135 protein-coding genes, 2 tRNA genes and 5 pseudogenes (2 of these 142 cut by a window edge) are annotated in these 111936 nt (G+C 43.7%); 62 read left to right on the forward strand and 80 right to left on the reverse strand.

What is annotated here, in order from left to right; genetic code table 11:
* The 3 genes in view from AACL31_RS06140 to AACL31_RS06150 are tightly spaced (at most 1 nt apart) and all read left to right on the forward strand, a layout consistent with a single transcriptional unit that may run on beyond the window.
* Nucleotides 1-127, forward strand: the end of a protein-coding gene (locus AACL31_RS06140; RefSeq protein ID WP_310513011.1) for a baseplate assembly protein. 977 nt of this gene lie to the left of the window's left edge; only the last 127 of its 1104 coding nucleotides appear in the window; the start codon falls outside the window, past its left edge; it ends in the stop codon at nt 125-127.
* Nucleotides 120-707: a phage tail protein I gene (locus tag AACL31_RS06145; RefSeq protein ID WP_310513012.1), complete on the forward strand. Its 588-nt coding sequence runs from the start codon at nt 120-122 to the stop codon at nt 705-707. The genes AACL31_RS06140 and AACL31_RS06145 overlap by 8 nt, the downstream gene beginning before the upstream one ends.
* Nucleotide 708: 1 nt before the next feature.
* Nucleotides 709-1845 carry a phage tail protein gene (locus AACL31_RS06150; RefSeq protein ID WP_339053843.1) on the forward strand — a complete coding sequence of 379 codons (1137 nt, stop codon included), beginning with the start codon at nt 709-711 and terminating at the stop codon, nt 1843-1845.
* Nucleotides 1846-1860: 15 nt separating this feature from the next.
* Here AACL31_RS06150 and AACL31_RS20950 read toward each other — a convergent pair whose 3' ends face one another.
* The gene (locus AACL31_RS20950; protein ID WP_422389265.1) at nt 1861-1962 is read right to left on the reverse strand and encodes a tail fiber assembly protein; all 102 of its coding nucleotides are present in this window, start codon (nt 1960-1962) and stop codon (nt 1861-1863) included.
* Nucleotides 1962-2603: a hypothetical protein gene (locus AACL31_RS06155; RefSeq protein ID WP_339053501.1), complete on the reverse strand. Its 642-nt coding sequence runs from the start codon at nt 2601-2603 to the stop codon at nt 1962-1964. The genes AACL31_RS20950 and AACL31_RS06155 overlap by 1 nt, the downstream gene beginning before the upstream one ends.
* An 89-nt stretch (nt 2604-2692) precedes the next feature.
* On the opposite strand from AACL31_RS06155, the gene AACL31_RS06160 reads away from it, so the two are divergent.
* The 3 genes from AACL31_RS06160 to AACL31_RS20955 all read left to right on the forward strand — a co-directional run bounded on the left by AACL31_RS06160 (nt 2693) and on the right by AACL31_RS20955 (nt 5071).
* The gene (locus tag AACL31_RS06160; RefSeq protein ID WP_310513658.1) at nt 2693-3283 is read left to right on the forward strand and encodes a recombinase family protein; all 591 of its coding nucleotides are present in this window, start codon (nt 2693-2695) and stop codon (nt 3281-3283) included.
* A 92-nt stretch (nt 3284-3375) separates the two neighbouring features.
* A complete protein-coding gene (locus AACL31_RS06165; protein WP_310512686.1) occupies nt 3376-4794 on the forward strand; it encodes a S8 family serine peptidase in 1419 nt (472 codons plus the stop codon).
* Between the two features lie 199 nt (nt 4795-4993).
* Nucleotides 4994-5071, forward strand: a complete 78-nt coding sequence (locus AACL31_RS20955) for a hypothetical protein (RefSeq protein ID WP_422389282.1) — start codon at nt 4994-4996, stop codon at nt 5069-5071.
* 73 nt (nt 5072-5144) lie between these two features.
* Here AACL31_RS20955 and AACL31_RS06170 read toward each other — a convergent pair.
* A pseudogene (locus tag AACL31_RS06170) lies at nt 5145-5281 on the reverse strand (ogr/Delta-like zinc finger family protein).
* 330 nt (nt 5282-5611) lie between these two features.
* On the opposite strand from AACL31_RS06170, the gene AACL31_RS06175 reads away from it, so the two are divergent.
* From AACL31_RS06175 to AACL31_RS06205, 7 genes and pseudogenes are all read left to right on the forward strand, one after another.
* Entirely contained in the window at nt 5612-6214 is a 603-nt protein-coding gene (locus AACL31_RS06175) for a hypothetical protein (protein ID WP_339053844.1), read from the forward strand.
* Nucleotides 6215-6406: 192 nt separating this feature from the next.
* Nucleotides 6407-6973 carry a phage tail tape measure C-terminal domain-containing protein gene (locus AACL31_RS06180; protein WP_310512684.1) on the forward strand — a complete coding sequence of 189 codons (567 nt, stop codon included), beginning with the start codon at nt 6407-6409 and terminating at the stop codon, nt 6971-6973.
* 129 nt (nt 6974-7102) lie between these two features.
* The gene (locus AACL31_RS06185) at nt 7103-7414 is read left to right on the forward strand and encodes a type II toxin-antitoxin system RelE/ParE family toxin (RefSeq protein ID WP_310512683.1); all 312 of its coding nucleotides are present in this window, start codon (nt 7103-7105) and stop codon (nt 7412-7414) included.
* Nucleotides 7415-7416: 2 nt separating this feature from the next.
* Complete coding sequence (gene nadS, locus AACL31_RS06190) at nt 7417-7707, forward strand: NadS family protein (RefSeq protein WP_310512688.1); 291 nt, start codon at nt 7417-7419, stop codon at nt 7705-7707.
* A 177-nt stretch (nt 7708-7884) separates the two neighbouring features.
* Nucleotides 7885-8139, forward strand: coding sequence for a type II toxin-antitoxin system RelB/DinJ family antitoxin (locus tag AACL31_RS06195; protein ID WP_032114857.1), 255 nt, complete (start codon nt 7885-7887; stop codon nt 8137-8139).
* Nucleotides 8129-8423, forward strand: a pseudogene (locus tag AACL31_RS06200) (type II toxin-antitoxin system RelE family toxin). The gene AACL31_RS06195 and the pseudogene AACL31_RS06200 overlap by 11 nt, the downstream one beginning before the upstream one ends.
* Before the next feature lie 239 nt (nt 8424-8662).
* Nucleotides 8663-8827 carry a phage tail protein gene (locus AACL31_RS06205; protein ID WP_310512682.1) on the forward strand — a complete coding sequence of 55 codons (165 nt, stop codon included), beginning with the start codon at nt 8663-8665 and terminating at the stop codon, nt 8825-8827.
* 503 nt (nt 8828-9330) lie between these two features.
* Here the strand turns inward: AACL31_RS06205 and AACL31_RS06210 are convergent.
* Both AACL31_RS06210 and AACL31_RS06215 read right to left on the reverse strand, forming a co-directional pair.
* Complete coding sequence (locus AACL31_RS06210) at nt 9331-9588, reverse strand: hypothetical protein (protein WP_310512681.1); 258 nt, start codon at nt 9586-9588, stop codon at nt 9331-9333.
* A gap of 406 nt (nt 9589-9994) precedes the next feature.
* Nucleotides 9995-10183 carry a hypothetical protein gene (locus AACL31_RS06215; RefSeq protein ID WP_310512680.1) on the reverse strand — a complete coding sequence of 63 codons (189 nt, stop codon included), beginning with the start codon at nt 10181-10183 and terminating at the stop codon, nt 9995-9997.
* 415 nt (nt 10184-10598) lie between these two features.
* Between AACL31_RS06215 and AACL31_RS06220 the strand changes: the two genes are divergently transcribed.
* Nucleotides 10599-10814, forward strand: coding sequence for a hypothetical protein (locus AACL31_RS06220; RefSeq protein WP_310512679.1), 216 nt, complete (start codon nt 10599-10601; stop codon nt 10812-10814).
* Here the strand turns inward: AACL31_RS06220 and AACL31_RS06225 are convergent.
* Nucleotides 10783-11286 carry a hypothetical protein gene (locus AACL31_RS06225; RefSeq protein ID WP_339053845.1) on the reverse strand — a complete coding sequence of 168 codons (504 nt, stop codon included), beginning with the start codon at nt 11284-11286 and terminating at the stop codon, nt 10783-10785. The two genes, AACL31_RS06220 and AACL31_RS06225, sit on opposite strands and share 32 nt — an antisense overlap.
* Before the next feature lie 1071 nt (nt 11287-12357).
* Here AACL31_RS06225 and AACL31_RS06230 point away from each other — a divergent pair.
* From AACL31_RS06230 to AACL31_RS06240, 3 genes are read left to right on the forward strand one after another with little or no spacing between them, the layout of a single operon-like run.
* Nucleotides 12358-13026 carry a DEAD/DEAH box helicase family protein gene (locus tag AACL31_RS06230; RefSeq protein ID WP_339053846.1) on the forward strand — a complete coding sequence of 223 codons (669 nt, stop codon included), beginning with the start codon at nt 12358-12360 and terminating at the stop codon, nt 13024-13026.
* Entirely contained in the window at nt 13017-14174 is a 1158-nt protein-coding gene (locus AACL31_RS06235; protein WP_339053847.1) for a DEAD/DEAH box helicase, read from the forward strand. Before AACL31_RS06230 ends, AACL31_RS06235 begins: the two co-directional genes overlap by 10 nt.
* The gene (locus AACL31_RS06240) at nt 14167-14397 is read left to right on the forward strand and encodes a hypothetical protein (RefSeq protein ID WP_310512677.1); all 231 of its coding nucleotides are present in this window, start codon (nt 14167-14169) and stop codon (nt 14395-14397) included. Before AACL31_RS06235 ends, AACL31_RS06240 begins: the two co-directional genes overlap by 8 nt.
* Before the next feature lie 199 nt (nt 14398-14596).
* Here the strand turns inward: AACL31_RS06240 and AACL31_RS06245 are convergent, their stop codons facing one another.
* Together AACL31_RS06245 and AACL31_RS06250 are read right to left on the reverse strand one after the other, a co-directional pair.
* Entirely contained in the window at nt 14597-14749 is a 153-nt protein-coding gene (locus AACL31_RS06245; protein ID WP_310512676.1) for a hypothetical protein, read from the reverse strand.
* Complete coding sequence (locus AACL31_RS06250) at nt 14736-15788, reverse strand: hypothetical protein (protein ID WP_339053848.1); 1053 nt, start codon at nt 15786-15788, stop codon at nt 14736-14738. Before AACL31_RS06250 ends, AACL31_RS06245 begins: the two co-directional genes overlap by 14 nt.
* Before the next feature lie 994 nt (nt 15789-16782).
* On the opposite strand from AACL31_RS06250, the gene AACL31_RS06255 reads away from it, so the two are divergent.
* The 3 genes from AACL31_RS06255 to AACL31_RS06265 are packed head-to-tail and all read left to right on the forward strand — an operon-like array spanning nt 16783 to nt 18516.
* Nucleotides 16783-17472 (forward strand): hypothetical protein, encoded by a 690-nt coding sequence (locus AACL31_RS06255; RefSeq protein ID WP_310512674.1) that lies wholly within the window; start codon nt 16783-16785, stop codon nt 17470-17472.
* Nucleotides 17435-17728 carry an AIPR family protein gene (locus tag AACL31_RS06260; protein WP_310512673.1) on the forward strand — a complete coding sequence of 98 codons (294 nt, stop codon included), beginning with the start codon at nt 17435-17437 and terminating at the stop codon, nt 17726-17728. The genes AACL31_RS06255 and AACL31_RS06260 overlap by 38 nt, the downstream gene beginning before the upstream one ends.
* Nucleotides 17729-17751: 23 nt before the next feature.
* Nucleotides 17752-18516, forward strand: a complete 765-nt coding sequence (locus tag AACL31_RS06265; protein WP_310512672.1) for an AIPR family protein — start codon at nt 17752-17754, stop codon at nt 18514-18516.
* Between the two features lie 228 nt (nt 18517-18744).
* Here the strand turns inward: AACL31_RS06265 and AACL31_RS06270 are convergent.
* Nucleotides 18745-19308, reverse strand: a pseudogene (locus AACL31_RS06270) (replication endonuclease); the annotation flags it as partial.
* Nucleotides 19309-19326: 18 nt separating this feature from the next.
* On the opposite strand from AACL31_RS06270, the gene AACL31_RS06275 reads away from it, so the two are divergent.
* The 5 genes from AACL31_RS06275 to AACL31_RS06295 all read left to right on the forward strand — a co-directional run bounded on the left by AACL31_RS06275 (nt 19327) and on the right by AACL31_RS06295 (nt 22879).
* A complete protein-coding gene (locus tag AACL31_RS06275; RefSeq protein WP_310512671.1) occupies nt 19327-19485 on the forward strand; it encodes a hypothetical protein in 159 nt (52 codons plus the stop codon).
* A 292-nt stretch (nt 19486-19777) separates the two neighbouring features.
* Complete coding sequence (locus AACL31_RS06280; RefSeq protein WP_310512670.1) at nt 19778-20230, forward strand: hypothetical protein; 453 nt, start codon at nt 19778-19780, stop codon at nt 20228-20230.
* 678 nt (nt 20231-20908) lie between these two features.
* Complete coding sequence (locus tag AACL31_RS06285; RefSeq protein ID WP_310512669.1) at nt 20909-21640, forward strand: hypothetical protein; 732 nt, start codon at nt 20909-20911, stop codon at nt 21638-21640.
* A gap of 746 nt (nt 21641-22386) precedes the next feature.
* On the forward strand, nt 22387-22629 hold the full coding sequence (gene relB / locus AACL31_RS06290; RefSeq protein ID WP_310512668.1) for a type II toxin-antitoxin system RelB family antitoxin: 243 nt from the start codon (nt 22387-22389) through the stop codon (nt 22627-22629).
* Nucleotides 22613-22879: a type II toxin-antitoxin system RelE/ParE family toxin gene (locus tag AACL31_RS06295; RefSeq protein WP_310512667.1), complete on the forward strand. Its 267-nt coding sequence runs from the start codon at nt 22613-22615 to the stop codon at nt 22877-22879. The genes relB and AACL31_RS06295 overlap by 17 nt, the downstream gene beginning before the upstream one ends.
* Nucleotides 22880-23333: 454 nt before the next feature.
* Here the strand turns inward: AACL31_RS06295 and AACL31_RS06300 are convergent, their stop codons facing one another.
* The 5 genes and pseudogenes from AACL31_RS06300 to AACL31_RS06315 all read right to left on the reverse strand — a co-directional run bounded on the left by AACL31_RS06300 (nt 23334) and on the right by AACL31_RS06315 (nt 25814).
* A complete protein-coding gene (locus AACL31_RS06300; RefSeq protein WP_339053849.1) occupies nt 23334-23954 on the reverse strand; it encodes a tail fiber assembly protein in 621 nt (206 codons plus the stop codon).
* Complete coding sequence (locus AACL31_RS06305) at nt 23954-24751, reverse strand: phage tail protein (RefSeq protein WP_339053850.1); 798 nt, start codon at nt 24749-24751, stop codon at nt 23954-23956. Before AACL31_RS06305 ends, AACL31_RS06300 begins: the two co-directional genes overlap by 1 nt.
* Nucleotides 24752-24796: 45 nt before the next feature.
* Nucleotides 24797-24895 (reverse strand): annotated as a pseudogene (locus AACL31_RS20960) (tail fiber protein); the annotation flags it as partial.
* A complete protein-coding gene (locus tag AACL31_RS06310) occupies nt 24850-25152 on the reverse strand; it encodes a hypothetical protein (protein ID WP_310512665.1) in 303 nt (100 codons plus the stop codon). The pseudogene AACL31_RS20960 and the gene AACL31_RS06310, both read right to left, overlap by 46 nt.
* A gap of 8 nt (nt 25153-25160) precedes the next feature.
* Nucleotides 25161-25814 carry a DUF2612 domain-containing protein gene (locus AACL31_RS06315; RefSeq protein WP_310513619.1) on the reverse strand — a complete coding sequence of 218 codons (654 nt, stop codon included), beginning with the start codon at nt 25812-25814 and terminating at the stop codon, nt 25161-25163.
* Nucleotides 25815-25829: 15 nt separating this feature from the next.
* Between AACL31_RS06315 and AACL31_RS06320 the strand changes: the two genes are divergently transcribed.
* Entirely contained in the window at nt 25830-25979 is a 150-nt protein-coding gene (locus AACL31_RS06320) for a hypothetical protein (RefSeq protein ID WP_310513618.1), read from the forward strand.
* 100 nt (nt 25980-26079) lie between these two features.
* On the opposite strand, the gene AACL31_RS06325 is transcribed toward AACL31_RS06320, so the two are convergent.
* Nucleotides 26080-26670 (reverse strand): recombinase family protein, encoded by a 591-nt coding sequence (locus AACL31_RS06325; RefSeq protein WP_310513658.1) that lies wholly within the window; start codon nt 26668-26670, stop codon nt 26080-26082.
* Nucleotides 26671-26834: 164 nt separating this feature from the next.
* Between AACL31_RS06325 and AACL31_RS06330 the strand changes: the two genes are divergently transcribed.
* Nucleotides 26835-27419, forward strand: coding sequence for a hypothetical protein (locus AACL31_RS06330; RefSeq protein ID WP_339053851.1), 585 nt, complete (start codon nt 26835-26837; stop codon nt 27417-27419).
* Nucleotides 27420-27434: 15 nt separating this feature from the next.
* Here the strand turns inward: AACL31_RS06330 and AACL31_RS20965 are convergent, their stop codons facing one another.
* The 10 genes from AACL31_RS20965 to AACL31_RS06375 all read right to left on the reverse strand — a co-directional run bounded on the left by AACL31_RS20965 (nt 27435) and on the right by AACL31_RS06375 (nt 36173).
* A complete protein-coding gene (locus AACL31_RS20965) occupies nt 27435-27536 on the reverse strand; it encodes a tail fiber assembly protein (RefSeq protein ID WP_422389265.1) in 102 nt (33 codons plus the stop codon).
* Nucleotides 27536-28654, reverse strand: coding sequence for a phage tail protein (locus AACL31_RS06335; RefSeq protein WP_339053852.1), 1119 nt, complete (start codon nt 28652-28654; stop codon nt 27536-27538). Before AACL31_RS06335 ends, AACL31_RS20965 begins: the two co-directional genes overlap by 1 nt.
* Before the next feature lies 1 nt (nt 28655).
* Nucleotides 28656-29243, reverse strand: a complete 588-nt coding sequence (locus AACL31_RS06340) for a phage tail protein I (protein ID WP_310513012.1) — start codon at nt 29241-29243, stop codon at nt 28656-28658.
* Nucleotides 29236-30339, reverse strand: a complete 1104-nt coding sequence (locus AACL31_RS06345) for a baseplate assembly protein (protein ID WP_310513011.1) — start codon at nt 30337-30339, stop codon at nt 29236-29238. The genes AACL31_RS06340 and AACL31_RS06345 overlap by 8 nt, the downstream gene beginning before the upstream one ends.
* Nucleotides 30330-30689 (reverse strand): GPW/gp25 family protein, encoded by a 360-nt coding sequence (locus tag AACL31_RS06350; protein WP_339053853.1) that lies wholly within the window; start codon nt 30687-30689, stop codon nt 30330-30332. The genes AACL31_RS06345 and AACL31_RS06350 overlap by 10 nt, the downstream gene beginning before the upstream one ends.
* Before the next feature lie 62 nt (nt 30690-30751).
* Entirely contained in the window at nt 30752-31393 is a 642-nt protein-coding gene (locus AACL31_RS06355) for a phage baseplate assembly protein V (protein ID WP_310513009.1), read from the reverse strand.
* On the reverse strand, nt 31390-32577 hold the full coding sequence (locus tag AACL31_RS06360; RefSeq protein WP_310513008.1) for a phage late control D family protein: 1188 nt from the start codon (nt 32575-32577) through the stop codon (nt 31390-31392). The genes AACL31_RS06355 and AACL31_RS06360 overlap by 4 nt, the downstream gene beginning before the upstream one ends.
* Nucleotides 32565-32792 carry a tail protein X gene (locus AACL31_RS06365; RefSeq protein WP_310513007.1) on the reverse strand — a complete coding sequence of 76 codons (228 nt, stop codon included), beginning with the start codon at nt 32790-32792 and terminating at the stop codon, nt 32565-32567. The genes AACL31_RS06360 and AACL31_RS06365 overlap by 13 nt, the downstream gene beginning before the upstream one ends.
* Nucleotides 32792-33685 (reverse strand): phage tail protein, encoded by an 894-nt coding sequence (locus tag AACL31_RS06370; RefSeq protein ID WP_339053498.1) that lies wholly within the window; start codon nt 33683-33685, stop codon nt 32792-32794. Before AACL31_RS06370 ends, AACL31_RS06365 begins: the two co-directional genes overlap by 1 nt.
* A gap of 73 nt (nt 33686-33758) precedes the next feature.
* Entirely contained in the window at nt 33759-36173 is a 2415-nt protein-coding gene (locus AACL31_RS06375; RefSeq protein WP_339053497.1) for a phage tail tape measure protein, read from the reverse strand.
* Between the two features lie 38 nt (nt 36174-36211).
* Here AACL31_RS06375 and AACL31_RS06380 point away from each other — a divergent pair, with 38 nt between their 5' ends.
* A complete protein-coding gene (locus AACL31_RS06380) occupies nt 36212-36505 on the forward strand; it encodes a hypothetical protein (protein WP_310513134.1) in 294 nt (97 codons plus the stop codon).
* 83 nt (nt 36506-36588) lie between these two features.
* Here the strand turns inward: AACL31_RS06380 and AACL31_RS06390 are convergent, their stop codons facing one another.
* The 20 genes from AACL31_RS06390 to AACL31_RS06485 all read right to left on the reverse strand — a co-directional run bounded on the left by AACL31_RS06390 (nt 36589) and on the right by AACL31_RS06485 (nt 49991).
* On the reverse strand, nt 36589-36861 hold the full coding sequence (locus AACL31_RS06390) for a phage tail assembly protein (RefSeq protein ID WP_280632355.1): 273 nt from the start codon (nt 36859-36861) through the stop codon (nt 36589-36591).
* Nucleotides 36862-37049: 188 nt separating this feature from the next.
* The gene (locus tag AACL31_RS06395) at nt 37050-37574 is read right to left on the reverse strand and encodes a phage major tail tube protein (RefSeq protein ID WP_310513450.1); all 525 of its coding nucleotides are present in this window, start codon (nt 37572-37574) and stop codon (nt 37050-37052) included.
* Nucleotides 37564-37713, reverse strand: a complete 150-nt coding sequence (locus AACL31_RS06400) for a hypothetical protein (RefSeq protein WP_339053495.1) — start codon at nt 37711-37713, stop codon at nt 37564-37566. The genes AACL31_RS06395 and AACL31_RS06400 overlap by 11 nt, the downstream gene beginning before the upstream one ends.
* Entirely contained in the window at nt 37710-39143 is a 1434-nt protein-coding gene (locus AACL31_RS06405) for a phage tail sheath subtilisin-like domain-containing protein (protein ID WP_339053854.1), read from the reverse strand. The genes AACL31_RS06400 and AACL31_RS06405 overlap by 4 nt, the downstream gene beginning before the upstream one ends.
* The gene (locus tag AACL31_RS06410; RefSeq protein ID WP_310513448.1) at nt 39140-39430 is read right to left on the reverse strand and encodes a hypothetical protein; all 291 of its coding nucleotides are present in this window, start codon (nt 39428-39430) and stop codon (nt 39140-39142) included. Before AACL31_RS06410 ends, AACL31_RS06405 begins: the two co-directional genes overlap by 4 nt.
* Nucleotides 39431-39432: 2 nt before the next feature.
* Entirely contained in the window at nt 39433-39894 is a 462-nt protein-coding gene (locus tag AACL31_RS06415) for a Gp37 family protein (RefSeq protein WP_310513447.1), read from the reverse strand.
* Nucleotides 39894-40355, reverse strand: coding sequence for a DUF1320 domain-containing protein (locus tag AACL31_RS06420; RefSeq protein ID WP_310513446.1), 462 nt, complete (start codon nt 40353-40355; stop codon nt 39894-39896). The genes AACL31_RS06415 and AACL31_RS06420 overlap by 1 nt, the downstream gene beginning before the upstream one ends.
* Entirely contained in the window at nt 40355-40708 is a 354-nt protein-coding gene (locus AACL31_RS06425) for a capsid cement protein (RefSeq protein ID WP_310513445.1), read from the reverse strand. Before AACL31_RS06425 ends, AACL31_RS06420 begins: the two co-directional genes overlap by 1 nt.
* 3 nt (nt 40709-40711) lie before the next feature.
* Nucleotides 40712-41650 (reverse strand): hypothetical protein, encoded by a 939-nt coding sequence (locus tag AACL31_RS06430; protein ID WP_310513444.1) that lies wholly within the window; start codon nt 41648-41650, stop codon nt 40712-40714.
* 9 nt (nt 41651-41659) lie between these two features.
* A complete protein-coding gene (locus AACL31_RS06435; RefSeq protein ID WP_310513443.1) occupies nt 41660-42778 on the reverse strand; it encodes a peptidase in 1119 nt (372 codons plus the stop codon).
* Between the two features lie 256 nt (nt 42779-43034).
* Nucleotides 43035-43487, reverse strand: coding sequence for a phage virion morphogenesis protein (locus tag AACL31_RS06440; protein WP_310513442.1), 453 nt, complete (start codon nt 43485-43487; stop codon nt 43035-43037).
* Nucleotides 43484-44311: a phage minor head protein gene (locus tag AACL31_RS06445; protein WP_310513453.1), complete on the reverse strand. Its 828-nt coding sequence runs from the start codon at nt 44309-44311 to the stop codon at nt 43484-43486. Before AACL31_RS06445 ends, AACL31_RS06440 begins: the two co-directional genes overlap by 4 nt.
* Nucleotides 44298-45785, reverse strand: coding sequence for a DUF935 domain-containing protein (locus AACL31_RS06450; protein WP_310512929.1), 1488 nt, complete (start codon nt 45783-45785; stop codon nt 44298-44300). Before AACL31_RS06450 ends, AACL31_RS06445 begins: the two co-directional genes overlap by 14 nt.
* Nucleotides 45736-47100, reverse strand: coding sequence for a terminase large subunit domain-containing protein (locus tag AACL31_RS06455; protein ID WP_339053855.1), 1365 nt, complete (start codon nt 47098-47100; stop codon nt 45736-45738). Before AACL31_RS06455 ends, AACL31_RS06450 begins: the two co-directional genes overlap by 50 nt.
* Entirely contained in the window at nt 47097-47651 is a 555-nt protein-coding gene (locus AACL31_RS06460) for a DUF3486 family protein (protein ID WP_310512927.1), read from the reverse strand. Before AACL31_RS06460 ends, AACL31_RS06455 begins: the two co-directional genes overlap by 4 nt.
* Nucleotides 47652-47653: 2 nt before the next feature.
* Complete coding sequence (locus tag AACL31_RS06465; protein ID WP_310512926.1) at nt 47654-47965, reverse strand: hypothetical protein; 312 nt, start codon at nt 47963-47965, stop codon at nt 47654-47656.
* Between the two features lie 2 nt (nt 47966-47967).
* Entirely contained in the window at nt 47968-48291 is a 324-nt protein-coding gene (locus AACL31_RS06470) for a hypothetical protein (protein ID WP_310512925.1), read from the reverse strand.
* Nucleotides 48288-48911, reverse strand: a complete 624-nt coding sequence (locus tag AACL31_RS06475; RefSeq protein ID WP_310512924.1) for a hypothetical protein — start codon at nt 48909-48911, stop codon at nt 48288-48290. Before AACL31_RS06475 ends, AACL31_RS06470 begins: the two co-directional genes overlap by 4 nt.
* Nucleotides 48904-49623, reverse strand: a complete 720-nt coding sequence (locus AACL31_RS06480) for a transglycosylase SLT domain-containing protein (RefSeq protein WP_310512931.1) — start codon at nt 49621-49623, stop codon at nt 48904-48906. Before AACL31_RS06480 ends, AACL31_RS06475 begins: the two co-directional genes overlap by 8 nt.
* Before the next feature lie 14 nt (nt 49624-49637).
* Nucleotides 49638-49991, reverse strand: coding sequence for a putative holin (locus tag AACL31_RS06485; protein ID WP_310512923.1), 354 nt, complete (start codon nt 49989-49991; stop codon nt 49638-49640).
* A 277-nt stretch (nt 49992-50268) separates the two neighbouring features.
* Between AACL31_RS06485 and AACL31_RS06490 the strand changes: the two genes are divergently transcribed.
* Complete coding sequence (locus AACL31_RS06490) at nt 50269-51036, forward strand: DNA adenine methylase (RefSeq protein WP_310512930.1); 768 nt, start codon at nt 50269-50271, stop codon at nt 51034-51036.
* 31 nt (nt 51037-51067) lie between these two features.
* Here AACL31_RS06490 and AACL31_RS20970 read toward each other — a convergent pair whose 3' ends face one another.
* A complete protein-coding gene (locus AACL31_RS20970) occupies nt 51068-51979 on the reverse strand; it encodes a helix-turn-helix domain-containing protein (RefSeq protein WP_409013956.1) in 912 nt (303 codons plus the stop codon).
* A 263-nt stretch (nt 51980-52242) separates the two neighbouring features.
* On the opposite strand from AACL31_RS20970, the gene AACL31_RS06500 reads away from it, so the two are divergent.
* From AACL31_RS06500 to AACL31_RS06570, 15 genes are all read left to right on the forward strand, one after another.
* Nucleotides 52243-52476: a hypothetical protein gene (locus tag AACL31_RS06500; protein WP_310512893.1), complete on the forward strand. Its 234-nt coding sequence runs from the start codon at nt 52243-52245 to the stop codon at nt 52474-52476.
* Nucleotides 52477-52533: 57 nt separating this feature from the next.
* The gene (locus tag AACL31_RS06505) at nt 52534-52854 is read left to right on the forward strand and encodes a helix-turn-helix domain-containing protein (RefSeq protein ID WP_310512892.1); all 321 of its coding nucleotides are present in this window, start codon (nt 52534-52536) and stop codon (nt 52852-52854) included.
* A gap of 12 nt (nt 52855-52866) precedes the next feature.
* Nucleotides 52867-53820, forward strand: coding sequence for a DUF3102 domain-containing protein (locus tag AACL31_RS06510; protein ID WP_339053856.1), 954 nt, complete (start codon nt 52867-52869; stop codon nt 53818-53820).
* Nucleotides 53817-55604, forward strand: a complete 1788-nt coding sequence (locus AACL31_RS06515) for a transposase family protein (RefSeq protein WP_339053857.1) — start codon at nt 53817-53819, stop codon at nt 55602-55604. Before AACL31_RS06510 ends, AACL31_RS06515 begins: the two co-directional genes overlap by 4 nt.
* A 12-nt stretch (nt 55605-55616) precedes the next feature.
* Complete coding sequence (locus AACL31_RS06520; protein ID WP_310512889.1) at nt 55617-56771, forward strand: AAA family ATPase; 1155 nt, start codon at nt 55617-55619, stop codon at nt 56769-56771.
* Nucleotides 56772-56781: 10 nt separating this feature from the next.
* Complete coding sequence (locus AACL31_RS06525; protein ID WP_339053490.1) at nt 56782-57084, forward strand: hypothetical protein; 303 nt, start codon at nt 56782-56784, stop codon at nt 57082-57084.
* Between the two features lie 2 nt (nt 57085-57086).
* The gene (locus AACL31_RS06530) at nt 57087-57317 is read left to right on the forward strand and encodes a hypothetical protein (protein ID WP_310512887.1); all 231 of its coding nucleotides are present in this window, start codon (nt 57087-57089) and stop codon (nt 57315-57317) included.
* A 32-nt stretch (nt 57318-57349) separates the two neighbouring features.
* Nucleotides 57350-57877, forward strand: a complete 528-nt coding sequence (locus AACL31_RS06535) for a host-nuclease inhibitor Gam family protein (protein ID WP_310512886.1) — start codon at nt 57350-57352, stop codon at nt 57875-57877.
* Nucleotides 57877-58866 (forward strand): DNA cytosine methyltransferase, encoded by a 990-nt coding sequence (locus AACL31_RS06540; protein WP_310512885.1) that lies wholly within the window; start codon nt 57877-57879, stop codon nt 58864-58866. Before AACL31_RS06535 ends, AACL31_RS06540 begins: the two co-directional genes overlap by 1 nt.
* The gene (locus tag AACL31_RS06545) at nt 58863-59033 is read left to right on the forward strand and encodes a hypothetical protein (RefSeq protein ID WP_310512884.1); all 171 of its coding nucleotides are present in this window, start codon (nt 58863-58865) and stop codon (nt 59031-59033) included. Before AACL31_RS06540 ends, AACL31_RS06545 begins: the two co-directional genes overlap by 4 nt.
* Nucleotides 59030-59263: a hypothetical protein gene (locus AACL31_RS06550; protein ID WP_026821890.1), complete on the forward strand. Its 234-nt coding sequence runs from the start codon at nt 59030-59032 to the stop codon at nt 59261-59263. Before AACL31_RS06545 ends, AACL31_RS06550 begins: the two co-directional genes overlap by 4 nt.
* 16 nt (nt 59264-59279) lie before the next feature.
* Complete coding sequence (locus tag AACL31_RS06555) at nt 59280-59459, forward strand: hypothetical protein (protein WP_310513441.1); 180 nt, start codon at nt 59280-59282, stop codon at nt 59457-59459.
* 136 nt (nt 59460-59595) lie between these two features.
* The gene (locus AACL31_RS06560; protein ID WP_310512882.1) at nt 59596-60018 is read left to right on the forward strand and encodes a regulatory protein GemA; all 423 of its coding nucleotides are present in this window, start codon (nt 59596-59598) and stop codon (nt 60016-60018) included.
* Nucleotides 60012-60386 (forward strand): Mor transcription activator family protein, encoded by a 375-nt coding sequence (locus tag AACL31_RS06565; protein ID WP_026821893.1) that lies wholly within the window; start codon nt 60012-60014, stop codon nt 60384-60386. The genes AACL31_RS06560 and AACL31_RS06565 overlap by 7 nt, the downstream gene beginning before the upstream one ends.
* A 253-nt stretch (nt 60387-60639) precedes the next feature.
* On the forward strand, nt 60640-61287 hold the full coding sequence (locus AACL31_RS06570; protein ID WP_310512881.1) for a hypothetical protein: 648 nt from the start codon (nt 60640-60642) through the stop codon (nt 61285-61287).
* 2 nt (nt 61288-61289) lie between these two features.
* On the opposite strand, the gene AACL31_RS06575 is transcribed toward AACL31_RS06570, so the two are convergent.
* From AACL31_RS06575 to AACL31_RS06675, 21 genes are all read right to left on the reverse strand, one after another.
* Nucleotides 61290-61451 (reverse strand): hypothetical protein, encoded by a 162-nt coding sequence (locus AACL31_RS06575; RefSeq protein WP_339053835.1) that lies wholly within the window; start codon nt 61449-61451, stop codon nt 61290-61292.
* A gap of 333 nt (nt 61452-61784) precedes the next feature.
* The gene (locus tag AACL31_RS06580) at nt 61785-64166 is read right to left on the reverse strand and encodes a hypothetical protein (protein ID WP_339053858.1); all 2382 of its coding nucleotides are present in this window, start codon (nt 64164-64166) and stop codon (nt 61785-61787) included.
* A 12-nt stretch (nt 64167-64178) separates the two neighbouring features.
* Complete coding sequence (locus AACL31_RS06585) at nt 64179-64679, reverse strand: hypothetical protein (RefSeq protein ID WP_339053859.1); 501 nt, start codon at nt 64677-64679, stop codon at nt 64179-64181.
* A complete protein-coding gene (locus tag AACL31_RS06590) occupies nt 64658-65152 on the reverse strand; it encodes a hypothetical protein (RefSeq protein WP_339053860.1) in 495 nt (164 codons plus the stop codon). Before AACL31_RS06590 ends, AACL31_RS06585 begins: the two co-directional genes overlap by 22 nt.
* 2 nt (nt 65153-65154) lie before the next feature.
* Nucleotides 65155-67617, reverse strand: coding sequence for a hypothetical protein (locus AACL31_RS06595; protein WP_339053861.1), 2463 nt, complete (start codon nt 67615-67617; stop codon nt 65155-65157).
* The gene (locus AACL31_RS06600) at nt 67617-68222 is read right to left on the reverse strand and encodes a hypothetical protein (protein ID WP_339053862.1); all 606 of its coding nucleotides are present in this window, start codon (nt 68220-68222) and stop codon (nt 67617-67619) included. Before AACL31_RS06600 ends, AACL31_RS06595 begins: the two co-directional genes overlap by 1 nt.
* A 53-nt stretch (nt 68223-68275) precedes the next feature.
* The gene (locus AACL31_RS06605) at nt 68276-68584 is read right to left on the reverse strand and encodes a hypothetical protein (protein ID WP_339053863.1); all 309 of its coding nucleotides are present in this window, start codon (nt 68582-68584) and stop codon (nt 68276-68278) included.
* 8 nt (nt 68585-68592) lie between these two features.
* Nucleotides 68593-69024 carry a Bbp16 family capsid cement protein gene (locus AACL31_RS06610; protein WP_339053864.1) on the reverse strand — a complete coding sequence of 144 codons (432 nt, stop codon included), beginning with the start codon at nt 69022-69024 and terminating at the stop codon, nt 68593-68595.
* A gap of 38 nt (nt 69025-69062) precedes the next feature.
* Entirely contained in the window at nt 69063-70043 is a 981-nt protein-coding gene (locus AACL31_RS06615; RefSeq protein ID WP_339053865.1) for a major capsid protein, read from the reverse strand.
* Between the two features lie 18 nt (nt 70044-70061).
* Nucleotides 70062-70712 carry a peptidase gene (locus AACL31_RS06620; protein WP_339053866.1) on the reverse strand — a complete coding sequence of 217 codons (651 nt, stop codon included), beginning with the start codon at nt 70710-70712 and terminating at the stop codon, nt 70062-70064.
* Nucleotides 70699-71016, reverse strand: coding sequence for a hypothetical protein (locus tag AACL31_RS06625; RefSeq protein ID WP_339053867.1), 318 nt, complete (start codon nt 71014-71016; stop codon nt 70699-70701). Before AACL31_RS06625 ends, AACL31_RS06620 begins: the two co-directional genes overlap by 14 nt.
* Complete coding sequence (locus AACL31_RS06630) at nt 71013-72671, reverse strand: portal protein (RefSeq protein ID WP_339053868.1); 1659 nt, start codon at nt 72669-72671, stop codon at nt 71013-71015. The genes AACL31_RS06625 and AACL31_RS06630 overlap by 4 nt, the downstream gene beginning before the upstream one ends.
* Nucleotides 72672-72681: 10 nt before the next feature.
* Nucleotides 72682-72891 carry a hypothetical protein gene (locus AACL31_RS06635; protein WP_339053869.1) on the reverse strand — a complete coding sequence of 70 codons (210 nt, stop codon included), beginning with the start codon at nt 72889-72891 and terminating at the stop codon, nt 72682-72684.
* Nucleotides 72892-73055: 164 nt separating this feature from the next.
* Nucleotides 73056-74525: a terminase gene (locus AACL31_RS06640; RefSeq protein WP_339053870.1), complete on the reverse strand. Its 1470-nt coding sequence runs from the start codon at nt 74523-74525 to the stop codon at nt 73056-73058.
* The gene (locus AACL31_RS06645) at nt 74518-75087 is read right to left on the reverse strand and encodes a terminase small subunit (protein WP_339053871.1); all 570 of its coding nucleotides are present in this window, start codon (nt 75085-75087) and stop codon (nt 74518-74520) included. Before AACL31_RS06645 ends, AACL31_RS06640 begins: the two co-directional genes overlap by 8 nt.
* 401 nt (nt 75088-75488) lie before the next feature.
* The gene (locus AACL31_RS06650) at nt 75489-76040 is read right to left on the reverse strand and encodes a hypothetical protein (RefSeq protein ID WP_339053872.1); all 552 of its coding nucleotides are present in this window, start codon (nt 76038-76040) and stop codon (nt 75489-75491) included.
* A 296-nt stretch (nt 76041-76336) separates the two neighbouring features.
* On the reverse strand, nt 76337-76882 hold the full coding sequence (locus tag AACL31_RS06655) for a hypothetical protein (RefSeq protein WP_339053873.1): 546 nt from the start codon (nt 76880-76882) through the stop codon (nt 76337-76339).
* Nucleotides 76883-77108: 226 nt separating this feature from the next.
* Nucleotides 77109-77579 (reverse strand): replication protein P, encoded by a 471-nt coding sequence (locus AACL31_RS06660; protein ID WP_339053874.1) that lies wholly within the window; start codon nt 77577-77579, stop codon nt 77109-77111.
* Nucleotides 77548-78456 carry a DnaT-like ssDNA-binding domain-containing protein gene (locus AACL31_RS06665; RefSeq protein WP_339053875.1) on the reverse strand — a complete coding sequence of 303 codons (909 nt, stop codon included), beginning with the start codon at nt 78454-78456 and terminating at the stop codon, nt 77548-77550. The genes AACL31_RS06660 and AACL31_RS06665 overlap by 32 nt, the downstream gene beginning before the upstream one ends.
* Entirely contained in the window at nt 78456-78671 is a 216-nt protein-coding gene (locus AACL31_RS06670; RefSeq protein ID WP_339053876.1) for a hypothetical protein, read from the reverse strand. Before AACL31_RS06670 ends, AACL31_RS06665 begins: the two co-directional genes overlap by 1 nt.
* A 121-nt stretch (nt 78672-78792) precedes the next feature.
* Nucleotides 78793-79014 (reverse strand): hypothetical protein, encoded by a 222-nt coding sequence (locus AACL31_RS06675; protein ID WP_339053877.1) that lies wholly within the window; start codon nt 79012-79014, stop codon nt 78793-78795.
* Nucleotides 79015-79146: 132 nt separating this feature from the next.
* Between AACL31_RS06675 and AACL31_RS06680 the strand changes: the two genes are divergently transcribed.
* A complete protein-coding gene (locus tag AACL31_RS06680) occupies nt 79147-79740 on the forward strand; it encodes a helix-turn-helix transcriptional regulator (protein WP_339053878.1) in 594 nt (197 codons plus the stop codon).
* Nucleotides 79741-80087: 347 nt separating this feature from the next.
* Here the strand turns inward: AACL31_RS06680 and AACL31_RS06685 are convergent, their stop codons facing one another.
* A complete protein-coding gene (locus AACL31_RS06685; RefSeq protein ID WP_339053442.1) occupies nt 80088-81293 on the reverse strand; it encodes an IS91 family transposase in 1206 nt (401 codons plus the stop codon).
* A gap of 256 nt (nt 81294-81549) precedes the next feature.
* Here AACL31_RS06685 and AACL31_RS06690 point away from each other — a divergent pair, with 256 nt between their 5' ends.
* The 6 genes from AACL31_RS06690 to AACL31_RS06715 all read left to right on the forward strand — a co-directional run bounded on the left by AACL31_RS06690 (nt 81550) and on the right by AACL31_RS06715 (nt 85196).
* Nucleotides 81550-81897 carry a hypothetical protein gene (locus tag AACL31_RS06690; protein ID WP_310511377.1) on the forward strand — a complete coding sequence of 116 codons (348 nt, stop codon included), beginning with the start codon at nt 81550-81552 and terminating at the stop codon, nt 81895-81897.
* A 63-nt stretch (nt 81898-81960) separates the two neighbouring features.
* Complete coding sequence (locus tag AACL31_RS06695; RefSeq protein ID WP_310511378.1) at nt 81961-83175, forward strand: PD-(D/E)XK nuclease-like domain-containing protein; 1215 nt, start codon at nt 81961-81963, stop codon at nt 83173-83175.
* Nucleotides 83176-83232: 57 nt separating this feature from the next.
* Complete coding sequence (locus tag AACL31_RS06700) at nt 83233-84291, forward strand: RecT family recombinase (protein ID WP_310511379.1); 1059 nt, start codon at nt 83233-83235, stop codon at nt 84289-84291.
* Between the two features lie 41 nt (nt 84292-84332).
* Nucleotides 84333-84605 (forward strand): helix-turn-helix transcriptional regulator, encoded by a 273-nt coding sequence (locus AACL31_RS06705; RefSeq protein ID WP_310511380.1) that lies wholly within the window; start codon nt 84333-84335, stop codon nt 84603-84605.
* Between the two features lie 42 nt (nt 84606-84647).
* Entirely contained in the window at nt 84648-84824 is a 177-nt protein-coding gene (locus AACL31_RS06710; RefSeq protein ID WP_310511381.1) for a hypothetical protein, read from the forward strand.
* Between the two features lie 69 nt (nt 84825-84893).
* The gene (locus tag AACL31_RS06715) at nt 84894-85196 is read left to right on the forward strand and encodes a regulator (protein WP_310511382.1); all 303 of its coding nucleotides are present in this window, start codon (nt 84894-84896) and stop codon (nt 85194-85196) included.
* 612 nt (nt 85197-85808) lie between these two features.
* On the opposite strand, the gene AACL31_RS06720 is transcribed toward AACL31_RS06715, so the two are convergent.
* Nucleotides 85809-85961: a hypothetical protein gene (locus tag AACL31_RS06720; RefSeq protein WP_310511383.1), complete on the reverse strand. Its 153-nt coding sequence runs from the start codon at nt 85959-85961 to the stop codon at nt 85809-85811.
* Between the two features lie 233 nt (nt 85962-86194).
* On the opposite strand from AACL31_RS06720, the gene AACL31_RS06725 reads away from it, so the two are divergent.
* Genes AACL31_RS06725 through AACL31_RS06735 form a run of 3 tightly spaced genes read left to right on the forward strand, consistent with a single transcriptional unit; the run spans nt 86195 to nt 88244 of the window.
* Complete coding sequence (locus AACL31_RS06725) at nt 86195-86803, forward strand: MT-A70 family methyltransferase (protein WP_339053879.1); 609 nt, start codon at nt 86195-86197, stop codon at nt 86801-86803.
* A gap of 44 nt (nt 86804-86847) precedes the next feature.
* Nucleotides 86848-87213 (forward strand): helix-turn-helix domain-containing protein, encoded by a 366-nt coding sequence (locus AACL31_RS06730; protein WP_310511385.1) that lies wholly within the window; start codon nt 86848-86850, stop codon nt 87211-87213.
* On the forward strand, nt 87096-88244 hold the full coding sequence (locus AACL31_RS06735; protein WP_310511440.1) for a site-specific integrase: 1149 nt from the start codon (nt 87096-87098) through the stop codon (nt 88242-88244). Before AACL31_RS06730 ends, AACL31_RS06735 begins: the two co-directional genes overlap by 118 nt.
* 14 nt (nt 88245-88258) lie before the next feature.
* Here AACL31_RS06735 and AACL31_RS06740 read toward each other — a convergent pair.
* Together AACL31_RS06740 and AACL31_RS06745 are read right to left on the reverse strand one after the other, a co-directional pair.
* Nucleotides 88259-88334: transfer RNA gene (locus AACL31_RS06740), tRNA-Thr, on the reverse strand.
* A 5-nt stretch (nt 88335-88339) separates the two neighbouring features.
* Nucleotides 88340-88427: transfer RNA gene (locus AACL31_RS06745), tRNA-Ser, on the reverse strand.
* A gap of 208 nt (nt 88428-88635) precedes the next feature.
* On the opposite strand from AACL31_RS06745, the gene rcsD reads away from it, so the two are divergent.
* Together rcsD and rcsB are read left to right on the forward strand one after the other, a co-directional pair.
* Nucleotides 88636-91335, forward strand: a complete 2700-nt coding sequence (gene rcsD, locus AACL31_RS06750) for a phosphotransferase RcsD (RefSeq protein ID WP_310511386.1) — start codon at nt 88636-88638, stop codon at nt 91333-91335.
* Between the two features lies 1 nt (nt 91336).
* Nucleotides 91337-91984, forward strand: a complete 648-nt coding sequence (gene rcsB / locus AACL31_RS06755; RefSeq protein ID WP_032114652.1) for a response regulator transcription factor RcsB — start codon at nt 91337-91339, stop codon at nt 91982-91984.
* Nucleotides 91985-92111: 127 nt separating this feature from the next.
* Here the strand turns inward: rcsB and rcsC are convergent, their stop codons facing one another.
* Nucleotides 92112-94970 (reverse strand): two-component system sensor histidine kinase RcsC, encoded by a 2859-nt coding sequence (gene rcsC, locus AACL31_RS06760; protein WP_310511387.1) that lies wholly within the window; start codon nt 94968-94970, stop codon nt 92112-92114.
* 142 nt (nt 94971-95112) lie between these two features.
* Nucleotides 95113-97740 (reverse strand): DNA topoisomerase (ATP-hydrolyzing) subunit A, encoded by a 2628-nt coding sequence (gyrA, locus tag AACL31_RS06765; protein WP_310511388.1) that lies wholly within the window; start codon nt 97738-97740, stop codon nt 95113-95115.
* A 166-nt stretch (nt 97741-97906) separates the two neighbouring features.
* On the opposite strand from gyrA, the gene ubiG reads away from it, so the two are divergent.
* The 4 genes from ubiG to yfaE all read left to right on the forward strand — a co-directional run bounded on the left by ubiG (nt 97907) and on the right by yfaE (nt 102711).
* On the forward strand, nt 97907-98638 hold the full coding sequence (ubiG, locus tag AACL31_RS06770; protein ID WP_310511389.1) for a bifunctional 2-polyprenyl-6-hydroxyphenol methylase/3-demethylubiquinol 3-O-methyltransferase UbiG: 732 nt from the start codon (nt 97907-97909) through the stop codon (nt 98636-98638).
* Between the two features lie 361 nt (nt 98639-98999).
* A complete protein-coding gene (gene nrdA / locus AACL31_RS06775) occupies nt 99000-101291 on the forward strand; it encodes a class 1a ribonucleoside-diphosphate reductase subunit alpha (protein WP_310511390.1) in 2292 nt (763 codons plus the stop codon).
* Nucleotides 101292-101302: 11 nt separating this feature from the next.
* Entirely contained in the window at nt 101303-102439 is a 1137-nt protein-coding gene (gene nrdB, locus AACL31_RS06780; RefSeq protein WP_032114657.1) for a class Ia ribonucleoside-diphosphate reductase subunit beta, read from the forward strand.
* A gap of 5 nt (nt 102440-102444) precedes the next feature.
* Nucleotides 102445-102711, forward strand: coding sequence for a class I ribonucleotide reductase maintenance protein YfaE (gene yfaE / locus AACL31_RS06785; protein ID WP_310511391.1), 267 nt, complete (start codon nt 102445-102447; stop codon nt 102709-102711).
* 28 nt (nt 102712-102739) lie between these two features.
* On the opposite strand, the gene AACL31_RS06790 is transcribed toward yfaE, so the two are convergent.
* Nucleotides 102740-103477 carry a class I SAM-dependent methyltransferase gene (locus tag AACL31_RS06790; protein WP_310511392.1) on the reverse strand — a complete coding sequence of 246 codons (738 nt, stop codon included), beginning with the start codon at nt 103475-103477 and terminating at the stop codon, nt 102740-102742.
* Nucleotides 103478-103750: 273 nt separating this feature from the next.
* Between AACL31_RS06790 and tyrP the strand changes: the two genes are divergently transcribed.
* Nucleotides 103751-104905, forward strand: coding sequence for a tyrosine transporter TyrP (gene tyrP / locus AACL31_RS06795; protein WP_409013903.1), 1155 nt, complete (start codon nt 103751-103753; stop codon nt 104903-104905).
* 61 nt (nt 104906-104966) lie between these two features.
* Here the strand turns inward: tyrP and AACL31_RS06800 are convergent, their stop codons facing one another.
* Nucleotides 104967-105509 (reverse strand): YfaZ family outer membrane protein, encoded by a 543-nt coding sequence (locus AACL31_RS06800; protein ID WP_310511394.1) that lies wholly within the window; start codon nt 105507-105509, stop codon nt 104967-104969.
* Between the two features lie 262 nt (nt 105510-105771).
* On the opposite strand from AACL31_RS06800, the gene AACL31_RS06805 reads away from it, so the two are divergent.
* On the forward strand, nt 105772-107217 hold the full coding sequence (locus tag AACL31_RS06805; protein ID WP_310511395.1) for a catalase: 1446 nt from the start codon (nt 105772-105774) through the stop codon (nt 107215-107217).
* A 150-nt stretch (nt 107218-107367) separates the two neighbouring features.
* Here the strand turns inward: AACL31_RS06805 and menE are convergent, their stop codons facing one another.
* The 5 genes and pseudogenes from menE to menD form a co-directional block, all read right to left on the reverse strand.
* Complete coding sequence (menE, locus tag AACL31_RS06810; protein ID WP_310511396.1) at nt 107368-108792, reverse strand: o-succinylbenzoate--CoA ligase; 1425 nt, start codon at nt 108790-108792, stop codon at nt 107368-107370.
* Nucleotides 108789-109763 (reverse strand): o-succinylbenzoate synthase, encoded by a 975-nt coding sequence (gene menC / locus AACL31_RS06815; RefSeq protein WP_310511397.1) that lies wholly within the window; start codon nt 109761-109763, stop codon nt 108789-108791. The genes menE and menC overlap by 4 nt, the downstream gene beginning before the upstream one ends.
* A pseudogene (menB, locus tag AACL31_RS06820) lies at nt 109763-110619 on the reverse strand (1,4-dihydroxy-2-naphthoyl-CoA synthase). The gene menC and the pseudogene menB overlap by 1 nt, the downstream one beginning before the upstream one ends.
* A 2-nt stretch (nt 110620-110621) precedes the next feature.
* Complete coding sequence (gene menH / locus AACL31_RS06825; RefSeq protein ID WP_310511398.1) at nt 110622-111395, reverse strand: 2-succinyl-6-hydroxy-2,4-cyclohexadiene-1-carboxylate synthase; 774 nt, start codon at nt 111393-111395, stop codon at nt 110622-110624.
* Nucleotides 111395-111936 carry the 3' end of a 2-succinyl-5-enolpyruvyl-6-hydroxy-3-cyclohexene-1-carboxylic-acid synthase gene (gene menD / locus AACL31_RS06830; RefSeq protein WP_339053881.1) on the reverse strand. 1024 nt of this gene lie beyond the right edge of the window, so only the last 542 of its 1566 coding nucleotides appear in the window; its start codon lies beyond the right edge, outside the window; its stop codon occupies nt 111395-111397. Before menD ends, menH begins: the two co-directional genes overlap by 1 nt.

The following is a 111936-nucleotide window of genomic DNA, read 5'->3' on the forward strand; positions in this document are numbered from 1 at the left end:
CACCCTCTCGGCCAACGGGGTTTACAGCGTCGAGCTAAAACAACCGGCTCTGCAGGTGGTGAAAGAAAACGAATGGCCCTGGTGTGAAAACATCGACCTAACGTTAGCCGGGGTGGTCAATGACTGATATCACATCCGATACCCCCACCCGCGAGAGCTTGCTGCCCCCGCCATTAGCCGACGATAGCCGCTTTCAGTGGCTGGCGATATTGGCGGGCCGATTGCAGCAACTCGACCTGACGCCCCTGCTGGTTTACCTGATGGATATGACCGAAACCAGCGCCTTGCCCTGGCTGGCTGAGCAACTGTCGCTGACCGGCGATAATGGCTGGCATCTGGCGGAGTCCGATGATGCCCGCCGGGCGATGCTGAAAAACGCCATTGAACTGCATCGCTATAAAGGCACCCCCTGGGCGGTACGTGAAGTCATTCGCCGCCTGGGCTTTGGGGAGGTCGAACTGAGCGAAGGGGAAGCGGCATTGGGGGAAACTCTGACCCGTGCCTGGCCCGCGGAATGCCGCTGGGCGCTTTACCGGGTGGTATTGGAACAGATTATTACCAATGACCAGGCGGCGCTGTTACGCCAGACGCTGGCGGCGTTTGCCCCGGCACGTTGTGAACTGGCGGCGCTTGATTACACCGCCGTCCCGTTACGCTATAACCACACCGCCCAGTATGACGGAGTTTATAATCATGGGAGCAGCTAAAATGAGTTACTTAAAAGAATCCCCGACATGGGAAGACGGCATTTACCAGATAGAGACCTCAGACCCGGTATTGGGTGGCCCGGAAGGCATCACCAACCGACCACCCAGGGAATTGGCCAATCGCACCGCCTGGCTAAAGCAGCAGCTGGAAGGCACACAGGCGGCCCTGGAGGCCCATGCCAATTCGCGCAACCATCCAGACGCCACATTGGCAGCGAAAGGGTTTGTGCAGCTGAGTAATGCCACCTACAGTCAGGATGAGACTACCGCCGCGACGCCTAAACTGGTCAATGCTCGGGTCAATGCCATTGTTGACAATGCGCCATCCGATTTAGATACGCTCAACAAGCTGGCGCAGGCCATCAGCAATAACCCGAAATTTGCCGAAAGCGTGACGCAACTGTTGAGCCAGAAACTGGCAAAAAATGAAAATGGCGCTGACATCCCGGACAAAAATCAATTTATTAAAAACCTTGGTTTAACAGAAACAGTAGATTGTGCAAAAAATGCACTGAATAAACGGACTGGTGGTAGCGTCAATGGCAATCTGCATGTGACACAATCCGTGCATATCGGCGATAACGATTCAGGATTACGGGCTAATGGCGATGGCAACGTGGCTTTTTATGCTAATAATGCGAAAGTTGGAGACTGGAGTAATACCAGCCTCCATTGGTTAAGGAATGCTGAAGTTGATGGCACTATCAATACCCATAGCAATTTAGTTGTCTCATGGGGCGGCAGAACCGCGGTTTATCAAGAAAATGGTGATATAACTGGCCCTATTTGGGGCGGTGCGTTAAGTAGCTGGCTTAATATGCAGATTAACAATCGAGGAGCAAAAAATACAGCTCACCTCGCTACGAATGGATGGTGGAAATGTGGTGACACCGGCCTTATCAAACAATGGGGTATCACACCGCCACTCAATGCAGGACAAATTTATACCGTGTCGTTATCTTGTCCGGTTCCTCATGCTATTTTATCCGCAGTAGCGACGGTGAAATACAAAGGCATTGCTTCCGAGGGCAATCTAGGCACCTATGTCGAAATAGTCGGAAAATCGTTAATTATCAGTGCTGATTATACAAGAACAGGGATTAAAGCGCCCAGAACCTGGGAGTTGGTTTGTTACTAACCCCAGATTATCACACTACTTTTTTGGTACTTCAGGCCACATGTCAACGATCACCGAAAACTGATCCAGAGTTTTGCTGATATCGACACGGTTTAGCAGCACGCGGTATTTTTTCATTACCACTCAATCGTTAACCAACCATTGGCACCATCGCCACCGTTACCGCCAGCCGTGCCAGAGATGCGTGTTCCACCGCCACCACCCCCTCCAGCACCATAGCCGTAAGCTGGTCGGGCATGGTGCGCTCCTTGTGACCCGACATGGCCACCTGGGCCACCCCCACCAAAAGCGCAGGATGCGCCGCTAGCCGCTACCATATAAAAAGTGCTCATGCCATTCAGGTTGCCGCCAATAGCCGTCTCGCCATAGGGATAACCGGCACCACCGTAGCCATTTGTTCCTCCTATACCAGGTGGCCCGCCATCACCTCCGGGTAACATGAGTAAATCGCCTAGCGCCGTCAGGCCACCGTTTTCGCCTTTTATTCCTGAATTATTCGACGCTCCTCCTGCACCGCCTTTGCCACCACGACCTATCGTAATGGTTATCTGTTCACCTGGTGTTACTTTCACAGCTTCACGTATAACAGCTTTTCCCGCACCACCGCCGCCTCCGCCAGAGGTATAACCATTCAGATAGCCAAGTCCACCGCCACCACCGCCCCCTGCTCCACAGCCTGAAACATAAACGGTCGTAATGCCTTCTGGAACGGCAAACACACCACCGTTAAAAAAGGTAGAAAAGCGAGGTTCTAACAAACCAAGGTTTTATAACATCGAGAGTTTAGCTAAAATTTTGACCTAAACCAGCGATTACAAGGCTTACCGAGGTCGAGAAAAGGTTAAAAATGGCAAAAATTGGCTATATGAGGGTGTCAAAAAATGACCAAAACACCGATTTACAGCAAAAATCCTTGATTTGTGCAAATTGTGAACAGATTTTTGAGGATAAAATCAGTGGAAAAACAGACCAGAGACCCGGATTAAAACGCGCGTTAAACTGCCTGAAATCGGGGGATACTCTGGTGGTCTGGAAGCTCGACAGGCTGGGTCGAAGCATTAAACATTTGATTACTTTAATATCCAAACTGGAAGATGAAGGCATCCATTTTCATAGCTTGACGGATGCCATTGATACCTCTACGTCCGCGGGCCGTTTTTTCTTCCATGTGATGAGTGCGTTGGCACAGATGGAGCGGGAACTGATTGTTGAGCGTACTAAAGCGGGTTTAGCCGCAGCAAGAAGCAGAGGACGTATCGGGGGTAGACCTTGCTCATTATCTTCCGCGCAGCAAGAGCAGGCTAAAAAATTACTTGAGTCAGGCCATAGTAGAACACAGCTGGCATTACTGTATGGGGTGTCATTGGCCAGCATCTACAAATATTGTCCAGTTAACCAGAATGCTCGAACAGGCCAAAATGACTCTGATGAAAAATAACAGTGTAATTTCGTTGCACTGATGGAAACAAAAGTAACCCACCATTTATCGCACGTTTTGGCTTCAAATATCGCGCGGCGCATCAAGCACCCATGGAATTACCATACAATCCTCAGGTTAATAATAAAGAACCTCTTATTGATAAGACAGTTCACAATACACCAAATTTTACTCATCTTCAGGAATATAAAAGTGGTGTTACCTCTACTCATATTGGTATTGATATGGAATATGCCTGGTCTCTAGGTATAGCTGGTCAAGGGATAAGTATTGCAGATATAGAATGGGGATTTAATTTTGATCATATTAATCTAAAAAGACATAACTTCGTTGACTATGTTCCTACAACAAATCCCCTGAATAATGAGCATGGTACCGCTGTTGCCGGAGTGATGTACGCTAAGGATATTAACTTTGGTGTAAAAGGAATGGTTCATGACGCTGAGTCATTTTATGGTATTTCTGAGATAAGTTATGGCCGCGCCGCAGGTATATCTCTAGGGTTGAGAGCCTTAAGGGCGGGTGATATTTTTGTTTACGAGATGCAAACAGGCGGTATAACCGGTAAATATGTACCTGCTGACTTTGATTACGCTGTTTGGGATGTCACGCAAGAAGCTCTTAATGCTGGTATTATTGTTATTGGAGCTGCTGGGAATGGTAGTGAAAATTTAGACCAGGATATCTATTATGAATATCGAAATCGCCCTGATCGTGGTGTAATTCGTGTTGGTGCAGGCGATGAATTACTAAAAAAAGCAAACTTTAGCACCTATGGTAGTATGGTGCATGTTCAGGGATGGGGTGGTAATGTTGTCACAACAGGATACGATGGCTTATATAATGGAGGGCCAAACAATAATTATACAAATGGATTTAATGGAACTTCTAGTGCAACACTTATTGTCGCTTCAGCAGCGGTAGCCATTCAATCTTGGTATAAACAACAAACTGGTAGAGTTCTTACGCCACATGAAATGCGTGCGCTCTTAATTGAAACAGGAACACCGCAAAATATTAACGTCTCTGAAGGAAATGAACATATTGGCCCATTACCTAATGTTCGTAGTGCTATTACTGAAATGCGTCGCCGTCTGCTAGAAGTTGTCGCAATCATTGAAGGGCCATTATCGGCTAAAGGTGGTGCCCAAGTTATGTTATCTGCTGAAAAGTCAACATCAAAAGTAGCAAATATTCTTGCTTACGCCTGGCAACTTCCTGATGGCATTACCGCAGAGATTCAAAATCAATCGACACTGCATTTTATTACACCGGAAGTCTTTAAAGAGAAAATATATCCTATCACTCTAACTGTTACCGATGCATTTGGTAATAGTGACAGTATCAATCATAATTTTATGGTGTTCAATGAATTTCCACTCTGGGAGCGGAATGGACACTATAGGAAAGGCGCCAAAGTTAGCTGGAAAAATAAAAAATGGGTCGCAATAAATAACAATCGCGGCTGGGAGCCTAGCGATAATTCAGAATTCTGGAGAGAGATTCTGTAGTTTAAGTTAGGGCTAATCCTACATATTGGTTAATCAGCCACTTTTATTTATAGTGGCTGATTTGCTTTTGTCTTAACTTAATTCAACTATTCTGACTAAGTATCAGTTTAATCGTTTTTTATAGCAATTATCACTACCAAAAAAGGTAGCAGTATCTGTTTATGGTGATGCTCAAGGATATTGCAATAGAGTAGAACAGATAATAAAAGATAAGTTTGGAGCGAATACTGAAATTGTTTTTTATAAAAGTAGTAGCCCTGACTGTTGGAATAATTAAGCTATAGTACTTAAAAGAGCCATAAAGATATGGCTCTTTTATTATGAGTATCATGATATTGCTTACAGATTAGCTACCCATTAGGTATTACTACATTAATTAACTGCGGTTTAATAATATACCTCGCCACGTTTCATGACTAACAAATGTGGTGCTGCAATTGACATTTTGGCATTGATTATAGTTTTCTTTGGTTTCGTTGGTGATGATGTATCGGTGAGATTATAATTTTCCCAATATAACCGCTTTTGAGCTATTTATACTTTTGGGAAAGTGATTACGTACGCATGGGTTTTTAGTGTTTAAGATTTTGTTTTGTAAAAACACAAGTCATAGAGGTTAGTTGGGATGGAACAATTAGAGTTACCTCTTATCTCGCGAGAGGAAAATAATGAACTTGATGCTATTTTAATAAAAATTTTATCCTCATAAGATTTAGTTCACATTTTAAATGCTTTGTTTGCAAATTTTATTTAACTAAAGAGAAACATTTAATAGTATTCTGAATAATAAAAAAATAACCATATTTATGGTGAATATATGTTCAATAAAGTATTAAGTGTTTTTCATCACAATAAGTTCAGTGTATCTGCTGCATTATCGGAAAAAAACGATATAGAAAATAAAAATATTAAACTAGGAAAGCTAATTGGAGAGGGAATTGAGGGGAAAATATATCGAGATGCTAATAATAAAAATTTTATATTAAAGAAATTATATGCTGATGATATCCATTACATAGAATCTTTCGCTAGAGAAGAAGTGAACTGTTTTAATAAATATTATGGAGAAGGCTCTGCGGCCTTATTAGAAAGTAAGGGTACATTTTACATTAGAATGTATAAAATACCAGGGGTACCACTTAGTAGCATTAATGACAACATATTTCCACCCACTGCGCAGGAGCGCTTTCGGCATATGATCTGCGATTTAGGTGATAAGGGCATAATGCATGATGATTTAAATTTTAAAAATATTCTATATGACATAGAAAGCAACACATTTTATCCAATAGACTTTTCTAACCGATATGAAGAGTATAACAGTGGAAATAATGCTATCAAATATTCAATAAATAATAGTTCAGAAATGAGATATAGTTGGGCACTTGAACATATTATTGAAAATACCTACAAGCCATAAAGATTGTAGCAACTTAGTGCTGATAGATATGGTATAAAAACTGTTGAATCGAATTTGAGTTATTACATCTTCCATAGCTCAAAAAAATCTGGTAAGTAACTGATACAGTAAGTCTGGAAAGGCTTACGGTCATCGATTGGAAGAAAATTAAATATTAACATACTAAAAATTATCGTTTTTGCTTTTGAGGGAATGAGTCAAACCCTGTCTGATTTCCTGCTGACCGGCAAAGCCAACTTCGCTGATTTTACCAAATCGGTACTTGAAATGATTGTCAAAATGATGACCCAAATGGCAATTTTAAAAGCGATGGAATCAGCCTTTGGTGGAACTGGTTTTGGCAGTTTTTTAGGTCTTAAGGGGCATGCATCTGGTGGCTATACTGGCGATGGTAATAAATACGATATTGGTGGTTATGTTCACAAAGGTGAATTTGTATTTACCAAGGAATCTACTAGCCGCCTTGGCGTAGCTAATCTCTATCGCTTAATGAATAACACAAAAAAAGGTTATGCGACCGGTGGTTATGTTGGCCCTGCAGCAACCCCGATGTACGGCATGCAGCCGGTTGCAGGGGGTGTGAATGTCAATTTGGGTGGTATTCATCTCGATAGTCAACCGCAACAATCTGGTCACACCAATATGGATATGCGTTTAGCAGAACAATCATTGACGCGGAAAATCAAGTCTGTATTAGTGGCTGAAAGCCGCGATGGCGGTGATTTACATAAGATTATCAAAGCGGTTAATGGCAGGTAGTATTAGCAAACTAAAATGTTCAGCCCCAATTGGGGCTTATTTTTCCCTTTGTTTACCTATATACGCCATTGACTTATAATTTAAAGGCGTATAACATGTTCTCTACTATACACCAATGGCGTAGATAATATGATATTCATTGAGACGGTTATTTTTACTGAAGATTGTAAAGAGCTATTAACAGATGATGAATATCGTGAGTTTCAACAATATCTTGCAGACAACCCTAATGCTGGTGATGTTATTCAACGTACCGGTGGATTACGTAAAGTCAGATGGGCGTCAAGTGGTAAAGGAAAACGCGGTGGTGTCCGGGTGATTTATTATCACAAGGTTGATATATCGCATATCAGGCTGCTGCTGATTTATAAAAAGGGCATGAAAGATGACCTGAGTGAATCAGAAAAAAAAGTACTGAGAACACTAAATGAGGGGTGGTAACAATGGATAAAAAACTATTTTCCAGGCTAACAGAAAGCATGGAACAGATGAATGAAATCATCAGTGGTGAACGTGCGCCTTCTCGTGAAACGATGGTTGAAGCAGTAAAAGTAAAACGAATTCGTCAGGCAACAGGCTTGAGCCAGGCTGGTTTTGCTAAATTGATATCGGTAAATGTTGGCACACTTCGTAACTGGGAACAGGGCAGGCGCGACCCAACTGGCCCGGCCAAAGCGTTATTGAGAGCGATAGAGAAAGATCCAGTCCACGTTTTAAAAGCTTTATCTATGTAGGGATGGTTGTAAAGGCCATCACCTGGCGATAAATAAGTTCTTACTTTAATTATAACAACAACTTATTTTATATCTCTTTTGATTGCAGTTTGACGGACATTTTTTTTAAAAATCATTGCGCCACAGATATAATAATGTACAATTGTAATACAAGCGTCATTACATTATGGTGATATTATGAGCACAATTCAAATAAGAGTGGATGAAGAGCTGAAAAAAAATGCCTACCGTGCATTTGATAAAATGAATCTTTCCCCTTCTGATGCGATGAGGCTTTTTTTACGCTATGTGGTAGAAAATGAAAAACTGCCGTTCACAGAAGTATCGGTATTGATCGCAGAGCAAGATGAAGATAAGGACATTTTGGATGTAGTACGTGAACGTCTAAAGCACCCAGCTAAACGAGTTCGGGTAAATCTTGATGAAATTTAGTATAGAATTCGATGAGCGTGCGCTAAAAGAATGGCAAAAGTTGGATATAAATATTCGCGAGCAGTTTAAAAAGAAGTTAAGAGAAGTTACAAGATAATCCCTATATCGAATCAGCCCGATTACATGGTGAATTAGCGGGATGTTTCAAAATAAAACTCCGTTCATCGGGCTACCGTCTGGTCTACCAGGTGATAGACGAAGAAATTGTGATATGGGTGATAGCAATCGCTAAACGCGAAAAATCAACAGCTTATAAATCAGCTACTGGTCGTATAACGCGATGAGCTGTGGTGTTGTCATTTAATCGTTTCTATCTGGATAGTTTTTTTATTGGCTTTTTATATTTTAAAGTAATGCTTTTAGAGACTAACTATTTTTCAGACGAACAAAAAATTGGCATGGCTCGCGATAAAAATCACCGATAGAAGGTCTAGGAGTCATTCAAAAAAATAAACCGTTGTTTAAAATTAAATAATTTTTTTAAAACCCGCCTCGTGCGGGTTTTTCTTTTACAGGTACTGATATGGCGATTGAAGAATTCAAATGGCAAACACAAATTCAACACCAACCGGCGGGAGAATTTATACATCGGATCAAGAAAGTTGAATTTGGTGATGGTTACAGTCAGGTTGCTGCTGACGGCATTAATTCCGAAACACAATCATGGCCATTCTTATATCATCATTAAAGCAACATTGATCTCCTAATTGCTTTGGATGCATATCTAACCACAAGGTTCTGTCGGTATTGATTGTTGTGCGAAAGCATAAGGAGAAATAATTTCCAAAAAAGACACAATAGTCATTATTTTTAATAATGACTTCATAATTGATCCTCCGGCAGTAAATAATAATTATTATTAGTATTCATACTTATCATTAACAACTCAACAACATTAATGTAAATACAAAAAAATGCCACAAATAGAATTTTTTTAATTTTTTTATATAATTTTTCACATAGTTGCTGTTAAAAAACATTTAATAGATATCAAACATTAGTTTTCTTAAAAATAGATATAGAGAAAAGGAATATGCACTGATAGATGATTATAAAAATAATTGCAACTATTATCAAAAAGATATTTAAGTTAATAAGTGGTAATTGGGAAGATGTTCAATAAAACGGTAGTAGATTTGTAATTAACCTCTTTTTTAGTTTGAAGAGGTTATTAATTTATTTTTTAGTGCATTAATTATTATAGGAGTCCAGTGGCATTTGTAGGATTTTTTCAGATCTTTGATGAGGCGTTGTTGGCATACATAGTATTTTATCTGTATCTACTTGAAGACATTTTTTGCCGCTTTCTTCCCACCAATTGGGATTCCCTGCAGCTAATTGCTCTTTATAAAACTGTACATAGCGTTCTGCGGTGGTTTCATTAGCAATAGATATTGAACAAAACCCTATAAAGAAAGTTGCAATAAGAATTGTAAATAATGATTTCATAATTTATCCTTTCAATAAATAAAGACAGTAACAATATCAATCGTTGTTATTAACAAGTAAATGATATTTTTGTAAATGAAATAAAACGTTATAAATGGACTTTTTTTAATTTTTTATATAAGCCTTCACACCAATTGAATTTAATTGTCATCAGTAGATATCAATATGGATGACGGAATACTCGCTCAATTGGCGTCTGACGCTCGGCGAAATTATCTCCGTCTCAGACGTCAGCTCGAAACCTTAGAGGCGCAGTACCTGGGATTGAGGGAGAGGATGAGTGAGGTTTATAAGCAACAAAACAAGTAATTATCTAAATGCAGTAAAGATAGAAGTGGTTTTGAGAATAACCTCTTCAGATTAAGAAGAGGTATAAAATTTGGTTTCTTTTATTTTCTACTTCTTATTATAATTTTGGCATTGATTCTGGAACTGGAACAAACTGTCCATTTTGATTTAGACAAACATCTCTCCCAAATTGATCAGTGCCACAAAGCAACGTGAACTGACTCTTAGTTGGGTTGTCTATAGCTAATGAGAAGTGACTAAATCCCAAAAGCGACACAATGGTGAATGTTTTGAATAATAATTTCATAATTCTTCCTCTAGAAGTAAATAAAGATCATCATTAGTATTTATACATATCATTAACAATTCAACAGCATTAATGTAAATGTAACAAAATATCAAAAATAGATTTTTTTTAATTTTTTATATAATTTTTCACACAGTTGCTGTTAAAAAAACATTTGATAGATATCAAACAAAAGTATTCTTAAAAATAAATAGTTAGAAACGTAGTTTTGTGATTGAGTGAAACTGCTAAGAAAAAGATAAATAATTATTACATATTATTATTTTGATTGCGGCGGTGTTAATTAATTTTGAATTTAAAAATTTTGATGTGATAGCGATCACCAAAATCGTTTTACAGTAACCTAATTATAATAAGCTAATTATATAGTCTGAACCATTTGGTGTTAGATGAGTAAATTAAAAAGTGAAGTTTTATGCTTAATATGCTTGGTTCAATAATAAAACAAATTGTTATGCCTATAATTACGCCTTTTTTATCTGCATTTATAGGATATTTTGTGGCAATAAAGATATTTGAAAAACAAGAAAAAACAAAAGGGGCAATTAATAAAGTTAATAATGCCAATGAATTGTTTATTAAAGCAATGTTTATTCATATTAATTTTGTTCTTTTTTACAATCCTCAATAGATTGATGCAAAGCTCTTCCTAATTCATATCTTTTGCTTGGATCTCCGAAATGCATATGGCTTGGCCAATGTAATACATAAATAAAAAGGTTTTGTTCTGAATTTGAATGATAAAAATGTAATTTGTGACCAGCTCTAATGAATCCCATATGTGGTATAGAGTTAGTAATCTCTATAGATTCGATATGACACATTTTTTGTTTGTTATAGATGATGCAGAGATCGTGTTTAATTCTACCATTTGTATGAGTACAATTATAAATAGCATAAGGTTGTGATTCTAATATCTTCTCTAACAGACCAATATCATTAGGTGAAACTTCACCTAAGCACAAAATATCTAATTTATATTTATCTATTAATTTGACAATAATTAATAATGCTATTTTTCTTTGATCCTCGTCCATTCTGTCCCTTCTACTAGCAGGAGACATACTGGTATTCCACCATGCTATTGTTAAATTTTCACCCATGAAAATAAGTCTCTGATTAATTAAAAAAACTAAAGTTAACACTATCAAAACGTCAATGTTTTATATAAATATCACAAAAAAACAGAAAAATTGCACTTGTTTCTCGTCGTAATAGCTCCTAACAATACAGCTTCTAACATAAAAAGTTGTGTATTTATGTACGTTATTGTTATTCATGGAGAAAAGTTTGTACATTAGGGAAAATCCCTAGTTCTATTTTATATTTATTTATGGTAAGTAAGTTAAAGATAAAAAAAAGTAAGTTTTAGATAACAATCTAATTAATATATGAAAATTCCAATAATAACCTTTTTTGTTCATAATTAAGAGTAAGATGTTAATCTCTTCATGTTTATTGTATGAGAAATAAATATTATTAGGACTAAATAAAGATTTGTATACCCCTACAAATTGTAGGCTAGTAATGCTATTTTATTTGTGATACAGAAGAAATAAAACCAAAGTTAAGAAATGACATTTTAAAGTTGTGATAACAGTCCTTTTACTATTCTATAAAATAAGCTTTGTAATTCTAGATTTAATCTGTAGCTATCAGTTATTTATATAAGTATTTATTATACTAATACTCATAACTAAGAAATATTCCCTTATTTAAAAAACCTTGAATATACCGTATTGTATCCAGCTATATTTAAGAAATAACGATCAAAATTTCTTTGAATTATATCGCCATTTGAAATTTTTAACTTGTGCTAAATTTTCAAAAATTGTCATAAACAACAGTGATATTTCCAGCCACAACTATCCATTAAAATTTGTACGAAAAAATATAGCTATGAAGGAACACATTATTCATAGCAGTAGCCATGACGAAAATTTGGCTGCTGACTTTTTCTGAGCTCAGGTACAAGGATTAAAGCAGAGATTAAATTAAATCGCGATGAGTTCAAATTGAGTTGAATCAGCGTTGTAATGATAAAATTGAGTCAAAATGTAATTTTAATTTTTTATAAAATTATTTTTACTTATAAAGGGACATATTGATTAGATTAGTTAATAATATTTTCTCTTTTTCAAGTAGAGCTCAACCGAAATCTAGTGGAGGAATTCATGGCGAAGGATAATCTATTTCAGCAATTAAAACCATCTATTTTAGGCAATCCACTGCTACGCGCCCCACAACGCGAAGCATATGCTGCATTAGAAGCATTTAGTGCATTACCGAATAAAAATGAACGAGAAGTGGAAATTATTCTACCTGTCGGTTGTGGAAAGTCTGGTTGTATTACATTGACGCCCTTTGCTTTCAAAGCAACTAGAACTCTAGTTGTTGCACCTGGGCTAAAAATTGCTAATCAACTTTGTAATGATTTTGATCCTGCAAGACCAGATATGTTTTATCAGAAATGTAAAGTACTTTCTGGTATTCCGTACCCAGAACCAGTTGAGATACGTGGACGAACAACCAATCGAAATGACCTTGAAGAAGCAGATGTTGTACTTACTAATATTCAACAATTACAAGGTGAAAATAATCATTGGCTACAAGAGTTACCTGACGATTTTTTCGATTTGATTGTTTTTGATGAAGGACATCATAGTGTTGCAAGTAGTTGGATAACATTAAAAGAAAAGTTTCCAGATGCATATATTGTAAATTTTAGCGCAACTCCGTTACGTGCTGATGGGCAGGTTATGTCTGGTGAAGTGCTTTATAGTTTCCGATTTTTAGAGCAATTCAAGAAGGTTATGTTAAGCAACTTAAAGCCGTGGTATTAAATCCTAAAACTTTACGGTATGTACGTCGAGAAGATGGAAGAGAAATTGAGGTCAATTTAGATGAAGTAAGGCGTTTAGGGGAAACGGACGCAGGTTTTCGTCGTAGCATCGTTACTTCCATAGAGTCATTAAATACAATAGTAGATGCCTCAATTCGAGAATTGCAGAAACGAAGAAAAGAAACGGGTGATAATCGTCTTAAAATCATTGCATCTACATTGAATTATGAACACTGTCGTCAAATTGTCGAAGCATACAGAGCTCGATCTCTAAAAGCTGACTATGTTCATAGTCTTGAGGAGGGGAGAGCAAATTTACGGGTTTTTGAGAAGTTAGAAGCACATCAATTAGATGTAATAGTACAAGTTAAAAAACTAGGGGAAGGATATGACCATCCTTTTTTGAGTGTTGCAGTAGTGTTCTCTATTTTTTCGAATTTGCCCCCTTTTGTTCAGTTTGTTGGACGTATCATGAGAGTGATTGAACAGAATGCGCCTAAGCATCCACTTAATTATGGTACTGTGATTTTTCATTCTGGTGCTAACATTGCAAAACGATGGAAGGATTTTCAAAATTATAGTGAAGCTGATAAAGATTTTTTTGACCAACTGCTTCCACTAGAAGATTTAGATTTTGAATCTGGATATGATCTGGAAATCAAACCTAAGCCTCGTGAATTAGATGGAACTAGTGGTTTTAATGTTGAAGGGCAGACAGATGTTGAATTGCAAGAAATCCCCTTGATACAGGATAATCCAGAAGCCTTTGCTGCTTTAAAAATTTTACATAGTGCTGGATATTCATCTGAACAAATCAAACAAGAACTTGATAAACTAGATCCTGTACCTGTTACAAAAGTTCGTCAGCGCCAAGCTATGCGAGCAAGTCTTGATCAACGAGTAAAAACAGCAGTTGGAAGAATATTAGGTGAACAAGGTCTCAATCCTGAAGGGCATCACTTAGATAGATCGTATTTTGGGAGAAATAATTTTGTCATACTTAAAACAGTGATAGATAGAAAAATTAATGATTTCGTCGGGAGGAAAAATCAGTCCCGAGATGATTTTACGGGGATAGAGTTTGAGCAAATTATGGCAAATTTCAATGATTTTCTTAAGCAAAGTGTAGAGGAAGTTTTTAATGGCTAAGATTAAATCATTAATTACTCGTATTGAGATTGACACAGCAAAGCATAGTCATAATTGTCAAGCAAATTCACGTCACCGGATAAAAGCTGGTGACTTTAGGTTAAATGTTCGTAATGGCAGGAGTTGGGATCGCTACTGTTTTACTTGCGCACAAACAATACTAGAGCAGGATTTGAAAAAGATTATTGATTTAAAGACTCAACTTAATGAAACACAATCATAACACTATTTATTTCATCTACTCACAATTTATTAATTGTGAGTAGATTTTTGAAAATATAGTTTGTAGCAATTAAGTTAGAAAATAATTGAACTCAATTAGAATATATAGTTACACCTCATAACATGAAATATTTTTTATTCTCTAAGATGGAGCAGGTGAATGATTTTAATGCTACAAATGCTCACTACTCTAGAATAAATTAGCTAATTAATTCAGCAAGTGATGGTTTACCAATTAACAATAAACCTTTTTTAAAGCACTTAAGGAAGTTTGTTTTTTCAAAAATATGAATGAATTTTTCACTTTTTCTCTGTTCTTTTTCTTCATTACTTATACAATCAATTTCTTTCATTTTGTTTTGTTTTGTTTTGTAGGCAATTATCAAAGAATTCACTATATATGTTTTTTAATGCCATATAAAAAATAGTTTCCATTTTAATTACATCAGCAATAGTTATATTATCCTTTATAGTTTTATAATAATTATAAGAAGAAAATTTTATATCTAAATCTATCTCTGATTTATTTACTAGACCATTATTACTGTTAGTTGGTTGATTGTTTTTTTTATGAGCATTAATTATATCGATAATAATTTCTGAGCTAAAAATAGTCACATTGGATTCAATTCCAATTCTGCCAGCAAATTCCCGGTGTGTTTTTATTAAATCAACCGCACCACTAAAAGCTCTATTACTTATGCCATATTTATTTATGAATTCAGCCTTTATGTTGCAAAAGCAATCGTTTTTATCGTTTTTCCATGACTCTATACTTGGTAATGAATTCGCTAGTTCAGATAGCTGATAGCGAGTTAGTTCATTAGTATATGTTCCTGTTTTCCTTTCTTTAATAAAACATTCTGATTCATTCATAAAGCATTTTAAGTTGGAGCTTAATTCAACAATAATTGATTTAAGTATAGGGAAATTTATAGTTTTATTATCTGGCCATTTTTGGTTATTTGTTGTCTCTGGATAGCGAAATATCTGCGCGTCTGGATCTAATTCAGCAATTCTCATAATAGTTGAGTTAAGATAAGTGATTTTCTCAGTAAATCGAGGATCTAATGGTGTTTTATTTTTCAAACAATCCCAAAGTTTTTTAATGTTATGACCATAAATCTCTTTATTACTTATATTAACATTACATTTACGGAGGTTATTTAAATGAAATTTCAAAGCCAACTCAATGCCGTGTCGCAATGAGTATAGTATCGGAAAAATTTGGATATCTAGCTCTCCGATAAGTCTATCAGAAATGATTTTGTTACATGCGTCTTCGGCTATATTAAAATAGCCTTCAGCGTAAGTGAAGCAATCAATATTACTAGCGTAGGCATTTAATCCATGGCTTTTTTTTGCCAAAAAAATACTATCAAAATTTATCATTGTTTAATAACCTATGTTTTTTCATTATATTAAATAGATATATACTCTTTCTAGCCTTCTAGAAAGTTTCTATAATTCTTGTCTAGTAATCAAGAGTTTAGTGCGACAAAGGGAAGGTTTTGTGATTAGAATCGTATCAATTGTCGAATTTTGAGCTAGCACTTAAGCTTTTTGTTGATTTAATTTTTTTTTAAAGAAGTTTCTTTATAAATATCTATTATTCCATAGCAGTTAAGTAGAGAAATTTTTTGTTGGTGTATTTGCCTATCTCCAGACTAATCTACTGTCGCTACACAACAGTAGATTGCCCTATGATACCCTAATTAATTTCCATTATTTTTATTCTTAAAGGTGTTAATTTATACAATATGGCTATTGTTAAAGAAAACTGTACTCATTGGTAATACAAAAATGTTTAAGATGTATATTGTTAAAAAACATCCAAAAAATCGCAGTGATAGCCCCGCCACGCCTGCCCATTAAATGTAGCGTTTTTTATGCAATTGCATGATGTGTTTAAATTTAGGTTATACCTTACTTATTCTGTAGCCATAAGGCCTCAAAAATATGGGCAAATTTATGCTGAAACTTGCAGTTTTATAATTAAAATTCCGATATGATGTTTCATATTTGTTAATAATATTTAACTACGCAAATGAAATATATTTATAAATAAATAATAATACATTAAAAACGTAGGAGTAATTTATAACAAAAGTTTTTCAATAATGGATGCATTCAGATAATAAAAATCAATTCAATTTATCTAAAAATAAATTTCAAATAAAAATATAAAGTTTTTATTTTGTTTTTTATGTAAATTATTTTTTACTAAAGGTTTTTTTGTGGAAAAATTTTAAATATTTTATATTAATGATGTTAATTTTATTAATTAGATCTAGGTTGTGTATAGTTAACTTAGAAAATTGTTGTTATATCCCATAAATATCATTATAAATAAATATAATATCATTCTATTTATAAGGTCAATTTAATGTGTACATGGATAAATGCATATGAGTCTTTATCAGAAATACAAAAATATGGAGATAATGTTTTAGGTTTATTTGCGTTAAGTTTAAAATTTGGTTTAGATGATTTAGCTAGTATTGGTGTTGATGCGATAACAGATGGAGCAAATAATAAGAAATTAGATATAGTATATATTAATTCTGAGGACGGATATGCAGTTATAGGTCAATGTTATTTTTGTAAAAATAATAAAGAGAGTGCTCCATCTAATAAAGCTAGTGATCTGAATACAGGTTTAGCTTGGTTATTTCAACGCAACACAGCGGAGATTCCGAAAAGAATCAAATCAGCGGCAATAAATCTTAGAGAGTGTCTTGAAAACGGTAGTATTAAGCAATTAAATATTTGGTATATACATAATTTACCTGAATCAAAAAATGTTGAAGATGAACTTATTACAGTTCAACATACAGCAACTACTATAATTGAACAATACTTAAATAATCAAACAAATAAAGTAAATATAAATTATAAAGAAGTTGGTTCCACGACCTTAAAGGAATGGTATGAAGATTGTAAAACACCAATTTTAATAAATACAGAAATTGAGTTAAGTTGCCTAAATGGTTATGAAATAAACTCAAAAGATTGGTCTGCTTATTCAACAGCAATTGATGCTAAAGATTTATACCGTTTATACAAAAAAACATAGCCAAAAAATATTTTCTGCAAATGTTCGTGATTATTTGGGTTCAAGATCAACTGATTCAAATATAAATCATGGCATAAAAAATACTATAAAGTCTGACACGGATAATTTTTGGGCATATAATAATGGGCTAACAATTCTTACTCATAGTTATGAACTAAAAGAAAATAAAATAAAGGTAAAGGGTTTATCTATTGTTAATGGCGCGCAAACAACTGGGGCAATAGGTTCATTAGAAACCTTACTAAGAAGGAAGTAAAAGTTCAAGCTAGATTTATTGCGGTGAAAGATAATAATAAAGGATTAATAGAAAATATTATTCGTTATAATAATAGTCAAAATAAGGTGGAAGCTGCCGACTTTAGAAGTACCGATAGAATTCAAAAAAGGTTAAAGAAAGAATTTGAGTCGATTCCTAATGCAGAATATGAAGGTGGTAGGCGAGGTAGTGCTAGTGATGTGATTAGAAGAATACCTAATTTATTAAGTTCTTATTCTGTTGGCCAAGCTCTTGCGGCTTTTCATGGTGAACCTATTGTAGCATATAACAAAAAGGCTGGTATATGGATTAACAACAGGACATATGACAAATTGTTTAATGACAGCACGAAAGCTGTGCATATTGTTACTTGTTATTCTTTAGTAAGAGCAATTGAAGATATAAAAATGAATCTTCAAAATAAAACTAATTTAACACAAGGAGATGAAAAATTACTGGATTTTTTTCGACAGAGAGGAGCGATTTATTTAACAACCTATGCTGTTGCTAAATGTTTAGAATCTATTATAGGTCGTGCTATACCTAATTTATTTAGAATATCATTTGGAAATCAATGTTCACCTAGTCAAGCTAAAAATAATTGGAAAGAAGTTCTTGAGGCTATTGTTCCTTTTTTGGAACATTTAAAGCCTGCTGTGGAAAAAGGTTTAACAAATATGGTAGAGATTGACAAAGCTGTTGATACTTTTAGAACATTAATTACCTCTATTAGAAAAGTTCATGCTTCCGTGTTTGATAACTTTAAAGATAAAATCTCTCCTCCTTAATTTTTATTAAATTAAAAAGTGCTGACATTAGTAGCACTTTTTTAATTAGATCTTTATCTACACTACATAAGTAATATTTTTTGTGATTTTTGAATTTTAAACAAGACTTCTTCTTCTCATCGAATATTAACTTTATAATAATTATTTATAAAGTTAAATTCTATAAAGTTAAATATAACGTCTGAGTTTACTTCGGATTCAAAATCCCTCCTATCAATCCCCCCATCCTGATCCCCCATTTCTACAATTATTGCCAGAACTCCGAGGCGCGCCGATGGCGCTTTTTAAAAGCTCCTAGTCCTCGCTATCAGGGACTTTCTTTACCAGTCGGTATTTTCGGCAACGGGTTTTGATTATATCGGCGGAGGGGTTAAGTTGGGCATAAATACCGACCACTTTTTGCACTTCTTCATCGTAAGCGTTGAGCTGGTCGTTGGTTTGGTAGGCAACGCGTAGGGTTTGTTGATTGCGTGGGGTACAGGGGCCACCCTGAGCCTGTATATAAGCGGCAAAATCACCTTCATCGGTCGCTTTTCTGACCTGTTCCGCGATTTCACCTAACGTGTCGGCAACGGATACGCTTCTTAAACGACGACATTCGCGGTAAACGCCTTTTGACGGCAGTTTATAAAACTGAAATTGTGGGATACGCCAGGTTGATGCCCAGGTGGTCACGGCGGCGGCCATCTCAGTCAGCGGTTTGCCGGTTTCAAAGTCAACATCACCGTCCAGCGCGTAACCATCGATATTTTTAGCGATATATTTGGCAATATAACCGACTGCACCGCCTTCCATCGTCAGCACAACTATTTGCCAGAAGATTTTCAACACTGGCGAGTTAAAGAGATTATTAACCGAAAACTAATTTATTATACTGGTGGTGAGCCGGGTGACATTCCGATGTTGATTTGGCTAGATGTTAGGGTGGCGATGCCACCGGTTACGGTGTGGCATCAGAGGCAGAATTGAGGTTAGAAATAATTTGATAATAAATTTTAAGATTCTGGCAATATTAATTTCTAAGGTTACTTTAATTAAACATTATTGATATAAATAAATTATTATATGATTACAACTATATTATTTTTCATAAATAATAATAAGTATATATAAAAAATTTGTTTTTTTTATGTTTGCATGTAATCAATTTTTTTAATTTAAATTATATAAATATAATAAAAAATATATTTATTTTAGTAGTTATAATATGCCATTATTAATACGTTGTTATAGCACTTAAAATAAAAATAGGATAACTATTATGCAAATATCATATATTCAACCAAAAATAGAAACTGATTTTGAATTCAACCATTATAATGTTGGTATGATTATTTATGACTATGCTCTAAATATTTGGCGAGGTTTTAAGATATTCATAGAACAAGAATCTACTCCATATTATGATGATAGGTTAGTTCAACCAGCAAAAGATAACAACCCGCACGGTGTTTTATTTACGGTTCTGGATCCAAGTAAACCACAAAAATTCAATTTTTCTATTAGCACAGAATATAACCCAAATGGTAAGGATTTAATTAAGGGTAGTTTTCCATCTATTAAAAATAAAGATACAGGTGAAGTCGAAATTATTGATTTAAAATATGATACAGATAGTGGACTTAAATTTGACATCTCACTTTATTGGCCAGGTGACGAAAATGATACTGTCTGGATTTTTCTACTAAAAATAACTGCGTGTGAGAATAAATAATATAACTCTTATTAATTGAATTAGCTTTCCAATAATTTCATCCGGATGAATATATAGCCTGTTTTATTTTGCTGAATTTTATTAAGTCTATGGTTATTACTAATTCATTATCATTTAATTCTTTAACGCTTGCAACATTGTTATTTTCAACGAAAACTATTGCTTTAAGGTTAAGTTAAGGTTGGTTTGTTGTTGAGTTATGTTTCCATTTTATTGAACGCATTGATGTAATTCTTTCGTTGCAGAGCTTTTTTCCAGTAGACCCCATAACAATTAACACAAAGCCATCTCGGGTAAGTACAAACATAGGCATTTTTCTAACAGCTCCACCACCAGGTAACTCTCTGACCCGCTCGTCAATGATAATTATTAAATGGCGGACAGTGGTTTCATTTTTTATGGTAGCAAGCAGCAGAGAGAATTAGTTCGGTTGGATGTTAGGACTAGCAGTGCCACCGGCTTCGATGTGGCATCAAAAACAATATTCATTGAAATAATATTAAATTTTTATTAGTAAATTTAACTAAAATAATAAAATTACTTTTGTGAAAATCAGTTTAAATAAAATACGATTAAGTGAAAAATAATATTCATTAGATTGTAATGAATATTAAAAACTTTCTCATAATAAATTTGATATATTTTAATACGAATTATACTAATAAAAGGAAATATATTATGAGCGTATGGGACAACTTTTATCGTTTAGATTATCTTGATTTAGCTTTTGTAAAAAATTCATCAGCTCAAAAAGCGACCATTTATGGCAATGGTCAAAATCGAATAGCGCTTTCATTAAAAGTAAAAATTGTTGATAAAAATAATAATCCCTTAGTTATTCCGGCAGATGAATTACTAAATCGCGCACACTTAGTTCAATTTCGCAATGGTCAACGATTGAATTGGGAAGGCTCTGGTCCTGACTCTAGGCCTTGGGTTTATACGTGGCGCAGTAATGACTATATCCATCTTAGGGCTATGCCAGCTATTAGCTACAATCATGGAGAAAATGTGGTAATAGTGAAACGTGAAGTGATTCAGGTTAGCGCATTTAACTGGCAATCTAGATATAGCGTGGGTGGTCCATACGCAGACCATAGTAATGGCCAAGTATGGCGGGGTGACGTCATATTTAGCCCAAGTAAAGAAATTGGTGTAAATCCAACTTTTAAAGAATGGGAAGTTAATTATACCGCAGTTACTAATAATACATTGAATAAAGATAGTATTAATTGGGGACCTGACATGCATTGTTTTGATGCCATTCCCCACAAACCATTCCCATGCGCAGTTATGCATCGGGGGGCAGGAAGAGCAGAATCTCATCTCATTTTTTGGTATCCATCTATCGGTGGTGAAATTGTTATAAATGGTCATTATATTTTGCAAGATAGCAATTATTATTATTAATGCAGTCCTTATTTTAAGAACACCTTTAGTAAATCTAAGCATCCTGCAGTACAACTAGCTAAATTCATTGTTCCTGAAAGTAATCTTACCCAATATGGTTGGCGAGATGATATTAGTATTCCGTCATTTAAAGTAACAGATAACTTTGATAATACGGGTCAATTCTCTTTAAAATTTAATGACTCTGATCATTTTGATTTACCAGCCATGGTATAGATTGTTTAGAAGTTAGCCATTGACATTGTTATATAAATTGCGCTTTTTATCCTTAATTTTCAATAAGTTACTTTCATTTTTCGTAATAAAAATAGAATTTTCACCCTATAAAATTCAAACGGTTACGTGTTTTTACGTAGCCGTTTTACTAACATTTACTATAGCAATAACAAAGCTGAAATGAAACCATTAATTAAGAACAAAACCGCAATCTCACACAAAGCCACTTACACTCAACCAACAACTAATAGTTAACAACTTCCTCCAACGCTGCTAATATGATGCCCTTTGGGTGGGGCTGAGTTGTTTACGGGTGAATAATGATTAATGGAAATCTAAGCGACCAAAAAGCGGTTAATACCACCCAATAAAGATAGCGATGTTTGGATGGCAAGGCTGAGAAGAAAGCGAAAGAGGTGGGCGCAGTATTGGAAAAACCGAGTCCTTACCGGTTTAGTCCGAGTCATTGACTTAAATGTTATTACTAACATATAATGTAAGTGCATCGCAAATACATTATAGGTAAACAAATGGAAAATTTAACCATTAGAATATCCAGAGAAGATAAAGAATTGCTGAAGGATTTTGCGGATTTTAACGGTATATCTGTTTCAAATCTGTTAAGACAGTCAGCGCTTGACCGCATTGAGAATGAAATTGATATCAAGCTTTATCAGCGCGCAGATAATATAATGAAAAAAATGACTAATGATGATGTTATTAGTCATGATGAGTTAATTTCTGATTTGGGTCTTGATGATGTATGCCGTTAAATACCACAAAGATATCGCAAAAAAATTAAAAAACATCAGCAAATCAGACCAATTATTTATTTTATCTTGGATAAATAAAAACCTGATTAACACTAAAAACCCAAGAATTCATGGGAAATCTTTAAAGGGAGAAAAAAAAGGTTTATGGCGTTATCGGGTTGGAAATTATCGAATTATAGCAAATATTCAAAATAAAGAATTAATTATTCTAATAATAGATATTGGTCACAGAAAAGATATTTATCGTTGAATTTGTTATATGTGAGGGTTAAATGAGAAAAAAATACAGCTAGCTTGCTTTGCCATTGTTTTTTTTGTTATCGGTTACGCTTTAAGTTACATAATTACAATTAATAACATGATACCATTGAATTATGTGCGCCTAAAACCAAATATTTTCGGATATGATATTAATGATCCAGGCGCCTTTGAATTGTATATATCATGTCATTCTAAAAATAACAACCACGTATCATACTGCTATGGGTATTCAGATGCTATGATTCAGTTAGCGTACCAAAAAGGTCTCGGCAATTGCTACGATATAAGTCCAGAGGAAATAACCGACAGAATAAAAGATATGAGCTTTACTATCAAAGGTCCCGCAATAAACAGTTATCTTAAAGCGTTGGAAAGCTTTAATTGTCCGAAAGAATCTTTTTAGGCACTCACCATCTAGGTTATGTGCCATAATAAAGGGTTAATTACTCAGGCTTCTTAGGCCAGTCAATCTCGGGCGCGGTGGCGGTATCAGTATCATTCAGTTTCACGCTGTACATTTCCCAAGCCCGTAGCGCGGTTTTTTCACTATTGGTGGCCATCCCTAATCGCACTTTACGCTCAAGCAAGGTGATTTTTGATTCCGCTTCGTCGATTAACTGGTGTTTTGTTTGATTTGCGGTGTTGATTTGGTCTGCTTTCATCGCCTGATTATCCGTTACCCATTTTTTGCCATCCCATTTATCGAATTTCGTTACCGGTGCTAACAAGGTGAAGCCGGTTTTTATCTCGCCGAGATAATCAACGGGATAGGAAGCACGATTATTGGTATCGTATACCGTCTTGCCTCGGTGGTCAGGAACATATAGCCACTGTTTACCATCAAGACTCCGGATAATGGCGATTTCGTCATTGTTCGGTATTTCTGGCGCATCCGTATAAGAACATTCTCCCACGCTGAGACCATCATGCAAAAATTCCATTGTTGCACCGATATATTCATGGGGTGCGTCCTTCATGCAAATAAACGTTTTTATCCAGCCTCGGTTTTTCGCGAAACCGTTTTCACCGATTTCGGTGGTTTTTATGTCTACACTGTATTTCATTATGCAGCCCTCACAATGTATAAAAATGCGACATTTCGCGGTCGGTTTTCGTTTGCGGTAGGAACGACCCGCGAAGCATTAAAAGACATGACGCTGCCCCAATCGTCATTTCGTCCATTACCGATATTACTGTTGTGATTGCGGTCTTTTCGGAATGCGCCATCACCCCCTTCAATCGGTGGTTCGGTTCCGCCATGTCTGGCATACCCAATGCGTCCGGTGATATTTCGAATAGCATCACCTTGATTACTTAATACTGTTCTGCCTGGGTCAACTCCTATGCCTAAATCCAGCCCGCGAATAAATTCACCGTACAAAATGGGCAATTTCCCAGAAGGGTAAGCTAATGCTAATTGGGGATACTTGGCTTTATCGAAGTTATTGCCATCGCAGACAAAATAACCGTTAGGGGGTGTCGCCTGGGGCCAGGGAATCGGCGCACCAACAGGATAATTGTTAATCGCGTCCACATCAGACGTTAAAGCAAGTTCACCGGATTTTTGCGGAAACAAAACCGTTGTTTTTGTGTTTGTATCGTGAACCTGGGTTCTTTTTGAATTTCTGACGTAAGCAAACTCAGCACCACTAGAACCGTTAGTGCCACCTAAATTGAAAATCGTATCACCCGTTGGTGATTCAATGTTCAGTCTTCCAACTTTGAGAGCTTCTTCTGAACTTTTCTTAGCATAATTATCGTCACAGGCTTTTTGGCTCAGCACTTTATCGGTAGCATCATTACCCGTCGTTTGTAATACGCTTGCTTTATCGAATTTTTTATTGATTTCATCAATACTCACCGTTTTCGCCAAGTCATAAGCAATTTTGACAGCTTTAGGGGTAGCTGCTAGCGTTTCGTCATTGCTGTCAGTTGCGCTACTGAGTTTCGTTATTCCTGCTACGGTTTTTGTAGCGGTGGGTACGTATTGTTGACGTTTTTCGATAAGGCACTGATGAGTCCGGCTTTCAGTTTGCCAACGTTGCCGTCGTCCAGTACATCACTGTTATTAGTCTCTGCAATAAATTGCGCCACCACGTGCGCTATCATGGATGCCTGTCGCCAAACGGTATTGAGTTCCTGCGAACGTGCCACCCCTGCACTAAACCCATTATTGCGTGCGGTGAGTTTCTGATACTCCTCTGCCGGCAACACGTTAGCCCCGTCTGCAATCCCAAACGGTAATATTTCATTTTTTGCCATGATTATTCCTATAATTTGACTGCCCAGCTACCGACATCAAAACCGTCGATATAACGATTGTTGACATCAAAGCCAAAAATGCCGTTATCCCCGTCTGAGCCGGTATAGGCATTGAGTCTTACGCCTTCGGGTTTGGTATTGAGATATCCCTGTTTGATAACCGCTTTTGTGACTTCCGGTATCACGCCACCCGTTAGATACACATCCATTAACATGTTTTGATTGTCAATAAAAAAGATTTTTACGGTTTCATCGGGGATAACGCCCTGATAAATCTCTGAGAGCATTTCGCTTGTACCATCCCAGTGATTCGCGCGTATTTTTGCCCTCAGGATAAAGCGATAAGTTTCATCATCCAGTTCGGTAAAGCCACTGTCGGCATCAAAACGCCGTTGCCAGCTACCTTGGTCAAAGCCCACCTTTTCCGTATCCAATGAAAAATAGACACCTTTAATCGGCGTTTTAACAAAGCGGGATAACCCTATCCATTCACCCACGGCATCCAGTTGTTTACCCGTTGCCGTATCGATACTGAAAAACGCATTAAGCTGTGAGGCCAAAGCTGAAATATCACTTAGCGCGCGTGTCATCAGCGCAATATGTTGCGTAAACTTTTCCGCTTGACGATGTTGCGGGGTAATGTACTCGGTGTAATCTCTCATGAGGTCACCACCAGTTTGACGTTATTCTCGCGACAACTGACGGCTTCGTTAAACGCAACAAGTAAATTGGCTTCTGTAACTGTTCCTTCCTTCCGTCCGATTTTTATTGCGGTGATATCAAACGTTTTTCCTTCTTCATCACCAGCTAGATTAGCCGGTGAATAAAGACGGGTCAGATAGTGATGCGCCGCGCGATATTTGAAGCCAAAACGTGCGATAAATGGTGGGTTACTTTTGTTTCCATCAGTGCAACGAAATTACACTGTTATTTTTCATCAGAGTCATTTTGGCCTGTTCGAGCATTCTGGTTAACTGGACAATATTTGTAGATGCTGGCCAATGACACCCCATACAGTAATGCCAGCTGTGTTCTACTATGGCCTGACTCAAGTAATTTTTTAGCCTGCTCTTGCTGCGCGGAAGATAATGAGCAAGGTCTACCCCCGATACGTCCTCTGCTTCTTGCTGCGGCTAAACCCGCTTTAGTACGCTCAACAATCAGTTCCCGCTCCATCTGTGCCAACGCACTCATCACATGGAAGAAAAAACGGCCCGCGGACGTAGAGGTATCAATGGCATCCGTCAAGCTATGAAAATGGATGCCTTCATCTTCCAGTTTGGATATTAAAGTAATCAAATGTTTAATGCTTCGACCCAGCCTGTCGAGCTTCCAGACCACCAGAGTATCCCCCGATTTCAGGCAGTTTAACGCGCGTTTTAATCCGGGTCTCTGGTCTGTTTTTCCACTGATTTTATCCTCAAAAATCTGTTCACAATTTGCACAAATCAAGGATTTTTGCTGTAAATCGGTGTTTTGGTCATTTTTTGACACCCTCATATAGCCAATTTTTGCCATTTTTAACCTTTTCTCGACCTCGGTAAGCCTTGTAATCGCTGGTTTAGGTCAAAATTTTAGCTAAACTCTCGATGTTATAAAACCTTGGTTTAACAGAAACAGTAGATTGTGCAAAAAATGCACTGAATAAACGGACTGGTGGTAGCGTCAATGGCAATCTGCATGTGACACAATCCGTGCATATCGGCGATAACGATTCAGGATTACGGGCTAATGGCGATGGCAACGTGGCTTTTTATGCTAATAATGCGAAAGTTGGAGACTGGAGTAATACCAGCCTCCATTGGTTAAGGAATGCTGAAGTTGATGGCACTATCAATACCCATAGCAATTTAGTTGTCTCATGGGGCGGCAGAACCGCGGTTTATCAAGAAAATGGTGATATAACTGGCCCTATTTGGGGCGGTGCGTTAAGTAGCTGGCTTAATATGCAGATTAACAATCGAGGAGCAAAAAATACAGCTCACCTCGCTACGAATGGATGGTGGAAATGTGGTGACACCGGCCTTATCAAACAATGGGGTATCACACCGCCACTCAATGCAGGACAAATTTATACCGTGTCGTTATCTTGTCCGGTTCCTCATGCTATTTTATCCGCAGTAGCGACGGTGAAATACAAAGGCATTGCTTCCGAGGGCAATCTAGGCACCTATGTCGAAATAGTCGGAAAATCGTTAATTATCAGTGCTGATTATACAAGAACAGGGATTAAAGCGCCCAGAACCTGGGAGTTGGTTTGTTACTAACCCCAGATTATCACACTACTTTTTTGGTACTTCAGGCCACATGTCAACGATCACCGAAAACTGATCCAGAGTTTTGCTGATATCGACACGGTTTAGCAGCACGCGGTATTTTTTCATTACCACTCAATCGTTAACCAACCATTGGCACCATCGCCACCGTTACCGCCAGCCGTGCCAGAGATGCGTGTTCCACCGCCACCACCCCCTCCAGCACCATAGCCGTAAGCTGGTCGGGCATGGTGCGCTCCTTGTGACCCGACATGGCCACCTGGGCCACCCCCACCAAAAGCGCAGGATGCGCCGCTAGCCGCTACCATATAAAAAGTGCTCATGCCATTCAGGTTGCCGCCAATAGCCGTCTCGCCATAGGGATAACCGGCACCACCGTAGCCATTTGTTCCTCCTATACCAGGTGGCCCGCCATCACCTCCGGGTAACATGAGTAAATCGCCTAGCGCCGTCAGGCCACCGTTTTCGCCTTTTATTCCTGAATTATTCGACGCTCCTCCTGCACCGCCTTTGCCACCACGACCTATCGTAATGGTTATCTGTTCACCTGGTGTTACTTTCACAGCTTCACGTATAACAGCTTTTCCCGCACCACCGCCGCCTCCGCCAGAGGTATAACCATTCAGATAGCCAAGTCCACCGCCACCACCGCCCCCTGCTCCACAGCCTGAAACATAAACGGTCGTAATGCCTTCTGGAACGGCAAACACACCACCGTTAAAAAAGGTAGAAAAGCGAGGTTCTAACAAACCAAGGTTTTTAATAAATTGATTTTTGTCCGGGATGTCAGCGCCATTTTCATTTTTTGCCAGTTTCTGGCTCAACAGTTGCGTCACGCTTTCGGCAAATTTCGGGTTATTGCTGATGGCCTGCGCCAGCTTGTTGAGCGTATCTAAATCGGATGGCGCATTGTCAACAATGGCATTGACCCGAGCATTGACCAGTTTAGGCGTCGCGGCGGTAGTCTCATCCTGACTGTAGGTGGCATTACTCAGCTGCACAAACCCTTTCGCTGCCAATGTGGCGTCTGGATGGTTGCGCGAATTGGCATGGGCCTCCAGGGCCGCCTGTGTGCCTTCCAGCTGCTGCTTTAGCCAGGCGGTGCGATTGGCCAATTCCCTGGGTGGTCGGTTGGTGATGCCTTCCGGGCCACCCAATACCGGGTCTGAGGTCTCTATCTGGTAAATGCCGTCTTCCCATGTCGGGGATTCTTTTAAGTAACTCATTTTAGCTGCTCCCATGATTATAAACTCCGTCATACTGGGCGGTGTGGTTATAGCGTAACGGGACGGCGGTGTAATCAAGCGCCGCCAGTTCACAACGTGCCGGGGCAAACGCCGCCAGCGTCTGGCGTAACAGCGCCGCCTGGTCATTGGTAATAATCTGTTCCAATACCACCCGGTAAAGCGCCCAGCGGCATTCCGCGGGCCAGGCACGGGTCAGAGTTTCCCCCAATGCCGCTTCCCCTTCGCTCAGTTCGACCTCCCCAAAGCCCAGGCGGCGAATGACTTCACGTACCGCCCAGGGGGTGCCTTTATAGCGATGCAGTTCAATGGCGTTTTTCAGCATCGCCCGGCGGGCATCATCGGACTCCGCCAGATGCCAGCCATTATCGCCGGTCAGCGACAGTTGCTCAGCCAGCCAGGGCAAGGCGCTGGTTTCGGTCATATCCATCAGGTAAACCAGCAGGGGCGTCAGGTCGAGTTGCTGCAATCGGCCCGCCAATATCGCCAGCCACTGAAAGCGGCTATCGTCGGCTAATGGCGGGGGCAGCAAGCTCTCGCGGGTGGGGGTATCGGATGTGATATCAGTCATTGACCACCCCGGCTAACGTTAGGTCGATGTTTTCACACCAGGGCCATTCGTTTTCTTTCACCACCTGCAGAGCCGGTTGTTTTAGCTCGACGCTGTAAACCCCGTTGGCCGAGAGGGTGGCCTGTATCTGGCTGGGCACGATATCACATCCCAGTTGTGCGGCCTGCTTGTCAACATAACGCTGGGCGGCCTGCTTCACGGCGGCCATGACCTCGGCGCTATCGTAGCCAGCATAAACGCGGATAGCCGCTTCAATCCGGTAAGTCACCTTAACCGGCGAAGCCACCTTGACGGTATCGGTCAGCGGGCGCACCTTGTCGTCAGAACAGGCTCCATTAACCAGCGCCAGCAAGGTGTCGGATGGTAGGCCGCTTTTGACCAGTGGATAAAGCGCTACCGTACCCGGTACCGGGCGCATCACCGCCACATCGCGGATATCCTGATGGGCGCTCATGGCATGAAAGCGGTACGCCTCGCGCGAACCGGCGTTACTAAATGACGCGGGGGCCAGCCGGATACGCTCACGCAGATGCGCATCCTCTTCCGGATCAGCGCCACCGGTACTGGGTTCGGTATTGGTCACGCTCAGGTCTGCATCGTTGATGCCGTCAAGCAAGGTACTGATTTGCGCCGGTTGCCAGCCGTTGCCAAGTGTGCCGCGCTCGGTACAGGTGGCCGTCACGCTGACGGTAGTGTCGCTCAGGGTGGCCGCCTCATCGGTGGCAAAAACAATACTGTCGCGGGCGCTGACGCGCGTGCCCGCCGGAATGACCAGCGGCGTGTCGGGGGATTCTTCGAGCTGAAAACGCAGTCGGGTACGCGCTGCCGCAGCCGACAAGCGGTATACACCGACCAGTTCACCCAGGTAGTCCAGCATCGGGGCGCGGGCAAAGGCCACCAGATTCTGCTCGGCGGTATCCTGGATCGCCATGCGTACCAGTGCCTCACGGTAAGCCATCAGGTTAATCAGCAGCCGTTCATCCTGCGCCGGATAGAGCGTCTTGCCGCTGACTTTTTCATACCAGGCTATCATTTCAGCGGTCAGCGCCACCGCATCGGTGTTGACAAATACCGGTTTCTTGTCCGTTAACGCCATGCGACCTCCGTCATCTGTGGCGTGCCGTCAGTTATCGGCTGCCAGCGTACCCGCAACCAGAGATGTTCGGCGTCGACCCGCGGTTTCACCTCAAGGAGTTGTATTCGTGGCTCCCAGCGCCGCAGCGCATCGACCGTCTCTCTGACGACATGGGGGATAGCTTGCTCGGTAGGCATATCCAGATAGCGGTACAGGTTGCTGCCAAAATCGGGTCGATGCAGGTCTGCGCCACAAGGCGTACCCAGAATAATACGCATGGACTGCTCAATATCGGCCAACCCGGAAACGCGTTCGCCGTGACGGTTCAGCGCGGGCTGCCAGTAAACGGACGTTGCATAATCATTTTTCATACCGGCAGCATGACACAGGCGGGCAACAGAGGGTATTAAAGCGCATTAAAGCCTGCAAGCGCTTATATCGGCTTGCCGGTTGGCCTGCCCTCATGACCGTTACTGTGCTGATGGTTCTCCAGCGACACGTTCCCGGCCCGGATATCACCGCTGGCCTTGATATCGCCGTTAATGGTGGCTGCCACACCCTTGCCACCCGAGCCGCTCATACCGCCCAGGTAAGTGAGTTGCTTCTGCACCGTCAGGTTACCGGTCGTAAGGGTATCAGGTGCATCGAGTATGAGCTGTTGACTCGCTTTCACCGTCGCATTTTGCGTCTGAATAAGCACATTAGCCTGAGTGATCAACGTTAGGGTCTGGAGGGTGCCGCCGACGGCCATCGTATGGGTTTTGCGGTCATACTCGACAAAGGTGCCATCGGCAAAATCGACCCGGCGTTTGTCGCGTGACGCAATCGCCGGTCGGTCGACCTGTGAATAGACCGCGCCGAGCACCACACCATCATCGCCATAGGGGTCAAGTAACAGTTTGACCTGCTCGCCAATATCCGGCAGCCAGTAATCCTTGTTGTTCTGCGTGTTACGCTGCAACACCTCAAGCCAGGCGGTACGCAGATTATCCAGCTCCGGCAGGCGAACGCGTACCCGCACTGTTTTCTCATCCACCGCACTCACCGTGCCCGTGGTAAATTTGATACCGCTCATCGGGTTTTCTCCTGTGCAACGGGGGTTTCTGTTGTCACCACGCCAATACTGCCGTCGGCTTTTTTGCCGATGACCATCAGCGTCTGTGGATTGCTGGCCTTGCCTTTTTTATGCGCATTGGCAATCGGCCCCTGACCTAACTCCAGTTCGCAGGTATAGCCGCTTTGCCGGTTAAGGTCATGCCGCACCGAGGTGACGAGCCAGACTCCGGACAAGCGACCGAAGTCCGCCAGTTGCACCGTGATACCGGCTTTTAGCCGGGTCTGACCCGGCAGGCTGAGATTTGCTGTGCGCTGGTATTCATTGTGGCGGTTAAGTCCGGCGCACAGTTTACTGACCGCTTCATCGCGGGTGCGTGCCCGGTTTTGCATGTGCAGCGTATCGGCACTGGTGGTTCGGCTTCCCTTGGCAGGGACGGTTTCCTCTGCCACCGTGCCGATGCTGCCATCGGCCAGCACCCCGACGGTGACCAGTTTTTTGGTGCGGGTGTCCTGATATTTAACCTTGCCTTGCTGATAAATGCGATTCAGTGTATCGCGCAGGGTAAAGCGACTCACCGCTGATGGCGTCAGCGTCAACAGCGGCGTGGCTTCGCGCAATGTCGCGCGATGGGAAAACACCAGCGCCTTATCGGTCACCTTGACAATATAGCCATACTCACGCCCCAGTCGGGTGATAAACGCCAGATCGGTTTCGTTATACTGCGTCACCCGGTCGAGCGTCAAAGGCGCAAGGGACCCTTCCAGCCGCAGATGATGTTTTTTGGCTATCCGGCTGGCGATTGCCCGCAGCGTGGTGGCTTCAAAAGCCCGGTTACTGCGGGTACGCAACGCGCGGGTCACCGGAGCCGATAGCCCCCGTAACCGTACGCTGTCCGGCGGGCTGGAAAATTCCAGCTCATCCAGCGAGAACGTCCCGCACGCCAGCAGCGGTTGACCGGCCAGACCTATCGCCAGCGTCAGGCTATCGCCTTTACCTGGATACCAAGCCTCACGCCAGCGACCGTCACTGTCTTCCAGCTCAACGTCAATTTCATCGGCTTCCCCGGCCAGCCGGTCGGTAAAGCTCACCGACAACACATAAGGCGTCACTTCCCGCGAGATATCTTTCTGGTCGTAATGCAGGGTAAAGGTAGGCGTATCTACCGGGGTTATCGTGTCGGACAGGGGAGTTAGCGCAGCCACGGTGGTATGTTCTCCTCGGTGTCATCTGCCGCGATGATAGGGATAAGCAGCTGTACGCCTGCCGGGAGCGACGCAGTAATGGCTACCTGCGGGTTAGCCATAATGATGCGCCCATAGCCGAACGGATCGCCATAATAGTGATGCGCCAGGGTGTCCCAGCGTTCGCCTTGGCGGGTGGTATGGATAATGACGTCAGGGGTTTCGGTAGCCATCATTATCCCCTCCTGCTAATAATACGGCTGGCCAGGCGACTGAGCGGTGCGGACTGATGCTGGTACACCGTCACGGCATTACCAACCAGACCGGCGACGGTATCGAGCGCACCGGGCAGCTGTTGACTCTCGCCCGGCGCAAGGCCGCGCAGGGTAGCCTGGGCATGGTCTATCATCGTGGCCGCCTCACCGCTCGCCCGCAGGAGCGGGATGGCGTCGGGTAAGGTGCCGGTTAACTGGCGTAGCCAGGGGTGCGATTGTGCCAGCGGCGCGGCCACATCGCCCAGGCTGGTTAATACGCCGGGTACGCGGGTCAGCGCCGCCACCGGATTACTTTTCATCTGTCGTGCGACCCGGATGACACTGGAGGCGGTCTGTAGCGCCGATTGCGCCTGCCGGGCAAAGCCCACCGCCTGGCGCAGCGTCTGGCCCAGTCCCGCCGCGGGCAAGGCCGCCTGCCGGGTCTGATTCAGGTTTGGCAACCCACCTTTGACGGCAGGGGGTCTGAGCGGCTTTTGCGGGTCGCCGGTATATTCGCGCAGCGTCACCTCAACCGACAGCGCCTGGGCACTGCCCTGCGCGCTGCAAAGCTGGGTACTGAGCGACAGGTCGGTGATCACAAACCAGCCCTTGTAATCGCCGTTACCCAGCACAAAGGCCAGCGCCTGATGGGCACGGCTCGCCGCCTGCAGCCGTTGCCACTCACGCGCCGGGTCACAATAACGCTGATGAAGCACCAGGGTCAGATGGTATTCATCCAGTTTTGCCCCGGTAAACTGTAAGCCCGGCTTGTGGCCAATGCGTGCCTGCTCGGCAAAGTCATTGCCAAAGGTGCCGTCCAAAGCATCAAAGCTGGTACCCAGCTGAAAAGGGATATCCCCCAATACGGCAAACATTATTCCAGCCTCCTGCGCTGCTGTTGTTGCAGTACGCGCGCCAGCATCTGCTCCAGTTCGCGCGCACCCAGACTCAACGCCTGCTGTACCGCCGAACCAGGGGTTTGCGACCGGCCATCAAGCGCGATGTTGGGACTAAAATGCACCACGATACCCCCTGGCCTGCCATGCCATGACCCGCCCCGTTCGGCACCGAGGGGATGGGTGCGGGTCGCCAGCCAGGCAGACCCGGCAATGCCAGTCCTGCACCAGCCTGCAACAACGCCGCCAGCCAGTCGGTAGTGGCACTGCGGGTTTTCGGGGTGGTGCGTCGGATACCGATAGCGGCACCTTCAACGATATTGTCCCCAAAACCCATAAAGACCCGCGAAGGGCTATTAATGCCCAGCGTCTCGCTAAACCAGCTTTTGATACTGCCACCAAACTCGGTGATACTCTCTCTCGCCGCCGTCAGCTTGCTGCGAATACCACTGACCAGCCCCTCAATCAGGTTGCGACCGAAATCGGTAAAATTGGCAGGTAACTCAATATTGAAATAGCGCATGACGCCCGCGAACGCCTTATAGAACAGCCCCACCGGCGACCAGTTGATAATCAGCGCCGCGACACCCCCGATACCGCCGGAAAACGCCTGTTTAATATCCGCCCAGCGGGCTTTGAACCAGGCGCTGATAGGCCCCCAGTAGCGGTAAATCAGGAAAGCCCCCACAGCAATGCCAGTAATCAGCAGCCCAATGGGGGTCAGCATCAGTGCCCGACCGATAAACAGCACGGCACGTCCCGCTATCATCAGACCACGCACCAGTCCACCGCCAAGCACCTTGCCCAGACGCAACGCGCCACGTGAGAGTCGGCCCATAAAGCCGGTCAGGCGGCGAAGGCTACCGCCCTGGCTAAAGGCGGCAGACATCAGTAACCAGCCGCTGCGAACTGTCTGAAAGCCCTTCAAAAGCGAGACAAATGGGGTAGCGACCAAGTTTAACACCATTCGCACACCAAATAGTCCGATTTTAAAGGCCAGCAATCCCCCAACCACACCGGCAATGCTTTGCACAAGTTGAGGGTTAGCCTGAACCCAGCTGTTGATCTGCGTTATCAAGGGCACAACCGTATCGACAAATCCGACGACTTGCGGTGTGAGCTGCTCCCCGATACTGATCCCCAGATCACTGCTGGCGATCATCAATTGCTTCATTTTCTCAATCGGCGATGCCAGTCGCTTGGAATAGTCCTCCGCCTGCACGTCGGTGTTGGCGGTGCTCAAGGATTCAGCACGGATAGTGCGGTACTTCTCCATATTGGCCAGCATCGGACGGACAAAAGCCATCACCTGCATATCGGCGAACAGCTCACCCAGCCCAAAATTTTGCTGAAGTGCCAATAACGCCTTATCGCGAGCCTTATCGTCTTGCAGTGCCATCGCCGATTTAAATTGTGCCAGGGCTTGCGGACTTTTTCGCGCCAGATAGGTTTGCAGGGTATTCATCATCCCTTCAATCGGTGAAATGCCATACGCTTTTTGCTGCATTAACGACTTTTCAATATCGATATGCACATCGGCAAAGCGTTTTCTTGTTTCTGGGGCATACAGTTTTTCGAGAAAATTATTAAAATTGTTCGCTGCTTTATCTGAACTGCCCGCCCCAATTTTTGCCACCTGTAAGGCGGCCACCATCTCCGCAACGGCCTCCTTACCCTGCGCTACACTCGCCATTTGTGGGGCTAGCTCGGGTAACCACTTCACCTGATCAGCAATTTCAAACGATCCTGCTTTACCCCCATAGGTCATGATGTTCTGTACGGCAGCAAAATCTTTGGCTGCGATGCCTAATGATTGTTTGGTGGTAAAAGCGGCTTGCGCCCACAGTTCTGCTGGGGTTTTTGTGGCCGTCGCCGCGCGGGCAATACTTGGCAGGTAGGCGCGCAGATCATCCAAATCATCAATATTATTGCCAATCAGTGAACTGCTTGCCGCCTGTAAATCGTCCTGAGTCTGGTTGTACTTCAGGCTCCAGACGCGAATATCTTTTCCCAGCGCGTCACGGGTTTTCGTGTTAAAGCCCGCCGTGATCGCCATGTCGATCATGTTGTCCTGGAAAGTCATGAACTGTTTTACTGACGGTTGAACGGCACCATAGGCAGCGCGCGCCATGCCATAAGTTTCCAGTCCCTGACCGTAAATTTTCAGGCGATTATCACGTAAGGCAGTCGAAGTGGCAGTAACACGCGTCAGGCGAGCCTGCTGCCTTTCCAGCCGGGACAGGGTATGGCCAACCCGGATCAGTTCACCGTTCAGGCGACGGGCAGCATCGCCGCCAATGTCGCCATATCGACTTACCGCGCGTGTCAACGATGCCTGACGCTGCTGGAGTTGACTGGTCGCTGAACTGAGCCGTTCCAGCGCGCGCTGCGAATTTCCCATGACAGCCCGAAACGTGCCGTGCAAGGCAGCGGAAACGACAATGCCAATTGAAAAACTACTTGCCATAATGGTAAACTCACTAATAATCAATGAGGAGAGCAACCATGGAAACACGTCTTAATATCTTTAACGTGCTGATCGGTATGGTGGTCACTGTATGTTATTGCTATGGCCTGTACTGGGTAATAGAACCTATGGTGGCCAAAAGCGAATCCTGGATAACCATTTTTATGATGTCCGGCATTGCTACAGCCGTAATTAGCCTGGCTTTAGCCCTTCTTGCGTTCTGTTTTGGTCCCTTTATCGCACTGGCTTTTTTCGCCACTGAAGGTTTTTTTCGCTTTCTTTTTTGGACTATTCGCCGTATTCGCGCTTTATCTGTTCGCCCGCTTCCTTAAGGTAGCCCTCAAATTCTTCTACCGCTAGCCGCTCAATTTCACTGGGCTGCCAGCGAAACCACCTTGCCAGTAACGCCTCCGCCTTACGCAGTTGTCCCGGATACTGTATCCAGCCCCGCAAAGTCGCGAAATCGGCCATGCAATGCCTGGTAATCCGCCAGATCCATTTTGTCCAAATCTTCCGGCAACAACCCGGTCATGCTGGCAACCAGCAATTCATCCAAATCAGACGGATCCTGACTTTGCTTGCGTACCTGTTTCATGTCGCGCACGGTCAAACGCCGCACGGTGACCTGGGTCAGCGTCTCGCCGTTGGCGAGCGGATAGGGAAAACGCAGGGGGTAAGTGTCGTGCATAATAAGCTCCTGGATTGAGAGGATGATCTTGACCCTGACAGTCTGTCTTTTGGTGCGGTCAGGGTCTTTTAAACACCATTAAAAAGTGTGGATCACTATTCAACCGTTGGTACGTGCTAAAAGTGGATCACTTTTCGACCGTCGTTGACAATAGCGGCGTGATAACACCGCTGAAAAGGGATCACCCGCTAACCACCAATATTGGCCCGGTAGTCTGCCAGCATATCCACCCCGCCGACGCGAAAAATATTCGCCATGTAGTCCAGCTCCAGTAATTCTTCGCCATCCAGCACCTGCTTGATATAGGTGCAGGTAAAGGCGCTGCTTAAATCCGGATCCTCATGCTGCTTGAAGGTGCCCAGCGGGTTCTTTTTGAACATCACCGTCATATAGGTCACCATCGGCACTTCATTGAACCGACCCTGGCTGGCAAACTGCTGAACACTGCAACGGCACTGCAGCTGGTAGGTGCTAAACGGGTTGGCGACCAGCCGGGCGACATCGGCGTAGAAACTGTTCCACTTGATTTCCCCCTCCAGTTTGTCAAAACCGTAGGGCAACTCTATCTTGCCCACCAGACCGAGCGCCTTGCGCTCCTGCATGATGGCCTGTATCTCCGGGCACTTCACCTCTTCGGCCCTGCCCAGCAGATTATTGCCATTAACGTAAATATTGGCATTGCTAATGGCGTTAAGCTGAATTTTACCGGTCATACGCATTCTCCTCGATAACATTAATGCCGCTGACAGCACAGGGCCGCGCATCGCCGCTGTTTTCTTTTATTAGACGCCCGCTTATCACCGCCACACAGTGGCGCTGACGTAATACCGGGCGTCCACCTCTCCTTATCATGACACGCTTCCTTTCAGGTTAGCCAGAAACTCGGCGGTGATCTCGGTTTCATAGGTCAGCCGCTCCATCGGAGGGGGCGGGGTATAGGCGTAATTCAGCAGCAGATGCCCGGCAGACAGCGCTTCTTGCGTGTTACGTGCCTTGTCATACCAACAGCGAAAGCCAAGCAATGCCCCATCGCCTATCAGCTTGCGCCCGTAGGCATTGACCGACTCGCACAGGGCATCAATCAATGCCTGATCGATGGGCCTGTCCATATACTGCAGACTGAAAAAGCGCAGCGCCTCGTCGAGCATATCGCCGGTGCGCCGCACGTTTTCAAAGTTCTTCATATGGGTGACGGTCGGAAACGCAGCCGTACGGTTGCCCCATAGGCGCAGACCGGTACCAAAACCGTTAAATACCGTGGTGATGCCGTTTTCATTAAGCTGGTTAACTTCACTTTGGGCATCACCAAGTTTCGCCGACAGCGCCCGCTCCATACCCACAATCCCGGCAATCTCCTGATTGGAGGACGACCACCAGAACCCTTTTTCCAGGTCGACTTTCGCCCGCAATCCCGCCGCGCGTTGCGAGAGCGGCTCCAGGCGATTTTTGTTGCTGGCCTTGTCATAGACCAGGGCATGCGGATAGCACAGGCGCACCCGCTCGGAGGCGGTGTTGAAGTTGATGGTACCCGCCGACCCGCGACCGGCGATAGCCTGCGCAAAGGTGGTGCCAATCGGCGCATCCACATAGGCGATAGCCTTGAGCTTGTCGGCATAGGCCGCCAGCTCCGCCGTGACCGAGGTCTGGGTACAATAGACCGGTGCAATCAAAATTTTGGCGTCATAGCCCAGCAGATTATAAACATCGTCGAGCACCTTGATGCCGCTCCGTCGTCCGGCGGTATCGATACTGCCCAGAATATCTGCCGGCGTGACCTGACCGGTATCCAGATGATCGTAGCTGGCGATACAGGCTTCGCCTGCCGGGATAGCGCCTTTGGCTTGCCGCGTTAGCGTCCCGCTTATCGGCTCAAGCTGATAATCCGTCTCTCGCCGATACGTGGTTTTGCTGTCGGCGCTTTTCAATACCAGATGGCTGACATAGCCATAGCGCAGTCCGGCACGTTGATGCTGTACATCAAATTTCAGGTCATTTTCATCCACGTGCTGGGTGTGCCGTGTTGGATCCAGTACGTTGATAACCACCACCGTACCGGCTCCATGATCGTAAATCGCCCGCAGCGCCTGCGGTATGGTAAAACCGTCGATTTCCGGGCCAAACTGGGCCGCGTCCTTTTCTGACAGGCATTGTATCGGTTTATTCACCGGGCCGGTCGGGGCGGTGCCTATCAGTCCTATCACCGATGATTTAGAGCCTCGTACCGGACGGGGGCCGCGCTCGACCTCAATGGTCTCCGGGCCGTGTACATAGGGATCGCTCATGCTTTTTCTCCTTCCGTGCGCGGGTTGTCTGTTTTACGCTCTCCCGCCTTCGCTGTCGGCGAGGGGGTGGCGGCAGGCCGGGATGTCACCGGACGCGCCGCCGGTTCAATGTAGACTGGTTGCGCATCCAGGCGCGTCAGATAGCCGAGACACACCAGTGTCTGGGTGTACTCATGATCTTCCGGCATTTTCACTTCCCGCCCTGGCCAGAGCAGGACTTCCTGCAGCACCTCGCCGGTACGCAGGGTGACGCCACTGGGTGGGCCGTCATAACGAAACAGGGCCATCTTTATTGCTCCTCACGGGTTATATGGGTTAATGGGGGATTGTCTTCGGGGCTGTCGTTCTGGATAAAGACCGTCACGGTCTCAACAGTGAGCGCGTACTGCCACAGCCCCTCGGTCTGCCCCAAAAAGACCTCCTCGACCAGCCAGATATCACGCTGGCAGTCGGGTGGACGCCAGCCGCCCAGACACTGGCGCACCTGGTCAAGTACCGCCACCGCGCCGTCTTTGCCGTTAAGCTGTCTCACTACCACCGTGGCGGTCAGTCTGACGGTCTGCGGCTGAATAACTACCCCGATATCCTGCGTCTGGCCAAAGCGGGATTTGCCGTAGCTGACCAGCACCGCCCCGTGCGGATGGTTCAGGCGAAACTGCTCAGGCCGTTCGGGGAAAAAATCCACATGCAGCCCTGGCAGCTGAAGGCGCAAGCGTTCAACCACCGCACTCAGTAGGGTAAGGGTATCCATCAGTAGCGCTCCAACAGGCCATCACGGCCACCGAACTGCCGTTCCCGGCTGCGGACACGGTATTCCCCCGGCTCGGGCATATCCTTCTGTGTCGCCTGAATGCCCAGCGTCAGCTTGCCGTCGCGCAATGCCACCAGGGTTTTCTCGGTGGCGCGGTAGCTTTCCTTCACCGCGTCCGGCAGGTCACCTTCAGGGCGGCGGCGATAGAGGGCATGGCACACCAGATTCAGCGCCAAATCCTTAAGGACAGTGGGTACCTGCGTCAGCGGCAGGGTATAGCGCCCGCGCAGATGCGCATCAATCAGCTCGACCGCATACCGGATAGCCTCACTGACCACGGCCTCATTAACCACTTCCGGTAGCGCCTGGCAAATCGCCATGCTCACCCCATCCTGCGTCAGCTCAATCAGCGTCTGGCGGGGAATCACCGCCGCCACATCATCGGGTGTGCAGTAATCCATCAGATACCTCGCACCATGCGGATAAGCTGGCCTTCGGCAGTGGCGCTATCGAGCGCGACCCCCACCGTAGAAACGGGCAACGCCCCCTTATCCAGTGGACTTTCAGGGATAACACGCCCCTCGGTATCGGCTTTCACATATTCACCGGCACTGACTGCGCCCCCGGCTTCCACCGCCATAATGCCTATCACGTTAACCGGGACGGCATCGCCGGTTTTACCGTCTACCGCCGCCACGCCCAGCTCTGCGCCGCTGCCTTTAAACACCTTGCCGGAGATACCGACCAGTCGGTGCTGGATTAACGCCTCGGCGGCAATCATTGTGGTGGTCAGCACCACCTGTTGGGTCACCATGACTCAGGCTCCTTTTACGTTGGTGATAAGATAACCGGCATCACTGCCCACCACCGCCACCTTGTAGATATCGGTGTAACGCACGTTCACCACCTTGCCCCCGGCACTGTCAAACTTATCGACCCTCGGCATACCCTGACGGCGGAAGGTGTAACCAAATGACGGCTCGTGTTCATCGGCGCTGTCGCCGCTGGCCTGTGGCCCGGACACGTAATGCAGCATCACGTTGTCCTTCCACAGGTCGGAGACCTTTTTGCCGTCCTCGGCGATCGCCCGTGGCGCGCCGACCAGCACCTTGTCCACCTGGAACAGGTCCTTGAGGATCTCCTCGGTGATGCGCTTGCGCTCATTGGCACCGATGGCAGCCTGCAGAGCGGGATGAAAACGCAGCAGGGCCATCACGGATGCACCGAGCGTGATCACATTCGGTCGCAGACCAATGTTCTGGCGAACAATTTCCATGCCGGCTTCAATATCCTTGAGGGGGTTGCTGTCCTTGGCTCCCCAGCCGGTGGCGGCGGTGAGTTTTTTGACGGCATCGGCCGGGTAGATCTTGGTGTTCTGTGCCAGCTCGGCCACATACACTTCGCGGCGCAGCTCAATGCCATTGGTGGCGCGGCGTGCGGCCTTGGCTTCCTCGTTGAACATCGACTCTGCCTGTTCCCGGTAATCCACCGGCGCGGCCAAATCATGTTCATCCAGCACGATATCCATCGCGTCCTGCTTTTCGCGGATCATGATATTGCTGTCGGCACCGACGGCGCGTTGCGTCTCATACACCGCAAACAGCCCCTTGCCGAAGGTGGGCACTTTCGCCCCTTCCTTTTCCATCATCACCATCGGGAACAGCTGCTCACCGATAAACGCGGCATTTTTATAGCCACGGGCGACGGTGGTCAGTACCGGGTCAGCGATGCGCTTCCCCTTGAGATAATCAGACATACTCTCTCCTTACAGGCAGCGCTTGACCGCCGCTTCATAGCTGATGTTTTCAGACGTCGCCAGGGCCTGCGCTTTCTGGTGCAGGGCCAGCGCGACCGGGTCAGCATCGGCAAACTCCAACGACTGCCCCAACGGGTTGCCGCGTGCCTTGGTCGCCACCTCGCTGAAACTGACCAGCGGCGGGGCGGTTTTCAGCACGGCGCGAAACGCCTCGCCCAGCGGCTGGGTAAGACTGCCCTCGCTGAAGGCCACCGGCGAGTCGCCGCGTTCAACCGCATCCAGCAGCGCCGCCACCACGTTTTTGGCGGCAGGGGCAAGACGCCCTTCGCTGACTAGACCGTCGGCAAAGGCGGCATTCATTTCATGGCGCTGACGTTGTTCGGCCTGACTGTCGGCCTGACGACGCGCCTCAAGCTGACGCTTCAGGTCAGCGTTCTCCTGCGCCAGGCGCAGCGTTTCTTTCTCATCCACAGTGTTGTCCTCAGTGGTGGGGGGAATTGATGGTGTAGGGGATGCTGGGGCGGCAGGTGTGCTTTCAGTGAAAGCCGGACGCACGCTGTCGCTTTCCTGGCCTGCGTCGCGCAGCGCGTCGATTTGCCACGCAGGGAGCGCCGCCTCGGTCGCTTCACGGCCAAATTTCTCAATCAAAAAGTCACGCAGCCGGGCGAACAGTGACGCACTGGTTGTACTGCTCCAGTCGGCAAACTCGACCACGCCTTCTTCCGCTTCACTGAACGCGGCAGGCTTGAGGCCCTTAATCGCGGGCGGCTGTGCGCCGAGAAAACCTATATGGCGCAAATACCAGTTACCGGGCTTCGGGTTGCCGGGCGCATCGGGGGAGTAGAAACAGGCAGAAATGTTCTTGTAGCGTTTTTGCGCCACCAGTTCGGCAAAGGCCGGGTCGACGTCCTGGGGTTCAGCCAGCACATCAGTACCCTGTGCCACCAGGCTTTTTACCCAGCCGTAGGCAGGGGAGTCGAGCGCAGGATGCCCGACCACGATAGGCGCATCGTACAGCGCCGGATCGTAAGCCTGCACCATCGCCGCGACCGCCGCTTCGCTAAACTGGATCCGGTTGCCGTGCATATCGGTATGCGTACCGGTTTTGAAAATATGGAGTGTGCTCATGTCCCCTCCGGTCAATAGACAGGGGGACAGTGTGGCGTGTGAAAACGGGGCAGGCTTTTAAAGGGGTTTAAGAATGTACGGATAACGGCGGGTCACCCACATCATGCCGTTAAAAGGCGACGACCGTCAACGCAGGTGATAAAAATGGCGCAGGAAAGCCTTTATACAGGAAAGCCTTTATAAAGGTTTATAAAGGCCGTCAGGGCGTTCAGGGGTAAACTGACCCGCCTGAACGCCGTAAAACGCGCCACGGGCGTTAGCGGCGGGTGGCCCGTTCCAGATAGCGCAGCACCGACGCCAGCAGTTTTTGTTCGGTACCGGGCTGAAGCGCACCCTGCTCATCCACAGGCAGATACGGTCGCGCAGGCAGGGTGACGCGGCGTTGGCGTCCGGCCTTGCCGCCCAGTTGATGAATACGCGCATAATCGAGGTTGCTGCCAAGCGCCGCATGATGGCTACTGTAATCGGTGGTGACACTGCCGCGTAGCTGGCCACTGGCCGACAAGGTCATCCCCTTGCGCGCCAAGGCGGCCACGGAAGGCTGCCAGGCCGGGTGCCCCTCATCCTCGAAGTTCAGGTCGGTTTCGGTCTTGAGGGTTTCTGCCAGTGCGCGCATCAGCGGCGTCATGTCCTGCCCGGCGAGGCTCAGGTCGCGTAGCGCCTTTGCCAGTTCGCGGGCATCAATCTGAATGTGCATCAGGTCTTTCATGATAGCCCTCGTAACTGTTGACGCGCCAGTACAGCCAGCGGGCCGCCGTAGCGCGCGAGGTCAGGCTCGTAAGCACGACCGGGTGTATAGGAAAAGCCGACGTCCGGACTGAGGGTTTTACCGGACGGTAAATGAAACGTGGTCACCGGCTTCATTTCCCCGGTTTTTTCAGAGACCAGTCTGAGCGCCGTCTCCAGTCGACCGGCTGCCGTCCCCACCGCCAGCCCGCGCTGACGAACGTCGTCGGCGGAGAGCGCAATCACGCTGCAGCGACAGCGCCAGCCGTTAGGGGGATAGAAAGTCTGCCAGAACGGATCATCCGCCGGGAAAACCAATCCGTGCAGTGCCAGATGACTTTTGCGCGTACGGTTATCGCGGATGGCCACGTACATCCAGTAAGGCCGATCATCGATATTGGCCTGCTGCTCGGCCCAACGTCCGGCGCTGTAGAGCATAGAGAGATTGGTGCGGTAAATCGTCTCCAGCCGCCATGCACTGCCCTGCTGGACGGTGACCGGCTCGCCCGTGACGGGGTCGGTGGTATCGGTTTTTCCCCACCATCCCTTAGCCTGTAGCACCGATGTCAGTTCCTTTTTAAACCACTGCAGTGTCTTGCCTTCCGCCAGGGCTTTTTCCAGTGCCTGGCGGATATCCTCCAGAATATCGAGGCGCATCACTTTCGCCACGGTAAAGGCTTGTGCATGCGCTTCCTGCCACATCTCCTCCCAGTCCCAGGTGATGCGGTAGCCCTTGGCTCTGAGGTAGGCAATGGCGCGTGCAGGCGGCAGGCCAAAACAGACGGCAATGTCGTTACTGTTGAGCACTGAGCCTCCCGGCGATGTTCGCCACAAATAAAATCCGCGCCAGGTGCGCTTGCAGACGGTCAGCCGCCATACGCGGATACATTTCTGCCAGCATGCCCATTAATGCCTGGGGAGACTGGCCCTGCTCGACGGCGGCAAACAGCGGAGCCAGTATCGGCTGCATGGCCTTATCCCGTTGCCCGCTGGTTATCAGACTCTCCAGCGCGTGCTCCAGTTCATCCTCTGCCAGCCCGGCGGCGTCGGACTGCGTCTCGGCAAAGGCCGCGTTCGTCAGGGGCGTCATGACCGCAGACTCGCGCAGGTCGCCCGGCTGCAGGTTGTACTCACGCATAAAGTATTGCGGGGTAAACAGCGTCGCGGCCTGAGACAGGCTCAAATCGCGTTTGGCCTGGGTCTCGTCAATGGTCTCTTGCGCCCACAGCTCCCATGAAGGCATCGGCACCTCACCGAAGTTAAGCTCCACCATAAACCGCAGTACCTGATTGATGGCACTCATCACCATGGACGCATCGCCATCGCGGATATCGGCGGCGACTTCCAGTCCGGCCTGCGCCGAGGCGTGCGTGGTCTCTGCTTCGGTGGTCTGGTTTTGTCCCAGCAGGGCAATGACGATTTCAGAGCGCGCCAGTTCAATCAGATGGCGATAGATGTCGCTGGAGGCACCCTTGCCCGCCGATTCAATGATTTCCACCGTGGAATCATTGGGAATAACCGCCACCGCGTCTTCCACCATCTTGTCGAGCGAATCGAGCAGCAGGTCAATTTCCGCATCGGCGGTGCCGCGTGGGTGTTTGCCAACCAGCCAGGGACTGCCGTACTTCTCGGTAAAGCGCATCCAGAAACGCCAGCCGCCTTTTTTAAACGCCACCGGCCAGAAGCACATCGACAGGTCAGGAAAGCCGTAGGGGTTATCAAAGGTGGCATCTTGTGTTGCCACCACAAACTTGCGCGGCGGCAATAATTCACCGGCCAGCCCGGCCTGTCTGGCACGAAAGCGCAGCTGGTTGCCGTCATCAAAGCTAAACCACTCCGGCGGTTTACCGACAATATCACTGACCTGCAGGCGGTCGTGACGTTTGACCCAGGTCAGTTCAGCGGGCTGGTAGCCAAAGAAGGCCGCATCCAGCAGCTCGCCAATGATACGGTCGATATCCCAGCCTTCCATCACCTCACGCAGAAAATCCACCACCGCCGGATCGGCATTGCGGGGCGTCAGTCCCCGCTCCAGCGCCTTGACCGCTGATTTACGGCGGCGAATGCTGCTGCCGACCAGCGGCTCAGCGCGCAGTTCACGGTAGACGCTGATGTCGCGCCCCAGGGATTTAAGAATAACGTCCGGGTTAGGCAGCCACTGGGTAAACCCCAGAATGCCTGCCGGGCTGCGCTCGCGCGAGGCAATCGTGCGCATCAGTGGCCGACGCGGGTCAGCGAAGGCGACAAATTCGGTCGGTGTCACATAGAGTCCTTGTGCCATTAATAACCCTCCAGTAATCGGTTAGCCTGCCGGGGCGGCGGGAGTAAACACGTCCCGGCCCGGTCGGGCTGTCGGCGGCATTGAGCGCCAGAAAACAGGCCCAAGTGCGGTCAGCATGGCCACTGGCATCGCTATCGGCCACAAAGCGCGGGGCACCGGTCGGGCCGGTCACGCGCGTTAACTTGTGCAGGTCAGCCCGTAAATCCTTGTCACCTTGCGGAATACGCAACCGGCGGTCTTCAAAGATTTCTTTGCCGCGCGTGGCCAGCGTGAGTTTATTACCGGCGGTAAACAGCACCCCCTCGACGCGATGGGTACCATGACGGCGTTTGGCATCTTCCACCGGCTTTTCGCCCATGCCGGTCTGGTCAATGCAGCAACGCAGTACCCGGTAGCGAAAAAAGACATCATCGAGCAGCGCGTCCTGCTCGGCAAAGGTGGCCCGTTTGCGGGTAATGATGTCGCGCGTCCAGTACACATCCCCCACCTGCTCAATCACCCAAATCACAAACAGGTCATGACGGGTGGCGATATCAACGCCGACAAAACAGGGGCCATCGGCATAGTGCTCAGGAATGCCCGCCAGGTCATGCTCTACGCCGTCAATCAGTTCATAGGAGAGCCAGCTTGATGCTTCATCGAGCCATTTGAGTTCAAACTCCTGCGCCCACGCATCCTCGTCGTTCAAGGCAGCACGCATGTCGGCAATATCGCGCGGCAGCCCTTCACGCACCGCCTGATAGATATCCACCACATGGCGTGACCAGACGGTATCTAATGACGCATCGGTCATCAGTTCATAGAATTTGTTGCCTTTGCCGTTAGGGGTGGAGGTGACGCGCAGCTTGTAGCCGTTCGATATCACCGGAAATAGCGCCGTCCAGATTTTGCGGCTGTCGGCATGAAAGGCGAACTCATCGAGAAACACATTGGCGGCAAAGCCGCGCGCCGTATCCGGGTTGGCCGGGAGTGCGGTAATACGCGAGCCGCCGGGCAGCACCGCCTCTAGCATCGTATAACGCTCACCTCCACTGCCCATCAGGTAACCTTCAAACTCACGCGCCACCAGACTATAAGCCTGGCAATGCTTTCTGACGCCTTCTTCCATCGCCTCTTTGGCCTGTCGTTCACCGCGCGAAAGAATGACCCAGCGGGTACGACCGCCACGGGCCTCGGTCTCAAAGCAGTCGTCAACCAGCTCCAGCGTGGTGGTAAAGGTTTTGCCGGTCTGGCGGGCAAACTGGCCGATTTTAAAGCGCGACCGGTCAAGCAGCCAGCGCTGCTGGTAAGGGTAGAGTTCAACATTTTTGCTCATGCGATAATCCCGTAAATTTCTTCACGCACCCGCTTCAGCGTATCCAGACTGACATGTGCTTTACCTTGCTGCGCCGCTTCCTGCTCCAGCTCATCGAGACGGGCGGCGATTTTCTCGCGCACCTCTGCCTGATAGCGTTTGAGGCTGACTGACGAGCGGGTCAGGGTGGCAATGCTTTTACCCACTTTGGCTAACAGGGATGCGCGCTCGGCGGGCTCCATCTCGTCATCACTGGCTTCTCGTACGTCAATCAGCGCGGTCAGGATATCGGCCTGAATGGTGGCGATAATCGCCTCCGAGCGTTTGTCCTGGTCGTCTTCCGCCCCTTCGGTAATGACGCGTGCCATTTCGGTGGCTTCACGAATGGCGGCAAAGCGGCGCTGCACCTTTTGACCGTAACGGGAAATCTGCGCCCGACCGATGCTATACCCTTTATCACGCAGCAACGTCTCCAGCTCCCGGTAGCCACTGAAATTGCGCTCGGTCAGCGCCCGGTCGAGCCATTCACGTACCGATGGGGGCAATACCTCGATATGACTGCGCGGTGCCATCGTCACTCCCTCCAGTATTTGGCCGGGCGGGCAATCCCGGGGATATCGTCGGTGACGTATTCCACCAGATTCACCCCTTCCGGCGTTAGCGTGGCAGTCCAGGCACGTGCTGGCGGTCGGGTCAGGCGAACCAGACTTAAGCCCTCAAGGAACAGTAACTCTTTTTGCAGCTCCAGCATGGTCATGTCCGGGTAGAGCGAATGGCCCACATCCCATAGCAGCCGGTCATTGGCCGGATAGGGCCGTGCCTTGTTGACCACCTGCAGTAACACCCAGCGCAACCCTTCGCGGCGCACCTGTTCGGTCTCTATCATCCTTATCCTCCCGTCACTTGACGCAGTTGTATCGTTTCCAGCTTCTGGTAAATCGCGTCAAGCCGTGACTCCACCACCTGCTGATAATGAATAAATTCGTCGCGCCGGACATAACGCGCCGGCACTTCCACTTTGAACTCCAGGACTTCACGCTCAAGGCGCGACCCTTTATCGGATGCCTCGCGCATTAACCGCTCCAGTGACGCAAACCGCTCGGCCTGGCGCTTTTCCGTCTCCCGGATAAACCAGCGGGCCAGCCCACCCAAAAAGCCTGCCAGTCCGAACAGATAGCTCACCAGTACCCAAAAATCGACCTGTAATGTCATGGTGTTAATCCTTCAATATAATCCAGTAGCCCGTTTACCTGTGCCCGCCAGACCTGACATTGCTGCCCGTTGTCGGTGATATTGGCGAGGATATCGCGCTGGGTGACCGGGCTGGGTCTGAGCGGCTCACCAGCGGGCGCAGTGGGCTGGGGCGTGTTGCCAGCGCCGCCGGGAGCGGCGGCAGCGCCTGAATCATTGGCGTCGGACACACCGAGGGCGGCGTTGTAGTGCTGCACGAAGCCACGAGTAAATACGCAGGACACAGCATGCGGCTGGCCTTTTTCATCCTGCCAACGTTGGGTAACATCATCTATCCGCCGGGTTAATTGTTGGGTTTGAGTGCGAAGCTGCTCAATACGCGTCAGGTAGTCCTGTTCGGCCTGATGGGCGACCCGCACCTGATGGGCAAAACGTTGCTGCAGGACTCGCAGGGCTTGCGCGGCCTGCTCGGCGCGTTGCTTTTCCTGCATTGCAAATGTTTCACGCAGCTGATGGAGGGTTGCCTCGCTCCTCTGCGTTGCCCGATGGCTGCCTTGCGTGTAGCCGTGCCACCAGATGCCCGATAGCAGAGCCATCACCAGCACCCCGCCGAGGCTTTTTAGGCTGACTGAACTAAACACAGCTTGCCCCTCCCCAACTCAGGTAAAGGGGGGCCAGGCTTTTTAAAATGCGGCGTGGATAATGACGATTCTCACGCCAGGCATTCACGCGACGTCCGGCATTGACTCGCTCAATGCTGTCAAACCAGCGGCGGCTATCGTACCCCTGACTTTCCGCCAGACGGCGGTCACGCTGTACCCAGCCCAGGCCACCGTTGTAGGCCGACAGGGTCATCGCCATGCGCTCACAGTCATCAACAGCACTGACACGCTGCCACAGCCAGCGGTCGTAGCTGACCAGCGCCCGGATAGCCCATGCCGGATTAAACGGCTCCCGGCTGTTCAGCCCAGGTACCCGTTGACTAATCCAGTCGGCGGTGGCAGGCATAAACTGTGCCATCCCCTGAGCGCCAAGCGGTGAAACTGCATTTGCTCGCCATCCGCCCTCCTGATGCAGCTGCGCGGCAAAGTCTGCCACTGGCGCAGACATTCCCCATTCGAGGCGCGCATTGCGGATCACATCAGCACGGTACTGCAGGGACGTCTGCGGTGGCTGTGCCGCTCTGGCCTGGCTGAAGAAACCACCGCACCAGAGCAGCCAGGCTACCGTGGCCGAACGAAAGAGCTGCCCCCAGAAACTGTGCTTACTCGTACGGGCCTGCCCGTGGAGGGCTAACTCGATGCCCAGTTTCAGCAGTACCAGCACAGCCCAGACAACCTGAGGCCCGTACATATAGAGAGTCATCGTTAAAGCCCCGTAGCCACAGCCAGGCAAACGGCTGCAACAATCAGCGCCCGGCGCAGTTGTGCAGCAGCAAACACCTGATGGCAGCCGCCGCGCACCGGATGACGGCCCTGCGCCACCTCGGGATGGTCATGGTGCAGGTATTGACCGGGGCGGGCCTTGGGGAACAGCGAGCGGTCAAGCCAGTAACCGACCACCGCCGCCAGGGTAATCAAAGCCAGCTTGTAGAGCACCACCGGTAATTGCTGTGGCGAGACCAGGCCAATCACCAGCAACAAACCGGCAGCGGTGAGCAACCAACCGCTTAATCGCGGGGTGGTTAAGGGCGGTAAGATTAATTTTTTTCGTGTTTTCATCACCATCTCCCTGAGAATCAGGCAGACAGTGTGACAAGGCAGGTCGCTAAACGCTTTTAAAGCGGTTTACTAGTGGGAGGATGGGTGAACGGTTAGGTTAGGCGCAGTCATTAGCCCCTAACGGGGCAAGGGAAAAAGCGCGACCCACCCAGTGCAGTCACACCGGACAGGCCGTCAACACACAGACCGAACCTGTGAGTCAACCGTGGCGCTTTCCGTCCTCGAGGACAGGAAAGAGTCTACACGAATTTCCATTAGTGAAAAAGGCTTACAGACAATGCAGCAACATTTTTTACCGATACTGCCCTGGATAGGCGGTAAACGGCGGCTGGCAAAACAGATTTTACCGCGCTTCCCTGCGCATACCTGCTACGTGGAGCCGTTTTGTGGCGCAGCGGCGCTCTTCTTTATGAAGTCACCGAGCAAAGCGGAAGTGATTAACGATATCAACGGCGAGCTGGTCAATCTCTATCGGGTGCTGAAACACCATCTGGAAGAGTTTATGCGCCAGTTTAAATGGGCGCTGGTCAGCCGAGCGATGTATCAATGGCTAAACATCACGCCGACCGAGACCTTAACCGATATCCAGCGGGCAGCCCGTTTCTATTACCTGCAAAAACAGGCGTTCGGCGGCAAGGTGGCGGATCACACCTTTGGTGTGACCACCACCACTGCGCCACGCTTGAACCTGTTGCGCATGGAAGAAGAGTTATCGCTCGCTCATCTGCGATTATCACGCACCACCATTGAACACCTGGATTGGGCCAGCTGTATTGCCCGTTATGACCGTCCGCACACGCTGTTTTACTGCGACCCGCCGTATTGGGGAACGGAAGGCTATGGCGTCGATTTTGGTCTGGAACAATACGAAAAACTGGCGGGGATGGGACGAGACCTGGCGGGGATGATGATTATTTCGGTCAATGATATTCCTGAAATGCGGGCAGTGTTTCAGGGGTTCGAGATGGAGAGCGTACCGATTCGGTATAGTCTCAATAGCAATCAGCCCACCCAACGGCGTGAGCTGATTATTACCGTCAAATAATCCCTTTTGCGGCCACGAATGCAGGGAAGACTTAAGCGCGGTGACGAGTGGATTTTTTCTCTGCCATTGCAGCCAGGGTACGTTGTGCCACCTCGCGTGTTTCACCAGGGATGTGTCGGAACGTCGTCAATAAAGTGGCTTCCTCCTCATCCCTCACCACATCGAGCGCACTGGCTTCATCGCTGCGCTCACCGGTCATCACATAAAGAAGATCGACTCCTAACGCTTTTGCCGCGATTAAGTAGCCCGCATCCGGATGTCGCTCACTTTTTTCATAATTATACTGAGTGAGCTTTTTAACCCCACAGCGTTCGGCGAAGATCTCCTGGCTAAGCCCCAACCGCAGGCGCTCGGATTTGAGGCGATCTCCCACGCCTTCGAGTGTCAGCGTGACCCACTGCTGGGCATCAACGGGTATTTGTTCATCGCTCGCAGCAACCGACGAGGTTTTGCCCGCCAGTTGTTGGCTTAACTGTTGTAGTTGCTTCTCTTTTTCGGCCACCAGTTGCTGGCTGCGTTTAAGCGCCGCTTCATCTTTACGTAATGTTGCCCGTAATTCCCGTACCGACATCCGGTCAACTTCGTCGAGGGTCAGACCTGCGATAGTGCCGCCTTCGGCGAGTTCAGCGAGGTCTTCATCGTCTTCCAACATCAGCTCATAGAGTTTTGCCTTGCCGAGAGCCGCAAACGTCTGCGCTTTTCCACCTAATTGAGGTGATAAATATTTTAGCGATGCCTTCATCATAATTTGAGCGGTTCTTTCAGCTAGCCCTAACTGGCTTGTTACGATATTTACAAACTCTCCATGCGGCTCATTCTCTTTCAGAATAATCAACCGCTTTCCCGCCTCCAGCATGGCTTCGGCACTTTGTGCCATATAGAAGCGCGCTTCATGCACAATCCTCTCTCGTTCATAGGGCAGCCCATCGCCAAAACGTGCCATCACCTCCTGCTGGGCACTGTTTGCTGCATTTTTTTCAGGGTATGCAATTGCCCCCCCCCCCCGCAATCGTGATATTGTCCGCGGTAGTTACAGACAGGCTGGTTGCCGCTTTTTTCTTTGCCATACAGGTCTCCTTTAGGCCGATAACAGCCAGTGTTTTTTTACGGTAATAAGAAATATACAAAAATAAACAAAAAAGACTTTACAATATTTTGTATACCAATATATATTTATTTTTAACTTTTTATGACGGAGATAACACCATGTCACTGCAACATCCCGCCGATTTTAAGCGCAATTTTTACGAGCATGTCTATCAGCAATATCCTTCAGTCGCTAAGTGGGCACAGGAATCTGGCTTTAAGCCTCATGACATCTATGTGTTACTGAATGGTGCTTGCCAAGGTTCACGCGGAAAAGCCCGTAAAGCAAAACGCGCCATTGAACAGATAGTCGGTTCACCGATGCCACACAGTAAAAAACGCCATAAAACATAACATTCGCCTGTTTCACTGACGGTATCACAATTTCCATTAATGAAAAAGAGGCATCCGATGAAAAACACCTTATTACTGCACCCTTCTTCACGCACACGACGGGCGCTGCGTATTTTAAAAGCCATGAAGGGGCATTACCGTGACGGCCTGTCCAATAAAGCCCTGGCGGAGCTTATCAATGACTCACCCGCCAATATCAGTCGTACTCTGCCATTTTTAGTGGAAGAGGGCATGGTTGAGCAGCGCTTCAATGGGAATTACGCCCTCAGCGAGGAATTGATACAGATTGCCCTGGCCTTTTTCGATGAAACCGAACGGGCGCAAATCAAGATGGCAGAACGACGTGGCCGCTGCGTAGCCTCACCGTCAAAATTGTAAGAGAGAAAAATAATGGGTAGAAAAGCGTTACCGATGACGGCTGAAATCGCTCCCGAACAGCCTTTAGCACCGGATTTAATGAACAACCTTAATGCCCTGGCTGAACATCAGCAGGCCATTATGGAGAAGTACGGCGAGGGCCTGCCCTATGAACGAGAGAGGATTGTACATGAGGCGCGCTTCTATATGGCACAAAGTGCCGAAGCCATGCTGGAGGCGGGAAAGCGGTTGATTATTCTGAAAGAGAATGAGCCGCATGGAGAGTTTGTAAATATCGTAACAAGCCAGTTAGGGCTAGCTGAAAGAACCGCTCAAATTATGATGAAGGCATCGCTAAAATATTTATCACCTCAATTAGGTGGAAAAGCGCAGACGTTTGCGGCTCTCGGCAAGGCAAAACTCTATGAACTGATGTTAGAAGACGATGAAGACCTCGCCGAACTCGCCGAAGGCGGCACCATCGCGGGCTTGACGCTCGATGAGGTCGATCGCATGTCCGTGCGTGAACTAAAAGCAAAACTGCGTGAAACCCGTGACAGCCTGGAAGCCAGCCGCCGCCTAGCCAACGAAAAAGACCAAAAAATCAATGAGCTGAGTGAAAACCGCCTGCTTAATCAGCATCGCCCGTTAGGGGAAGAAGGCATACGCCAGCTCCGTGAAGAAATTGGCCCGGTGGGCTTTGATGTTAAAGCCATATTAATGGGGCGCTTTCGGGAAGGGCTGGAAAAATTGCATAGCCACAGTGGCGATATCACGTCCCATGCTGACTATTTAGCAGGCTTGCTTAATGACATTGAGTTTGAAATCAATGTGTTACGCAGTGATTTTTCGCTCCCCCATCACACCCCATCAGAGACCGTACCAGACTGGGTAAAGGATGATGCAGATGCTGAAGACGCGGATTTTCAGTTACCGGAACACCTGCGTGGTACCGGACAGGATAGCGGCGAGGAGGTGGTGTTATGAACGCCATCCTGACCGAACGCGTACTGGCGATTGCCCAGGCCGCCGAAAAAGCCGGACATGGCGGCAAAGACGCCGTTTATCAGACAGGTTGCCAGGCACTCGGCATTTCCAAAGCCACGCTGCTACGAAAAATCAAACAGGTCAGCGTTAAACCGCCGCGCAAGCAACGGGTGGATTGTGGTACCAGTGCCCTGACACGTGAAGAAGCCCTGCAGATATCTGGCGTGATGATGGCCTCGCATCGCAAGAACGGCAAGCGCCTTTACAGCCTTGAGCAGGCGGTTAATGACCTACGGGCGAACAACCTGATTAATGCTGGGTATATTGATAACGAGACCGGCGAGTGGTTCCCCCTGTCGGTCGATGCCATCAGTCGGGCGCTGTACCAATATCGCCTGCACCCCAACCAGTTACGGGCACCGACCCCGTGCGTCCAGTTAAAAACCGACCACCCCAATCATGTCTGGCAACTGGATGCGTCGCTGTGTGTGCTTTATTACCTGAAAAATCCCGCCAAAGGTCGCACTAAGCGCGATAGCGGCCTGCGCATGATGAGTGAGGCGGAATTTAACAAGAACAAGCCCAAAAATCTCGACCGTATTGTTAACGACCGTGTCTGGTCATTTGAGCTGACCGACCATACCAGCGGCTGGATTTACGCCGAGTACCGCTTTGGCGGCGAAACGACACAAAACTTTACCGATGTACTGATTAATGCCATGCAAGAACGCGGTGGGGCCGACGTCCTGCATGGCGTGCCGCGCATCCTTTATACCGACCCCGGTTGCGCCCTGGTCTCGTCCACCCTGCGCAACCTGTGTAAAACCCTTGGTATTCAACTTATCGCCCATAAAGCCGGTAATGCCCGCGCTACCGGCTCAGTGGAAAAGGCGCGCGACATTCTCGAGTGCCATTTTGAATCCGGCCTGCGGTTTGTGCAAGTCAATCATATTGATGAACTGAACCGCCTGGTCGGGTTATGGCGTAAAAAGTATAACCGCACCGCGCTGCATCGCCGTACCGGCATGACCCGCACCGACTGTTGGCTGCGTATTACCCCTGGACAGTTAATCAAGGCACCGCCCGTTGACGTATGCCGTGAGCTGGCAGTGAGTCTGCCGGAAAGCCGTAAGGTCACGACGCATCTTCGCGTGTCGTTCAGGGGCAGTGAATACGATGTACGGCAAGTCCCTGGCGTTTGCGTAGGCGACACCGTACAGATAGTGCGTAACCCCTGGCGTGACAGTGAGGCGCAGGTGGTCATGATTAATGAGGACGGACTGGAATTCTTTTGCCGGGTGCCGGAAGTGGCGAAAGATGACTACGGCTTTGCCCTCAACAGCCCGACCCTCGGCGAATCGTTCAAAGCATTACCCCACACCCCGACGCAACACCATCTGGCGGAAGTCGAGCAGACCCTGTATGGCACCACCACGCCGGGGGAAACCGCCGCCGTGCAAAAAGCCAACGCCTTACCCTTTGGTGGGCGCTTTAACCCTTATCTTGATAATGAACGCGATACCCCACCCATTTACCTCGCCAAACAGGGGCAGGCATCCACAGTTTGTGCCCCACGTTTTGAAGAACGTTTAAACCCAGTCGTGGTGGTTCAACAGTTGCGGGCGCGTTTTCAGGCGGCGGGCAAGACCTGGCGTAGTGAATTTTACACTACGCTAACCCAGCGCTTCCCGGACGGCATCCCCGCTGGCCAGGTCGACGCGCTGGGTGATGAGTTAATGGCGCAGACGGGCGATGTGGTGGTCAGCCTGGCCAGTCACGGTTAACGGGAGGCCATCATGCTGAAACTGAAAACCCTGTTACAACAACACAACCTGACGCAAGCAGCACTGGCCCGCGCGCTTGACCTTTCCGAGGCGACGCTGGCGCAGATAGTCAATCACCACCAGTGGCCAAAACAGGACACCGACGCGCTAAAACACCGTATCCGGGCCTGGCTGCGTGACCAGGGCATCGCGGCGGACGACTGCTTTGACGGGGTCACGCTTAACGGCAAGGAAAAGTGCCCACTATTTAGCAATGAGGAAGACACCATGTTACTAAAAAAACAGGTATTACTGCCTGCCACCAAAAAGCATTTTGGGCTGTTTCGCGCCCCGTTTGATGACAACGCGGTACAAGGTCATGACGATGTGTTTTTAACCCCTGAAAGCCGTTATGTGCGTGAGGCGTTGTACCAGACCGCCCGTTATGGCGGCTTTATCGCGGTTATCGGTGAATCCGGCTCGGGTAAAAGCACCCTGAGGCGCGACCTGGTTGACCGGATTAACCGGGAACATGCCCCTGTGGTGGTGATTGAACCCTACGTGCTGGCCATGGAAGACAACGACCATCAGGGCAAAACCCTGAAAGCCGCCAGTCTTGCCGAGGCTATTGTTCATACGCTGGCTCCACTGGAAAAGCTCAAACGCTCGCCGGAGGCCCGCTTTCGTCAGCTACACCGGGTATTAAAAGACAGCAGCCGTGCCGGGTACAGCCATGTGCTGGTGATTGAAGAAGCCCATGCGCTGCCCATACCGACCTTAAAGCACCTCAAACGCTTCTTTGAGCTGGAAGACGGCTTTAAAAAACTGCTGTCCATCGTCCTGCTGGGACAACCCGAGCTGGGCGACAAGTTATCTGAGCGCCTGCTGGCGGTCAGGGAAGTGGTACAGCGCTGCGAGGTGATTGACCTGCCGCCACTGGATGAACATCTGGCCGACTTTCTTGACTTCAAATTTAAGCGCGTCGGCGGCGACATGAACAACGTTCTCGGCCCGGATGCGATACCGGCACTACGCCAACGCTTAAGCTGGCTGCGCCCGAAAAAAGACACGCCGGTCAGCCTGCTTTACCCCCTGGCTATCGGCAATCTGGTGACCGCCGCCATGAACCTGGCCGCGCAAAACGCCATCCCGGTTATCGACGCCAATATTATTCACAGTGTGCATTAAGGAGGCTTTTATGCTGAACCCCGCCGTGACCATTAAAAACCCATCAGCGATGACCTACCAGACCATCCAGCAACAGTTCAGGCAATGCCTGTCAGTGATGGACAAACTCAGCCAGGAAGGTTTTATCGTCAGTCAGTTTACCGTTGATGGCTATAGCCGTCCGACCATTACCCTGCTGCATGACCGACGGTGTGATGCCTTACATAAAAAGGGGCATGCCGTTCGCTATGCCCTGGGCACTGACCGTCAGGGCCGCTGGGAAAAATACCAGTTCCTGCAAGATAACTGCCGAATAACCTGGGAGGTACGTTAATCATGACAACACGACCTGTCCGTATTACCGCTCGCCAATCGGTTTATCTGGAAAAAACCGTGGATATTACCGAGCAGGACTATGAAGCCTATTTATCGATTTGCGAAAACTGCCGTGATTTTGATGAACAAGACCAGCGTCTTGGTGAAATCGCGGCCCGATACAACATGAATTTATTTGAGCATATTCAACACAGTGACGCCCTTGAAGACATTATTTTCGAGCGCGTTTAATTCCCGACGTTGTTAATTAAAAGGTAAAAAAGATGGCAAAGAAAATAACGCGGCTTAAAGCCGCGGCGGGTGCCTGCACGCCGCAAACCCGCGAACAGGTGATGGACGATATTAAACGGATGGGCGATATCCAGCGGGAAATGACCCGGCTGGAGACGCAGATTAATGATGAAATCGCACGGTTAACGCATCAGCATGCGGCTGATATTGAGGCCATGAAAGCCCGGATAACCCTGTTACAAAAAGGTATCCAGACCTGGTGCGACGCCAACCGGGAGGGGCTGACCCAAAACGGCAAAACCAAAACCGTTAACCTGATAACCGGCGAGGTGTCATGGCGTAACCGCCCGCCATCCGTCTCCCTTAAAGGGATGGACGATATCCTGCAGGCGCTGGAAGAAAACGGGCAACAGCACTGCATTATTCGCAAGGCACAGGTGGATAAAAATGCCCTGCTAAAAAATCAGGATACCATCAGCTCCCTTAATATTCGCGGCATTACCTTTCATCACCAGCTTGAGGATTTCATTATTACGCCCTTCGAGCAGGAGGTGCAGTAATGTGCGCCTGGTATAACGACACTGACCCCTATGTGGGGCAGTGGCTGCGAAACCTGATAGCCGCCGGGCATATTGCGCCTGGTGATGTCGATGAACGTTCAATCGAGGAGATTAAACCCGATGAGTTACAGGGCTACACCCAGTGTCATTTCTTCGCCGGTATCGGCACCTGGTCATACGCCCTGCGAAAAGCCGGATGGCCCGATGATAAACCCGTGTGGACAGGCAGTTGCCCCTGCCAGCCTTTCAGCGCGGCAGGCAAAGGAAAGGGGTTTACTGATGAGCGGCACTTATGGCCCGCGTTCTTCCACCTCATCCAGCAGTGCAAGCCTGGCGTTGTCTTTGGTGAACAGGTTGCAAGTCAAGACGGATTCGCATGGCTCGACCTTGTACAGACTGACCTGGAAGCAGAGAACTACGCCACAGCAGCGCTTGATTTATGCGCTGCGGGCTTCGGTGCGCCGCACATCAGACAACGACTTTACTGGGTGGCCGACGCCCACCACGCGGGACGGAAAGGATGGCAGGGAATGCCCGAATGTGTCGCTCAATGCCCTACTGGGGAGGGTGGTGTGGTTAACGGGCTGGCCAACGCCGACCGCCGGCAACATAAAAAATGCCTATCAGGACTGGAAGAAAGTTTTGGCCCGAAAACAAGCAGGGAGACAGTCAAATTTACAGGACGTTGCCTGTCTGACGGGATGGACACAAATGACACCACCTGTCCGACTAACGGCTTCTGGCAAGAGGCTGACTGGCTCTTCTGCCGGGATGGCAAGTGGCGGCCAGTTGAACCCGGCACACTCCCGCTGGCTAATGGGATTACCAACAGAGTGGGACGACTGCGCGCCTACGGTAACACCCTCAACGCGCCACAGGCCGAGAACTTCATCGCTGCCTGTATGCACGCCCTGACCCTGGACACCACTAAAACAATCCCACCGTCAAACGTCATTATTACACCCTTGGCGCAGGAGGTGACCTCATGAGCTATCAGGAAATAAAACATCTGCGCCGTCAGATTGAAAGGCACATAAACCGCGCCATGCATCACCTGCGGGCAGACCATTCCGCCGCCGCGTATTGTGAATTTCAAAATGCCTTCGAGATATTGGCCGAACTCATCGTCGACTTAGATAAGGAAAACCCGTTATGAGTATTACCTGCATCAGCTGCCATCAGGCAACCCGACGCCTGAATCCTACCCAGGCAGACATTATCCAACAACCGGAAAGCGGCGAGTGGGGAATTGACCTGCTACTGGCCTGCCCACACTGCGGACAGTCGTATAGCGCCTGGGTACTTAACTGGGATGTCGTGCCACTAAAAGGTATCACGGCAAATTCGCCATCAACGCCACACACTCACCATAAACCCGCCGATTAACGAGGAGGACATCACCATGTGGATATTAATTTTGGCCATGTACGCCAGTCCTTATAGCGATAATGCCTTTTCCACTCTGCATACACAGGAATTTGACACGGAAACCGCCTGTCAACAGGCCGCCAGACTGTTTGCGGAAAAATTTGAAACCTTCAAGGGTATTGATGCCAGGGCAATTTGCGTAAAGAAGTCATAGCGGAAAAGCGACATGTAATTCATTCAATTGTATAATAACGCTATTCATTTTATAATCCTTCAAAACCCGAAGGATTATTTTTTGCTCACTGCATAAGGAACCCTGACCCCGACCACAACGATAAAGGACGCCCCCGATGACCCGACAAAAGTACCTGCAGTTAATCCATATTGCCGCCCACAATCTCAAGCTGGACGACACGACTTACCGCCAGATGCTGCACAGGCTAACCGGGAAAACATCGGCAAAAGCCCTGAATATCGGTCAACTGGCTCAGGTGTTAAACGCCCTGAAAGCCAAAGGCTTCCGCATCCAGCCCCATCACGCCACTACAAAAAAGCAGACTGACCGTCCGCAAATCCAAAAAATGCAAGCCCTGTGGCAGGCAATGGCCCACGAGGGCATTGTCCGTGATGCGTCAGCAACAGCCCTGGCCCATTTTGTTAAACGGGAAACCGGCTGTGATTCGCCTTACTGGCTGGATAGCCAGCAGGCCAGCCAGGTTATCGAGAAACTCAAGCAGTGGCAAAAACGCGTGGCGAGGGCAACATCATGCTAGAGAATACCTTTCGTAGCAAAGGGCCGGAGTTACTGGTTGAGCTGGCCGAACACACCGCCCAGACCGTCAGGCAGATTATCGATGTTGACCCCGCCGTCGCCAGCCAGATAGGCGATGCCGTCGCCAGTCAGATGATGGCGGTCTGGGGTGGGCAGAATGTCTATTTCCCGATGGGGTTGATATGGAAAGTCAGCCAGCGTGACCGGGAGATATTTGCCGACTTCAACGGCCATAACCACCACGCGCTGGCGCGTAAATACAAAGTCTCGCTACAGTGGATTTATTCGGTAGTCAAGCGGGTTAAAAAAGAAGAACTGGCTCGCATCCAGGGCAATCTGTTTGAAGATGAAGATAAGCCGCCTCGATGACCGTTTCTTGTTTCACACAGTGAAACGTCGGAGAGAAAAACATAACCTATACACCAGATAGTGAGTATTGGTTTAATGCTAACCAGACAATAGAAGAATATTTCATATGCTCGATTCATCACTTGTTGTGCAATGAGGGTAAAATTCTCAACGTCATTAAAGGTGTTTACTAGTCTATTTGCCATATGTATACAAGAATGTTCCGCGAGAAAGCACTAATGAGCCCTGGCAACACGGGGCGAAGGAGGACTGAATGATAGAGGCATCGCTGCTGAATCTGTCTTGGGCAACTCTGGTAACACTGGCCTCTGGCTACATCGGTTATTTTATTGCCAATGTTGGCTTGAAACAGCACCATAAGCCTATTGATATCACGTTTACGACCTTGGTCTTTTGTCTTTTACCCGCCGGGCTTTATCATTCAGCAGTGTGGTTGGGGTTCAACACCTACATAGCATCTGTTCCGGCTGTTATCTCTGCTTTTATTGTAGGTTCGGTTTGGCGCAAATACGGCAAGAAATGGATGTATGGCCTCCTGCGGAAATATGATATATCGTGGTCTGACAGCACCAACTCTGCCTGGCAGAGGATGTTTGACCAGCGTGGCTACTATGCTTCGGAAGTCTATGTTTACCTGAAAAATGGCTCAACGCTTTTGTCGGAAGCACCTGGCCACTTTGAAGGGCAACCATGCGGATGCTTTGTTCTGGGAAACGAAAAAGACATTTTGCTCTATGTAACCCATGAAAAAGCGGCTGGCAGCACAGATTGGAAAGAATGCAGTGATGTACTGCATGAAACTTGGGGAGCACTGGCGACTTATGTCCCTGCGGATCAGATAGCGCGGGTACAGGTAAGGAGAACCAAGTTCAAAGAGGCAAGGGTTCTCCCTGAAGAGTAACGTTATTGTCGGGCTGGTCTGGATGGCGGTGGTGTGACTGGTTTAGAAGATGAGTCTGTTTTCTCATTACGAAGCGCATCTTTGTCGAAAACAATCGTCACCATACCTTTGGAGTCGTCAGAGTAGTCAACCCGGTCATGCCTCTGGTCTTTGTTATCACTCATTGCACTTTCCTCACGTAGTATAAGAATCGATGTACTAGCAAACGAGATTCTAGATTATCGTTGAGGAAAGATGCAATGGCAGGTGATTTTGATTCTGTTTTCTCTTTCACATACTGAAAAGTAATTACAGCAGGAAAGCCATCAGGCTCTTCTCCTGACTGAACCGGATACGACTTCAAGCAGCAACATGATTTCAATAATCGGTCGATTTGAGTACTGATTTCTGTTTCACTATGTGAAACTTAATTACCTCACCCGTCCCAGATAGATCCAGTTTGTCCCAGGTAGATCCACATTTATCGCACGTTTCCCTTTTAAATATCTCACGTCCTATCAAGCCGATGAATAGCCACTTTTGCCTAACGTCGCGGCAATGCTCTTCCATTCATTTTTCACTGCTTTATCAAATTCATCACTGCTCATTCCCCACGGTAACATGATCTTACCCATACCTTGATAATCATGAATACCACCGGTTGCGATATTAATCGCTTGCGTCCAGGCATCGTTATCCAGTTCAGCGTTAATATCGCCCTTTTTTGACATTAAGGCTGCATAAACATCTTTCGTCACCTCAAAGGCTTTATTGGCACCGCCTATATCGCCGGCAAAGGCATCGCCCACTTTATCAGCAAAGTTTTCTCTCAATTCGGTATCTTTAGGAAAGATAAATTTTTCCGTACCTTTATCTGATGTTCTGATCATATTACCCTGCACAATCAACTGAGCTGCCTCAGTAGGCGTTACGGTAATATCACTACTGAATCGATTATGTTGTGCCGTTATATTGGTCGGTTTATTCATGATCATGCCAGCCACGGCAAGCGAAGTATCAGATTTACTGATTTGCTTTAATGCTGCCGTATAGCTCTGATTATTTTTAAGCCCCTGGCGGATCGCATCCAGATACTCAATTTTCTGACTGGCCGGTGCTTTGTCTAATAGCTGAGATAAAATCGTCTGTTCCTGAGCTGAGAAAATAGTTAACGGTGTTTGATAACCTTTTGCGATGTCAGCAACATGGGTTGATCTTTGATTAAGTGAATCGGTAAATGAACCAATATTAGAGAAGTCTAACTTGTTAATTTGTTGCCTATCGATGCCGAACTGGATCGGATCGGCTGTTCTTGTTTTATTAACGTTATTGATTGCCTGATTTAACAGATCGTAACGCTTCCAATTATTAGCCGCATCGTCATCACCGGTTGGCTTTTTCGCCGCTAATAATGCTAATTGTGCTGCTGGTGAAAGATATTGCACGGTGGCAATATCTGCCGCCAACTCTTGATTATGCTGAAATTGCTCATACTCTTTTATGCCATTATGTTCACCATAAGCATATTGGAACTCATCCAGTGAAGGAGAATTGCTATAAGGTAATCCCCGTAACACCATTGCATTGGCATCTTTAATTTTATCCGTTAAGCTATTTTTAAATTCCTGCCGCTGTTTATTTTGTACCGTTTCCCCTTGCTTACGTAGCTGGTATTGCTGCACAGGAGTTAATAACGGCCACCAGGGACTATTACCCGCTGTCGAACTAGCTACTTGCTGTTGGTATTGCTTAACATCCGGTTCAGCTATACGAGTTAATCCTAATGCCGCCTGTAAGCCGGTATTTATCTGTCCATCGGTTAGGCTATGTTTGCCTTCGTGATGCATGATGGCGGTTGCCAGCGATTTCAAAGTCGCAATATTGGTGACATCGATCGGCACATTAGCATCGATGTTCATTCGTCCGGCAACATCGGCAATATAAGCCTCGGTGTTATTACCGTCACTTTTAGGTGCCCATCGATGAATAATCTGATTGAGGGTAACCACACCTTTATCTCGGTATGCGAGCAAGTTTTTTCCTAATGCCCTAACGCCATGCTCTGGCGTGGCAAATTGAACATATTCGCCATCATCACCAATTTGCCCATCCCAGATATTGTCTGAAACGCGTAAGTTGCCAGGATTATTATTACGGCCACCGCGATTATCCGCCGGGTTACTAGGTACCCGCATCGTGCCATGCACATCAGAAGGCTCACCAATAGTCTGTAAGGTCTGCATAGCATCACTTGCCATGGCATTTTGTGCAGCCAGCCAGGCTACCTGATTTTTAAATTTGCCAACATTGGCGATGATCTCCTCTTCACTTTGGCCACGAGAGCGACCAAAGGTCACAATGTTATGTTCACCCAGTGTTAGATGGCTAATAAACGCTTTTCGATCCTGAAAGCTGGTTGCCGCATTCTTGGCGATCATTTCCATTGAACCTTTATGCGTACTCGTCTCAAACGCTTGAATCTGGCCTATTTGGTAACGATTAATCTGCGTGGCATATTGGCGATTTAGTACATTGGCCTGTTTGTTAAAATCTTCTCTGGCACCTTCCGGTAATGAAGCCATTAGCTCTTCTCTTTTGCTGCTGAGACTGGCCATCACTTCATCTGATTGCCCCATAGCATTACGACCTTGTTTGCTATACAGACCGGTTTGTGGATTATTCAGTTGCTCGTCGGCGTAGGTTTGCCATTGCAGTAACGCATCCTGCGATAAGGCAACATTGGCTTTTTGCTTCGCCTCAGCAAAAACTTGGCCATACTGCCCGACGGCTTCGCCGATACCCGCACCAAAATCATTTGGGGAAGAACGAACCGTCAGGCCATTATTTGGCATCGCCGTTGAACGCACTTGACGATCTTTATAGGTAGGCACAATTGGCATTATTGGTTACCTCTATTTTTTATTGCCTGAAGATAGATCCCATGCGCCACCCGCCGTACGGTAAACGCTATAAGCTTTTATCGGTGCCGTCAGTAACGTATTCATGGCGCCCATATTGCCTTGCCAGCGTGACATTTTGCCATTAAGCCGTTCGTTTCTGGCCTGCATTTGATAACCATAAGCTTCACGCTTCGAATTATTCACCAGAGTGAGCGCATCCAACTCACCCATAGCTGCCGTATCAGCCAATAAATCCAGTGAGCCAGTTGAGTCTAAATCAATCCCACTAGCAGCCATCGCGGCGGTCTGAGAGCCCATTAATTGACGTGTTTTTGAGCGTTGATTTCCGGCTGCAACATTGCCGCGATTAATCGCGTCGGAGGCGGATTGTTCGTTTAGTCTAGCGTTTTGATTAGCCACCTCAGCATTAAATTTGCCCGATTGATATTGACTATAAGCTTGCATACCCGATGAAATGAGCATCGTGGCCGCTAATGCAATGGGGTTACACATGATTCAACTCTCATAGAAAAACGATGAAAAGGATAGTTGAGCACACCAGTAGGTTTGGCTTCTTCAAGTTTAAAACCGAGCCAATGCAGCCAACCTTTTGCCACATGATTACGTGCATCAACATAATTTATTAATTCTGGGTAAATGGCTAACATCGAGTTAAGTACTGGCCGGCAACGTCTGAGAAAGATTTTTTGATACTTCTCCAATAAATCAGAACCCACTAACCAGGGCACACCAATGCCAGTTAACATAGAGCCTGGCGATACACCAAAGATGGTGATTACCTCACCATCAATAATACCGGCCCATGCTTTTGTTGATTGCAAGATCCCTTTTTCCAATACCTCACGCGGCGACAACATCGACATGGCATAAAATTCATCAATATCCGCTTGTCGGACACGAGATAATAACGGTGCGATATGTTGCATAGTGGCGTTAATAATCTGTACATCATGCTGCTTACCCATATTCAGAAACCACCAACATCTAAGCGAGGGATGACCGCTAAAATAGACAATGGAAGTGGATCGGTTTGACGTACATAAACCCGACCGTTTTTGCTCCAGGTAGCATCCAGATTGATTTCAACAATACCGGTCGCGTCATCAACCGGATTATCATAGAATTCAAATTCTCGCTGAGCGTATTCATATAAGCGTTCTTTCTCGGTGCCGGCCCAGATCCCACGACTAGTGTTAACAATCAGACTGGCTGATTTCATTAATTTCTTTTTATCCAGTAAGGTCTCTTGGCCGTTAATATGAATATCGAGGGTTTCCATTTCGCTTACATAAGGCAAACCAACATGTACCACCACCGCCGGATCATCCAATGTGATGGCGTCCTTATTCACCAACTTAGGCGACAAAACATTAGCGTCCGCTAATACATTGACCGTTTTATCTGCTAAATGAGCTAAGCCCGTAAACACAAAGCGCGCAAATCCCCAATGGCTGGTGGCTCTGTTTTGTAATAAAACAGGCACATCTCTATTGACTAACACGCTAACTTTATTGCAATCGATAACCTTAACGATACGACAGCGCAATACTTTGTTTTCGTCGTCTTCAAAATAGGGGAGATGGATTTCATTATCGATATCGCTATCTTTAAATGTTGCGCTACCGGTTATTGTCAACGTAAAGTCATTCTGATATGACCAATCTTTTGCGCTTGTCATTAGCGTCACTGATTTAGTGGTATCGCTATTACGACCGTCATAAGATAAACCTGAATCAACAAAAAATGCCTCCTCCGTCTGCTTAAATAACCGACTGGATAAACGCTCTACATAACGAATGGGTTTACCCTTAATGGTTCGGCAAACCACAAAGTACACCGCATCTTCCGTCCCTTCACTAATACTGCATGTTGATTCAAATTGGCCGTCAGTATGTTGCGGTGCCCAGGCAAAAACTTGTTGCTCTCGCAGATAGGTTAGCGTCAGTAATTTGCCATCATCACGAATACACCAGGCAATTGAATAGGGAACAATTGAAAAAGCCCAGTCAATAATCTGGTACTTTTGGAAGAGATGATTAGCCAAAATAGTGAGATCAGAGCCCTGATAGCCATCAACGTCAAATGAATAGGCCAAATCACGCACAGCGCTACCTTTCTCTTGAATATATAACGCAATATTGGCGACAGATATTGGCGGTACATTACTGCAGCCGTTAGCACCTTGTGACGAAAAGGAAAAACTACTCGGGGTTAATACTTTGTTTTGATCACCAGTAATTTGATATTCACCACCAGAGGTTAATGCCATCAGTGAACCTACATCAATCAAATGGCGAATTTCATTCACTTGGCGGCCAGCATAGGTATAAATAATCCGATCGTCATCTTGGATTGGATTATTACGGCCAAAATCTTTGTAATCACCGCTACGACTTGCCCAGATGGTTTGTGGGTATGCTCGTGAACTGGCAAAAAATAATCGCTGTTGATAATAGACAACAGTACTCGGATAACCGGTTACTTCATTCCAGGCAAATCTGGCCCATTTATAACTGGTTTTATCTTTACCTACCACATTTGACGGAATAGTCGCTATCACCGTGCCGGTTGCGGTTTTGCCATCACTGCCAACTGACTCAATCTTGACGATACCAAAACCACTATGCAGGTATAGCCATTGAATACCAGTTTCACCGCCCCAACCATCCCATGCCATGCCCTCTGTATGCGAGGGTCTTAAGGTGCCGCTTTTACCTGCTGTGTTAGCACGATAGTAATTATTCCCCGCCCGCCGCTGATCATCTTTGGCGGTTTTTTTATCGGTTTCCCATACTGGAACTGCATCAACTGAGGGTTGTTCTAAATAAAACTGTTTGCCTAGCTGCTCTTTACCAAAAATGGCATGGGTGGCAGTCAGGGTAATTTTTCCAGTACTGCCACTGGCGTAGACCTTTTTCCCTTTATCAATATTAATGTCCTCAAATGGGCCATTATTGGTCTCTACTGCTACCAATTTCCAGTCATCATGATTGTAGCGCTGCAACTCCATCGGCGGGTAATTGGCATGCACAATAGTCATCACATCGGCCGATTGGGTAAACTTCAAATTAAATAAATCTGCTTCAACATAAGGGGTTGGTAGTTCAAATATCTTGCCTTTATTGGCACCACTGGAATATAAAACCTGGCCACCATCTTTGAAAACGCGCAGATACTTATCGCCCAACTCCAGTGCATAAGTTTGTACAATACTGAACTGAAACGGGATAAGCCGACACTTTTTATTGCCATATTTAGTCGCTGCAATAAAACGGGTACCTGGCCGATTTTCAATCCCACCAAATTGGCGAATCAGAAAATTTTCACATTTGCGTAATGCTAACGCATATTTAGCTAGATCAACCCGCCCATATAGACTAGGGGCAATTTCACCCCCAGAGAAACTAGGCTGAATAATACTAAATGGCATTATGACAACCTCGCAGCAGTAAACTCATCGATATAATCTATTGGTTCGGATGATTCACTTAATGAGTGAGCCGCCGCATTTTCAATCGCCAATTGATACAACTGAAAAGATTCATTACCAATATTGGCGTTTGATGCCAATGAGCGCGCCAACTCTGCCGATAAGCGCCAGGCTAACGCATCAATAAAAATGGCATCAAACATATTGACGTCAGTCACTTTAGCCACATAGTGCAACCAGGCTTTTGGTTGATCACAATAAATTAATTTGCTGGTTCCGGCTTCATCTGAGCCAACCTGAAAATTAATCGCCTGATCCGGGCGGCTATATTTTTCACCGGGTCGAATGATGGCAATTGCTTTCATACAATCATTCGGATAACTATAAGCATATCGCCATTCAGGCGGTGAGTTTCCGCTGTCAGCTAAAGCGATCCGTTTTAAGGCAAAATTCCACGGAAAATCAGTCAGCACCGTATCGCGACAGTGGGGGTAATGTAATGAACACTGTTCTGCTTCTTTGCTTTTTTCACGAAAGCTATTAATAAAACGGCTATTACCTACCCGACTTAAAGCTAAATTGCAGATTTCAATTTCTGATGCCATCCTTTGATCTCCAAAAAAAAAAAGGGGCTTAAGCCCCCCTTTCGTCGCGGGGGCTAAACCCCTAACTCTTTTCGTTTAGCGTCTATCTCACTACGTAATTTATCTGCCCCCGCTTTATGGTGTGGGCTTTGGCCAAATAATTGCCGATATTCATCACGTAACGCTGCCAATTCTGGTTCAACACCATCATCTGGTTGACTATTATCTCGCTTATTTTCATGCTCTTTTTTTGACTTATAGGAGGTCTTAGTCTCGATAAGTTCAAGGTTATTACCGGCAATACCGTCATATTCAACCAGTTCATCAGGATAAAGCAGACGGCCATTGATAAATGATTTTTTCAATACCTTATATTGCGACATGTCACACCCTATTGACTGACTACAGGATAAATCGGATGGGCATCAACCGTTAAGTTGATCCCCGCGGTAAAGCTGCCAGCAGTGAGTGAGCCGTTAGCCACGACATACCGTAGACGCATATAGCGCTGTGAACCTTCTGGAATTACCGCGCTGATGCGCTCGCCCGCCACCAGTTTGGCTACCGGTTTTGCATCGGATTGGAACATCACATGAGGGTTAGCAAAGTCTTTTGTTCGGGCAGTTTCCAGTACAAATTGCACCGTGACATCGTCTGCTGCGGCAGCCGTTTCACTGGCTTGGATAAATAACGTCAATGGTTCACCAATGCCAACATCGCGGAATTCACCCATAATAGGCGATAAATCAATGATAGATTCACTTTCCGCCGAAGCAGTAACTTTTTGATCAAGTGAAAAAAGTGTCTCTTTATCTAAAATCATGTCTCTTACTCCTGATTAGAAAACAGTTCTGCGCTGGCTTATTTAACCTGGCTTTCAGTCGCTAAAATAGTATCAACACGACGGACTGGAATTTCATCGAACGAAACCACTTTTTTGCCGGCCACTTCTTGCATCGAGATATTGACGTTCTTGCTATTTTTAATTTGCCGACGCATCCAACTGCGGATCTGCTGATTGCAATAAATTGCCGGGCGACCCAGTGAAAGATTAGGGATTTTCTCTATTGCCTGAATCAATAAATCCGGTAAATCAAGAGAGTCTGGCGCTTCGGGATCTTTTTTCAATTTGGCAATATCAACATTGGCAATCCGCACCACATAGCGCCAGTCACGGACGGTTAGGCCATTTTTCCATTGAAAGTGGGTTCGATAACCTTCGTATTTGCCTTTATTGGCATCTTCAAGTGTTACTTGCCCTTTATGATCTTGCTGCAAGCCAACCTTTGAACCTTTTGGATAAATACCATGGACGGTATTTTCCCCCCATACCACTAACCAGATTGACGTGAGATTACTTCCCGTCCCACCAGCATCAATAATATTGACGCCATTTTTCGCCTTACTATCATTGAAACGCGCTGAGAAACCAGTAAATCGCTGAGGATGAACCCTAGTGTCACCATAAATCAGCGTTTCTGCCATTTGCTGATTCATTGATTCCAAAAAAGATAATGACTCAGAAAGCAAAAATTCGGTTTTTTGCCCATTTAAATCGGCTAAATCTTTATCCACCTCGGAATAGGTTTCTAACATTCCGATACTATCGGTAACTTGTGCGGTGGTCGATTTACTGGGAGGTACACCATAATTCAGCAGACGCCAGGTTGCTTCTGGTAGACCGGTACGAATAGTTGTGCGATGACCGGTCGGTTGATTGGCTTCAACAAAAACCATGTCATCAAGGATCTCATTGGTTTGACTCAACAATTCGACGATCTTAGCTTGTTTATTATCAGGGCCTTGACGTTTAGCCCAGTCAATTAGTGTTAATGCAGGCATGTGTATCTCTCCTATACCCTATTTGCTATCACCAAAAAGAACATCAGCTGTGCTAATTTGGCCGTTATTATTACCGGTCACCATACTGTCCTCGGCCATCGCTTGGCCGATATTGGCAAAAACGCGAATTAACTCAGGATGATTTCCCAAACCGGTATCATTCAAATACTGTTTAAGATCCGGTGAGCCAAATTTTTCCAGCGCTTTTTGCGCATGATTAATTGACTCAACAGAGCCTAATTGTTGATCGTCATTGACCGTCTTAACCCAGCTGTCAATCTGTTGTTGCCATTGTTCCGCCTGCTGTTTGATCACTTGCGGCATGATTTTGGCACCATAGAGATCAACTAATTTTTGTGCCTGCTCATTCGTTAAATTCAAATCACGAGCAATCGGCTCAAACTCTTTTACCGCTGCAACATCAAGCTGCTGTCCTTCGCTGACTTTAAAGTTATATTTGTCGAGCCCGTTAGCCGGTTTTTCTGCTGTATTGTTTGGCTTAACTTCAGCCGGTTTATTAGTATTCTCGTTATCATTGCTGTTCGCGGGTAGCGTATTCATTTCTGCTGGTGGTTTTTCGGTTGGCATGTTTGTGCCACCACCTTCGCCACCTTCTGGAGAGAGTTGGTCACAAAAACCACTATTTAATAAACGTTCAAACAAACTCATTGTTTTTCTCCTGCTCTTTGCGTGCTTCTTCTGCCATTAACAGATACCGTTCAGGGCAGATAGTCATAATGTCGTTAAACAGCGCCAGTCCTCGATTTCGATTACCTTCATTAAATGCAGTCACATAGGGATCGTGGCTAAAGGAGGAAGAGAAAACACCGCTAATAGTCAGTTGCAACCAGATAAATCGACGTCCTTGTTCTGATAACATCACATGTTTGAGATCTTCCGCTTCTCGCTCTATTTTCAAGCGCTGTTTAACTCTTTCCTGTGCTGATAATTGATCATCAAAAAAATCGTTCATTGCGCACCACCCGCCAGTGCCGATAATGCACTCTCCTTATCCATTGAGGTATTACTCAAAGTTTGAGCACCATCAATAGCCGCCTGCGCCATTTGCATTTGTTGCATCTGCGCTTGCTGTTCGGCCCGTTGCTGACGGATAGCCGCAACCTGATCATTAGAAGAAACCATTGTCGGTGATACGCCGATAGCGCCTGCATAAGCGTCGATCATTTCATCGGTGTTCAATTTATCCAACGCCTCTGGTTTCATCTGCGCTAAACCACCAACGAAACCAACAAAGCGCTCAATGCTGCTGACACCGATCGCTTTTTGCGCCTGTGCCATCACCGAGATATATTCAACTTTAAGTTGAGTACCTTGTAACTCTTCTGGCGGGATAGGCAATAAGGCATTGCGAGCCATAATTGAGAATGTGCGATTAATCAGCTTGTCCAACAGTTCAGAATCAAGCCGTTGCAGAACTGGCCCTAACATCAATAATTTTTCTTCCCTCATTTCTACCACTGCTTCCACTGGCATCGAGCGGGTATTAATGGTTTGCATCATACGAAATAGATCAACAAAATAGGCTGACTCAATGCGTGTTCGGGTATCGGCAATATCTTGAATTAAGCTATTAATATCAGGATTGATTTGAAAAACCGGCTTGATCATCTGATCTGGTGTGGCCATGCTGACGTAGTTAATACCGCCTGGAATTAAACTCACGCGTTGGTTTTTTAACGTAGCAGGCACATTTACTGGCGGGTTGGTGATTTTATCAATCATCTGCGCTTTGCGTTTTTGTAACAGTTGTAACGCCTTCGCACTACCCAGTGCTATCATGCCAGGACAAGATGAGCCGTATACATCCTCGCCATTGACTTCCCAGCGGGGGGACATAATTGGAAACTCATCAAAATCCGATTCACGCAAAATGGTTTCATTATCACCGCCCATCTCAAAATAAACCGATTTAAAGCGTTTATTTTTTGCACTCATCTGGCCATTGGTGTGATTTAAATTTGGGTAGACAGCATGAATCACTGGCAGCCATTGATTATATTGTGCTGACTCCCATAAGCTTTTCACTTGAGAACTGACATGCTCAAAACCAAATTCCATTACGATTTGCCTGACCGTCATACTAAACTCACGAAAGGTGGTATCAACGGTCAGATCGGGATTATTGGCAATATAGAAACTGCCGGTTGGAAATGGCACGGTTCTAATAATCCGCGCACTGTCTTCCAACACAGCCATCGCACCGGTAGCAAATGTGCCAATGTCGGCATAAAGCTGTGGCAATGATTGATAGATATTTGAACGATTGAAAACTTCATTCATCCGTTCTTCAACCGTTTCTAACCATATTTTTACCGGACTGTAATTCATCATGTCCGGATCTGGCGTTGCTAACCTAAACCATTTGCGCGCTGGGCTGGTGATGCCTGACATCATGCCACTGGATAAGATGCGTGAAGCTTCAACTGCTGTTGGATCAATTATGGTTGTATTGCGCTTATCACCGCGATTAACCTCAGAAGCAATAAAACGAGTACTACGTGGACGAGTGAAGCTAGCAAGTTCACGCCAATGCGGTTCAAATGATTGACGCTCACTTTTTAGTTGTGCAAATTGAGATAACAAATCTTGCTTTAAACTCATATCCACATCCTGTTAATTACTGACCCAGTAGTGTCTTGCCGCTAGTTAAAGCTGATCCGGTTGTTCCTTGAGAACCAGTGAGGATCGTTGACTTACGGCCGGCTGCTGCCCGCCTGCGGCGTAATTCTTCTTCTCGGCTATTGGTTACGATTGCATCTTGCTCTTGCGGTGCGGCCTGAACGGGCGGCGGTGTCGGCACCTCAACTTTGGGGCTTGAAACACACATAACAACCTCTTGAAAAAATAAACAAAAAATCATATAAGATATATTATACCGATTAATTGACATTTAAAACAAAAATATATACCATTTGGTTTATCATGACATTGATTATTATCCTTGTAGCATATTGCGCTTACTGCCCTCTTGATTGAGGGTTTTTTTATTGGTTATGCAAAGGGATCATAATCTTGTTCAGCACTGACTGAACCTTGTGCAGATGGGTGTTTCTCTTTTTTAGTGACTGGGTAGGCAAATGTTAATACAAATGCATCACCTTTACCTGGCGAGCGACCAATACGCTTTTTGATCTCTTCTTTGGCTTCTAACACTATTTTGCCATCTAACCTGACTTTATACTCTGGTGTTGATAAATCTTCGGCGGTCTCTTGATCGTCAAGGGCGCCGCCAATTTTCAGCCATGTCTTGGCGCTATTATACATTTCGCCGCGTTTATTTAACATTTGCGGATCGGTTGACGCACCATTAAACGGCACTAGCTGCCAGTCCCTTCCCCAACTGATACCAATAGAATAAATACCCGTACCATAACCAAAGTCGATATGTACCGCATCAGCACCAAATTGGTCTTCAAAATCAGCAATGCGCTTAGCCATTACAATATCATCGGTGGTTTTGCTACCTGTCCATAGGCATTTACTATGCAATCCCTGCCGTAGATAGATCACCGCATTATCAGCCCCCGAATAAGCCGGATCAACGCCGATAATGATAGGGGCATGCGCTACTTCTGCAGCTGTTACTGTACGTTTCATGGCAGCATCGGTTAAACCCGTAGCAATAAATTGGGTTTCAGAAACTGAAGGAAAAATACCGCGCACCCGGACTTTAAAGAAATCACTATCTTCGCCATAATCCGCCGCCCATTTTTTTATTTGTTCATGGTTGGTGCCTTCAACCGTGCGGCTGTCGATCTGCTTGGTATTCCAGCGGTGTTTATATCTACGAAAGCATTCACGGAAACGACCTTCATTACGCGTTGGATTGCCAAAAGCCAGCCAAATAATTTCTGTTTGTTCATCCGTCAATGCCCCTTCTGCCACTTCCCAAACCAGATCGGCGATACTCGATGCCTCATCAAAAATCAAAAGAATTCTTTTACCTTTATTGTGTAAACCGGCAAAGGCTTCCGTATTGTTTTCTGACCAGGGCACAGCATCGGCACGCCATGATTTATTATGATTAGGATCGTTGGAATAGACTGCAGTCGCCATACAGCTAAACCATTGTTTAGTAATAGATAATCTTTGCCATTTAATTATTTCTGGCCAGGTTTTGGTTCTTAATTGGGTTTCGGTATTGGCGGTAACAACAATCTTACAATCTTCACAGGTGTCCAACGCCCATTTAATTAACATCGCTATTGCAGCACTCTTACCGATACCATGACCGGAAGCGCGAGCAATCTGCAATGGTTGATAGCGGGTTTTTGGATTGCGTAGGTGTTGGCCAATTTCGTTAAAGATTTCAGCCTGCCATTGGCGTGGCCCTTGTACCGCTGCTAACTCAGAGCCTTTTTCTCCCCAGGGAAAGGCATAGCGGACATAAATAAGTGGATCATGGGTAAATGAAGCGATATCTTCGATCAGTTGCCCTTCGGCGGTGATAACTTCATTCATTGGCAGCCGGATCCGTAAAAGCGCGTTTACGTGCTGCCGCTAATTTATCGGCCAATGTAATATTGACGTCCACCTGCACACGTTCACGGAATGCGTTGATATCAACGTGCTTACCGATTAGTTCCAGCACCTTAATTTTGTCCAGAAGTTTCACTTTTTTCAGTCTGGTATCACCATCGATGTCGATGATATCGAATGCGGCCACAGATTTACGCCAGATGGCTGACCATTGGTTTATCGGTTTTATATCACCGGTTGCCGTTAAAATATCGGCAATGTCAGCATCCAGCATATCGACCAGTCGTTTAAGTACCATGTCCGCATCCATCTTGGTGCGTTTATTGCGCTGCTGCATCAGCTGCGCGATACGGTCAATAACCCGAGGATCTTTCATGAGTTGAGAGGCGCGCTTACAAGCGCTGATTTCTGCATAGCCGGCAGCAATAGCGGCGTTAGTTTGGTTATCAGGCGCTTTGATATATTCCTGACAAAAACGCTCCATTTGAGCGTTAAGGGGATTGGGTTTTCGGGTTGGCTTTTTTCGTTGTTTTTTGGTGGTCATAATGAGTACCTCTTGGTTTATTATGACCATGGAAAAAATAACTTTCAATTCAAATAAGAATTAAAATAAGTTTAATAATTTAGGTATATATGGTGTAAACACTGTTAATACTGCCATACTATTAGAGGCTATTGTTGTAATTGTAGATATTTTTTCAAGTAAAGTTTTTTTATCTTTAACATCTTTAACAGAATTAACTTCTGTAATAATTTTATCAATTACATTACAATTTTCTTCTTCTTTTTTTAATTCATTTAATTCTAATATTAATTTATTAATTCATTCGCTTGAGTTGTTATTGATTGATTAAAATCATGGCTTGCATTTGCAATGTTAGCATTACCCACAATAGTTGTATTAAATACTTGATTTATTTCTTCTTTTCTCTTTTCATCCAAATTCTACAATTCAATATCCTCTATCCCTTTAATATGACTTTCAGCTTCAAGAGCAAACTGTAATACTCTTGTTTTTATTTCATCAAGCATCCCAAAATACAAATTTGCAGGAACTTCACTCCAGGCTCTTAATATATCAAAACCTTTATAAAAATTAGAAAATTTATTAACTAATCTACTATCCCAGTATGCTGTTATTATTCCTGACTGATTATTGAAAAGTAAATCTTCTATCACTGATACTTTTTCACGAACTTTAAGAGTGCTACAATGATTTTTATAATGATCTGGCGTATCTTCCTTTAATCTAATTAACTGATTATTAAAAGTTAAATAATTATGGTGCTGAATTAAATCACATTTTGCAATGCAATTTAATATTCTATAATTAGGTAATTCACTAGAATTAACATAACCGTTTAGTTCGTTTAAAACCCAAAATTTAAAATCTTTATTATCTATCTTACTTGCAAAATATAAACATTTTCGCAATAAACCAGATATTGATACATTAGACTCGGTCGTATTTCTTTGAATTTCAAATAAAATAGACATATAATTAATCTCTTATTACTTAAATAATACCTATTCTATCTTTAATCTCACCACATGCCACCCCCAAATATTCTAATACTTAGCATTACCAAATAAATAACACTCATACAATCTAAGCTGCTTTCCACCTTGCATTTGTCTTAAGCACAATAATACCCCCATAACCCAATCAGCAAAACAATAACTAACCAAAACAGTACAAATTTAAAGTAACGCATTAGCATGGTTGTTTTCCTCATTTTTTCTTTCTCGTGATCTATCACTCTGCTTCATGAAATGTCTCACCGATGCCATGATCAAATCTTAGCTGGCATAACCAACACGTTCATCTGCTCATAGTTGTTACCCAGTTCACACAAGCAGGCATCAGTTTCCAACGTTAACAGCAGTTTTACTGCAGGAAATTGAGGATTAAATAACTTAGCTATCTTCTCTAACTTTGCTAAAAATCCGGCATTAAAACCGATTTGACAAACACCATTTTGATGTAAATTAGTTGTGACTCTGTTGATTAATCTATCGATATCTGGATAGTTGCCATCAATTAACTTAGCCATTGTTACGCCAACTAATACCTCATTTTCGTCGTACAGTTGGCATATATTTTCTTCCCTATTAATGACGGCATATTCGAATTGTTTTGTTGATAATTTATCTATCGCTATGATCACCTCATTTTCAATTTGATTTTCATGTTGACCATAAGCAAGAACATAGCCGTCGGTAGAAACAACCTTGCCGTCAACACGAAAACAGATCCCATTAAGATAATACCTAACATCACTGCGCGCCTGACAACGCAATAACGCTAATAATGTGTTTTTCTTAATTGTTAATTTCATAGTCATAACTCCTTACCACTGTTAATCAAGCTTTACGCATTACAATCACCAACTTACCAAATGGTAATAAGTTCATGATTTTATTTATTTTCGGGTAACATTACCGTTAACTTTTCGCTTAAAACCAACAGCCAAATCCCGCCAGATAACAAACCATATTTGATAAAATTTTTCACTCATACTAAACAAAATGTTTATTATTATGGCAATAAAAAATCTAGCCTGATTAGGTTTTCTTTTTATCCCTTTCAACAATATCCATCCAAGCGGGCCGTGGTCGTGTTCGATCAGCTAAGCGTATAATAGGTTTGGGTATTGACCCTCCGTTGGCTACCCGCTCTGACCAATCTATCAGCATTTTTTTCAACTGTTTTTCAATCTCACCCTCAGTCAAACACATATCGATCATTTTCCTATGCAGATCAGTAAAAATCCAATACTGAACTGGATGGCGGAACGGGTAGAACTCAACACTATCATACATTCCCTTATCTCTGCAGTAACGTTTCCAATCGTTAAGCATACTATGATCATTAATACCAAAAGGATCCTGTTTTACTGATTTAGTCGATAGCTCGGCGATAACATCAGATAGTTCTGGCGGCCATGGATTACCGTTCATACAACGCGCTAGACAGAGTTTGAAAATTAATTCTAACTGAGCATCACTTAATGCGCTTATCGCTTGCTTCCACATCAATGACGGCGTCGTTCCGTTCTTGTTCGTCCATTTCTCGCCATAAAGATCGATCATCTGCTTCCAAAGCTTCAACAGCTTCTGAGCCGTATGTTTCTCTGACTTGTTGATAGAACTTCTGCATAGCTTTGGATTTTCCTGACGAGGGATCAGATTTGAATGATGATTGTGCATGTCGTGCCCCTTTTCGTTGTTTTGAACGTTGATACTTCAAACTCTTTGCCAGTGTGATTTGCCATTGGTCGTGATGTTTTGCTTTTCCCTCTGCGCACCAATAGCCAATAAATTCCGCTAATTCAGTTTGTGTAACGGGGGTATCAAGTACTGTTCCCCAATAGGCCGCTTTCTGTAAAAAATCTGCATCAGGTTGCCAACCCGAACAAACTACAAATTTTTCTGTTCGTGAAAATTCAAAATTTTCTGCGATCTCGTTAGAGAGAGTATGTTTTATATATTCTTCTTCTTCCTCTCTCTCTGGTAACGCTTTTGGTAACTCATTTTGTAACGCTTCATGCGTTACACTTTTTTTCTTTTTTTTCCTATGTTCTGCAACTCTTCGGTTTGTAAGTGCCCGTTTTTTCGAAGATTCTCCGTTATGGCGGTCAAAATTAGGCAATATCAATTTGCCATCTATTTCTCTCATCCAGCCAACCTGAATTAATGCATCAGCAAAACCAATAACAAAAGTAAGACGATCTAGTACACTTTTGGTAACGCTACCAGCGTTACCGTCCAAGGTTTGTAAATCAGCCCAAGCCCAAACTCTTATCAACTTTCCCAATACAGCATCAGGATCGATACTGAGTATCTCGGCAATTTGATAAATCTCAGGCTTATCTGGGGTTATGACTTCAACCTTTATCCAGCTACTGGCCATTAACTAACCTCCTGAGCCGCCCTCACCATTTTTCTTGCCTGCTGCAACAGCCGGTTAATCTCTTTGCGATAATCTGATGCATGTTTTGCCGCACAGGTAACGCAAACACCGTTACTTGTGAAACGCTCTGCAATGTGTCCTTTCTTACACGGTTTGCCAGTATAAAAACGCGTTTGCCCAAATTCAACGGCTTCTTTTCTACTAATAATTTTCATTATTTTTCCTTGTTCATACTCATTTATGCAGTAAGAATAAATAGCAAACAAAAATAAATTAACCATAAACGGATATTTATTTATCATTATAAACAAAAAAATCGCCTGGCAGACAACGTGATTATTTAATGAAATATTGCATAAATTTCTCTAACGAAACATTGATACCAAACTCATTACATGTTTTATGCAGTTTTATAACTGACTGTAAACTAACATTTCTTGTTAAATATCTTATATGAATAGCAATATATTTTTCACTTAGCCCAACCCGTTTTGCAAAAGCTTTTCTTTCTAATTTGCTCAAACTATTCCAAAATTTTTTAAAGTTAAAATTTTTCATACCATCCTCAAAAAGATAAACAACAAGAAAATTGTAAACATTTTTTGCATTTACCGAAATGTTTATTACCGCTTTAATAAATATAAACAGATTAAACATTAGTGAATGAAATATAATTAACGAGGATAAATTGTGAAAAGTATTCGTGATATACGTCGAGACAACTTAATTTATATCATCGAAAAATATTACGATGGCAAGCAGAGAAGACTGGCAGAAGCATTAGAATGTGCGCCTAACGTAATCTCACGTTATTTATCGTCGTCAGATTTGAAAAGTCACCGCGACATTAGTGATCATACCGCACGTAAAATAGAGTATATCGCTCGCCTTCCTAAATACTGGATGGATTCCGATCATCTTGGTGGAAATGTTGAAGATTCGAATTCAAATCGAGCAAACACCGTTATCGGTAAGATAGTTAGCGATAATCTCACCACATTTATGTTAATCGATGGCATAAAATCTCAGGCACAACTTTCAGTAAAATCCAAGCTGGGACAGTCAACCATTAACCGTATTGTCAAAAATGAAGCCAGCGCCACTATCGATAGCCTTGAAGCTATCGCCAACGCGCTTGGTCGTAAACCATATGAATTGCTGATCCCACCTAATGATAAAGATATCTTGCAGTATGATCATAAAAAGTATGCTGACCTCCCTTGGTCAGAAAAAGAAAAAATCAACGACTTCATTGAGTTTATTATCAATAAATATCAAAAATAACCGCTAGTTATACCAACAAATATCCTTTCAAGAACTAAACCCCCATAAGATAAACTATTTGTTTATCTTTTTTGCTTTTTACCATTGACAACTATCATTTAAGGGTTATTATTTATCATATGTTAACCAAATAGGTTAACGTCACAGTCGAACGGCGCGACTATAAACCCTGCGTCGGGTGCTCGGCGGGTTCATGGTTAGGAAATTGAATGTTAATTATTTCTTTTTTTCTGACCTTAATTGCTGATACGGATGACCGATCTCTAGTTTCACCATCAAGTAGTTGCCTGGCTTTTCGTCAACCAGAGGTTTTTTTATACAATAAATTGAATTTAGTTAGATCTTCCCTACGCGGTTTTCCGTAACCATCGCGCCTTTTTGACTATCTTACGGCGCATTTCCAGTAATACTTCTGCTCTGATACCCACCTGTACGCTGTTAAAAATCATCCGGCTCCCACATAATATGCATTGATACGGATCCACATTCGTAAAGTGTTTCATCAGCGACGCAAAGCCCGGTTTATGCGGTTTTTTCTTCACCTGCATACCCAGTGCCGCATAGACTTTCGGCAGCAAAATCCCCCGTTTCCGGTTGGCCAGAAAGCCGTAATACCGCACCATCTTAAAATGCTGTGACGGGATATGGCTGATGTAGCGCAACAACATTGCTTCCTGGCTCAGATATTGGGTGCGGTGCTTTCCCGTCCGGTGATCATAGTAATGATGGACAACAGTGCCGCCGTTATAATGACGCAGTTTTGAGGCTGCAACCGGCGGGCGTTTCAGGTAACGGCCAAGATAATTGACATTTTGTCGGGCATGTTTGGTTTTTTTCGCAAAGTGAATTTTCCAGCGCCGCTGGTACTGTGATTCCAGAAACTGACACCATTCCCGGTAGTCGCGGATATGCACATAGCCGGCAGCAGGTAAATTCAGCCCGCCGTAATTCTCTCGAAGTAACGCGATGACAGCCCGGCGCCAGTACCGCTCTACTACTTTCTTTTTGAAGAAAACCGGTCGCCAGACGTCGTGTTTGCGGCATAATCCGCCGCGGGTCACCGATAAATGGATATGCGGGTGTTGGTTAAGCTGACGCCCGTAAGTATGTAGGGCGACAAACAACCCGATTTCGATATTGAGTTTTTCTGCCCATTTCAGCAGGGTTCGAGCGGCACAGGCAAACAACTGATTCAGTAATGGCCAGTTGTGATTAAATGCCGGCCAGAGTTTATCGGGCATAGTGAAAGTGATGTGCTGCCATTCGCAGTCTGGCAAAATGTGTTGCTGCTCGGCTATCCACTGTTCGGTGGCTTTCATCCCGCAGGCGCTGCAGCCTTTGCTTTTGCAGCTCTGACAGAAATATTTGGTGTGCGGGCAGTCAGGGGAGTCGCAGCAATAACGACGGATACCCATAGCACCGGTGCCACAGGCGAGCATCCGTTCGACGACCAGTTTAGTCCATTCGGGAACGGAAGAGCCGTATTTCATGAGTAACCGGTTCCAGCCGTCATCTATCTGGAAGAGAAGTTTTGCGGGTCGGGGAATATACATACACCGGATTATAACGGGAGGCGGTTACTAAGGACAGCCATTTACTTACAGCGTCTTAGCTCCCGACGCAGGCGGGCTACTGTCCAATGATGAACGGCAATGATGCGCAAACTAGCAAAAAGTACTAATTATAGGTCATTCAATGGGTGGCCTATGGTGAGTAAATCTCTGCTAACCCGCTTAACTAGCGGATTTTTTAATGCCACAAAAGATAAACAAATTGTTTATTTTTATATAATTTAATAAGGAGCAGTATATGGGATCGGATAATAGCCAAACACGGTTAAATACCAATTTAGCCATCGCAATTTTAATCTGCTGTACCAACCACACACCAACCGAACAACAAGTCGATGATTTAATCGCACGTATTAGTGGTGATAAATCAAACGGCGAATTGGCAAAATATGATGATTTAATTTTTCAAATGATCTTAGCCGGCAGTTCATCAAAACATTTATTTGAATTAGACGACCATCAATTTATTCATGCCCTGTGTTATGTGATCAACAACATCCATCAATATCAATCAACAAAATGTAAAAAAGACTATTTTGCTTTGATTAATGCCACCAATAAAGATAAACAAAAGGTTTATTTTTAACCTGGCCGATACATAGATATAGCCAATAATGTTTACCACACTTCAAATGGCATTAGCAGTACCATGCTGAAAGATGCGCGTATCAGCCTGATGTATTATCATCGCCGCCACATTACTAAAGAAATTCAATTTGAGCGATCCGAAGCGTTAGATTTTGGTAACTTATTCCACACACTAGTTTTAGAGCCGGCAAAAGTCGCGACAGAATTTAGCTTACAACCAGCAATACCCGATAATGCATTCACCAATATCGATTCAATGAAAAAATGGCTTGAGGAGTATAATGCCAAATTACCTCAACCAATGAGCCTAGATGAACTAAAAGCAATTATTGAGCAACATAATGCCACACTACCAGAGCCACTTTCATTATCTGGCAGCTTGGAAGAAATTGGCAATATCTATATGTCATTACCGGAAGCATTTAAAACAATCCCTGGTGACAATAAACACACATCTATTGCAATGAAAGCTTGCATTAAGACTTACAATGCAACGCTGCCTGTGCCATTAAAAACAACAGGTAATAAAGAAAATCTGCTTGAGCAGATACAAATTATCGATGCAGATTTAGCAAATCTTGAGCGTAAAAAACCAAACCCGCTAAAAACCAGCGGCAAAAAAGAAGAGCTAATACAGATTATCAAATCCATTAATCCTGATGCGGTATTTGCTGATGAATTAATACAAGCATGGATAAATGATAATTCACGTATTTGTGTTACTGATGAGCAATATCAATTAGCTAAAGCGATGCAACAAGCCGTCTTTGATCATCCAGAAACTGGCAAGCTAGTTAATCATCCCAATAAAGCGGTAGAAGTCAGTTACTACGGCATTGATGAAAACACCGGTTTAGAAATTCGAGTACGGCCCGATCTTGAAATTCAGTTATCAGATGATCATCGCATTGGCTTTGATTTGAAATCCGCGTCGTTAGGCAGATTTAAACAAGACGCAATGGCAAGTGTGATCAAACGTGAAATTGTTAATCGTGATTATCACATTAGCGCGGCTATGTACTGTGATATCGCCATGCTGGATCAATTCTTTTGGATATTTGTTAACAAAGACGAAAATTACCATTGGGTTGCTATCGTGGAGGCTTCACCAGAGTTACTAGAACTTGGTCGCTTGGAGTACAAAAAGACGCTACGCGATATTAATAATTCAATGAACACTGGCGACTGGCCAGCACCAATCACCGACACACTCACTATCAAACTTACTGACTTTGAATCACGCAAGTTAGAAGAACTTCAATTAGAAGTAGCTTAATCAATTCTAACGCCCTGCTTACGGCTAGGCACTTATCAAATTAGAGGTAACTAGCATATGTCTGAAATCGCTATCAGCAACCAACAGCAATCTGCTGTAATGAATAACTCATCGCTATTATTCAATTCTGACTCACTCGATAGGATCATTCGCTTTGCTGAGTTAATGGCATCCGGCACCGCAACAGTACCAAAGCATTTGCAAAATAAACCATCCGATTGCCTCGCTATTACCATGCAAGCATCACGCTGGGGAATGGATCCGTTTGTAGTCGGTCAAAAAACACATTTAATCAATGGTACGTTAGGTTATGAAGCTCAGTTAGTTAACGCCGTGATAACCAGCTCAAACGTAGTTACAGGTCGTTTTCATTACGAATACGGCGGCGATTGGGAAAAGATTGTCGGTAAAAAAGATCAGCACGACGAAGCGGGATTATACATTCGAGTCGGCGCAGTGCTCCGGGGTGAAAAAGAGATCACATGGGGTGAACCTGTGTACCTGGCCGATGTACAAACCAGAAATTCACCGCTATGGAAAACAATGCCTAAACAACAAATCGCTTATTTGGCTGTTAAGTATTGGTCACGCTTGTACTGTCCAGAAGTGATCATGGGCGTATACACCCCTGATGAACTGGAAGAACGAGCGGTAAAAGATATCACGCCCAAAAAAGAGCGTATTCCACTGTCAGAGATCACCGAGCAACAACCGGTGCAAGCCAATAGCGCTAACGCTGATAAAGCCGAAGTTAAACCAGATGAAATCGTTAACGAAAGCTTTAACGCTGATGAAATCCGTCATCAGATTAATGCCGCAAAAACATTAGAGCAGGCAACTAGCATAAGAGCAAAAGTTGAAGAACTTAAATCAGTAATGAGTACTGCTATCTATACGGAACTAAAAAATAAATCTGTTCAGTCATATCATCGAATTGATGCCCACAACAATTTGGAAGCAATGATTAATAGCCTGCCAGCTGGTGGATCTGAGGAAGCAAAAATGGCTTTTAATAAAGTGCTACAAACTTTTGAAGCGAGCAAAAGGAAACTAGGCACTGAATTATATGACGCATTTAGCATAACGCTAAATGACATGAAATATGAATATCAATAACCTCTGGATTAGCGGCTATATTCCGCTTGAGATAACGCATTATGGATTTAACAGCAGTAATTACCCTGGACGATATTGTCAGTCGCGCTGAAGTATATGCAAAAACTGGCCTTTCACGTAGCACCATTGACTCCCTTGAAGCTAAGGGAGAATTTCCCAAACGCATCTATTTAACCAAACGCTGTAGTGTCTGGCGGCGCGAAGAATTAAATTTATGGCTAACCGCCAAAGCGCAAAATCCAACTTTTTTCAAAGGGAAAAGTACCATCAAAAACGCAAATAAAAATAATCCAAAGCATCGCAAAAAATCATAAATACCACTCTCTATTTTTCAGAAATATGCGAGGTAAATCATTATGTGGATACTCATTCTAGCAATGTACGCAAATCAGTATTCTGACAGCAAATTTTCTACTATCAACACGCAGGAGTTTAGCACTGAAACAACATGCCTACTTGCCGCTGATAAATTCAAGCAGAAATTTAAACAGCTGATTGATGTTAACGCCAGAGCTATTTACGTTAAGAAATAGTTTCAAATAAGCAAATTAACAAAAATAAACAAACTTTCGTCGGGAAGTTTGTTTATTGGGGAATAAATTATGAACGATATAATACGTATAGACGCAATGATTAAAATGTTGCGTGAGATGAAATCTGATTTAAACCGACTAAAAAAACTAAATTCACCTACACATAAAGACATGACTCCGCGACAAATGCAGAAAAGAAATGCTGATGCAGACTGGATTTGCCTGGAAAATATCAAAAGACGACATGAACTGCATGCTTTAGCTGTTGAATTAAATATTGCTGAGCGTCGAAACAATTATGAATCGATAATTTTAACTGACGGCTGGCATAAATTTAATCACCAACCAAGAGAACCTTTCAATCAAAAATAAAAACTTTTAACACCAGAAAATAATCTCTCAATAACCTATTCACTCACGAGTAAATCATATGAACATGCTTAAGCAGCAAGAACTCCGCTATAAACTAAATAGTGATAGTTTTTCTCGTCAGGAAAAAATAAAAGTTCTGCCAATTATATTAACCATATTATTGGCGATATTGGTTTTGTTATTAGCTAGATAAAATTAACGTAAGTTTTAATAGTAAAAATTATAAAAATGTGATCACTTCTTAAAATTCAAAACGAAAATAACATTATTATCTAATAACAATTCTTACAAATTTATTGTATTTATTTTTTATAATTCTAATCAATTAAATAATCACCACCAAGAGAATTTAAATATGAAAAATTGTCACTTTGAAATGAAACAAAAATATTACTTATCTTTTTTAACTAAAGAATCAAATAATTGGATTAAGGTTGAAAAGGAATTCAATAGCTATATGGAATTAATGGATCATGTTAATAATAATATGAATATATCAAAAATAAGAGTGGAAACCATCTCTTCCCTTGTCCAAGAATTAGAATTGAATAACTAAATATAAATCAGCTTAAAAACATAAAATAATTACTGTGTTAACTGCCTGTGTGGCAGTTAACATCCGACATCGACATTGTCCATATCCTTGTATTTTTCTAAGCTACCTACTTGGTAGTAAACATTTCTTAATCCTTTTGATGTAAAAATGATTGCTTCTAAGCTGCCTATACGGCAGTAAACTTTTTTATAACTTTCAGTAGCTTCCATGGCATCTTCTAAGCTGCCTATACGGCAGTAAACCATAATTTTATAACAGAATATATAGCTATAACAATAGGTTAATACCAAAATACCTGTTTTGACCAAGGTTTCAATCTAATAGTATAACTTATTGATTTTATTATTTTTATAAACCGCATAAAAATATCTAATTAAATATAGCTACACTTAATAACAAACTTAATACCTGCATCCGCAGGTTTTTTTATAGGTTAGAGGTAATGAAAAAATATGATTTAATTCTAGCCGATCCACCGTGGCAGTACAAAAACAAAGTATCAAATGGCGCAGCCAATAATCATAACACCACTCACGTTTACAGTCTTACACGCCTTCCAATAGAAACTATCGTCAATGAAAATTCAGTTCTGTGTATGTGGTATACCGGTAACTTTGCACTGGAAGCGATTAAATTAGCCGAAGCATGGGGATTCACTGTAAAAACAATGAAGTGCTTTACCTGGATAAAACTAAATAAAAAAGCTCAACAGCGAATAGATAAACATCCACCCCAAGATTTCTTTAATTTTATGAAATTACTTAATCATGAGACGCGGCTCGGATTAGGTAATTACACTCGTAGTAATTCAGAAGACTGCTTAATTGCAATCAGGGGAAAAGGATTAGAACGCAAGGATGCATCAATAAAACAAGTTATCTATTCATGCATGGATAATCACAGCAAAAAACCAAAAGAAGTCCATTTCAGGCTACAGAAACTATACGGTGATGTAAGTCGCATTGAGCTTTTTGCCAGAGACAAAACGCCAGGATGGGATTTATGGGGCGATGAAGCGCCTGAAAATAACATCAACATTCCACTAAATTAATTATCTACAAAAAACCATTAATCAATACTAAGGAATATTACGGTATGCAAATCGATATTAACGATGAAGTATTTGATGTTAAAAAAGCGGCTGATTTTTTATGCAAATCAAAAAGAAAAATATATGACTTAATAGCAAACGGTAGATTAAAAGCTGCTAAAAGCGAAAAAAAAGGTGGTTCTTGGGAAATATTAAAATCCTCATGTCTTGAATATGTTTATGATAATCATCAAAATTGCCTGGTGAGTGGTGATTGTCAGATTAAATCAAATAAGAGATTTAAATCATGTCAATCAAACAAAGAAATGGTACATGGCACTGTGACTTTGTTACCGCAGCGGGACAAAGAATTAGAAGAAGCCTTGGCACATCGGACAAGAAGCAAGCGCAGGAGCTATATGACAACCTAAAATCAGAATCATGGAGAATAAGCAAATTGGGTGAATTCCCATCAGTTACTTTCAATGATGCTTGTCTTAGATGGTTACAAGAAAAAGAACACAAAAAATCGTTAGACGATGACAAAAGTAAAATCGAATATTTTATGACTTTTTTCTCCAATAGGAAACTTTCAAGCATAACAGAAACTGATATTCTTAATGCTACATCAAATATGATAAATCGTAAGCATAAACAAGTTTGGAAAAGAAAATACGAATCTGCTAAAAGAAATGGAAATATAATAAATCCTTATCAATCGAAACCAGCTTCACAGGCAACAAAAGCCAGATATTTATCTTTTCTTAGATCATTATTTCGCGCTGCCGTCAATAATTGGAAATGGCTTGAACGATCGCCAATTATTAAAATAAAGCAGCAAAAAGATATACGAATAAGATGGCTAACAAAAGAAGAGGCAAATAGATTAATACAATGTATGCCCAATACATTTAAACCAATCGTTGTTTTTGCACTAGCAACTGGATTAAGAAGATCTAACATCCTTAATCTTGAATGGTCACAAATTGACTTACAAAGAAAAGTTGCCTGGATCCATCCTGATGAAGCAAAAGCGATTGGTGTCGCCTTGAATAATACAGCCTGCAAAGTATTAACTGGGCAAATAGGAAAACATCATCATTGGGTTTTCGTGCACACAAAAGCATGGCATAGAGCGGATGGAACACCAACAGAGAAAGTAAGGAAAATGCGAGTTGATGATAACACTGCTTGGAAAACAGGGTTACGCCGAGCAGGAATTGAAAACTTCCGTTTCCATGATTTGAGGCATACTTGGGCTAGCTGGTTAGTGCAATCTGGCGTCCCACTATCAGCATTACAGGAAATGGGGGGTTGGGAGTCAATTGAGATGGTGCGTAGGTATGCCCACCTAGCACCAAATCACCTGACCGAACATGCTAAAAAAATCGATGCTCTTATGAATGTAAATGACACAAATATGTCACAAACAAACTTCAATGAAATCTCTATAACTGGATAACCCATTGATTTATTTGGTGCCGGCTACCGGAGTCGAACTGGTGACCTACTGATTACAAGTCAGTTGCTCTACCAACTGAGCTAAGCCGGCGAATTTGGCGCAAGGATAGAGATTCGAACTCTAGGATGGTTTCCCATCGGCGGTTTTCAAGACCGCTGCCTTTGACCGCTCGGCCATCCTTCCATGGCGCGGAATTATGGCGAAATGTGATGACCTTGTCTAGACCTTAATATAAAAAAATACTATTTTTTTCATCGCTTGCTCAAAGTTTGATCATTAAAATTATACTATCCGAAATTACCTGTTAAAATAATAAGACAGAATTGTTTAAATAGTAATCAACATACTATTTTTTTTCTTCATGTTTAATAAAAAGGCGCCTCTTCTACCAATGGATTATAAACAACCAACCTTACAACTTTCATCGCTAACCCGCTTTTTTATAATGTTTATCAGCTCGCTTGTATTATTGTTATTTCTATTTGCCTACAATTACTTTCATAATTGGATCAATAATAGTCAAAACGCGCTCAGTAACATCACTAAACAACTTGAATATGAAATTGAAGATTACCGTTATTACGCAAGTCAACTCTATTACATTGCAAACGATGGCGAGGATGAAACTAAGAGTGATACCCCCTTACCCATAAAATTGCGCCCTGATTTTTTTTGGATCAATAACTACGAGCGTCATGTCGATGCCATTATTTTTGGCAGGCAAAATAATACTAATCTGGCCTATAAACTATCTAACTATATGGGCATAATCTGGGGAGCTAAAAATGAATACAGCTCGATGTACTATCTCAATGGTCCTGATAATACACTTTTGCTGGTAACTACCCATTCGATATTAAAACCAGAGATTCGCTATAAAGAGAGTTATTTAACTTTAACCGCAGAAGAAAAACGCTCTGAGATGTTGACATTATCATCGGCTATAGACAAACGAGAAAGCTTGTCAAATATTCATCGTACACGCCCTGATAATTCATACTATTATACTTACCGCACAATGTTCAACTCACCAGGCCAATTGACTACCATTATAACTTTTGAATTACCAATAAATTTATTACTCTCAAAAAATATTAATCCTGAATACTTATCAATTACCTTTTCAAATGACATAATACACAACAATGGAAACCTAGTTGATATTGAATTTAATGGTCTCTCACTACAATTTACCCAACCCATTCCCGGAACAACTTACCGGCTAGTATATCAATTACCAATTAAAGATATCTTGTGGGATCTTTTATATAATAATTTGTGGGCCATAATCGCCATTTGTTTTTTTACAACCATCTCTATTGTTGGCAGCTTGTATATCAGGACACGTTTTGTTGCCCCTAACCAAAATATGTTTCACGAGATACAAATTACAAACACAATTAGCAACTATATTATTTCAAATATTCCTATTGGTTTTCTACTTTATAATTTCACAACCAATCGCAAAATTATGAGTAATGGAATAGCTGAATTACTTTTACCCCATATGGACTTGATACGTATTCGTGACATGGCAATCCAGCATCATGGGGCTATTCAAATTTCAATTGAAGATACTATTTATGAAATAAAATTACTTAATAATCAATTATTAGATAATACTTATATGTTTTTTATTCATGATCAAGATAAAGAAGCACTAACAAATAAAAAATTACTAATGGCTAAACATGAGCATGAAAAAAATATTCAAGTCCGACGCTCGATGTTGTCTAACATGTGTAAAGAGATCCATACTCCCATTATAGAAATTAATAGTCTTATTAACCAAATCAAAGAAACCTCTGATGAGCACAACATAAAATATTTAATTAATGAATCATTAATTAGAACACATTATATTGTTAACTGGATAGATAATATTGCTTTACTTAATACCATTGAATCTGGTGAATGGAAATTAGAGCAACCAAATGAATTTAAACCTGTCTCAATCGCTGAGATGATGAATAAAATACTAAAAGAAAAAATATCACTGCTTATCAACAAAGGTCTTTCACTTTACTATCATAATAATTTAAATTATGAACAACACATCACCACAAATAATAACACTTTATTTAAAATAATTTCACTTCTATTGAGTTATTCAATCAATACAACTAATTTTGGCAAAATTACTGTCATAGTAAACTATGCAACTAAACGACTATCCCTCGAGATCATTGATAGCGGTATAGGACTTAATGCAATGGATCTAGCAAATATCCACATGCCTTTTGCTAGTTCAACAAATAATGACGGAACCCTATCCAATTCAGGAATGACATTTTATCTATGTCATCAGCTATGTTACCGTATGAAAGGTGAATTTTTCATAAAAAGTAAAGTTGGAATCGGTTCTCATTATACAGTGACATTGCCCTTAGAATTAGAAAATGAACAAAGTTCCAAGTCATTACCACTTCTTGATGGTATTAATATACTTCTTGATATTAGAAATCCTGAAATTCATAAAATTATCCAGCAGCATTTAATGACTTATGGAGCTAATTATTCTGATATAGCTAAAAATAATTGTCATTCATCCTATGATTTATTTATAACTGATCATAAAACAGAATATAATAAACCGACAATTTACCTTGTTGATAATATTATTAATTATAGAGTAGTAAAACAAAATTTGATAAAATGTAATTTCAATTTTAATGATGAACTTATTAATGCAATTTCTATCTTAATCGAAGATAATTTGATTGCGGAGCAAGAATCAACCGATAAATCAATATTTACTATCATCAATCATAACAATAATTCAAACCTTATAATCCTTGAGGATTATAAAAAAGAGCTTTCTGATAGTGACTATCGTAATTTATTCCTTACTACAGTACCTATAGATATTAATAAGCTGTATACTAACCAAGAAAAAGGTAACTTAAAAAAACTAAAAGATATAGCACATAGACTAAAAGGTGTTTTTGCTATGCTGAACTTTGAGCTTCTTAAAAAAGCATGTGAGCAATTAGAACAGCACATAGCAGATAATAATGAATTTGAGATTTTAAATAGCATTAGAGATATTGATATCTTTATCAAAAAACTAATGCCAGAGGGCAACCAATAAAATGAATAACCTTAATGTCATTATCGCTGATGATCATCCTATTGTACTATTTGGTATACGAAAATCTCTTGAGCAAATCGAGGGAATTAATTTGGTTGGTCAATTTGAAGATTCCACATCTCTTATCAATAATATAGCCAAACTTAAAGCAGATATTCTAATTACTGATCTTTCGATGCCCGGTGATAAATACGGTGATGGAATTACATTAATTAAATACATTAAACGCCACTACCCTAACCTATCAATAATTGTCCTTACCATGAATAATAATCCTGCAATACTCAGTGCTGTGTTAGATTTAGATATCGAAGGCATCGTATTGAAACAAGGCGCTCCTGCTGACTTACCAAAGGCATTATCAGCTTTACAAAAAGGAAAAAAATTCACTCCTGAAAATGTATCGAAATTATTGGAGAAAGTTAATGCGAATGGTTATGGCGATAAACGTTTATCGCCAAAAGAAAGTGAAGTGTTGCGCCTATTTGCGGAAGGTTTTTTAGTCACCGAAATTGCAAAAAAACTTAATCGAAGTATTAAAACAATTAGTAGCCAAAAAAAGTCGGCTATGTTAAAACTCGGTGTTGAAAATGATATAGCATTATTAAATTATCTTTCTTCAGTCACAATTGAGAAAGAAATTAACTAGTAATATGATACAAATAAAAAACTGATTGATCCTAATCTTATCCTAATCTTATGGGCAATGAATAAGGTTAATCGGTTTTCCATCCTGTTTTTATAAATTAATAATCATTTGAATATTAAAATAGTATTTAATCATTATTTTCTTGTGTTGCTAATATACTAACATCGCAACACTTCAATAGCGATTGCTTTAATTTTTTTAATGTAACCGGTTTGGATAGACAGTCATCCATTCCTACACTTAAGCAACGCTGCTTTTCTTCTGCCATGGCATTAGCCGTTAAAGCAACAATCGGTATCGCATAACCTTCTTCTCTAATTAACTTTGTCAAACCATAGCCATCGAGATTAGGCATATTTACATCTGTCAAAACGATATCTATATTATTTTGTCGAACATAATCCAAAGCGATTAGCCCATCTTCAGCAAGTACTATATTAAAGCCTATTGATTTCAGCTGATCAGCCAGTAAACTCCGATTAATTGGATGATCATCAACAATCAATACCGTTAGAAAACATAATTTTTTATCTGGTAGTGACATTATTGAAGATGGATTAACAACCTCTTGCTCACCATTTTCCATCACTAATTGATCAATAAAACCATCTAATTTATCAAGTTGGTAAGTATTATGAAACCAATCATTTTTCGCATTTTCCTGGGGTTCACCGATAAAAGTTGAAAATAACCTAAGTGTAAATTTGCTTTCAGCCACCAAGCCTTCATAATCAGTAATAATCAAATCATATATTTTATCTTTACTGTGTTCATTGCAAACTGTCGTTATCTTAAAGCCATTGTAGTCTAAATAAGTTTGTAGATAATCTCGCAGGTGATGATTAAAAAAATACAGACCGATACGAAAATTTTGCCGATATTCTGGGTGGCGACAAACCACATATTCACTATCAAACAAAGGTAGTCTAACGGTAAAACTACTACCTATACCAACCTGGCTGTTAACTTCAATATCGCCATCCATTAAGTTAATTAATTTTTCACAAATAGGTAACCCCAAACCAGTGCCCTGGGAAAAACTCTCATTATTAACTTTAATCTGAAAGAAAGGATCAAAAAGTTGCATTAATATATTATCAGGCATACCAATCCCCGTATCCCTAATTTCAATATAAATATAAAAATCTCTTATGAAAATATTTAACAGAATAAAACCAGTTTTTGTAAATTTAATCGCATTACTGAGAATATTAGAAACAATTTGCTGTACTCGAACCGAATCGGCATTAATAATATCGGGCACATTAGGATCAATATAGTAATAAATCGAAAGACCCTTTTTACCTATCAGCGGAATATAATTAGAAATAGTAAATGAGAAAACTTCACGACAATTAAACGGTGCTGGATCAATATTAAGTTGCTTAGATTCAATTTTTGAAAAATCTAAAATATCATTAATTATTTTTAATAATAATGATGAAGAGTGATCCATTGTCGTCAAAAGGCGATCAGCTTGAATGGGCAATTCATAAGATTGCAATAACTCTAAATTACCAATGATGCCATAAAGTGGTGTTCGTAATTCATGGCTAACGGTTGCTAAAAACATAGATTTGGCTTGGTTAGCCTGCTCTGATGCCTGCGCCATATTATGTAAAGATTTTTCCATCTGAACACGGGCACTAATATCAACCAAAACACAAATGGCCACTTCCTTATTTTGATAACGAGAAATAACATAACTTATTTGTAAATGGGTATGACTGGTAGTAACAACATCAATATAACTACTAGATTTATCTTGAATAATTGATAGGATGCGGGTTTTATCATCATGGCTTAATAATCGAAAATAATCATGGGCCAGTTCATTACTCAATATATTAACACCATCAACAAGACGTAAAATAATGATACCAACCGGCGCCGACGCCACTATTTTATGATTAAATTGCTCATGTTCTTCTAAACGAATGGCATTATCTTCTGCTGGTAATAACATCTTCCTTTCTAATAGCCAGATCAAAAAAGTAATTAAAATAAATGAGATTATATTTAACAGAATGCCGTTTATAATTGACAGCTTAAATTCATTAAGAATATCACTAATAGGTACAGAAAAAACAACACTTAATAACGAAGGTAGTAAGCGGTTTTTATAAATTAATCGACTAAAATCATTATCATAGCCAAAATGAAAGTTTTCTAACTGATAAACATAATCATCAGATCTTAAATTACTATCATACGGAAAATGTAATACTAATCTATTATTTGCATTTAAAACGAAGGTACTAATTGGCCTTTCATAGCGTAAATTAAATTGCTCCAAGCGTATTGAACGTTCTAGACCAATTAGACCAATCAAAGTCCCTTTATCATAAATAGGCGCTAATATGTAGAAAGAGCCATTATCAGTTCCCGACGCTGGTGTGATCCAATAAATATTTTGCTCTCTGCCTTGTGCCCTCAAGCTCATATAAGTCCGCATATTTTCATGGATTATTTTTTTAAACGATTGAAGACTGGTAGTACTGTTTCGGATAGCCAAATCAATCATGCAGTTACTTTCTGGGCCAACAATAAAAACCGTTTTTAAACCTTGTGGTGGCACAATATTATTTCGCCAAAAAGAGAATAATTGATTAAATGCGACTAAGTAACTCTTTGATGTTTCATGCAATTTGCTACAATCAGCATCTGCCGTTAGGGGTAAGTAGGTGAAATTAAGTTGTTTTGGCAAGACAGGCGTATAATTAGGATCTTGCGCTAATTTTTCGATATGGCTATCTACCATATATTGGATTGATCGCAGGGTTTTATCCGTATAATGCACATATTCAACCATACTGTCATAAGTAGATGAATACTGTTGATGTATATCAGATTTAACTTCATTAAAGATATTAAATAAATAAAAAAGTGTGATTACAGCTCCCATTGCCCACAGCATAACGCCGAGAGTACGGAACAAATAGCGAGAAATTTTCAATGACGTTCTAAATGAAGATAGATATCTCAAACACTGTCCTAACTATAAAAGAAGTGTATCAATGGTAAAGCATATACGTTAAGCGGAATAATAAAAAGTTATCACTAATAATGAATTGACATAAAGTGTAAAAACGGGCACCTACTGTGCCCGCTCAGACAAAACTAATTTATCACTCATTAAGCGAAAGATTTTCTACGTTATTGATATCAGGCTCTACTTTTACGCTGATTGTATCTTCTGTTAACGTTTGGTTATCATCTTCCTCTTCTTCAGGATCAACAACGCGTTGTAAACCAACTACTTTTTCATCTTCAGCAGTACGAATCAAAGTGACACCCTGAGTATTTCTACCGACAATGCTAACCTCTGCAACTCGGGTACGCACCAAAGTACCAGCATCCGTGATCATCATGATTTGATCAGTTTTTTCTACCTGAATTGCTCCGACCACATTACCGTTACGTTCACTAACCTTAATGGAAATAACACCTTGAGTAGCTCGAGATTTTGTTGGGTATTCACTCTGCTCGGTTCGTTTGCCATAACCATTTTCTGTAACGGTTAAAATATCACCTTCACCACGGGGTACAATCAGCGAAACGACCTTATCGCCAGCTTGTAGCATAATACCTCGAACACCCGTTGCTGTACGTCCCATAGGACGAACCGCATTTTCCGCAAAACGAACAACTTTACCACCAGCAGAGAAAAGCATTACCTCATTTTTACCAGCAGTCAAATCAACGCCAATCAGCTCATCGCCATCATTAAGATTAACTGCAATAATGCCGGCGCTTCTGGGACGACTAAAATCTTTTAGTGATGTCTTTTTAACTGTACCACTCGCGGTTGCCATAAATACATAATGACCATCATCAAATTCACGTACCGGCAAAATTGCGGTAATACGTTCATTCTGTTCTAACGGTAATAAATTGACTATTGGTCGTCCACGTGCGCCACGGCTAACTTCGGGTAATTGGTAAACTTTCATCCAATAGAGACGGCCACGGCTAGAGAAGCATAGAATTGTGTCATGGGTATTGGCAACTAACAAACGCTCAATAAAATCTTCTTCTTTGATACGCGCTGCCGACTTACCTTTACCCCCACGTCGCTGTGCTTCGTAATCAGATAGTGGCTGATATTTAACATACCCCTGATGTGATAAGGTGACAACCACATCTTCCTGGGTAATTAAATCTTCGATATTAATATCCGCGCTATTTTCAGTAATTTCCGTGCGACGGACATCACGATACTGATCTTTAACAGCTTCCAGCTCTTCACGGATAACTTCCATTAACCGTTCTGGGCTGGTTAATATATATAGCAATGTGGCAATCAGTTTTAGCAGCTCACTATATTCATCCAATATTTTGTCATGTTCTAAGCTAGTTAATTTTTGCAAACGCAAATCAAGAATTGCCTGAGCTTGCGGTTCAGTCAAATAATATTGACCATCGCGCACACCGTATTGGGGTTCAAGCCATTCAGGGCGAGCAGCGTTATCACCTGCACTGGCTAACATGGCAGAAACATTACCTAATTGCCAAGGACGAGCAATCAAAGCCAATTTCGCTTCATGAGGCGTTGATGCTTGGCGGATAAGTTCAATTATTGGATCAATATTTGCTAATGCGACGGCGAGAGCTTCCAAAATATGAGCCCGTTCACGCGCTTTACGCAATTCAAAAATAGTCCGTCGAGTGACCACTTCTCTACGATGGCGAACAAAAGCTTCAAGAATTTCTTTTAAGTTTAAAAGTCTAGGCTGGCCATCACATAAGGCAACCATATTAATGCCAAATGAGACTTGAAGTTGAGTGAGGGAATACAAATTATTCAGTACCACTTCCGCCACTGCATCTCGTTTTACTTCAATAACAATACGCATGCCATCTTTATCAGATTCATCACGTAATGCGCTAATCCCTTCAACACGCTTATCTTTAACCAATTCTGCAATTTTTTCAATTAAACGAGCTTTATTAACCTGATAAGGGATCTCATTGACAATAATTGTTTCACGACCACTTTTATCATCAACTTCAACGTTAGCTCGTACACGGATATAGACTTTACCACGTCCCGTCCGATATGCGTCGATGATACCGCGACGACCATTAATAATTGCAGCGGTTGGAAAATCAGGACCTGGAATATACTCCAGTAATCCTTCAATACTAATATTTTCATCATTGATATAAGCCAGACAGCCATCAATGACTTCACTAAGGTTATGAGGTGGAATATTGGTAGCCATACCAACAGCGATACCTGAAGAGCCGTTAACCAGCAAGTTTGGCACCCGCGTTGGCATAACATCAGGGATCTGCTCTGTACCATCATAGTTAGGAATAAAATCAACGGTTTCTTTATCTAAATCTGCCAACAATTCATGGGCAATTTTTGCCATGCGTACTTCGGTATAACGCATAGCTGCAGCAGAGTCGCCATCAACAGAGCCAAAATTACCTTGCCCATCAACTAGCATATAGCGCATTGAAAAAGGTTGTGCCAGACGTACTATCGCATCATAAACAGCGCTATCGCCATGAGGATGGTATTTACCAATGACGTCACCGACTACACGGGCTGATTTTTTGTACGGTTTATTCCAATCATTGCCCAACACATTCATCGCATATAATACGCGACGGTGAACAGGCTTTAATCCATCTCGTACATCTGGAAGGGCGCGTCCAACAATTACAGACATCGCATAATCCAAATAAGAGCTTTTCAGCTCCTCTTCGATATTGACCGGGGTAATTTCTCTTGCTATGTCACTCATGGAGCCACTGTCCCTCATACTCCTTATTCATTAAGGAGTAAAATTATACCACAAAATCGCCATTTTATAAAAACAGGAAACGCATAATGATCAATAAAACATGTATAATGACCTAATGCCATTATACAGTCTATGTTAATAAAAAAATTAAGGAGTAAATTTTCTGATGAATAACAAGAATTCGCTCAGCGAGGCAAATGTTGATCTAGCTGAAATCGACAAATTTAGCTCTATTGCGACTCGTTGGTGGGATGAAACGAGTGAATTCCAACCTCTTCATCGGATTAATCCATTACGTTTAAACTATATCCTGCAACAGGCTAATGGTCTGTTTGGTAAAAAAGTACTCGATATTGGCTGCGGCGGCGGAATTTTATCAGAAAGTATGGCTAAAGAAGGCGCCCTGGTGACAGGAATTGATATGGCCGCAGAGCCGCTGGAAGTCGCAAAGCTCCATGTATTAGAAAGCAATATGCAGATCAACTATCTACAGGAAACCGCTGAGAGTCATGCCGAAAAATACCCTAAAACTTATGATATCGTTACCTGTATGGAAATGCTGGAACATGTGCCCGATCCCGAGTCTGTCGTTCAATCATGCGCAAAATTAGTCAAACCGGGCGGTCATGTATTTTTTTCTACTATTAATCGTAATAAAAAAGCCTGGTTATTGGCAATTATTGCCGCTGAGCATATTTTAAAAATGGTTCCCAAAGGTACTCATGATGTAAAAAAATTTATTCGACCTTCAGAGCTACTCAGTTGGATAGATAAAACCTCTTTACAAGAACAGCATATGATCGGATTACATTATAATCCGATCAGCGACAAATTTGCGTTAGGCTCGAATGTTGATGTTAATTATATGTTGCACTTGTCAAATACAAATAATTGTTAACATTTGCTGAAGAAAGCAGCAGTCAGTAGGCCATTATTAAATTTATTTTTCACCATTGCCGGTAACATAAATTATAATATTCTTCTATTATCACACAGAGTTATCGGCCAATTAACAAAATTTAGCGCTCGATTATTGCTAAAAACCCCATTTTTTATAGACTTGATAAAAGTAGCAAATACCATTATCTTGTTAGTATAAACGCAATCAAACACTATATATTGTGTTTACTGCTCTCCATTTTAGTTCAAAATACAAACATAATATGCTATTAACAGCCCACCGTTTTGTATTTTGTTATTAACCATTGAGTGCAGTGATCGATAAATATTTAGCTAGTTAACTTTAGGTGTATCTACCCATGAACCAAAGTCTGTTAGTCACTAAACGTGATGGACATAAAGAGCGCATTGATCTTGATAAAATCCATAAAGTCATTACCTGGGCGGCTGAAGGCCTAAAAGATGTATCCGTTTCACAAGTAGAGCTACGTTCTCAGATCCAGTTTTATGATGGTATCAAAACGTCCGATATTCACGAAACCATGATCAAAGCGGCGGCAGATCTTATTTCAGCTGATACACCCGATTACCAATATCTTGCAGCTCGATTAGCTATTTTCCATCTACGCAAAAAAGCATATGGCCAATTTGAACCACCAGCACTATATCAGCATGTTTTGCATATGGTTAAAATAGGTAAATATGATAAGCATCTGCTGACAGATTATACAGCTGAAGAATTCGAGCAGATGGATAGTTTTCTGGATCACTGGCGTGACATGAATTTTTCCTATGCGGCAGTTAAGCAATTAGAAGGCAAATACTTAGTACAAAACCGGGTAAGCGGTGAAATTTATGAAAGTGCCCAGTTTCTCTATATCCTTGTTGCAGCATGCCTTTTTTCACGCTATCCAAAAGAGACGCGGTTAAACTATATTCATCGTTTTTATGATGCAATCTCAACTTTCAAAATTTCACTACCTACCCCGATTATGGCGGGGGTACGCACCCCAACCCGCCAATTTAGTTCTTGCGTATTAATTGAATGCGGCGATAGCCTTGATTCAATTAATGCCACTTCCAGCGCGATTGTAAAATATGTCTCTCAGCGTGCCGGTATTGGTATTAATGCCGGCCATATTCGCGCACTAGGTAGTCCAATTCGGGGAGGTGAAGCGTTTCATACAGGCTGTATCCCGTTCTATAAACATTTCCAAACTGCGGTAAAATCTTGTTCTCAAGGTGGCGTACGTGGTGGTGCCGCTACGCTATTTTATCCGCTCTGGCATTTAGAGGTTGAAAGCCTATTAGTATTGAAAAATAACCGTGGCGTTGAAGGTAATCGTGTTCGTCATCTGGACTATGGCGTACAAATTAACAAACTGATGTATGAACGCCTTATCAAAGGTAAAGAAATTACTCTCTTTAGCCCTTCTGATGTGCCCGGCTTATATGAAGCATTTTTTGCTGATCAAAACGAATTTGAACGTTTATATTTAAAATATGAGCAAGACGCAAACATACGCCAAAAACGCGTTAAAGCGCTCGATCTATTTTCACTTATGATGCAAGAGCGAGCGTCAACCGGACGTATTTATATTCAAAATGTCGATCACTGTAACACTCATAGTCCATTTGATGCTAAAGTTGCGCCAATTCGTCAATCAAACCTCTGTCTGGAAATCGCCTTGCCAACCAGGCCCTTAAATGATGTTAACGACGAAAATGGTGAAATTGCTCTCTGTACTCTTTCCGCCTTTAATTTGGGTGCCATTACCTCATTGGATGAATTGGAAGAGTTGGCGGTATTAGCGGTGCGTGCATTAGATTCACTGCTCGATTATCAAAACTATCCGATTGTTGCAGCGCAAAAAGGCTCTATGGGTCGTCGTACTTTAGGTATTGGCGTCATAAATTATGCTTATTATTTAGCTAAGCATGGCGTTCACTACTCCGATGGTAGTGCCAATAATCTGACCCACAAAACCTTTGAAGCGATCCAATATTATTTATTGAAAGCATCCAATGAACTGGCAAAAGAGCAAGGTGCTTGCCCATGGTTTAACGAAACTACTTATGCAAAAGGTATTTTACCGATTGATAGTTATAAAAAATCATTAGATGCACTAACATCTGAACCGCTACATTATGATTGGCAAACTTTACGCAAAGATATCAAGCAATATGGTTTGCGTAACTCAACGCTTTCCGCCTTGATGCCATCAGAAACTTCTTCGCAAATATCCAATGCTACCAATGGCATTGAACCACCGCGAGGCTATATCAGTATTAAAGCATCCAAAGATGGTATTTTGCGTCAAGTTGTACCTGAATACGAACGCCTGAAAGATGATTATGAACTTTTATGGCAAATGCCCAACAATGACGGTTATTTGCAGTTGGTTGGTATTATGCAAAAATTTATTGATCAATCAATTTCTGCTAATACGAATTATGATCCAACCCGCTTCCCAAATAATAAAGTTCCAATGAATCAATTACTGAAAGATTTGTTACTCGCTTATAAATATGGGTTAAAAACGCTTTATTACCATAATACTCGTGATGGTGCAGAGGATAGCCAAGCCGATCTTGAAGAGGTGATTGAATCAGCTGACAGCGATTGTGATGGCGGCGCTTGTAAGATTTAACGTGAGGACGTATGGAATACCAATATACAACATTTTCGCAAACCAAAAACGATCAATTGCAAGAACCGATGTTCTTTGGACAGCCTGTCAACGTTGCCCGTTATGATCAGCAAAAATATCCTATTTTCGAGCAGCTAATTGAAAAACAACTCTCTTTTTTCTGGCGCCCAGAAGAAATTGATGTTTCTCGTGATCGTATTGATTATCAAGCGCTACCTGAACATGAAAAACACATTTTTATCAGTAATTTAAAATATCAAACACTATTAGATTCTATTCAAGGACGTAGCCCTAACGTGGCACTACTGCCCCTTATTTCAATTCCTGAACTTGAAACCTGGATAGAAACCTGGTCATTTTCAGAAACTATTCATTCGCGCTCTTATACTCATATTATTCGTAATATTGTTAATGACCCATCAATTATTTTTGACGATATCGTAACTAATGACGAAATTTTAAAGCGGGCAAAAGATATTTCTACTTATTATGACGATTTAATTGAGATGACCAGCTATTACCATATGTTAGGTGAGGGCAATCATACAATTAATGGCAAAAATGTCATTATTTCTTTACACGATTTGAAAAAGCAGCTCTATTTATGTTTGATGAGCGTTAATGCATTAGAAGCGATTCGTTTTTATGTCAGCTTCGCTTGCTCATTTGCCTTTGCTGAACGTGAATTGATGGAAGGAAACGCTAAAATTATTAAATTGATTGCCCGTGATGAAGCTTTGCATCTCACCGGCACCCAACATATGTTAAACCTGATGCGTTCTGGTCAAGATGATCCTGAAATGGCCATCATTGCCAAAGAGTGTGAAGAAGCGTGTTACAAATTGTTTGTGCAAGCCGCCGAACAGGAAAAGGAGTGGGCAGAATATCTCTTCTCGAATGGTTCTATGATCGGTCTTAATAAAGATATTTTATGTCAATACATCGAATATATTACCAATATTCGCATGCAAGCGGTTGGATTAAAATTACCCTTCGAAACGCGTTCTAATCCAATCCCATGGATCAACGCCTGGCTAGTTTCTGATAACGTTCAGGTGGCCCCACAAGAAGTAGAAGTGAGTTCTTACTTGGTAGGGCAAATTGATGCTCAGGTCGATACCGATGAATTGGGCAACTTTGAGTTATAACCGTTATGGCAAGCTATAAAATTACCCTGCGCAACGCGCAGGGCATACTGATCCCTTTTCATTCCGAACAACATACTAGTCTACTTGATGCTCTGGAACAGAGTAAAATTCAAATTGAATTTCAATGTCGGGAAGGCTTTTGTGGTACCTGCCGGGTTCGTCTGCGAAAAGGAAAAGTGGCATATCGTCATAAACCAATAGCTTTGATTGATAAAGATGAGATATTAGCCTGTAGTTGCCGGCCTATCACCGATATTGATATCAATCAATAACACCAGCGGGCGCAAACAGTAAGACTATTTACGCTTTTTCAGCAACCACCAGCAACATCATCGGACGTCGTAGCTCATCTCTCATGCCATCAATTTTATCTAGCAAATAATCAGCCGGCTGAGGCTCAATGAGTCGCGCAATAGAAAATCCAGCTGTTAATAAACTGGTTAAATAAGTTGTTAAGGTTTTATGATACTTAGTCACTTTGTGACCGAGAAATTCTGCCTGACGCGCACTTTCGTTAAAATAGTTATCAACTGGCCAATGGAGCTTAGCGCCTGAACTATCATAACACCAATCTTGTGAACCATGAGCAGTAAAAACTGGGTGCTCGATTGAAAATATAAACTGGCCTTTCTCAGTTAAACAAGCGTAGATTTTATGGCATACTTGAGCAAAATCAGCGACATAATGTAATGCTAGCGAACTGACAACCAGATCAAAGCTAGCATTAGCAAACTGAATATCCTCTATCGCTTGTTGCCGATATTCAATGATATCAGGAAAGCGATTTTTTTCTTTTGCTACCTTTAACATTTTCTGCGAAATATCTGTACCAATCACTTTTCTCGCGCCATGCTCTGCTGCATATAAACAATGCCAACCGTAACCACAGCCCAAATCTAATACTGATTTACCTTGAAAATTAGGCAATAAACTTTGTAATGCTGGCCATTCACCAGCGGCATTTAATCCATCAACAGAACGAGGAAACTGGCTATAGGCAATAAAAAAATCATCCTGATCGTAAATATTCTCTTTCATAACTAAATTCCAATGATTGGTATATAACTAGCTTAACTATCACTCTCTAATCGAATTTTTATATTATGCCTGATCATCATTCAATTAACTACTGTTCAGACTGATAATGTAAACATAAAATTCCATAATATGTAATATTAATTTGACACATAATAATCAATCATTTACTCTGCCCCCATATTAAATTTAGCGCTATAAGGCTCAGGATCACTTGTGAAAAATCTCACACTGGGTAGTATTTTAATTGTTGCTGGCACAACAATCGGTGCCGGTATGTTGGCAATGCCACTTGCCGCATCAGGCGTTGGTTTTCCCATGATTGCACTTATGCTAATTGGGTTATGGGCTTTAATGAGTTATACCGCGCTATTATTAGTCGAAGTATATCAATACAACCCCGCACATTTAGGTTTAGGCTCTATTGCCAAACGTTATCTTGGTTTACCTGGAAGAGTGATAACCAGTTTAAGCATGCTACTACTGATGTATGCATTAGCGACCGCTTATATCGGTGGTGCAGGGGTTTTGATCGCTAATAGCCTTTCATCTTGGACAGGTATAAATATTAGCATCAATTCTGCAATTATTTTATTCACCATTATTGGCGGTACGATTGTCTGTATTGGCACTCATTCAGTCGATTTGATAAATCGCATTTTGTTTATCGCAAAAATTGTTTTTCTGCTCATCATGCTAGTCGTCATGATGCCCCACGTAGAAAATATTAATCTTACCGCTATGCCAGTAGAAAAAGGATTAGTCTTATCAGCGATCCCAGTCATTTTTACTTCATTTGGCTTTCACGGTAGTATTCCGAGCCTGGTAAGCTATATGGATGGTAATATCAATAAATTACGTAAAATTTTTATTATTGGTAGTGCTATCCCACTATTCGCTTATATTTTATGGCAGATAGCCACCTTAGGAGCTATCCCACAAACCAACTTTATCGATATATTAGCCAACCAGTCGGGTTTAAACGGATTACTGAGTGCAATTAATGATATCGTCGCCACTTCACAAGTAAATATTGCTGTTAACCTATTCATGGATCTGGCGTTGGCGACCTCTTTTTTAGGTGTTACGCTGGGTTTGTTTGACTATTTGGCCGATATGTTTAAACGTAAAAATACGCCATTTGGTCGCTTGCAGAGTGGATTATTAACCTTCCTGCCACCACTGGTTTGCGCGCTATTTTTCAGTAGTTTTGTTCAAGCCTTAACCTATGCAGCTGTTGCTTTATCGATTTTAGCACTCATTCTGCCAACTTTGATGGTGATGCGCGTCAGAAAAATCGAAGCAAATAAAACTAATCGTTATCGGGTTAAAGGTGGAACGCCCGCATTACTAATAGTGCTAACTTGTGGTGTTGCCGTGATTTTAATTCAGATTGGTATTGTTAGTGGTATGTTACCTGCTGTTGGATAACACTTTTGACATAAAGAAAAAGTAAAGCACCATAATTCATATGGTGCGAACAATTAAGCAGCTAAAAACTGACGCCTGCACCAAGATAAAAACCATCTGCAATGGTATTGTTAGGATGCTGATTCTTGCCTTGCAGTTTAATAAAACGATAACCAAAATTAATTGCTAATGGTTTAATCACTTCATATTTAATGCCCACATCCGCTTCCTGATAAGCATAATTGCCCGAAGTGAAATCACGCGGTGAGCCATAAACTTCCCCATATAAAGCCAACGATGGCATAATTTGCCAATTAGCACCAACACCAGCCGCAAAGGCAAAACCGTTATTATTATCTTGTGGTGATAAATAATAAGCTTTTCCACCAATATAAGCGCTAAACGGCCCTAAAGGTAAGCCAAAAGTTGCCCCTAAGCTAACTACCTGACCATCATGATCGCTACGTGCCCAATTGCCATTTATGCCTAACCCTGCCCCTTTGCTGCCAATGCCAGCCGCTAGTTCAGTAAAATCTTTTCCTACTTGTGCACTGACAGAAGCGGCATTAGAATGACCTGAGAATAAAAAACATCCAACTGTTACCGGTAATAAAAATTTTTTCATTAAAATAGTTATCCTAAGCTACTAATTATTCTGGTTACTAAAATATCAACAATATATTTCATTTTCTTTCGAATTATTATTATTTTTTTGTAAAAAACATTTTTTGCTCTGATATATCGCAGCAATAGGTATTTTTGATTGGCTATATACTTTATTAGCTTAGATAATCTATTTGATATGACTTTAATAAAAATTATGTAACACCTGCTAATTGTTTTTAACTACATTTTCTATCTATTTCAACTAAAACTGGAGATGAGTAATGGAGAAAAAAGAAGGTCTTACTACCGCTGCAGGCTCACCCGTCGTTGATAATAATAATGTTATCACCGCAGGCCCTAGAGGCCCGATGTTATTACAAGATGTTTGGTTTTTAGAAAAATTGGCTCACTTTGATCGTGAAGTTATTCCTGAACGCCGTATGCATGCCAAGGGCTCTGGGGCATTTGGTACTTTTACCGTTACCCATGATATTAGCCAATATACACGGGCAAAAATCTTCTCTGAAATAGGTAAGGAAACCAAATTATTTATCCGTTTTTCTACCGTGGCCGGCGAACGGGGAGCTGCTGATGCAGAGCGAGATATTCGTGGCTTTGCCTTAAAGTTTTACACTGAAGAAGGTAATTGGGATTTAGTGGGTAACAATACACCGGTTTTTTATTTACGTGATCCATTAAAATTTCCTGATCTTAATCATGTGGTAAAACGTGATCCGCACACTAATTTACGTAACCCTGCTTATAAATGGGATTTTTTCTCGCATTTGCCTGAATCTCTTCATCAATTAACTATTGATATGAGTGACCGAGGTATACCTAAATCCTACCGTCATATGCACGGTTTCGGTAGTCATACCTATAGTTTTATTAATGAAAAAAATCAGCGATTCTGGGTTAAATTTCATTTTCGTTGCCAACAAGGTATTGAAAATTTGATGGATGACGAAGCGGAACAAATTATCGCTAAAGATCGTGAAAGTTCACAACGTGATCTGTTTAATGCCATTAACAGCCAAAATTATCCACGTTGGAAATTGCAAATCCAAGTGATGCCTGAAGCCGATGCCGCTAAACTGCCTTACAACCCATTTGATTTGACCAAAGTATGGCGACATAAAGATTGCCCATTAATAGATGTTGGTGAGTTTGAATTAAACCGCAATCCTGATAATTATTTTGCTGATGTGGAACAAGCCGCCTTTAGCCCAGCGAATATCGTGCCAGGTATTAGTTTTTCGCCGGATAAAATGTTACAAGGCCGGTTATTCTCTTATGGCGACGCGCATCGTTATCGGTTAGGCGTCAATAATTTTCAGATCCCAGTAAATAAACCACAGGCTAACTGTCCATTTCATAACTACCACCGTGATGGTGCCATGAGAGTGGATGGTAATAGTGGCAATGGGGTTACTTACGAACCAAATAGTGCGGGCCGATTTCAAGAACAACCTCAATTCAAAGAACCACCGTTGACATTATGTGGAACAGCCGATCACTGGAATCATCGGGAAGATGAAGATTATTACAGTCAGCCACGAGCACTTTATAAACTGCTCAGTAAACACGAACATAAACGTATGTTTGACAGAATTGCCAGTGAATTAGTTGAAGCTTCAATTGAAACCCAGCAGCGGCAGGTTGCGCTATTTAGCAAGGTACACCCTAAATATGGTGAAGGGGTTGAAAAAGCATTAGAAAAATGGTGAAAAAAACAGCATAAATAAAATTGCTTGCTAGCAAACGGAGAGAGTAAAACCTCTCCGGATCATTTTTACGCTGATGCAGTCTAAAAATTGTATTTAGCCAAGGATATACATTACTATCTATTATCGCCTTAAAGCCAGCACCAGATTATCTTAATCCACTTGATTATCATTATGATGCTGCAAAAGCCATTGCTTTATATTGCGGCGTGAAAGCTTAATGCCGGCATTATCGATTAACATGCTAGGCAATAAATAATAAGCAATAGGTCGTTGAAAGGCCGCTAACCGATGATTTAACCACTGACTTAAGCTGGTTACCAGTTGTTGATTATCAGACTCAATGACCGCAACTGGACGGTGACCAAATTCTTTATCAGCTATTGGAATGACAAAACTCTGTTTAATATCAGGATGACTATTCAATATCGATTCGATATCTTCGGGTTGAATACCTTCCCCGCCACTAAAAAATTGATTATCCAATCGACCTAAGATCCGCCATTCTCCACCCGAAAAAGTACCTTTATCACGGCTAGCAAACCAACCATTAACTAATGCTAAGGGTAAGATTTTACCCTGCCACCAATAGCCTAATGCCAAACTATCAGCCTGAATATGAATTTCATTATTCACTAAGCGAAGAGACTTGCCGATTAAAGGTAAACCGACGCCTAGAGTACTATCTGCTTGTTTCGCGCAAACCGTGGAGGCTGTTTCTGTCATACCATAGCCGAGCCAACAACGGATGCCATGCTGCTTAGCCGTAGTGACTAGCTCATGCGGGATCATCGCACCGCCTAATAACACATTTTGTAAACTGAATTTTTGCTCAACCTCTTTTATCTTCAATAAACGCCATAATTGAGTGGGTACTAAAGAAGCGTGGCTGCATTGCTGTAATGCATGTGGTAATGAAATGGTTGCTTTTATTGCTAATCTTGCTCCTCGATATAACCACCGCCAAACAATCCCCTGACCTGAGACGTGAAAAAGCGGTAAAGAAAGTAACCAACAATCCTCACGTTCAAACGGTAATAACGAAAGCACACCTTTAGCACTATTGAGATGAGCGGTAATATTATGCACCACCGCTTTCGCTATTCCGGTTGAACCCGAAGTTAATATTAATGTTGCCGGCAGCAATGGCATAAAAGGTACCGGGCCAGTAACACCATGTTGAAGATTAACCGATTTTGCTATTACTGCACGATAGTCTAACAATTTTACCTTCGGCAAAAACAACGGTTGTTCAGTAAAATCAATCATATAATCAACCGACAAACCGGTAATTAATTCTACTACTGTGCTCTCTGGCAGTTGTGGATTGAGGGGCAAAATACGCGCCCCCAACTGTAGTAATGCCAGCTGACATAACAGCATAGAAAAACTATTTTTTCCTCTTAGCATGACAATCATCGGCTCGGGAGCAAGCAACTGACGGTGGAGATTGTCGGCAACGCAATTAATTTTTGCTACCAATTGCCGCCAACTATATTGTCTATGCTCAGTTATCAGTGCAATGTCAGCAGGCGATTTTTCTGCCCAATAGATCCAAGGCCATTGATTAAATATCATTCATTCTGCCATATTAGTTCTAATTCATTTAATCCGATTAATGGCAATGAACTTTCAGGCCATTGACGAACCAGTTGAGTCTGGAACAAAGACAAGGTATCTAATCCGGGAACGGTTTCTGGTGTTAACCAGCTTGCTATTCTAGCTAATTGTGTTAGACCAAAACTACTTTCAAGACTTGAACTAATTACAGTATTTAATCCCAAAGCCCTGGCGTCATCAATAAGTTGCTTACAGTGATTTAAGCTACCCAGTAAGGTAGGTTTAATAACAATGGCGCTAACACCTGGCTGTTTTTCAAGTTTAAAATTAGGTTCGCGCACACTTTCATCCCAAGCAATAGCGATCCCCGTTTGTTGAGCAAACGCTAATGAGTCAAGCATGGTTTTACAAGGCTCTTCAATAAAATCAATTCTACTGCGATTGGCTGGCTTAATATACTTGGCAAACGCGGCGGCTTGTGATTGGTTCCAGCTTCGATTAGCATCCAACCGTAAACGCAATAAAGGAACCGCATCAAGTAGCAAATTAACCACCATCCCATCCCGCACCGACTCATAAAGGCCAACCTTAACCTTAGCCACTTTTTCACTGCTAGCACCATTTAATTGTAAAATAAGCGCATCCAGATCACCGGTGCAAAAGGGTGCTTTTGGATAATGGGTTATTTCAGGTAATTCAGCCTTTAATTCAGCCAGCGCACAACTGAGCCCAAAAGCCACTGATGGAATATGGCACGTTTTAACTGTTGCACCCTGGCACCAGTTATGTAAGCCTGTTTGCAATGATTGCCTGGCCATTTCCAGTGTTTCGACACTAAACTTGGGTAAAGGTGAAATTTCACCCCAACCTTGGGAGTCATTTTCCTGTAAATGAATAAGAAAACCATCACGGGTTTTTAATCGCTGCTGCCTTAATACGATCCCTGCTTCCATAGGTAGACTAAATTGATATATTGCCGCCTTACGCATTATGGATTACGCTCAAAGCTTGAAAAATCAGGTTGCCGTTTTTCATTGAAAGCATTTCTCCCTTCCTACCCTTCTTCGGTCATGTAAAATAACATGGTTGCATTACCGGCTAACTCTTGTAAACCGGCCTGGCCGTCACAATCCGCATTAAGCGCTGCTTTCAGACAGCGTAGTGCCATTGGGCTATTTTTTAATATCTCACGACACCAGCCTACCGTTTCACGCTCCAATTCAGCATAAGGCACAACCTGATTTACCAATCCCATCTCTAGTGCTGACCGTGCATCATATTGACGGCATAAGAACCAAATTTCGCGTGCTTTTTTTGTCCAACGATGCGTGCCATATAGGACGCTCCCCAACCACCATCAAATGAGCCAACCTTAGGCCCCGTTTGACCAAATATGGCATTGTCAGCAGCAATGGTTAAATCACACATCATATGTAATACATGCCCACCGCCAATCGCATAACCGGCAACCATAGCAACAATCGGCTTTGGACAGGTCCTAATTTGCCGTTGAAAATCTAAAATATTTAAGTGGTGAACGCCATTATCATCTCGATAACCACCATAATCACCGCGAATTTTCTGATCACCACCGGCACAAAAGGCTTTCTCACCCTGGCCGGTTAAAATGATGCAACCTATCGCATTATCGTAACGGGCGTCGGATAACGCCTGGATCATCTCTTTGACGGTTTGTGGCCGAAATGCATTACGAACATGTGGACGATTGATTGTAATTTTAGCAATTCCATCTTTGCTTTTATGATAAAGAATATCTTCAAATTGGGCTGAATAATCATGCCATTGAGCAACAGCATAAAGTTGTTCTTCATTCAGACATTGCATATTCAATTCCTTCCGTCAGAAAATGTTAAAAAACGCTCCACTGCTGTAGCATAAGCGACTGGATTACTACGATGGGCATTATGCCCAGCTCCAGGTATCCGGATAAGTGATAACGAAAATTGTTGTGAGATAGAGCAAAATTTTTCGTCATACTCACCACAGAGGTAGCTGAACGGGTAGTTTCGCTGTAATAATTTATTGACTAAAAAAGGTTGTTTACCTAGTGAAGTCGTTTCCAATAAATGAGCAACATATTCACCACGGTTATTGCCGCGTTCAGTAATTAATTGTTGCCGTTGCTCGGCAGATAAATCATCAAAAACGGCTTGCTGATACCAGTCAGATAAGACACTATCCATTGGCTCGCATCGAAAGCGTTTTGCCCAAGACTGATCATGCTTTATACGTAGCAGGCGATCCGTTGGCTGTGTTAAACCAACATTAGCCCCCTCAACAATCAAGCCTTTCAATTTAGTGGGTTGAAACTGACAGGCGTAATACATAGCAATTCTGCCACCCAACGAATAGCCGATTAGATAGTAACTATCAATTTGATTAGCCCCAATAGCCTGCTCAATTAGCCGACTTACGTGAGAAAAATCGGTTAATTGAAGGTGAGGTGAACGCCCATGTCCCGGTAAGTCAATTGTAAGTGACGGACGATTAACGCATTTTTCTATAATAGGTAGCCATTCACTGCCGTTGCCAAGTAGACCATGTAACCAAACTAACCATGTTCCAGCACATTTTTCATGATATCTTCGCGTATATAGCATTATAATTCCATCATCTGGTTAACAAGCTGATTGAGTGTTCTCGCACCTTCATCACCGGCTACTAACAATTCGATCATCAACGCCCTGCCGCCCTGCTGCCAATAATTGTTGATGGTATCTTTCAACTGAAGCCAATTTGATGGTGAGGAGTAAGATAGTCCAAACATAGAAGCCGCATGCTTAAATTGCAGATGATGAGGCAGGCAATAAAAACGTTCTCTTTCCATCTCAGGAGTAGGTAACATAGAGAATATTTGGCCACCATTATTATTCACCACAATCAACACCATGGGCGCCACGCAAGCACGTAATAAATTTAGACTATTTAAGTCATAAAGCGCCGAAATATCGCCGATAATCCCCAATGTGGGTTTTGCATTGGCAGCTTGCACACCGGCTAGCGTAGCAATCAAACCATCAATACCACTCGCTCCACGATTGCTATAAATTGGATAACTGGTCGGTAATTGGCCTAGGGCATCAATTAATCTGACAATCAAACTATTACCAACAAAAAGTTGCCCATCTGTCGGTAACAAAT

This window comes from Arsenophonus endosymbiont of Crataerina pallida, from assembly GCF_964020125.1.
GTDB lineage: Bacteria > Pseudomonadota > Gammaproteobacteria > Enterobacterales > Enterobacteriaceae > Arsenophonus > Arsenophonus nilaparvatae.

Excerpts from the sequence above, each read along its gene's own strand:
- AACL31_RS06145 (WP_310513012.1), top strand. The coding sequence starts at position 120 with ATGACTGATATCACATCCGATACCCCCACCCGCGAGAGCTTGCTGCCC.
- AACL31_RS06150 (WP_339053843.1), top strand. The coding sequence starts at position 709 with ATGAGTTACTTAAAAGAATCCCCGACATGGGAAGACGGCATTTACCAG.
- AACL31_RS20950 (WP_422389265.1), bottom strand. The coding sequence starts at position 1,962 with ATGAAAAAATACCGCGTGCTGCTAAACCGTGTCGATATCAGCAAAACT.
- AACL31_RS06160 (WP_310513658.1), top strand. The coding sequence starts at position 2,693 with ATGGCAAAAATTGGCTATATGAGGGTGTCAAAAAATGACCAAAACACC.
- AACL31_RS06165 (WP_310512686.1), top strand. The coding sequence starts at position 3,376 with ATGGAATTACCATACAATCCTCAGGTTAATAATAAAGAACCTCTTATT.
- AACL31_RS06175 (WP_339053844.1), top strand. The coding sequence starts at position 5,612 with ATGTTCAATAAAGTATTAAGTGTTTTTCATCACAATAAGTTCAGTGTA.
- AACL31_RS06180 (WP_310512684.1), top strand. The coding sequence starts at position 6,407 with ATGAGTCAAACCCTGTCTGATTTCCTGCTGACCGGCAAAGCCAACTTC.
- AACL31_RS06185 (WP_310512683.1), top strand. The coding sequence starts at position 7,103 with ATGATATTCATTGAGACGGTTATTTTTACTGAAGATTGTAAAGAGCTA.
- nadS (WP_310512688.1), top strand. The coding sequence starts at position 7,417 with ATGGATAAAAAACTATTTTCCAGGCTAACAGAAAGCATGGAACAGATG.
- AACL31_RS06195 (WP_032114857.1), top strand. The coding sequence starts at position 7,885 with ATGAGCACAATTCAAATAAGAGTGGATGAAGAGCTGAAAAAAAATGCC.
- AACL31_RS06205 (WP_310512682.1), top strand. The coding sequence starts at position 8,663 with ATGGCGATTGAAGAATTCAAATGGCAAACACAAATTCAACACCAACCG.
- AACL31_RS06210 (WP_310512681.1), bottom strand. The coding sequence starts at position 9,588 with ATGAAATCATTATTTACAATTCTTATTGCAACTTTCTTTATAGGGTTT.
- AACL31_RS06215 (WP_310512680.1), bottom strand. The coding sequence starts at position 10,183 with ATGAAATTATTATTCAAAACATTCACCATTGTGTCGCTTTTGGGATTT.
- AACL31_RS06220 (WP_310512679.1), top strand. The coding sequence starts at position 10,599 with ATGCTTAATATGCTTGGTTCAATAATAAAACAAATTGTTATGCCTATA.
- AACL31_RS06225 (WP_339053845.1), bottom strand. The coding sequence starts at position 11,286 with ATGGGTGAAAATTTAACAATAGCATGGTGGAATACCAGTATGTCTCCT.
- AACL31_RS06230 (WP_339053846.1), top strand. The coding sequence starts at position 12,358 with ATGGCGAAGGATAATCTATTTCAGCAATTAAAACCATCTATTTTAGGC.
- AACL31_RS06240 (WP_310512677.1), top strand. The coding sequence starts at position 14,167 with ATGGCTAAGATTAAATCATTAATTACTCGTATTGAGATTGACACAGCA.
- AACL31_RS06245 (WP_310512676.1), bottom strand. The coding sequence starts at position 14,749 with ATGAAAGAAATTGATTGTATAAGTAATGAAGAAAAAGAACAGAGAAAA.
- AACL31_RS06250 (WP_339053848.1), bottom strand. The coding sequence starts at position 15,788 with ATGATAAATTTTGATAGTATTTTTTTGGCAAAAAAAAGCCATGGATTA.
- AACL31_RS06255 (WP_310512674.1), top strand. The coding sequence starts at position 16,783 with ATGTGTACATGGATAAATGCATATGAGTCTTTATCAGAAATACAAAAA.
- AACL31_RS06260 (WP_310512673.1), top strand. The coding sequence starts at position 17,435 with ATGCTAAAGATTTATACCGTTTATACAAAAAAACATAGCCAAAAAATA.
- AACL31_RS06280 (WP_310512670.1), top strand. The coding sequence starts at position 19,778 with ATGCAAATATCATATATTCAACCAAAAATAGAAACTGATTTTGAATTC.
- AACL31_RS06285 (WP_310512669.1), top strand. The coding sequence starts at position 20,909 with ATGAGCGTATGGGACAACTTTTATCGTTTAGATTATCTTGATTTAGCT.
- relB (WP_310512668.1), top strand. The coding sequence starts at position 22,387 with ATGGAAAATTTAACCATTAGAATATCCAGAGAAGATAAAGAATTGCTG.
- AACL31_RS06295 (WP_310512667.1), top strand. The coding sequence starts at position 22,613 with ATGATGTATGCCGTTAAATACCACAAAGATATCGCAAAAAAATTAAAA.
- AACL31_RS06300 (WP_339053849.1), bottom strand. The coding sequence starts at position 23,954 with ATGAAATACAGTGTAGACATAAAAACCACCGAAATCGGTGAAAACGGT.
- AACL31_RS06310 (WP_310512665.1), bottom strand. The coding sequence starts at position 25,152 with ATGGCAAAAAATGAAATATTACCGTTTGGGATTGCAGACGGGGCTAAC.
- AACL31_RS06315 (WP_310513619.1), bottom strand. The coding sequence starts at position 25,814 with ATGAGAGATTACACCGAGTACATTACCCCGCAACATCGTCAAGCGGAA.
- AACL31_RS06325 (WP_310513658.1), bottom strand. The coding sequence starts at position 26,670 with ATGGCAAAAATTGGCTATATGAGGGTGTCAAAAAATGACCAAAACACC.
- AACL31_RS20965 (WP_422389265.1), bottom strand. The coding sequence starts at position 27,536 with ATGAAAAAATACCGCGTGCTGCTAAACCGTGTCGATATCAGCAAAACT.
- AACL31_RS06335 (WP_339053852.1), bottom strand. The coding sequence starts at position 28,654 with ATGAGTTACTTAAAAGAATCCCCGACATGGGAAGACGGCATTTACCAG.
- AACL31_RS06340 (WP_310513012.1), bottom strand. The coding sequence starts at position 29,243 with ATGACTGATATCACATCCGATACCCCCACCCGCGAGAGCTTGCTGCCC.
- AACL31_RS06345 (WP_310513011.1), bottom strand. The coding sequence starts at position 30,339 with ATGGCGTTAACGGACAAGAAACCGGTATTTGTCAACACCGATGCGGTG.
- AACL31_RS06350 (WP_339053853.1), bottom strand. The coding sequence starts at position 30,689 with ATGAAAAATGATTATGCAACGTCCGTTTACTGGCAGCCCGCGCTGAAC.
- AACL31_RS06355 (WP_310513009.1), bottom strand. The coding sequence starts at position 31,393 with ATGAGCGGTATCAAATTTACCACGGGCACGGTGAGTGCGGTGGATGAG.
- AACL31_RS06365 (WP_310513007.1), bottom strand. The coding sequence starts at position 32,792 with ATGATGGCTACCGAAACCCCTGACGTCATTATCCATACCACCCGCCAA.
- AACL31_RS06370 (WP_339053498.1), bottom strand. The coding sequence starts at position 33,685 with ATGTTTGCCGTATTGGGGGATATCCCTTTTCAGCTGGGTACCAGCTTT.
- AACL31_RS06375 (WP_339053497.1), bottom strand. The coding sequence starts at position 36,173 with ATGGCAAGTAGTTTTTCAATTGGCATTGTCGTTTCCGCTGCCTTGCAC.
- AACL31_RS06380 (WP_310513134.1), top strand. The coding sequence starts at position 36,212 with ATGGAAACACGTCTTAATATCTTTAACGTGCTGATCGGTATGGTGGTC.
- AACL31_RS06390 (WP_280632355.1), bottom strand. The coding sequence starts at position 36,861 with ATGCACGACACTTACCCCCTGCGTTTTCCCTATCCGCTCGCCAACGGC.
- AACL31_RS06395 (WP_310513450.1), bottom strand. The coding sequence starts at position 37,574 with ATGACCGGTAAAATTCAGCTTAACGCCATTAGCAATGCCAATATTTAC.
- AACL31_RS06400 (WP_339053495.1), bottom strand. The coding sequence starts at position 37,713 with ATGATAAGGAGAGGTGGACGCCCGGTATTACGTCAGCGCCACTGTGTG.
- AACL31_RS06405 (WP_339053854.1), bottom strand. The coding sequence starts at position 39,143 with ATGAGCGATCCCTATGTACACGGCCCGGAGACCATTGAGGTCGAGCGC.
- AACL31_RS06410 (WP_310513448.1), bottom strand. The coding sequence starts at position 39,430 with ATGGCCCTGTTTCGTTATGACGGCCCACCCAGTGGCGTCACCCTGCGT.
- AACL31_RS06415 (WP_310513447.1), bottom strand. The coding sequence starts at position 39,894 with ATGGATACCCTTACCCTACTGAGTGCGGTGGTTGAACGCTTGCGCCTT.
- AACL31_RS06420 (WP_310513446.1), bottom strand. The coding sequence starts at position 40,355 with ATGGATTACTGCACACCCGATGATGTGGCGGCGGTGATTCCCCGCCAG.
- AACL31_RS06425 (WP_310513445.1), bottom strand. The coding sequence starts at position 40,708 with ATGGTGACCCAACAGGTGGTGCTGACCACCACAATGATTGCCGCCGAG.
- AACL31_RS06430 (WP_310513444.1), bottom strand. The coding sequence starts at position 41,650 with ATGTCTGATTATCTCAAGGGGAAGCGCATCGCTGACCCGGTACTGACC.
- AACL31_RS06435 (WP_310513443.1), bottom strand. The coding sequence starts at position 42,778 with ATGAGCACACTCCATATTTTCAAAACCGGTACGCATACCGATATGCAC.
- AACL31_RS06440 (WP_310513442.1), bottom strand. The coding sequence starts at position 43,487 with ATGAAAGACCTGATGCACATTCAGATTGATGCCCGCGAACTGGCAAAG.
- AACL31_RS06450 (WP_310512929.1), bottom strand. The coding sequence starts at position 45,785 with ATGGCACAAGGACTCTATGTGACACCGACCGAATTTGTCGCCTTCGCT.
- AACL31_RS06455 (WP_339053855.1), bottom strand. The coding sequence starts at position 47,100 with ATGAGCAAAAATGTTGAACTCTACCCTTACCAGCAGCGCTGGCTGCTT.
- AACL31_RS06460 (WP_310512927.1), bottom strand. The coding sequence starts at position 47,651 with ATGGCACCGCGCAGTCATATCGAGGTATTGCCCCCATCGGTACGTGAA.
- AACL31_RS06465 (WP_310512926.1), bottom strand. The coding sequence starts at position 47,965 with ATGATAGAGACCGAACAGGTGCGCCGCGAAGGGTTGCGCTGGGTGTTA.
- AACL31_RS06470 (WP_310512925.1), bottom strand. The coding sequence starts at position 48,291 with ATGACATTACAGGTCGATTTTTGGGTACTGGTGAGCTATCTGTTCGGA.
- AACL31_RS06480 (WP_310512931.1), bottom strand. The coding sequence starts at position 49,623 with ATGTACGGGCCTCAGGTTGTCTGGGCTGTGCTGGTACTGCTGAAACTG.
- AACL31_RS06485 (WP_310512923.1), bottom strand. The coding sequence starts at position 49,991 with ATGAAAACACGAAAAAAATTAATCTTACCGCCCTTAACCACCCCGCGA.
- AACL31_RS06490 (WP_310512930.1), top strand. The coding sequence starts at position 50,269 with ATGCAGCAACATTTTTTACCGATACTGCCCTGGATAGGCGGTAAACGG.
- AACL31_RS20970 (WP_409013956.1), bottom strand. The coding sequence starts at position 51,979 with ATGGCACGTTTTGGCGATGGGCTGCCCTATGAACGAGAGAGGATTGTG.
- AACL31_RS06500 (WP_310512893.1), top strand. The coding sequence starts at position 52,243 with ATGTCACTGCAACATCCCGCCGATTTTAAGCGCAATTTTTACGAGCAT.
- AACL31_RS06505 (WP_310512892.1), top strand. The coding sequence starts at position 52,534 with ATGAAAAACACCTTATTACTGCACCCTTCTTCACGCACACGACGGGCG.
- AACL31_RS06510 (WP_339053856.1), top strand. The coding sequence starts at position 52,867 with ATGGGTAGAAAAGCGTTACCGATGACGGCTGAAATCGCTCCCGAACAG.
- AACL31_RS06515 (WP_339053857.1), top strand. The coding sequence starts at position 53,817 with ATGAACGCCATCCTGACCGAACGCGTACTGGCGATTGCCCAGGCCGCC.
- AACL31_RS06520 (WP_310512889.1), top strand. The coding sequence starts at position 55,617 with ATGCTGAAACTGAAAACCCTGTTACAACAACACAACCTGACGCAAGCA.
- AACL31_RS06525 (WP_339053490.1), top strand. The coding sequence starts at position 56,782 with ATGCTGAACCCCGCCGTGACCATTAAAAACCCATCAGCGATGACCTAC.
- AACL31_RS06530 (WP_310512887.1), top strand. The coding sequence starts at position 57,087 with ATGACAACACGACCTGTCCGTATTACCGCTCGCCAATCGGTTTATCTG.
- AACL31_RS06535 (WP_310512886.1), top strand. The coding sequence starts at position 57,350 with ATGGCAAAGAAAATAACGCGGCTTAAAGCCGCGGCGGGTGCCTGCACG.
- AACL31_RS06540 (WP_310512885.1), top strand. The coding sequence starts at position 57,877 with ATGTGCGCCTGGTATAACGACACTGACCCCTATGTGGGGCAGTGGCTG.
- AACL31_RS06545 (WP_310512884.1), top strand. The coding sequence starts at position 58,863 with ATGAGCTATCAGGAAATAAAACATCTGCGCCGTCAGATTGAAAGGCAC.
- AACL31_RS06550 (WP_026821890.1), top strand. The coding sequence starts at position 59,030 with ATGAGTATTACCTGCATCAGCTGCCATCAGGCAACCCGACGCCTGAAT.
- AACL31_RS06555 (WP_310513441.1), top strand. The coding sequence starts at position 59,280 with ATGTGGATATTAATTTTGGCCATGTACGCCAGTCCTTATAGCGATAAT.
- AACL31_RS06560 (WP_310512882.1), top strand. The coding sequence starts at position 59,596 with ATGACCCGACAAAAGTACCTGCAGTTAATCCATATTGCCGCCCACAAT.
- AACL31_RS06565 (WP_026821893.1), top strand. The coding sequence starts at position 60,012 with ATGCTAGAGAATACCTTTCGTAGCAAAGGGCCGGAGTTACTGGTTGAG.
- AACL31_RS06570 (WP_310512881.1), top strand. The coding sequence starts at position 60,640 with ATGATAGAGGCATCGCTGCTGAATCTGTCTTGGGCAACTCTGGTAACA.
- AACL31_RS06575 (WP_339053835.1), bottom strand. The coding sequence starts at position 61,451 with ATGAGTGATAACAAAGACCAGAGGCATGACCGGGTTGACTACTCTGAC.
- AACL31_RS06580 (WP_339053858.1), bottom strand. The coding sequence starts at position 64,166 with ATGCCAATTGTGCCTACCTATAAAGATCGTCAAGTGCGTTCAACGGCG.
- AACL31_RS06585 (WP_339053859.1), bottom strand. The coding sequence starts at position 64,679 with ATGTGTAACCCCATTGCATTAGCGGCCACGATGCTCATTTCATCGGGT.
- AACL31_RS06590 (WP_339053860.1), bottom strand. The coding sequence starts at position 65,152 with ATGGGTAAGCAGCATGATGTACAGATTATTAACGCCACTATGCAACAT.
- AACL31_RS06595 (WP_339053861.1), bottom strand. The coding sequence starts at position 67,617 with ATGCCATTTAGTATTATTCAGCCTAGTTTCTCTGGGGGTGAAATTGCC.
- AACL31_RS06600 (WP_339053862.1), bottom strand. The coding sequence starts at position 68,222 with ATGGCATCAGAAATTGAAATCTGCAATTTAGCTTTAAGTCGGGTAGGT.
- AACL31_RS06605 (WP_339053863.1), bottom strand. The coding sequence starts at position 68,584 with ATGTCGCAATATAAGGTATTGAAAAAATCATTTATCAATGGCCGTCTG.
- AACL31_RS06610 (WP_339053864.1), bottom strand. The coding sequence starts at position 69,024 with ATGATTTTAGATAAAGAGACACTTTTTTCACTTGATCAAAAAGTTACT.
- AACL31_RS06615 (WP_339053865.1), bottom strand. The coding sequence starts at position 70,043 with ATGCCTGCATTAACACTAATTGACTGGGCTAAACGTCAAGGCCCTGAT.
- AACL31_RS06620 (WP_339053866.1), bottom strand. The coding sequence starts at position 70,712 with ATGAGTTTGTTTGAACGTTTATTAAATAGTGGTTTTTGTGACCAACTC.
- AACL31_RS06625 (WP_339053867.1), bottom strand. The coding sequence starts at position 71,016 with ATGAACGATTTTTTTGATGATCAATTATCAGCACAGGAAAGAGTTAAA.
- AACL31_RS06635 (WP_339053869.1), bottom strand. The coding sequence starts at position 72,891 with ATGTGTGTTTCAAGCCCCAAAGTTGAGGTGCCGACACCGCCGCCCGTT.
- AACL31_RS06640 (WP_339053870.1), bottom strand. The coding sequence starts at position 74,525 with ATGAATGAAGTTATCACCGCCGAAGGGCAACTGATCGAAGATATCGCT.
- AACL31_RS06645 (WP_339053871.1), bottom strand. The coding sequence starts at position 75,087 with ATGACCACCAAAAAACAACGAAAAAAGCCAACCCGAAAACCCAATCCC.
- AACL31_RS06650 (WP_339053872.1), bottom strand. The coding sequence starts at position 76,040 with ATGTCTATTTTATTTGAAATTCAAAGAAATACGACCGAGTCTAATGTA.
- AACL31_RS06655 (WP_339053873.1), bottom strand. The coding sequence starts at position 76,882 with ATGAAATTAACAATTAAGAAAAACACATTATTAGCGTTATTGCGTTGT.
- AACL31_RS06660 (WP_339053874.1), bottom strand. The coding sequence starts at position 77,579 with ATGTGGAAGCAAGCGATAAGCGCATTAAGTGATGCTCAGTTAGAATTA.
- AACL31_RS06665 (WP_339053875.1), bottom strand. The coding sequence starts at position 78,456 with ATGGCCAGTAGCTGGATAAAGGTTGAAGTCATAACCCCAGATAAGCCT.
- AACL31_RS06670 (WP_339053876.1), bottom strand. The coding sequence starts at position 78,671 with ATGAAAATTATTAGTAGAAAAGAAGCCGTTGAATTTGGGCAAACGCGT.
- AACL31_RS06675 (WP_339053877.1), bottom strand. The coding sequence starts at position 79,014 with ATGAAAAATTTTAACTTTAAAAAATTTTGGAATAGTTTGAGCAAATTA.
- AACL31_RS06685 (WP_339053442.1), bottom strand. The coding sequence starts at position 81,293 with ATGTATATTCCCCGACCCGCAAAACTTCTCTTCCAGATAGATGACGGC.
- AACL31_RS06690 (WP_310511377.1), top strand. The coding sequence starts at position 81,550 with ATGGGATCGGATAATAGCCAAACACGGTTAAATACCAATTTAGCCATC.
- AACL31_RS06695 (WP_310511378.1), top strand. The coding sequence starts at position 81,961 with ATGCTGAAAGATGCGCGTATCAGCCTGATGTATTATCATCGCCGCCAC.
- AACL31_RS06700 (WP_310511379.1), top strand. The coding sequence starts at position 83,233 with ATGTCTGAAATCGCTATCAGCAACCAACAGCAATCTGCTGTAATGAAT.
- AACL31_RS06705 (WP_310511380.1), top strand. The coding sequence starts at position 84,333 with ATGGATTTAACAGCAGTAATTACCCTGGACGATATTGTCAGTCGCGCT.
- AACL31_RS06710 (WP_310511381.1), top strand. The coding sequence starts at position 84,648 with ATGTGGATACTCATTCTAGCAATGTACGCAAATCAGTATTCTGACAGC.
- AACL31_RS06715 (WP_310511382.1), top strand. The coding sequence starts at position 84,894 with ATGAACGATATAATACGTATAGACGCAATGATTAAAATGTTGCGTGAG.
- AACL31_RS06720 (WP_310511383.1), bottom strand. The coding sequence starts at position 85,961 with ATGGAAGCTACTGAAAGTTATAAAAAAGTTTACTGCCGTATAGGCAGC.
- AACL31_RS06725 (WP_339053879.1), top strand. The coding sequence starts at position 86,195 with ATGAAAAAATATGATTTAATTCTAGCCGATCCACCGTGGCAGTACAAA.
- AACL31_RS06730 (WP_310511385.1), top strand. The coding sequence starts at position 86,848 with ATGCAAATCGATATTAACGATGAAGTATTTGATGTTAAAAAAGCGGCT.
- rcsD (WP_310511386.1), top strand. The coding sequence starts at position 88,636 with ATGGATTATAAACAACCAACCTTACAACTTTCATCGCTAACCCGCTTT.
- rcsB (WP_032114652.1), top strand. The coding sequence starts at position 91,337 with ATGAATAACCTTAATGTCATTATCGCTGATGATCATCCTATTGTACTA.
- gyrA (WP_310511388.1), bottom strand. The coding sequence starts at position 97,740 with ATGAGTGACATAGCAAGAGAAATTACCCCGGTCAATATCGAAGAGGAG.
- ubiG (WP_310511389.1), top strand. The coding sequence starts at position 97,907 with ATGAATAACAAGAATTCGCTCAGCGAGGCAAATGTTGATCTAGCTGAA.
- nrdA (WP_310511390.1), top strand. The coding sequence starts at position 99,000 with ATGAACCAAAGTCTGTTAGTCACTAAACGTGATGGACATAAAGAGCGC.
- nrdB (WP_032114657.1), top strand. The coding sequence starts at position 101,303 with ATGGAATACCAATATACAACATTTTCGCAAACCAAAAACGATCAATTG.
- yfaE (WP_310511391.1), top strand. The coding sequence starts at position 102,445 with ATGGCAAGCTATAAAATTACCCTGCGCAACGCGCAGGGCATACTGATC.
- AACL31_RS06790 (WP_310511392.1), bottom strand. The coding sequence starts at position 103,477 with ATGAAAGAGAATATTTACGATCAGGATGATTTTTTTATTGCCTATAGC.
- tyrP (WP_409013903.1), top strand. The coding sequence starts at position 103,751 with ATGTTGGCAATGCCACTTGCCGCATCAGGCGTTGGTTTTCCCATGATT.
- AACL31_RS06800 (WP_310511394.1), bottom strand. The coding sequence starts at position 105,509 with ATGAAAAAATTTTTATTACCGGTAACAGTTGGATGTTTTTTATTCTCA.
- AACL31_RS06805 (WP_310511395.1), top strand. The coding sequence starts at position 105,772 with ATGGAGAAAAAAGAAGGTCTTACTACCGCTGCAGGCTCACCCGTCGTT.
- menE (WP_310511396.1), bottom strand. The coding sequence starts at position 108,792 with ATGATATTTAATCAATGGCCTTGGATCTATTGGGCAGAAAAATCGCCT.
- menC (WP_310511397.1), bottom strand. The coding sequence starts at position 109,763 with ATGCGTAAGGCGGCAATATATCAATTTAGTCTACCTATGGAAGCAGGG.
- menH (WP_310511398.1), bottom strand. The coding sequence starts at position 111,395 with ATGCTATATACGCGAAGATATCATGAAAAATGTGCTGGAACATGGTTA.